Source organism: Ruminococcus sp. OM06-36AC (assembly GCF_003438725.1).
Lineage (GTDB): Bacteria > Bacillota > Clostridia > Oscillospirales > Ruminococcaceae > Ruminococcus_C > Ruminococcus_C callidus.
This window is the reverse complement of record NZ_QSTT01000005.1, coordinates 1-115,343: the sequence shown is the minus strand read 5'-3', so window position 1 is coordinate 115,343 and position 115,343 is coordinate 1. Positions and strand designations below refer to the sequence as shown.

73 protein-coding genes, 3 tRNA genes and 1 other annotated feature (1 of these 77 running past the window's edge) are annotated in these 115,343 nt (G+C 49.9%); of the genes, 57 read left to right on the top strand and 19 right to left on the bottom strand.

Annotated elements, in window-relative coordinates; translation table 11 throughout:
• From queC to DXB92_RS06155, 14 genes are all read left to right on the top strand, one after another.
• On the top strand, window positions 1-290 hold the 3' end of the coding sequence (gene queC / locus DXB92_RS06225; protein WP_021681283.1) for a 7-cyano-7-deazaguanine synthase QueC. Its footprint begins 397 nt before the window's first position; 290 of the gene's 687 nt are visible here — the last part of the coding sequence; the start codon falls outside the window, past its left edge; it ends in the stop codon at window positions 288-290.
• Window position 291: 1 nt separating this feature from the next.
• Window positions 292-789, top strand: a complete 498-nt coding sequence (queF, locus tag DXB92_RS06220) for a preQ(1) synthase (RefSeq protein WP_021681282.1) — start codon at window positions 292-294, stop codon at window positions 787-789.
• 429 nt (window positions 790-1,218) lie between these two features.
• Window positions 1,219-2,637 (top strand): alanine/glycine:cation symporter family protein, encoded by a 1,419-nt coding sequence (locus DXB92_RS06215; RefSeq protein WP_341473032.1) that lies wholly within the window; start codon window positions 1,219-1,221, stop codon window positions 2,635-2,637.
• A gap of 713 nt (window positions 2,638-3,350) precedes the next feature.
• Window positions 3,351-4,286, top strand: a complete 936-nt coding sequence (locus DXB92_RS06205) for a hypothetical protein (RefSeq protein WP_117733192.1) — start codon at window positions 3,351-3,353, stop codon at window positions 4,284-4,286.
• A gap of 309 nt (window positions 4,287-4,595) precedes the next feature.
• Window positions 4,596-4,796, top strand: a complete 201-nt coding sequence (locus DXB92_RS13950) for a hypothetical protein (RefSeq protein WP_117733190.1) — start codon at window positions 4,596-4,598, stop codon at window positions 4,794-4,796.
• Window positions 4,797-4,898: 102 nt separating this feature from the next.
• Entirely contained in the window at window positions 4,899-6,047 is a 1,149-nt protein-coding gene (fucO, locus tag DXB92_RS06195) for a lactaldehyde reductase (protein ID WP_117733188.1), read from the top strand.
• A gap of 349 nt (window positions 6,048-6,396) precedes the next feature.
• The gene (locus tag DXB92_RS06190; protein WP_021682507.1) at window positions 6,397-7,530 is read left to right on the top strand and encodes a tyramine oxidase subunit B; all 1,134 of its coding nucleotides are present in this window, start codon (window positions 6,397-6,399) and stop codon (window positions 7,528-7,530) included.
• Window positions 7,531-7,549: 19 nt separating this feature from the next.
• Window positions 7,550-7,876, top strand: a complete 327-nt coding sequence (locus DXB92_RS06185) for a (2Fe-2S)-binding protein (RefSeq protein ID WP_021682506.1) — start codon at window positions 7,550-7,552, stop codon at window positions 7,874-7,876.
• On the top strand, window positions 7,876-9,462 hold the full coding sequence (locus DXB92_RS06180; RefSeq protein ID WP_117733233.1) for an FAD-dependent oxidoreductase: 1,587 nt from the start codon (window positions 7,876-7,878) through the stop codon (window positions 9,460-9,462). Before DXB92_RS06185 ends, DXB92_RS06180 begins: the two co-directional genes overlap by 1 nt.
• A complete protein-coding gene (locus tag DXB92_RS06175) occupies window positions 9,459-9,779 on the top strand; it encodes a (2Fe-2S)-binding protein (RefSeq protein WP_117733186.1) in 321 nt (106 codons plus the stop codon). Before DXB92_RS06180 ends, DXB92_RS06175 begins: the two co-directional genes overlap by 4 nt.
• Window positions 9,776-10,888, top strand: coding sequence for an FAD-binding oxidoreductase (locus tag DXB92_RS06170; RefSeq protein WP_117733184.1), 1,113 nt, complete (start codon window positions 9,776-9,778; stop codon window positions 10,886-10,888). Before DXB92_RS06175 ends, DXB92_RS06170 begins: the two co-directional genes overlap by 4 nt.
• Window positions 10,889-11,046: 158 nt before the next feature.
• Window positions 11,047-11,409, top strand: a complete 363-nt coding sequence (locus DXB92_RS06165; RefSeq protein WP_021682501.1) for a P-II family nitrogen regulator — start codon at window positions 11,047-11,049, stop codon at window positions 11,407-11,409.
• Window positions 11,410-11,625: 216 nt separating this feature from the next.
• A complete protein-coding gene (locus DXB92_RS06160) occupies window positions 11,626-13,101 on the top strand; it encodes an APC family permease (protein ID WP_117733182.1) in 1,476 nt (491 codons plus the stop codon).
• A 600-nt stretch (window positions 13,102-13,701) separates the two neighbouring features.
• The gene (locus DXB92_RS06155; RefSeq protein ID WP_117733180.1) at window positions 13,702-14,532 is read left to right on the top strand and encodes a helix-turn-helix domain-containing protein; all 831 of its coding nucleotides are present in this window, start codon (window positions 13,702-13,704) and stop codon (window positions 14,530-14,532) included.
• Between the two features lie 45 nt (window positions 14,533-14,577).
• Here DXB92_RS06155 and DXB92_RS06150 read toward each other — a convergent pair whose 3' ends face one another.
• Window positions 14,578-15,855, bottom strand: a complete 1,278-nt coding sequence (locus DXB92_RS06150) for a sensor histidine kinase (RefSeq protein WP_117733178.1) — start codon at window positions 15,853-15,855, stop codon at window positions 14,578-14,580.
• A gap of 5 nt (window positions 15,856-15,860) precedes the next feature.
• Window positions 15,861-16,634, bottom strand: coding sequence for a LytTR family DNA-binding domain-containing protein (locus tag DXB92_RS06145; RefSeq protein WP_187118437.1), 774 nt, complete (start codon window positions 16,632-16,634; stop codon window positions 15,861-15,863).
• 695 nt (window positions 16,635-17,329) lie between these two features.
• Here DXB92_RS06145 and DXB92_RS06140 point away from each other — a divergent pair.
• Entirely contained in the window at window positions 17,330-18,499 is a 1,170-nt protein-coding gene (locus DXB92_RS06140) for a cation diffusion facilitator family transporter (RefSeq protein ID WP_117733174.1), read from the top strand.
• Window positions 18,500-18,837: 338 nt separating this feature from the next.
• Here the strand turns inward: DXB92_RS06140 and DXB92_RS06135 are convergent, their stop codons facing one another.
• Together DXB92_RS06135 and DXB92_RS06130 are read right to left on the bottom strand one after the other, a co-directional pair.
• Entirely contained in the window at window positions 18,838-20,343 is a 1,506-nt protein-coding gene (locus DXB92_RS06135; RefSeq protein WP_117733171.1) for a UDP-glucose--hexose-1-phosphate uridylyltransferase, read from the bottom strand.
• Between the two features lie 15 nt (window positions 20,344-20,358).
• A complete protein-coding gene (locus DXB92_RS06130) occupies window positions 20,359-21,843 on the bottom strand; it encodes a family 43 glycosylhydrolase (RefSeq protein WP_117733232.1) in 1,485 nt (494 codons plus the stop codon).
• A gap of 1,076 nt (window positions 21,844-22,919) precedes the next feature.
• On the opposite strand from DXB92_RS06130, the gene DXB92_RS06125 reads away from it, so the two are divergent.
• The 6 genes from DXB92_RS06125 to DXB92_RS06100 all read left to right on the top strand — a co-directional run bounded on the left by DXB92_RS06125 (window position 22,920) and on the right by DXB92_RS06100 (window position 54,213).
• Window positions 22,920-49,643, top strand: coding sequence for an SdrD B-like domain-containing protein (locus DXB92_RS06125; protein ID WP_117733169.1), 26,724 nt, complete (start codon window positions 22,920-22,922; stop codon window positions 49,641-49,643).
• A 12-nt stretch (window positions 49,644-49,655) separates the two neighbouring features.
• Window positions 49,656-50,537, top strand: coding sequence for a LytTR family DNA-binding domain-containing protein (locus DXB92_RS06120; RefSeq protein ID WP_021683309.1), 882 nt, complete (start codon window positions 49,656-49,658; stop codon window positions 50,535-50,537).
• A gap of 12 nt (window positions 50,538-50,549) precedes the next feature.
• Window positions 50,550-51,839 carry a GHKL domain-containing protein gene (locus DXB92_RS06115; RefSeq protein ID WP_040648191.1) on the top strand — a complete coding sequence of 430 codons (1,290 nt, stop codon included), beginning with the start codon at window positions 50,550-50,552 and terminating at the stop codon, window positions 51,837-51,839.
• Window positions 51,840-52,191: 352 nt separating this feature from the next.
• Window positions 52,192-52,329: a hypothetical protein gene (locus tag DXB92_RS13575; protein ID WP_181976932.1), complete on the top strand. Its 138-nt coding sequence runs from the start codon at window positions 52,192-52,194 to the stop codon at window positions 52,327-52,329.
• A gap of 29 nt (window positions 52,330-52,358) precedes the next feature.
• Window positions 52,359-53,504: a dockerin type I repeat-containing protein gene (locus DXB92_RS06105; protein ID WP_117733165.1), complete on the top strand. Its 1,146-nt coding sequence runs from the start codon at window positions 52,359-52,361 to the stop codon at window positions 53,502-53,504.
• Window positions 53,505-53,520: 16 nt separating this feature from the next.
• Window positions 53,521-54,213, top strand: coding sequence for a dockerin type I repeat-containing protein (locus DXB92_RS06100; protein WP_117733163.1), 693 nt, complete (start codon window positions 53,521-53,523; stop codon window positions 54,211-54,213).
• 314 nt (window positions 54,214-54,527) lie between these two features.
• On the opposite strand, the gene DXB92_RS06095 is transcribed toward DXB92_RS06100, so the two are convergent.
• Window positions 54,528-57,665 carry an RICIN domain-containing protein gene (locus DXB92_RS06095; RefSeq protein WP_117733161.1) on the bottom strand — a complete coding sequence of 1,046 codons (3,138 nt, stop codon included), beginning with the start codon at window positions 57,663-57,665 and terminating at the stop codon, window positions 54,528-54,530.
• A 415-nt stretch (window positions 57,666-58,080) separates the two neighbouring features.
• On the opposite strand from DXB92_RS06095, the gene DXB92_RS06090 reads away from it, so the two are divergent.
• The 4 genes from DXB92_RS06090 (at window position 58,081) to DXB92_RS06070 (ending at window position 65,212) form a co-directional block, all read left to right on the top strand.
• Window positions 58,081-60,306 carry an AraC family transcriptional regulator gene (locus DXB92_RS06090; protein ID WP_040648188.1) on the top strand — a complete coding sequence of 742 codons (2,226 nt, stop codon included), beginning with the start codon at window positions 58,081-58,083 and terminating at the stop codon, window positions 60,304-60,306.
• 388 nt (window positions 60,307-60,694) lie between these two features.
• Complete coding sequence (locus DXB92_RS06080) at window positions 60,695-63,016, top strand: HAD-IC family P-type ATPase (RefSeq protein ID WP_117733155.1); 2,322 nt, start codon at window positions 60,695-60,697, stop codon at window positions 63,014-63,016.
• 88 nt (window positions 63,017-63,104) lie between these two features.
• Entirely contained in the window at window positions 63,105-64,529 is a 1,425-nt protein-coding gene (locus tag DXB92_RS06075; protein ID WP_117733153.1) for an ATP-binding protein, read from the top strand.
• Complete coding sequence (locus DXB92_RS06070; RefSeq protein ID WP_117733151.1) at window positions 64,526-65,212, top strand: response regulator transcription factor; 687 nt, start codon at window positions 64,526-64,528, stop codon at window positions 65,210-65,212. The genes DXB92_RS06075 and DXB92_RS06070 overlap by 4 nt, the downstream gene beginning before the upstream one ends.
• A 115-nt stretch (window positions 65,213-65,327) precedes the next feature.
• On the opposite strand, the gene DXB92_RS06065 is transcribed toward DXB92_RS06070, so the two are convergent.
• Window positions 65,328-65,948: a metal-dependent hydrolase gene (locus DXB92_RS06065; RefSeq protein WP_117733150.1), complete on the bottom strand. Its 621-nt coding sequence runs from the start codon at window positions 65,946-65,948 to the stop codon at window positions 65,328-65,330.
• A gap of 694 nt (window positions 65,949-66,642) precedes the next feature.
• On the opposite strand from DXB92_RS06065, the gene DXB92_RS06060 reads away from it, so the two are divergent.
• The 12 genes from DXB92_RS06060 to DXB92_RS06005 all read left to right on the top strand — a co-directional run bounded on the left by DXB92_RS06060 (window position 66,643) and on the right by DXB92_RS06005 (window position 77,597).
• Window positions 66,643-67,488: a PRD domain-containing protein gene (locus tag DXB92_RS06060; RefSeq protein WP_117733148.1), complete on the top strand. Its 846-nt coding sequence runs from the start codon at window positions 66,643-66,645 to the stop codon at window positions 67,486-67,488.
• Between the two features lie 121 nt (window positions 67,489-67,609).
• On the top strand, window positions 67,610-69,778 hold the full coding sequence (locus DXB92_RS06055; protein WP_117733146.1) for a PTS transporter subunit IIABC: 2,169 nt from the start codon (window positions 67,610-67,612) through the stop codon (window positions 69,776-69,778).
• A 231-nt stretch (window positions 69,779-70,009) separates the two neighbouring features.
• Window positions 70,010-70,267 carry an HPr family phosphocarrier protein gene (locus DXB92_RS06050; protein ID WP_021682345.1) on the top strand — a complete coding sequence of 86 codons (258 nt, stop codon included), beginning with the start codon at window positions 70,010-70,012 and terminating at the stop codon, window positions 70,265-70,267.
• Between the two features lie 36 nt (window positions 70,268-70,303).
• The gene (locus DXB92_RS06045) at window positions 70,304-70,846 is read left to right on the top strand and encodes an inorganic diphosphatase (protein ID WP_117733144.1); all 543 of its coding nucleotides are present in this window, start codon (window positions 70,304-70,306) and stop codon (window positions 70,844-70,846) included.
• A gap of 15 nt (window positions 70,847-70,861) precedes the next feature.
• Window positions 70,862-72,496, top strand: coding sequence for a phosphoenolpyruvate--protein phosphotransferase (ptsP, locus tag DXB92_RS06040; RefSeq protein ID WP_117733142.1), 1,635 nt, complete (start codon window positions 70,862-70,864; stop codon window positions 72,494-72,496).
• A gap of 119 nt (window positions 72,497-72,615) precedes the next feature.
• Window positions 72,616-73,029 carry a peptide deformylase gene (locus tag DXB92_RS06035; protein ID WP_117733140.1) on the top strand — a complete coding sequence of 138 codons (414 nt, stop codon included), beginning with the start codon at window positions 72,616-72,618 and terminating at the stop codon, window positions 73,027-73,029.
• Between the two features lie 195 nt (window positions 73,030-73,224).
• Entirely contained in the window at window positions 73,225-73,680 is a 456-nt protein-coding gene (locus tag DXB92_RS06030; RefSeq protein ID WP_117733138.1) for a DUF1810 domain-containing protein, read from the top strand.
• A gap of 13 nt (window positions 73,681-73,693) precedes the next feature.
• A complete protein-coding gene (locus DXB92_RS06025) occupies window positions 73,694-74,743 on the top strand; it encodes an ADP-ribosylglycohydrolase family protein (protein WP_117733136.1) in 1,050 nt (349 codons plus the stop codon).
• Between the two features lie 20 nt (window positions 74,744-74,763).
• Window positions 74,764-75,282, top strand: coding sequence for a YqiA/YcfP family alpha/beta fold hydrolase (locus tag DXB92_RS06020; protein WP_117733134.1), 519 nt, complete (start codon window positions 74,764-74,766; stop codon window positions 75,280-75,282).
• 1 nt (window position 75,283) lies between these two features.
• Complete coding sequence (locus tag DXB92_RS06015; RefSeq protein ID WP_117733132.1) at window positions 75,284-75,571, top strand: Dabb family protein; 288 nt, start codon at window positions 75,284-75,286, stop codon at window positions 75,569-75,571.
• A 151-nt stretch (window positions 75,572-75,722) separates the two neighbouring features.
• Window positions 75,723-76,292, top strand: a complete 570-nt coding sequence (locus DXB92_RS06010; protein WP_117733130.1) for a zinc ribbon domain-containing protein — start codon at window positions 75,723-75,725, stop codon at window positions 76,290-76,292.
• A gap of 189 nt (window positions 76,293-76,481) precedes the next feature.
• Window positions 76,482-77,597: a 5-methyltetrahydropteroyltriglutamate--homocysteine S-methyltransferase gene (locus DXB92_RS06005; RefSeq protein WP_117733128.1), complete on the top strand. Its 1,116-nt coding sequence runs from the start codon at window positions 76,482-76,484 to the stop codon at window positions 77,595-77,597.
• 267 nt (window positions 77,598-77,864) lie between these two features.
• Here DXB92_RS06005 and DXB92_RS06000 read toward each other — a convergent pair whose 3' ends face one another.
• The 3 genes from DXB92_RS06000 to bsh all read right to left on the bottom strand — a co-directional run bounded on the left by DXB92_RS06000 (window position 77,865) and on the right by bsh (window position 81,413).
• Window positions 77,865-79,658 (bottom strand): oleate hydratase, encoded by a 1,794-nt coding sequence (locus tag DXB92_RS06000; RefSeq protein WP_117733126.1) that lies wholly within the window; start codon window positions 79,656-79,658, stop codon window positions 77,865-77,867.
• 209 nt (window positions 79,659-79,867) lie between these two features.
• A complete protein-coding gene (locus DXB92_RS05995; RefSeq protein ID WP_117733124.1) occupies window positions 79,868-80,422 on the bottom strand; it encodes a TetR-like C-terminal domain-containing protein in 555 nt (184 codons plus the stop codon).
• Between the two features lie 13 nt (window positions 80,423-80,435).
• Window positions 80,436-81,413 (bottom strand): choloylglycine hydrolase, encoded by a 978-nt coding sequence (bsh, locus tag DXB92_RS05990; RefSeq protein WP_117733122.1) that lies wholly within the window; start codon window positions 81,411-81,413, stop codon window positions 80,436-80,438.
• A 133-nt stretch (window positions 81,414-81,546) separates the two neighbouring features.
• On the opposite strand from bsh, the gene DXB92_RS05985 reads away from it, so the two are divergent.
• From DXB92_RS05985 to DXB92_RS05940, 10 genes are all read left to right on the top strand, one after another.
• Window positions 81,547-81,756 carry a DUF4177 domain-containing protein gene (locus DXB92_RS05985; protein WP_117733120.1) on the top strand — a complete coding sequence of 70 codons (210 nt, stop codon included), beginning with the start codon at window positions 81,547-81,549 and terminating at the stop codon, window positions 81,754-81,756.
• Between the two features lie 2 nt (window positions 81,757-81,758).
• Complete coding sequence (locus DXB92_RS05980; protein ID WP_117733118.1) at window positions 81,759-82,226, top strand: hypothetical protein; 468 nt, start codon at window positions 81,759-81,761, stop codon at window positions 82,224-82,226.
• A 101-nt stretch (window positions 82,227-82,327) separates the two neighbouring features.
• Complete coding sequence (locus DXB92_RS05975; RefSeq protein ID WP_117733116.1) at window positions 82,328-83,566, top strand: nucleotide sugar dehydrogenase; 1,239 nt, start codon at window positions 82,328-82,330, stop codon at window positions 83,564-83,566.
• A gap of 11 nt (window positions 83,567-83,577) precedes the next feature.
• Entirely contained in the window at window positions 83,578-83,919 is a 342-nt protein-coding gene (locus DXB92_RS05970) for a phenylpyruvate tautomerase MIF-related protein (RefSeq protein WP_117733114.1), read from the top strand.
• A gap of 719 nt (window positions 83,920-84,638) precedes the next feature.
• Window positions 84,639-84,971, top strand: coding sequence for a hypothetical protein (locus DXB92_RS05965; protein ID WP_117733112.1), 333 nt, complete (start codon window positions 84,639-84,641; stop codon window positions 84,969-84,971).
• A 591-nt stretch (window positions 84,972-85,562) separates the two neighbouring features.
• A complete protein-coding gene (locus DXB92_RS05960) occupies window positions 85,563-87,041 on the top strand; it encodes a DUF2828 family protein (RefSeq protein ID WP_117733110.1) in 1,479 nt (492 codons plus the stop codon).
• Between the two features lie 329 nt (window positions 87,042-87,370).
• Window positions 87,371-88,819: an HlyD family efflux transporter periplasmic adaptor subunit gene (locus tag DXB92_RS05955; RefSeq protein WP_051343599.1), complete on the top strand. Its 1,449-nt coding sequence runs from the start codon at window positions 87,371-87,373 to the stop codon at window positions 88,817-88,819.
• Window positions 88,809-89,519, top strand: a complete 711-nt coding sequence (locus DXB92_RS05950; protein WP_021680715.1) for an ABC transporter ATP-binding protein — start codon at window positions 88,809-88,811, stop codon at window positions 89,517-89,519. The genes DXB92_RS05955 and DXB92_RS05950 overlap by 11 nt, the downstream gene beginning before the upstream one ends.
• Window positions 89,516-91,327, top strand: a complete 1,812-nt coding sequence (locus tag DXB92_RS05945) for an HlyD family efflux transporter periplasmic adaptor subunit (protein WP_117733108.1) — start codon at window positions 89,516-89,518, stop codon at window positions 91,325-91,327. Before DXB92_RS05950 ends, DXB92_RS05945 begins: the two co-directional genes overlap by 4 nt.
• 12 nt (window positions 91,328-91,339) lie before the next feature.
• A complete protein-coding gene (locus DXB92_RS05940) occupies window positions 91,340-92,611 on the top strand; it encodes an ABC transporter permease (protein WP_117733106.1) in 1,272 nt (423 codons plus the stop codon).
• Window positions 92,612-92,850: 239 nt separating this feature from the next.
• Here DXB92_RS05940 and DXB92_RS13565 read toward each other — a convergent pair whose 3' ends face one another.
• The 4 genes from DXB92_RS13565 to DXB92_RS05925 all read right to left on the bottom strand — a co-directional run bounded on the left by DXB92_RS13565 (window position 92,851) and on the right by DXB92_RS05925 (window position 96,321).
• The gene (locus tag DXB92_RS13565; RefSeq protein WP_021683185.1) at window positions 92,851-92,988 is read right to left on the bottom strand and encodes a hypothetical protein; all 138 of its coding nucleotides are present in this window, start codon (window positions 92,986-92,988) and stop codon (window positions 92,851-92,853) included.
• A 569-nt stretch (window positions 92,989-93,557) separates the two neighbouring features.
• Window positions 93,558-94,442 (bottom strand): LysR family transcriptional regulator, encoded by an 885-nt coding sequence (locus DXB92_RS05935; protein WP_021683183.1) that lies wholly within the window; start codon window positions 94,440-94,442, stop codon window positions 93,558-93,560.
• 2 nt (window positions 94,443-94,444) lie between these two features.
• Window positions 94,445-95,452 carry a 50S ribosomal protein L11 methyltransferase gene (gene prmA, locus DXB92_RS05930; RefSeq protein ID WP_117733104.1) on the bottom strand — a complete coding sequence of 336 codons (1,008 nt, stop codon included), beginning with the start codon at window positions 95,450-95,452 and terminating at the stop codon, window positions 94,445-94,447.
• Window positions 95,449-96,321, bottom strand: a complete 873-nt coding sequence (locus DXB92_RS05925; RefSeq protein WP_117733102.1) for a prephenate dehydrogenase/arogenate dehydrogenase family protein — start codon at window positions 96,319-96,321, stop codon at window positions 95,449-95,451. Before DXB92_RS05925 ends, prmA begins: the two co-directional genes overlap by 4 nt.
• Before the next feature lie 519 nt (window positions 96,322-96,840).
• Here DXB92_RS05925 and DXB92_RS05920 point away from each other — a divergent pair.
• The 8 genes from DXB92_RS05920 (at window position 96,841) to pdxT (ending at window position 103,405) form a co-directional block, all read left to right on the top strand.
• A tRNA-Leu gene (locus tag DXB92_RS05920) sits at window positions 96,841-96,923 on the top strand.
• A gap of 233 nt (window positions 96,924-97,156) precedes the next feature.
• Window positions 97,157-98,263, top strand: coding sequence for a M15 family metallopeptidase (locus DXB92_RS05915; protein WP_051343626.1), 1,107 nt, complete (start codon window positions 97,157-97,159; stop codon window positions 98,261-98,263).
• Window positions 98,264-98,573: 310 nt separating this feature from the next.
• Window positions 98,574-98,649 (top strand) — tRNA-Thr (locus DXB92_RS05910).
• Between the two features lie 759 nt (window positions 98,650-99,408).
• A tRNA-Thr gene (locus tag DXB92_RS05905) sits at window positions 99,409-99,484 on the top strand.
• 254 nt (window positions 99,485-99,738) lie between these two features.
• Window positions 99,739-100,494, top strand: a complete 756-nt coding sequence (locus DXB92_RS05900; protein WP_117733100.1) for a hypothetical protein — start codon at window positions 99,739-99,741, stop codon at window positions 100,492-100,494.
• Between the two features lie 12 nt (window positions 100,495-100,506).
• Complete coding sequence (locus tag DXB92_RS05895) at window positions 100,507-101,391, top strand: dockerin type I repeat-containing protein (protein WP_117733099.1); 885 nt, start codon at window positions 100,507-100,509, stop codon at window positions 101,389-101,391.
• A gap of 566 nt (window positions 101,392-101,957) precedes the next feature.
• The gene (gene pdxS / locus DXB92_RS05890) at window positions 101,958-102,833 is read left to right on the top strand and encodes a pyridoxal 5'-phosphate synthase lyase subunit PdxS (RefSeq protein ID WP_117733231.1); all 876 of its coding nucleotides are present in this window, start codon (window positions 101,958-101,960) and stop codon (window positions 102,831-102,833) included.
• On the top strand, window positions 102,833-103,405 hold the full coding sequence (pdxT, locus tag DXB92_RS05885) for a pyridoxal 5'-phosphate synthase glutaminase subunit PdxT (RefSeq protein ID WP_117733097.1): 573 nt from the start codon (window positions 102,833-102,835) through the stop codon (window positions 103,403-103,405). The genes pdxS and pdxT overlap by 1 nt, the downstream gene beginning before the upstream one ends.
• Before the next feature lie 642 nt (window positions 103,406-104,047).
• On the opposite strand, the gene glgA is transcribed toward pdxT, so the two are convergent.
• The 6 genes from glgA to greA form a co-directional block, all read right to left on the bottom strand.
• The gene (gene glgA, locus DXB92_RS05880) at window positions 104,048-105,511 is read right to left on the bottom strand and encodes a glycogen synthase GlgA (RefSeq protein WP_117733095.1); all 1,464 of its coding nucleotides are present in this window, start codon (window positions 105,509-105,511) and stop codon (window positions 104,048-104,050) included.
• Window positions 105,512-105,833: 322 nt separating this feature from the next.
• Window positions 105,834-106,241, bottom strand: a complete 408-nt coding sequence (locus tag DXB92_RS05875; protein WP_117733093.1) for a hypothetical protein — start codon at window positions 106,239-106,241, stop codon at window positions 105,834-105,836.
• Window positions 106,238-107,068 carry a deoxyribonuclease IV gene (locus DXB92_RS05870; RefSeq protein ID WP_040646717.1) on the bottom strand — a complete coding sequence of 277 codons (831 nt, stop codon included), beginning with the start codon at window positions 107,066-107,068 and terminating at the stop codon, window positions 106,238-106,240. Before DXB92_RS05870 ends, DXB92_RS05875 begins: the two co-directional genes overlap by 4 nt.
• A 3-nt stretch (window positions 107,069-107,071) precedes the next feature.
• The gene (locus DXB92_RS05865; RefSeq protein ID WP_117733091.1) at window positions 107,072-108,067 is read right to left on the bottom strand and encodes a hypothetical protein; all 996 of its coding nucleotides are present in this window, start codon (window positions 108,065-108,067) and stop codon (window positions 107,072-107,074) included.
• A 171-nt stretch (window positions 108,068-108,238) separates the two neighbouring features.
• Entirely contained in the window at window positions 108,239-109,864 is a 1,626-nt protein-coding gene (lysS, locus tag DXB92_RS05860) for a lysine--tRNA ligase (RefSeq protein ID WP_117733089.1), read from the bottom strand.
• 20 nt (window positions 109,865-109,884) lie between these two features.
• Entirely contained in the window at window positions 109,885-110,352 is a 468-nt protein-coding gene (gene greA / locus DXB92_RS05855; protein ID WP_040646712.1) for a transcription elongation factor GreA, read from the bottom strand.
• Window positions 110,353-110,824: 472 nt separating this feature from the next.
• Window positions 110,825-111,078, top strand: a binding site (T-box leader).
• Window positions 111,079-111,138: 60 nt separating this feature from the next.
• On the opposite strand from greA, the gene DXB92_RS05845 reads away from it, so the two are divergent.
• Window positions 111,139-113,754, top strand: coding sequence for a valine--tRNA ligase (locus DXB92_RS05845; protein WP_117733085.1), 2,616 nt, complete (start codon window positions 111,139-111,141; stop codon window positions 113,752-113,754).
• Window positions 113,755-113,792: 38 nt separating this feature from the next.
• On the top strand, window positions 113,793-115,073 hold the full coding sequence (locus DXB92_RS05840) for a folylpolyglutamate synthase/dihydrofolate synthase family protein (RefSeq protein WP_117733083.1): 1,281 nt from the start codon (window positions 113,793-113,795) through the stop codon (window positions 115,071-115,073).
• Window positions 115,074-115,343 lie beyond the last annotated feature (270 nt).

Sequence of the window (115,343 nt, the reverse complement as noted above, 5' to 3'; positions counted from 1 at the left end):
ATGATGCCGCCGGCAATGCCTATCCGGATTGCAGCGATGCCTTTAATGAAGCAATGAATCGGGCGATTTATCTGGGAAGCGGCGAACAGCTGCGGATCGAAGCCCCCTTTGTCAAGTGGACAAAGGCAGACGTGGTAAAAAAAGGACTGGAACTGGGCGTGCCCTATGCACTGACATGGAGCTGCTACGAGGGCGGCGAAAAGCCCTGCGGTGTCTGCGGTACCTGCCGCGACCGTGCAGCAGCATTTGCGGCAAATGGTGTGCCGGATCCGGCACTGGGAGGTGAATGATATGGCAGGAAGAAGCAAGGAAGAAACGGGAGATATTACTCTGCTGGGCAATCAGAATACGAAGTATGCCAGCGACTATGCACCGGAGGTGCTGGAAACATTTCCGAACAAGCATCCGGATCGGGACTATTTCGTCAAGTTCAACTGTCCGGAGTTTACCAGCCTTTGTCCGATCACCGGACAGCCGGACTTTGCGACCCTGTACATTTCCTACGTGCCGCGGGAGATCATGGTGGAGAGCAAGTCGTTGAAGCTGTATCTGTTCAGCTTCCGGAATCACGGCGATTTCCACGAGGACTGTGTGAACATCATCATGAACGACCTGATCAGGCTGATGGAGCCGGCGTACATTGAAGTGTGGGGAAAGTTTTTGCCCCGCGGCGGCATTTCCATTGACCCGTACTGCAACTATGGCAGACCGGGGACGAAGTGGGAACAGGTGGCTTGGGACAGACTGACCCACCATGACATGTTTCCGGAAAAGGTAGACAATCGATAAATACAAAAGGCAACACCACACAAGCTTTGTGCGGTGTTGCCAAAAGAGAACAACGGCGTTCGACTTTACGGGATTTTTCTGTCTGGTAAAGCCGAACGCTTTCTTTTTTCTCTGAAAAAAAGTTTTTTCTGGAGTTTTGCACAATTTTTCTTGCAATTCCCCTGCGAGTATGATATAATAAAAATGTTTTTTCTGAGGCAATACCGCACAAAGAGCGTCTGGCGACTTTGCACGCCATCTGCTTGCAAATTTCCCGTCATATTTCACAAAAATGCTCGTGAATACATCCAGTATTCACTCCGCTTTTTGTTTCATCTGACGAAAAATTTGACGACGCATCTGTCGCACAATCTTTGTGCGGTATTGCCCTGACAATGTCGGAATGTGCAGCTTTTTGGCTGTAGAAAAATAATAAAGGAGTGAACGCAAATGGAAATGATGACGAAGATCATCAAAAACATTGATTCTTGGGTATGGGGGCTTCCGCTGATCCTGCTGATTCTTTTGTGCGGTATCTGGCTGACGTTTCGTATCCGCGGATTGCAGATACGTCGAATCGGTCTGGCACTGAAATTCATGGTCAAGAATGAAGAGGAAGGCGAGGGTGAAGTCACCAGTTTTGGTGCTCTCTGTACGGCTCTGTCTGCAACGATCGGTACCGGTAATATCGTCGGCGTTGCTACGGCAATCGCAGCCGGCGGTCCGGGTGCACTGTTCTGGATGGAGATCGCAGCCCTGTTCGGTATGGCGACCAAATATGCTGAGGGCTTTCTGGCAATCAAATATCGTACGATAGACAAAGAAGGGCACTATCTGGGCGGTCCGTTCTACTATATTGAAAATGGTATGGGTTCCCGCTGGAAGTGGCTGGCAAAGCTGTTCGCACTGTTCGGTATGCTGGCTGGTCTGCTGGGCATCGGTACCATTACGCAGATCAACGGCATCACCTCTGCGGCAAACAATTTCTTTGATGCTGACAGCAAGCACATTGCTTTCACCCTGTTCGACACAAGCTACACATGGACGACAGTCATCATGGGCTTGCTAATTACCATTTGTGTGGCACTGGTTGTCATTGGCGGTCTGAAGCGAATCTCCCAGATTTCACAGGTGGTCGTGCCGTTTATGGCAGTTGCCTATGTTCTGTGCTGTCTGATTATGATGATCTGCAATGTGACAGAGATTCCCCATGCAGTTGTGGAAATCGTCAAGAGTGCTTTTGGCATGGACGCAGTTGCCGGCGGTGCACTGGGTGCTATGATCGTGGCAATGCAGAAGGGCGTTGCAAGAGGTATTTTCTCCAACGAAGCCGGTCTGGGTTCTGCCCCGATCGCTGCCGCAGCAGCACGTACCAAGGAACCGGTTCGTCAGGGTCTGGTCACCATGACTGGTACATTTATTGATACCATTATCATCTGCACCATGACTGGTCTGTCCATTGTCATTTCCGGTGCATGGCTGAATTCGGATCTGGAGGGCGTACAGATTACAGACGCTGCATTCCAGCACGGTCTGCCGTTCCCGTCGCAGGTTTCCTCCTGCATTCTGATGCTCTGCCTGATCTTCTTTGCATTTACCACAATTTTGGGCTGGAGTTATTATTCTGAACGCTGCCTGACCTATCTTCGCGGTAAGGCAAGCCACACACTGACACTGGCTTACCGCTGGCTGTACATTGTGGCAGTGTTCATTGGTCCGTATCTGACTGTAGAAGCCGTATGGGACACCGCAGATATTTTCAACGGTCTGATGGCATTCCCGAACGTCATTGCACTGATTGCTCTGTCCGGCGTAGTTGCGATGGATACCAAGCAGTATTTTGCGGAAAAGCGGCATTTGCTGAAATAAAAGCAGTAATATCTTTGGCAATACCGCACAAAGAGCGTCTGGCGACTTTGCACGCCATCTGCTTGCAAATTTCCCTTCAGAGCCTGTTTCGTATCTTCCCGCACGCATCTTGCGTGCATATTTTCCGAGATATTTCGGGAAAATACTCGAAAATCCACAAAGGATTTTCACCGTTTTTCCCTTCATCTCTCAAAAAATCTGACGACGCAATCTGCATACGTCAGATACGAAACAGACTCTCATATTTCACAAAAATGGTTGTGAATACATCCAGTATTCACTCCGCTTTTTGTTTCATCTGACGAAAAATTTGACGACGCATCTGTCGCACAATCTTTGTGCGGTATTGCCCTTTTCAACAGGGCAGGAGAACGATCTCCTGTCCTGTTTTTGTTTTATTCCTTCCTGTGAAAATTTCGTGGAAATGCTGGACAAATACAGGGGAGTGTGCTATAATATTAAGGAAACACTGAATAAAGCTTGTGCGTAAGATGCGTTGTCAGATTTTTCGACAGATTGCTTAGAAATTCCGCAGGCATACTGCCGTATGGCAAGGGATTTCTGGGCAATATGACGGAAAATCTGCAAGCAGATTGCGTGCAAAGCCGTCAGGCGGGCTTTATGCAGTGTTTCCTTGAGTATGACAACAGGCGATCCGCTTCTTTCAACAGAGAGAAACGGATTCACAAAAGGGTAGGTGTGTTTTTACAAAAATGGTAAAACGTTTTTGGAAATTATATCGCAGTGTGATTCTGTGCGTGGCAATTTGTATTGCGGTTCTGGCATGTTCCGCCGGTTATACCGTGGGTGTGGTCAGCATGAACAATGTGATTGCACAGATCGATGTCAATATTGGCTCAATAGAGGCATATCTGGAGAAGAACCAGAATGCAACGAAACTGCTGACAGAGGAATTCAAAGAGGACTATTCTGCCAAGACCAGAACTATCGCCATGCTGCTGTCGCAGGACAGTTCCTTTATTACCGATGACCGGACACTGGAGGAACTTCGCGTGACCGTCAATGCAGACATGATCAGTATTTCTGACCATGAGGGCAATGTGATCGCCAGTACAGACCCGTCCGGTGCGGGGAATTCCATTCGGGAAGAGTTTCGTTCGCACCTGACAGATGATGTCTATACCGATGTTCTGTTTCTGCTGGATTCGGATACGCCCACCATTGTGGCGGCATCTTCACTGGACGGCGGAAACGGTCTGGTACAGATCACGTTTTCGGCGGATTCCGTGGTATCTTTGTTACAGGACGCAGACTGGGCAAACATTGCTTCGGATATGCCGCTGTATTCTTCCGGTACAACGGCAATTCTGGAAACCGACACGCTGAAATATATCAGCTGCACCAATACAGACCTGATCGGCAAGACAACAGACTACGGCAAGGAACAGTTACAGCGGAACAAGGGCAAATTTAATGTGAAAGATGCAGACGGCAAAACGGAAATGGTGCACTATCAGACCAGCGGCGATTACATCATTCTGGCGACAGTGCCCTATTCTGATATTTACCATATGCGGAATGTAGTCGTGGGCTGGATCGTTGTCGGCGGTGCAGTGATTCTGGCAGTCACTTGCTTGGCACTGCGAATGCAGCTGCTCCGGCAGGACACGAAAAACAAGAAAAAGTAACTGAAATCATTTCTCAGAAGTCACCTCTGTCCGCAGAGGCGGCTTTTTTTATAGGGCAATACCGCACAAAGATTGTGCGACAGATGCGTCGTCAAATTTTTCGTCAGATGAAACAAAAAGCGGAGTGAATACTTGATGTATTCACGAGCATTTTTGTGAAATATGACGGGGAATTTGCAAGCAGATGGCGTGCAAAGTCGCCAGACGCTCTTTGTGCGGTATTGCCATAGGAGTTTCACGGATTGCGGGAACTTACAGACACGCAAAGCAAACGGAAAGGAATCCGCATCAGGGGAGCCTGTCGGTTTTATGGGCACCGTTGGAAAGCGGCTGGTAATGTTTTTTCTTCTGCCGGAGGAACACGGAAAAGATTCGGGCAGGCAGCTGCTGCAATACGGCATGCAGCATTACGGTATAGAGGAAGATATTATGAATGAACATGATCCGAAAATAGCAGGATTTTACGCTTTCAATTCGCCCATACCATTGGATACAGATACGTTTTTGTGATATTGCACATTACATATTGACATTTCCTGAAAAATGGTGTATAATATGCTTGTACTTCGAAAATGGAAGTACCAATAAATTTTATCGTGAGGTGCATGCATTATGGCAAATCGTATTGTATTGAACAACATTTCTTATCATGGAAAAGGTGCGATTCAGGAAATCGTCAGTGAAGTAAAAAGCAACGGCTACCGGCACCTGTTTATTGCAACAGATCCGGATCTGCTGCAATTTGGCGTGACGGCAAAGGTGACAGATATTCTGGACAATGCCGGCATTGCATACACGGTTTACTCGAAGATCAAGCCGAATCCCACCATTCAGAACGTGCAGGAGGGTGTAACGGCTTTTCAGGCTTGCGGAGCAGATGCCATCGTTGCCATTGGCGGCGGCTCCTCTATGGACACGGCAAAGGCGATCGGCATTATCATTACCAATCCGGAATTCGCAGATGTGCGTTCGCTGGAGGGTGTTGCTCCGACGAAGAACCACGCCGTTCCCACCATTGCGATTCCGACAACTGCCGGCACTGCCGCAGAAGTAACGATCAACTATGTCATCACAGATGTGGAAAAACAGCGGAAGTTCGTCTGCGTGGATACCAATGATATTCCGGCAGTTGCCATTGTGGATCCGGATATGATGTCCTCCATGCCCAAGGGACTGACTGCCGCAACCGGTATGGACGCACTGACTCATGCCATTGAGGGATACACCACCAAGGCAGCATGGGAGATTCCGGACATGTTCCACATGGAAGCCATTCGCCTGATCTCGGAGAATCTCCGTGATGCTGTAGCCAATAAGCCCAGCGGCAGAGAGGGCATGGCTCTGGCACAGTACATTGCCGGCATGGGCTTTTCCAATGTAGGGCTGGGAATCGACCACTCTATGGCACATACATTGAGTGCACACTATGACACCCCGCACGGTGTGGCTTGTGCAATGCTGCTGCCGATCTCCATGGAGTTCAATCGGGACTACACCGGTGACCGGTATCGTGCGATTGCAAAGGCAATGGGCGTAGAGGGTACTGAAACCATGACACAGGAGGAATACCGTGATGCGGCAATTGCGGCAGTTCGTCAGCTGTCCAAGGACGTAGGCATTCCGGAAAAGAACGAACGCATCAGGGAAGAAGATCTGGAGCAGCTGGCAAAAGATGCTTTGGCAGATGCCTGCTATCCGGGCAACCCCAGAGAGGCAACACAGGAACAGGTGATCGAAATGTTCCGCATGCTGATGGTATAACCGGCGGCAGCGTTTTTCTTGGGCAACACCGCACAAAGAGCGTCTGGCGACTTTGCACGCCATCTGCTTGCAAATTTCCCGTCATATTTCACAAAAATGCTCGTGAATACATCAAGTATTCACTCCGCTTTTTGTTTCATCTGACGAAAAATTTGACGACGCATCTGTCGCACAATCTTTGTGCGGTATTGCCCTTGTTCCGTTTTTTACAATTTTTCCTCCCGTAATTGTGATAAGATAATACTCGAACAAAGGAGTTCAGATGAATCAGTCATTTGAACTCCTTTTTATTTTTCAGGAAAGCAGCGTACAGCGTCGTGCGTGATGCGTTCCGGAGGAGGTATTTCAGATGAGCTATCCAGAAGTTGATTTTTTGTATCTGAATGAGGAGGACATGGTGGCAGCCGGTGTCAAGGATATGGCAGGTTGTATCGAAGCCATGGAGGAAATGTTCAAGCTGATGAAGGTGGGAAACTACCGCATGGGCGGTGCGAACGGGAACTCCCACGGCTGTATGGTCATGTTCCCGCCGTCTTCTCCGTTTCCGGAAATGCCGGTAGATGGACCGGACAGAAGATTCATGGCAATGCCGGCTTATCTGGGCGGCGTGTTTGATATGGCAGGCATGAAGTGGTACGGCTCCAACTGTGCCAACAAGGAAAAGGGCTTGCCCCGTTCCATTCTGATGCTGACGCTGAACGACAAGGATACCGGTGCACCGGTGGCATACATGTCCGCAAATATTCTTTCTGCATACCGGACTGGTGCAGTGCCGGGGGTAGGATATAAGCACTTGTCCAAGCCGGATTCCAAGGTGGTTGCCATTATCGGTCCGGGCGTGATGAGCAAGACCGCACTGGCGGCGATCATGGCAGTCCGTCCGAACATCGAAACCATTAAGGTCAAGGGACGCGGCAAAGCTTCACTGGAAAAGTTCATTGCCCACGTGAAAAAAGAATATCCGCAGGTAAATGTGTACGCTGTGGATACCATAGAAGAGGCAGTCCGAGATGCGGACATTGTTTCGGCAAGTACTTCCACCCCTACCGGTGACCCCAGCCTGTATCCGTACATCAAAGAGGAATGGATCAAGCCGGGTGCACTGATCAGTTCCACGGCGGCTCTCCGGTTTGATGATGACTTCATAATTCACCGTGCGAGAACTGTAACGGACAACATCAAGCTGTACGAGGCATGGGAAGAAGAAATGAAACCGAATGCCTATAACACTGTGCCGATTCCGGCGGTGCATGTCATGGATCTGATCGCAGAGGGCAAGATGAAGCCGGAGCAGGTCGATGATCTGGGCGATATTCTGATGGGCAACATTCCGCTGCATCGGAAAGAGGACGAAATTATTGTGTATTCCATTGGCGGCATGCCGGTGGAAGATGTAGCCTGGGGCACTATGGTTTACCGCAATGCACTGAAAAAAGGCATCGGTACAAAGCTGAAGCTTTGGGATACCCCGCAAATGGTATGATCAGACAGGAGGAGCAGACATGAGAATTCAGGAACACCCGATTCTGGGGACATATGAAAAGGGAAAGCTGGTTTCCTTTACTTTTGACGGAAAGCCTTTGGAGGGATATGCCGGAGAGCCCATTGCAATGGCACTGAAAAATGCCGGCGTGATGGTACACCGCTATACCCGAAAGGAACACAAACCGCGAGGAATCTTCTGTGCGATCGGTCGCTGTACAGACTGCGTAATGGTCGTAAACGGGCAGCCGAATGTGCGGACATGTATTACGCCTCTGGAAGAAGGCATGGAGATTCGGACACAATATGGTGTGACAGCAGAACAGCCGGGAGGTGCAGCAAAATGATGAAGCGTTATGATATGATCGTCGTCGGTGCAGGTCCGGCAGGATTGTCCGCAGCCATTGAAGCCGCGAAAAAGGGGATGCACGTTGTCGTTTACGACGAAAATGCCAAGCCCGGCGGACAGCTGTTCAAACAGATCCATAAGTTTTTCGGCTCCAAGGAACACAAGGCAAAGATTCGCGGATTCCACATCGGGGAAGAACTTCTGGCAGAAGCCGCAGAACTGGGCGTAGAGGTTGTCCTGAATGCCATTGTCATCGGTATCTTTCCGGAAAAGGAAGTTACCGTAAAGGTAGAAGATCACGTCATTCATGTGAAAGGCGATACCATTCTGATCGCCACCGGTGCCAGCGAGAACATGGTTACATTTCCGGGCTGGACCCTGCCGGGCGTTATCGGAGCAGGTGCCGCACAGACAATGATGAACCTTCACGGCACCCTGCCGGGCAAGCGTGTGCTGATGCTGGGCTCCGGCAACGTCGGTCTGGTAGTCAGCTTCCAGCTGATGCAGGCTGGCTGTGAAGTGGTTGCTGTTGCCGATGCAGCTCCCCGCGTAGGCGGCTATGGTGTCCATGCGGCAAAGGTGGCAAGATGCGGCGTACCGTTTTATTTGTCCCATACAATTATTTCCGCAGACGGGGAAGATTGCGTCACCGGCGTGACGATCGGAGAAGTGGACAAGAACTGGCAGATCATTCCAGGCACGGAAAAACATTTCGATGTGGATACGATTTGTCTGGCAGTCGGGCTTTCACCGATGTCCAAACTTTGCGATATGGCGGGCTGTGCCATGGAGGACAATCCGGCAAAGGCTGGATTTGTTCCCACTGTCAACGAGTACGGTGAAACATCGGTTCCCGGCATCTATGCTGCCGGTGACGTGTCCGGTATTGAAGAAGCTTCCAGTGCCATGATCGAGGGCAGAATCGCCGGCATTGCCGCAGCGGCAAGACTGGGATTCATTTCGGAGGAAACCTGTAAGGAAGAAGCTGCCAAGCAGGAAGCCGCTTTGGAGGGACTGCGGCAGGGCATGTTTGCTCCGGGTATGCGTGGCAAGCAGATCACCGAAACCGAAGAAGGTGTGGAAATTTCGCAAAACCTGTTGAAACATGGTTTCGTTGCCGAGGAAGAAATCGAACGGTTCCCCGGTGTGACACACAGTGCCGGTGTGCACCCTGTCATTGAGTGTACTCAGAATATTCCGTGCAACCCGTGTCAGGACGCTTGTCCGAAGCACTGTATCCGTATCGGCAGCAACATCACGGCACTGCCGTCCATTGATCCGGAGAAGAAATGCACCGGCTGCGGCATGTGCGTGGCTTCCTGTTCCGGTCAGGCGATCTTCTTGGTCAACGAAGACTGCGGCGACGGCACGGCGGAAGTGACACTGCCTTATGAGTTCCTGCCGCTGCCGCAAAAGGGCGACAAGGGCGTGGCTCTGAACCGAAAGGGTGAAAAGGTCTGTGCCGCAGAGGTGGTTCATGTGCGGAGTGCCAAGGCGTTCGACCACACCAATCTGCTTACGATGAAAGTACCGAAAGAATATGCCATGAAAGCAAGATTTTTTCGGGAGGAGGAGACAGCATGAATGACAGAAATCGGGAACTGAAACCCTTCGTACCGCAGCCGGACGATGATATGATCGTTTGCCGCTGTGAAGAAATTACCAAAGGTGAGATTCGCCGTGCCGTACATGACGGCATGTTTACATTGACGGAAATCCGTCGCTATCTGAGAACTGGTATGGGGCTTTGTCAGGGGCAGACCTGTACCAAACTGGTGAAAGGCATTGTGTCACGGGAACTGGGTGTACGTCCCAACGAGTTGGGACCGGCAACCGGCAGAGCTCCCATGCGTCCGATCGAAATGAAAGTGCTGGCAAAAGATAAGGAGGAAACAAAATGAATGCAGAAGTCATCATTGTTGGCGGCGGCATCATTGGCTGTGCGGCAGCGTATAACCTTGCAAAAAACGGCGTTTCTGTCCTTGTGCTGGAGGGAAGCGAAAATATCGGCAACGGCGGCTCCACCCGCAACGGCGGCGGCGTTCGTCAGTCCGGACGTGATCCCAGAGAACTGCCGCTGGTGATGTACTCCATTGAGCACATCTGGCCGCAGCTTTCGGATATGCTGGATACCAACGTGGAATATTATCAGGAGGGCAATCTCCGTCTGGGCAGCACGCCCCAGCATCAGAAGATCCTGACAGGTCTGGCAGACAGTGCCGCTGCACACGGTGTCGATGTCCGCATGATCACCGGCGACGAAGCCAGACGCATCAACCCGTACCTGTCTGAGGCAGTCACCTGTGCAAGCTGGTGTCCCACGGACGGTCACGCCAACCCGCTGATGGCGACCATGGGCTATTATAAAATGGCACGCCGCCTGGGAGCACATTTCATCTCCGGCGAAAAGGTTGTGGAACTGCGGAAGATCAAGGGTGCGGCAAGACAGGTCGTCACAGCGTCCGGCAATGTCTATGAAGGCGACAAGATCATTCTGGCGGCAGGCTATGAGAGCCGTTTTATTGCCTCCACAGTAGGCATTGACGTGCCAATGCAGCCGGTGCTGCTGGAAACACTGGTCACAGAAGCGGTAGGTCCGATGTTCTGGCAGATGCTGGGCACCGCAGATGCAGACTTCTACGGACACCAGACTGAGCATGGCTCTTTCGTATTCGGCTTGAACTCCGGCTTGGAACCGTATGCAAAGCCGGGCAAGCCGCTGTCGTCCAGCATTGCCGCTTCGGCAGCCTGCCGCGGTATCATGCATTATTTCCCTGATCTGGCAAACATCAAGGTCGTCCGGACGTGGGCTGGCTGGATGGACGCATGTGCCGACCATGTGCCGGTCATCAGCAAGGTCGAGGAAGTGCCTGGACTGATTCTGGCATGCGGCTTTACCGGACATGGCTTCGGCATCTCGCCGGCAGTGGGACTAGTACTGTCACAGCTGGCAATGGAGCAGGAAACAGCAGTGGACTTGTCCGCACTGCGGTACGACCGGTTTCAGTAAGGCAACACCGCAGTATTTTGCAGGTTCTGATTTTTACAATTTTTCAGATGCGTCATCTGCTATAATAGAGTACAGAAAGACAAAGATGTCGAATTTCGCGGAAATTCGGCATCTTTTCTTTTTTTTGGAAATTTTTGTAATCGTGGGAGGAATTCGTTATGAAGTTATCCAGAGTTGAGATCATCACCGGTATTTCCAAGATCGAGCCGCTAAAAAAGGCGTTGGGAAAATTCCACATCACCGGCATGACGGTATATCAGGTGCTGGGCTGCGGTGTGCAGCACGGCACACAGGAATTTGAAGTGGAGGAGAAGAACAAGGAGATCAGCCTGCTGCCGAAAGAGGTTGTCATGATCGTTCTTCCCACCGAGGAACTGGACGGACTGCTGGAATTCGTCAAGAAAGAACTGTACACCGGTCATATCGGCGACGGAAAAATTTTTGTTTCCGATGTGACAAATGTGGTTCGTGTCCGTACCGGCGAGGAGGGCGTTGATGCCCTGCTATACGGAGAAAAATAAGGGTGATACTAAAGGAAACACTGCATAAAGCCCGCCTGACGGCTTTGCACGCAATCTGCTTGCAGATTTTCCGTCATATTGCCCAGAAATCCCTTGCCAGACATACAGTCTGCCTGCGGAATTTCTGTGTAATCTGCCGAAAAATCTGACTACGCATATTACGCACAAGCTTTATTCAGTGTTTCCTAAATAAGTGTTTGAAAAGAGTTGAGCGTAATGCAAGAGAAAAAGTTGGGGCTGCCCAGTATTGTGGCAACCGGTGTGGGACTGATTATCGCCACAAGCTGTCTGCTTTCTATCGGGCAGGGAGCATCGACCATTGGTCTGCCGTTTATCATTACAATGGCAATTGCCTGTGCCTTTAACATTCTGACGGCATTTTCAATTTGTGAACTGAATGCCCTGATGCCGAACTTGACCGGCGGCATGGCACAGTATACGCTGGCATGTTTCGGACCGTTTGTGTCCATTGTCATTACCGTGGGCGGTTATCTGACATGTCAGACGATCATGGGCAGTTCCGAAGCGGCAATGTTCGGCAATACCTTGAGCAATGTGCTGACAGGTGTGCCGATACCGGGATCTGTGTATTCCATTGTGCTGATCCTGATTCTGTTGGGACTGAACCTGTTCGGCGTGGATATGTTCGCCAAGGTGCAGAACATTGTGGCATACGGGCTGATCGGTTCGCTGCTGTTTCTGGGCATTATGGGAACGATCAAGCTTGGCACCGGTCAGGTCGTGGAACAGCCGGCAGTGCTTTCCTCAAAGCCCGGTGATGTGTTCTCTCTGCTGGGACTGGCATTCTTCCTGTTTATCGGGGTAGAGTTTATCGTGCCGATTTCCACACAGGTGAAGAACCCGCGGAAAAAAGTGCCGCTGGGCATGGTCATCAGTCTGGTTGCCATTCTGGTGATGCAGATCTTCATGGTCATTGGTTTCAGCCACTACACCCCATGGGACGAACTGGGTGTAAGCACTGTGCCGCATATCCTGTACGGTTCACTGCTGTACGGCAAGGTCGGTACGATCTGGATGACGGTGATTTCCCTGCTGGCTGTAATCAGCACGCTGAACACGGCGATGTTTTCCATTGCACAGATTTGTTCTGGTATGGCAAAGATCCAGCTGCTGCCTTCTGTTTTTATGCGGAAGAACAAGCGTGGAACACCTTATGTAGGACTGCTGCTGGTGGCTGCGGCAATGATTCTCATCAACATCACCGGACTTTCCACCAGCGATCAGCTGACATTCCTGATTCTGACGGGCTGTACTTTCTGGATCTTCTCCTACATCATTCTGCATTTTGATGTGCTGATTCTTCGGAAGCGTCTGCCGAAAGCCCCCAGAACTTTCAAGCTGCCCTTTGGCCCGCTGATTCCGATCATCGGTATTATCGGCAACGGCTTTATGATCTACAATATTGACTCCAGCTGGGAAGTCAAAAAGCGGATCTATTTGATTTTCGTGATTACTGTTGCGATTTTGTCCGTCTACGCTGTAATCTGGATCAAGTGTGTGATGAAGCGACCGATGTTCAAGGCGTATCAGATCAAGGAAGTTATGGCAATGGAATCGGATCTGTACCAGATCAACCACAATCCTTACGTTGCCAAGAAGCTGCATCTGGATGCAAAACCGGAAATCGAAAGCATGCCGGCAGATGTCAACACCGGTACTCGTCCGGAATAATATTGAATAATTTCTAAGGCAGTACCGCACAAAGTCGTCAGACGCTCTTTGTGCGGTATTGCCCTAAAACCGGCTGTCGCAGGGAAAATACTGCGGCAGCCGGTTTTTTGCGGTATTGTCCAAAAAGGTTCACGAAAAAACGCTTTTTCGCCTACTTGCAAAAAAGTCGGTTTTGTATTATAATAGAGAATTGAGACAATACCGCACAAAGAGCGTCAGGCGACTTTGCACGCCATCTGCTTGCAAATTTCCCTTCAGAGCCTGTTTCGTATCTTCTCGCACGCATCTTGCGTGCATATTTTCCGAGATATTTCGGGAAAATACTCGAAAATCCACAAAGGATTTTCTCCGTTTTCCCTTCATCTCTCAAAAAATCTGACGACGCAATCTGCATACGTCAGATACGAAACAGACTCTCATATTTCACAAAAATGCTCGTGAATACATCAAGTATTCACTTCGCTTTTTGTTTCATCTGACGAAAAATTTGACGACGCATCTGTCGCACAATCTTTGTGCGGTATTGCCTTGAAGAAGCAAGGGCAGTCCTGCACAAGGCATGCCTGTCAAGTCTGCCCGAAAAATGGGAAGTGGACCGCAATGGAACAACAGATTTATATGACACCCAAGCAACCATTTTTTGTGACATCATCGAGAGCATACGCAAAATTTATTTTAAATCGGTACGGCATTGTGCACTTTTATCAGTGCTTTACGGGAACGGAACCCCGCTATGCTGTACCAGACGGCTGTGTGGACATGGTATTTTGCTGTGATCCCGAGCAGCCTTACGCAGAGATCTGTGGTACTGTTCTGGCTCCGCAGGCAGTTCTGCTGCACTCCGATACCTGCTATTTCGGCGTGCGGTTTTTGCCGGGGTACAATCCGGTTCTGGGAAGTTCAGAGATCATGTCCCAGCTGGTGAATCATCAGATTCCGCTGGACGAGTTGATTCAGGATCGCCGCATGCTGGAGGGAATCTGCGGCACAACCGATTTCCGCAAACAGATTCGGGCATTCATGCGTTCCTACATGAACATTTATCGTCGTGCCTGTCCCATGGAACACAGCAACCTGCTGGTGCTCCATTCATTCAACCTGCTGATCCGCTCTGCCGGCAGCATTTCCATTGAACAGCTGGCAGAGGACACCGGCTACACTGCACGATATATTGACCGCTGCTTCCGCAATGAAACGGGTCTGAGTCCGAAGCAGCTTGCCAAAATTGTACGGTTTCAGGCGGCGGTTTCTGCCCTGAACCAGAATCAGCACAAGGGGCGTTCTCTAACGGAAATTGCCGCAGATCTGGGATATTTTGATCAGTCGCACTTTGTGCATGACTTCAAAGCCTATACCGGTCTGACACCGAAAAAATACCAGAAGCTGCTGCTGCACGATTCCTTTGAGGAAAAACTGCGAATCGTGCAGTGAAAAACGAAAAACAACACCGCATAAATAGTTATGCGGTGTTACTTTTTATATAGACTTTCCGGAACCTTGCAGTTTTTCCGGATTAGAATCATATAGGATGATATTGATCTCGAACCAGTCTTTTTCCGGAACGATCCACATTTTCCCGTGATGTCGCCGGACGATTTCCTGTACGCTTTTCAGTCCTAGTCCGTGGTTGATCTTGTCCGACTTGTGTGTACCGCTTTTAGGTACAATATTGCTGTTGAAACGGTTTCCGACCTGTAGTTGCAGGGCACCGAACCGTTCTTTCATTTTCAGTGTGATTTTTTGATTTTCTTTCGGAGTCACCAATGCAGTGGCTTCAATGGCATTGTCCAGCAAGTTGCCCAGCAGTACATTCAAATCAAAAATGGGATATGTCAGCTGATCCGGCAGCTGTACGTCTACTTCCAGTGCAACGCCGTCTGTCCGCAGCGGCAGAAGCTTGTAGTTCAGGATACTGTTGATGGCTTCATGCTGGGTGTAGGTGATGCTCTGGGTCAGATCCAGATTATCCTCCAGATCGTTGATATACGTGTACATTCCCTCCATGTCGTTGGTTTCCAGAAAATGCTTGATCTGGAATAAGTGGTTTTTCATGTCATGCCGTAAAAACCGCAGCCGCATCTGGCTCTTCTGCATGAATTGCAGCTGTTGCTGATAGGCTTTGTTTTGCTTTTCGATCAGCAGTGCGGTGTGACGCTCCTGCATCAGGTGAATCATGCGGTCATAGAGGGAAAAGACACTGACATTGATCAGCAGAAGGACAATGGCAGCCACCAGGGAACGCCATGAAAGTGTGCGGGCAATGTAGTGTGCCAGAAGGATACTGCCTAAGGGAATGAAAATGGCGGTAAAAACATAAAATATGTTTAGCCGCGGAATGACATCGCTTTTGTACAGATGAAAGTGCAGGCTCATGCGTGCAATGATCAGCATGAGAAGTGAGGCAGCGAATCCGCTGGTGAAGAACAGGGTATACTCGCACCAGATCGAGATCGTGGTACAGAGAATATCTGCTGCCATGCTGATGATATAAATGGAAACAGTTGCAAGGATCCGGTGTGCCCATGTGGTCGGATAGAGCAGGGTAATGCAGAAAAACAGGAGAATATTGCTGAGAACATTTATCACAATATTGTGAAACAAGATAAAGCAGCCGCTGTTCAGCAAAAAATATCCGATATACGCCAGGATCTCTGTCCGTTTCCGGCTGGGGTCCTTTTGAAACAGCAGCTGAGAAAACTGATAGACTGCGTAAATGTGGAAAATATTAGAAATGATCGTGATATACTGTTTCATGGCGCTTAGCCCTTCATGAGCCACTGCTCCACCAGCGGCTGATAGGCTCTGCTAATAGGGAGCTGTTCATGAGAACTGCCCTGCAAAAAGACGGTGTTGGAGGAAATATGGTCGATATAGTCCGGATTGACCAGATAGGACTTGTGGATCTGGATAAATGAACTGAAGCAGGGCTCCTGCTGTACTTCTGACAGCTTTCCGTAAAAGGAGATGCGGGAATCCGTAGTTTGCAGATATACCTTTCTTCCGCAGCTGTTCAGATAGCGAATATGGGACACCTGCACATGCACCAGAGATTTGTTGCTGGTACATTTGAAGATGCGGTGGGAAATGTCCCGATAATACAGCATATCGTCCAGAGCATGGGCAATTTTCTGAAAAGTGACCGGCTTTTGCACAAATGCTGCCGGACGAATGGGAATGGCATGGATGGCATAATTTTCATGAGATGTCACATATATAATGTCAAAATTCTGATGTCCCAGTATGTGTCGCAAGTACGTGCCCAGTGCCAGTCCGTCGGAGCACCGTTCCCGTACAGCATAGCTGTCAGAGAAAAGTCTGGCGATGTTGTTTTCACCGGAAAAGTCAATGTCCATAAAAACAACGTCATAGCGTTTGCCACTCAGATCGGTGTTGTACAGCGTGCGGCAGTCGGTGTAAATGTCCGGTGCATCCATGTCCACGTTTTTTTGTGTACTGTATTGCAAAAGGCATTCTCGAATCTGCTGACAGACATACAGTTCATCGTCTGCAATAGCAATTTTCATTGGAACCATGTGATTGGATAGACCTCCTGTTCTGTGTGCAATACTGTGCAGGATCCCGCATGGCGGCTCTGTGCAGTGTTGCTTATGGAATCTCTGAATTTGACAATGTGTGTTGCAGGCAATGCCGCACGGATGTCTGCCTGTCGGCTTTAGGAAACGCTGAATAAAGCCCGCCTGACGGCTTTGTACGCAATCTGCTTGCAGATTTTCCGTCATATTGCCCAGAAATCCCTTGCCATACGGCAGTATGCCTGCGGAATTTCTAGGCAATCTGCCGAAAAATCTGACTACGCATCTTACGCACAAGCTTTATTCAGTGTTTCCTTTACATACGGTCAGTTTGCCTATACGTCGTTTTCTTGTGTAATTACATGTTTTTTACAAATCGGAAATGCGACTATTCTATTTTTGCTCTTATAATGAAATGATTGAACTATATAGAATTTATTATAATTATAACATATGGTGCGGAAAAAATCAATGGAAATCCAGACTTTTTTTGGAAAAATGTTTCGGATTCGACAGGATACGACACGATTCGACATTCTGCATCGTTTGCTTTACAAAAAAATACAAAAAAGACGGAACTATCAATTTTTCAAATCTCAGGCGATTCAGTACAAAACCGTGTATTTTTCACATCATTGACATTTTGTGTAGAATGTGCTATAATGATCAGAATGTTTTCACTAGGAGAGGATCATATGCTACTGGAGCGTTTTTTGAAGCGGTGCATTTCTAATTATGAACAGGTAGAAGACCCGAATGTGAGAAAGGCATACGGGACATGCAGCAGTGTGGTGGGAATCTGCTGCAATATTCTGTTGTTTGTCCTGAAATATGTCATGGGTACGCTTTCCCACTCGATCGCCATTGTTTCTGATGCGTTCAATAACCTGTCAGACTGTGCCAGCTGTTTGGTTACCCTGTTTGGCTATAAACTGGCGGCGAAGCCGGCAGACAAGGGACACCCCTTTGGGCACGGCAGAATGGAGTACCTGACTTCACTGGTCATTGCTGTGATGATCGCCCTTATGGGGTTTGAACTGCTGCGGAATTCTGTGGAAAAGATCATTCGTCCGGACGCGGTGCAGTTCCGCTGGCTGACGCTGGCGGTGCTGGTTCTGTCAATTGGAGTCAAGCTTTGGATGGCGTGGTTCAACACCAAACTGGGGAAACGGATACAGTCCACGGTGATGATCGCCACGGCGAAAGACAGCCGCAGCGATGTGGCAGCTACCGGAGCAACCATTCTGGCACTGCTGCTGTCGCTGGTGACAACGCTGCCGGTGGACGGTATTATGGGTACGGCAGTTTCTCTGTTCATTCTGAAAACGGCTTTCGACATCATTCGGGATACGGTCGGCGATCTTCTGGGAAAGCCGGCAGATGTGGAAACGGTGCAGAAGCTGAAAGAACTGGTGCTGGCACATGAAAAAATCATTGGTGTGCATGATCTGATCCTGCACAATTACGGTCCGGGTCGGACTATGGGAAGCTGTCATGTGGAAGTGCGGAGCGACTCTGATTTTGTTGCGGTGCATGAAGTTGTGGACTTGATCGAACGGGAAATCGAGGAAAAGCTGCACATTCTGATGACGATCCACATGGATCCTGTGGAGGTGGACAACGCCGCTGTCAACCACTATCGGCACATGGCAGAACAGGTGATTGCCGAACTGCATCAGAATTTGAGCCTGCACGATTTTCGGCTGGTGTCCGGCGAAAACACCAATCGTTTGATTTTTGACATACTGGTACCTTTTGATTGTACCTATACCAATGATGAATTGTTGGATATGATTTCCGGCGAACTGTCCCGCATGGACAAAACCTGTCAGGTCAGTCTGACGTTTGATCGGGATTTTACATAGTGAAAACAGCCCTGCATGGTCTGCGTTTTGCAAAGACCATGCAGGGCTGTTCTGTTGTGTGTGCAAAGGCAATACCGCACAAAGATTGTGCGACAGATGCGTCATCAAATTTTTCGTCAGATGAAACAAAAAGCGGAGTGAATACTTGATGTATTCACGAGCATTTTTGTAAAATATGAGAGTCTGTTTTGTATCTGACGTATGCAGATTGCGTGCAAAGTCGCCAGACGCTCTTTATGCGGTATTGCCATAATGGAAACAGCCCTGCATGGTCTGCGTTTTGCAAAGACCGTGCAGGGCTGTTCTGTTGTGTATGCAAAGCTTTATGCAGTGTTTCCTTAATCTGCTGTGGAGCGAACCTGTTCTACGAACCGCAGGAACTGTGCATTTCCGGCATCGGTGCGTTTGAAAACACCTGCGTCCAGCAGAACCTGTTCAAAGACTGCCCCGATTTCCTGCTGAATGATCGTTTCCGCATTTTCCGCATTGGCTTCGGGGTGGCGTGTGCGGACTTCCTTCAGCCATGGCATGTGACTGCGGAGAGAGTCAGTCTGTGTCAGGTCGGCATCAGAATACAACGCCCTTGCCAGTACCGGCAGTTCTCCCGCCAGACGTGCCGGCAGGACAGCCAGTCCCATGACTTCGATCAGACCGATGTTTTCCTTTTTGATATGGTGCAGGGACGGGTTCGGGTGGAACAGTCCCAGCGGGCGTTCCGCCGTGGTGCGGTTGTTCCGCAGCACCAGATCGCATTCGTACAGTTTGCCACGCATTCTGGCAATGGGGGTAATGGTGTTGTGTGGTGTGCCGTCTGTTTCCGCATAGATTTCTGCTTCGGCATCGGTATAGGTTCGCCACTGGGTGAGCACGTGGTCGCAGGCTGTCGCAAGGGCAGAGCGATTTTCACTTTGCAGGCGAATGACCGACATAGGCCACTTGACGATTCCCGCCTGTACTTCCGGCTGATTCGGCAGCAGGAACGGTGTTTCCACCGGAGCCTTTGCCATGGCGAAAGTATAGTGTCCGCCCTGAAAATGTTCGTGGCTCAGGATAGAACCGCCCACAATCGGCAGATCGGCGTTGGAGCCGATGAAATAGTGGGGGAGCATGTCCAGCACATCGAACAGCTTTTCAAAAACTGCCGCATCGATCACCATGGGAACATGTTTCTGATTGAACACGATGCAGTGTTCATTATAATAGCCATAGGGGGAGTACTGGAAAGCCCAGTTTCCGCCGTGAATGGAAATGGGGATCGGCCGGAGATTCTGCCGTGCAGGGTGTGTCAGCGTGCCGGCAAAACCGGTGTTTTCAATGCAAAGCTGGCATGCCGGATATTTGGTCTGGGGCTGGTTCTTGGCTGCGGCAATGTCGCGTGGGTCTTTTTCCGGCTTGGAACGGTTAATGGTTACGTCCAGTGTGCCGTATTCGCAGTCATATGTCCAACGCAGATCCTTGGCAATTCTGCCGGCACGGACGTAGTTGGTGTCCTTGCTGTACTGATAGTACCAGTCTGTGGCTTCTTCCGGACTGCGGTGATATGCGGCAAAAAAGCTGCGGTTCACTGTGTGCGGGCGTTCTGTCAGCAGCCCCATGATGCGGGTGTCAAACAGATCTCTGGCGGCGTTGGAGTCGGTGATGATGCCTTTTTCTGCGGCATAGGACACCAGTTTGTCCAGAATTTCGTCAATGGTGGGCAGCACCTCCGGCAGGGCAGGCGTTTTCCACGCAGAAAGCTGCAAGAGATCCATAAGCTGATTCCGCAGGAAGATCTCATCTTCGGACGTGATCAGTTCTTTTTCGATACCGTACTGAATCAGTTCCTGTATGCTTTGTTCGATCATATGCATTCTCTCCTGTTATGCCAGATACAATTCCTTGACCGCTGCTTCACCGTCGCCGCGGTAGAACAGATACAGCGGGTGAGTGCCGTCGGAAATGTGCAGGGGAGCACGGCTTTCCGTCCATGCATCTGCCGGAGCAACCGGAATCTCTGCCACGATGTTTTTGCCGTCCATGTTGTCGGAAACTACAAACTTGCCGTTGCAGGAACCGCGGTACTGTACGCCGATCTCCTTTGCACCGGAGAATGCGAAGTACTTGTATCCCAGCATGGTGCCGTCCTGAATTTCGCCGATAAAGCGATCCTCACCGCAGTGGGTCGCGTTGGGGAAACTGTCGGTGTAGATTTTGTTGGAACCGTGGGGCATGTGTCCGTTGGTGATGTTGCAGGCGATCACTGCCGGATAGGTGCCGGTACCGTGCAGCGGCTTGCCGTTCAGACCGCAGGAGGTGATCTCTACCTGCGGAATGCTGCCGTCCGGCAGAATGGTAATGGGTTCTGCACATGCCTGACGGCTGTAGTCGGACTTGTGAGTCAGGCGGTGATAGAATACGTACCACTGTCCGTTGATACATTCGATGCTGCCGTGTGTGGTGCCGGTCATGTTCAGGCGGTCTTTTTCGCTTCTGCCATGATAACCGACATCACCGTTGGAAACGATAGTGCCGCCAAAGACGAAATCTCTGTCCGGCAGGTCGCTGGTGGCATAGCAAAGTTCGTGGTTCTGCCAGGAGGAGTAGATGAAATAATACTTGCCACCGATCTTGCGAATGGAACTTGCTTCAAAGAACGGGTGCTCCTCGAAGCTGGTGCCAATGGTGTATGCCGGAATGATGTGCCGCGGTTCGCTGGTGACTGTCAGCATGTCATCTCCCACAGTGACTGTGCAGGGACCCATGACACTGCCCTCTGTTTGCAGGACTTCGTTTCGGCTCTTGTGATACCGCTGCATGACTGCCTGAATGGCTTTCTCGTGGTTCGGGAAGTCCTTGTCCAGAGCCTCGTCTGACCATGTGCCGTAGTAAATGCGGATCGTGCCGTCATCGTTGATAACGCCGGGATCGAAGCAGATGTAGTTCAGCATGGGGCTGCCATCAGGATAGTGCACAAAGCCCAGATACCGGAATGGTCCTGCCGGAGAATCGCTGACAGCCACGCTGATCGGTCCGTTGTAGCCGCCGAAGCCAGCTCTGCCGGACATACAGTAGTAAAGGTAAAATCTGCCGTCATTGCCCTGTACAACGTCCGGAGCGTACATGAATTTCCGGTCTGTGGGATATGCCGGATCCTGATCGGCACGGTAAATAGTGCCCTCGCAACGCCAGTCGGACAGGTCCGTCACCGGAGCAGAGTAGGTGGTGTAGTCCAGCATGCAGAAGGTTTCGCCGCCCTCTTTGTCGTGGGAGCCGTACAGGTATACACGGTCACCGAACACATGGGGTTCACCGTCCGGAACACATTCATAAATGGGGAGAAAAGGGTTATATACTTGTTTTTTCATCAGAAAAAATTCCTTTCTTTTCATTTCCGGAGAAACAACATTGTTCCACCTGGATTAAGTTCATTATATGCGATTTTTCTGCATCTGTCAATAGCGTTTTTCATTAAAAAACAGAAGAAACATTTCATAAATTTGGTGGTTTTGACAAAGCTTTTCAGGTGGTGTTTTTACGTGGAAAATCGTGAATTTTGCCGAAAAGACACGTGTCAGGCTTCGTTTCAACACACCCTAATTCAAGCAAATGTCAATGATATACTTTAAGGCAATACCGCACAAAGAGCGTCTGGCGACTTTGCACGCCATCTGCTTGCAAATTTCCCTTCAGAGCCTGTTTCGTATCTTCCCGCACGCATCTTGCGTGCATATTTTTTGAGATATTTCGGGAAAATACTCGAAAATCCACAAAGGATTTTCTCCGTTTTTCCCTTCATCTCTCAAAAAATCTGACGACGCAATCTGCATACGTCAGATACGAAACAGACTCTCATATTTCACAAAAATGCTCGTGAATACATCAAGTATTCACTCCGCTTTTTGTTTCATCTGACGAAAAATTTGACGACGCATCTGTCGCACAATCTTTGTGCGGTATTGCCTTAAAATCATTTTCCCTAAGCAGCATACAATCCGGTGAAATAACCGGTTTTGTATGCTGCCTTTTCTGTTTTTTAAAATTCATATAAAGTTTACATATGCAACCTTCCCATTTTGCCATGCTCCATTGTCTTAGTAATATCAGGAAGGAAAAAAAGCGGCTTCTCAAAACAGCATCCAAAGGGAGAAAAAACAAATTGAAACAACTACCACAGGAGATTTAAGGGAATGTTGCACAAAGCACAGCTGCCGGTTTGGTATAATGCGGTTTTCTTCAATAGACATTGACAATTTCACATAAAAGTGTTATACTTAAAGTAAACGTAAAACCACAGAAAAATGTGCAAAAAGCACAATTCAAAATAAAAATCAAAGCAGAAAATTAGCCATTTTATTCAACTAAATTGCTGAAATCTAAGGAATATGGCTTATGAATATGACTGACACAAAAATAATGGTGTCACGTGACAGGAGGAATTGCAATGTATCGACAAATCAGTATATGGAAGCGTGTCATTTATGGCATGCTGGCAGCCGTAATGGTGCTGACTTCGTGCAATTGGGGAACGATTTTTGCGGCGGCAGCAGCGTTGGGAAATTCCAGCACATTTCAGGTTGGTTTCGGAGCCGTTACCTCAAACGGTGCAACGCTGACGCCGGAAACCAATGACGGTGTCGGCAGCTTCTACATGATCCAGAAGCAGCAACAAACACTGCTGACTGTGAATATTGTCCCGAATTTTTCCACAGGCTATGTTCGCGGGCAGAATCTGGAACTGACGCTGCCGTATTTGTATTGGGACGACAGCGGCGTTTTGGTACAGGTGAACAGCTTGGAGGAAATTCCTTTTGCCAAACAGCAGGCAGGGGAGTATATCGGCATGGAAGCAAAGCTGAACGACAAGAGCACTTTCGGCAATGCGACAACAGTCTATGATGCAAGCGGAGCGGAAGTGAAAAACAACAGTTATGTCCGCGGAAAAATCACTCTGAAAAATGCCTATGATCCCCTTAGCGGAAACTGTACGCCGAAGTTTGACATGCAGTTTTACACGGCGAGCAATGCGGTAAGCATTCCGGAAAATGCTGCGGCAACACTGGAAATGAAATTTTCCTATGACGGGCTGTATGATTCCGGCAATACGCAGATCGGCAACGGGTGGTCAACCGATGAACTGGACACCAGCACCAAAATCCAGCGTACGGTTACATTTGTCAACTCCAACTTGGAGTGGAGCACAACCATTGAAAGCGTTCCTACTGTGCAGCTGAACGAAGCGAGTACAAACAAAGACAATGCTGTCATGTGGCAAAAGTATAACTACATGGTGTATGAGGTCACAGTGCAGAATGATTCAGAAGAACTGGACAGTACAATCGATAACTATCTGATCACATTGCAGGCACAGTACAATGCGGACAAGATGCGGAGCGTTCTGGACGAAGATCTTCTCTGCTGGGAAAAAGAAAATCCGGACACGCAGAACAAAGATTTTTCGGCTGATTTTTACCAGCATCATGAGTTTATCGGAAAGCCCAATGCGGGCGGCATTCTGGTCTATGATGTCACCGATACACCGGACTGGAAAACCCAGTGGGATCTGGAACATTTTTCGAATATCCCTGCGGAAACTATCCCATATGGCTATTCCGGTACAGGTACGATTATTCTGCAAAAGGAAGTATCGGACAAGTCCCATACCCTGTATTCTGCGGAGAAAGCAGAAGAACTGAACCAGAGTGATCCTAATGAAAAGCATTATTTTGCCAGAAAATACATGGTTGCGATCCCATATCCGAATAACTTTAACAGCAGCACCGGATTTGAAAACACTTCCGGACTGACCACAACAATTTCATTCGGCGGCGGCAGCAACATTCACTGGTCGAAACAGTATTCAGATTCTACTAACTTCACTCCGCACACATGGGAGAATTTTACTCACCACAAGTATGTCAAGGACGCAGACGGCAACGAAGTGACAGACAAGACAGTGGGTATCGGTGCAGTAGATGAATACTATCTGGACGGGTTTAACAGTATCGGTAATATCCCGGTATTTAACGCAGTTTCTACAGACCATGTGCCGGAAGATTTTGGTCTTCAGGAAATCCAGATCTGCCTGAAAAATGACACGGTGCATTATCCGGATATTCAGCTGAAAGACTGGTTCAAGGTAGACGGAACAGACATCAACCAGTTTATCCGGTTTGGCTTTACCGATGCAAACGGTGATGTGGTCTATAAGACTGCCGGCGAACTGGGGCTGCATCTGGAACAGGATACCGATGCCGACGTGACAGAAGAAAAGAACTGGACACTGGAAATCGGCGACGTGCTGACCAACCAGACTGGTCTGACATTCTGCAACGAGGTAGAATTTGTATTTCGGGAGGAGATCCCACGCCATACCGAGTTCAACGGTTTGATTACCATGCGTGGTGCATTTCCGCACCTGTGGACATATGACAACAAGATCGACACCTCTTACGAAGTGCACTATTACCAGCCGCCGACGGCATCGGAGGACGGCGAGGGCAAGTGGGTTTCGGAGCCGAAAGAAGTCACACAGGCAAATGCTGTTATCCGCACAGAACAGGCGAAACCGGCACTGACCGGCGTAGGCGTTTATGAAGATGTGATCGGTGATCTGGTGCAGAAAGGCAATCCGCAGACGGTTTCCCTGAATGACGATACCGCGGCGGCTCGCTTTGTGATTTCCAACGACAGCATTTCCGAGATCAGTCCGGCAACACTGGACATCACCGGTCTGTATCCCGATGAGGATTACACTGCCGGCGGACTGGTCGCCTCGAAAATCCTGCTCAGTGAGAACCTGCTGAAGAAGGCAAAGATCGAGAAGATCGTACTGCACGGCAAGGTGGTAAACAGAGAAACACTGGTCGATTCGGATATTACGCTGGACGATCTGGAGAATTACGGTACTGATGCAAACGGCAATGTGGTAATTGCAAAGTCTGCGTGGAACACACTGACCTATCTCACTGGCATGACCGTGTATTTTCAGCGTATCAGCGACAGCATTCCGCTTGCTGATGCAGCAGATGACGGGAACTGCTATGTGCAGATTCACGGAACGCCTACCACAGAAAGGGACATCACTCCGCATGGCGTGCTGAAAACGGCATACAGCTTCGGCGAACATGACCAGACCGCGTTGGATCAGACGGAGGAGGATACCGTCACACTGAACGTGTCCAAGGTGCTGCCGGAGCTGAAAGCGAGCGTACATGCGATTCGCAAGGACGGCACAGAAGCCTCTGCGGTGCAGTCTGTCCAGTATGATAAAAACGGAATAGCGTATCCCGTTTATCCGACACTGGCTGTGCCGAACCGCAGCAAAACGGAACAGACGTGGTATCAGTTCCTGCTGACCAACAATTCCCGTTCTACCAGTTCTCATGCACTGCTGCAAGTTAATATGGACAGTGTCGGCAATGAACCGACAGACTGTCTGAAAGACATAGAGGGCTTTGACACCCGAAAAATCGTCCTGAACGGCATCGGCGATGGACGGGCGGCTGCCATCGAAAAAATTGAACTTTTCGACTGGGATAATACAACTTATACCGCAGACACCGAGGCAAATATTGTGCCCAGTCTGACGGTCGGTTCTGATGCCCTGACCGCAGATGCAGACGGCAATGTTACGTATACCGTTCCGGATACCATTCAGCGTCTGCGGAGCGTGCGGATCATTTTCTCACGCATCTACGGAAATACAGATCTGGACAATCTCAAGGAGATGAATCTGAAGCTGTACGGCTCGACAGATTGGGTCGGTGATCTGAAAGCATCGGCGAGATTCGAGGTAATTGGCAGCATCAACGAAGCGTCCAGAACTTCTTCCGAAGCAACCATGCAGGTAGCCAAGACCAATCTCATTATCACCCCCTCCGCCAATCGTCCGGAGACCAAGGAAACCAGCAATAAGAGTCTGACTGTGCCGAATAAGGCGGACAACTTGTACTATGGCTTCCTGCTGGAAAATGGGGTAGCTTCTGACTGCTATTCCAAGGCGGGGAAGTCGCTGATTTCTGTTGATCTCCAGAGCGTAGGCGTGAAAACGGAAAAGGACAATGCGAAAATCGTAAAGGGTTATCTGTCGGACAAGGTGACGATTTCCTCCAACTATGCCAAGAGCGGCAAAATCGAAAGCATTAAGCTGACAGCATTCCTGCCGGAGGGTGTTTCCGGTCCTGCACAGGTAAAGACCATTTCTCTGGAAGAACTGGAAAAGCATAAGAATGCGGCAGGGGAACTGGAAGTAGACCTGTCCGATTGGAAAGCACAGGGCGTATACCTTGCGAATATCGAAATCGCCTATGCCGATCTGGAACGCGACCTTTCTGCGGAGCAGGGCAATGCACCGGAACTGCGTATTTACGGCACAAGTGACTGGTTTGATGACCTGACTGCGAAAATGACGGTGACACCGCAGCATGAACTGATGCAAAATCAGGCAAAATCCGCATCTGTGGCATTCCATGTAGACCGCCCGGGGCTCAGCGTCAACACCCATATTTACTATAACGATCAGAAAGAATCTACACGTGCGGCATCGGGCAACACGGACGGAAATGAAACCATTTTCGGCGTGCCGTATGACCGTGACTTTCTGCTGCGTGCGGAATTTGCCAATGAAACCATCTCGGTACTGGACGATACCCAGATCATTGCCAAGGTTCCCTATGAAAAGCAGGGAGAAGCACGAACTGGTTTCCATACTACAGAACTGCGAATTTATCAGGATCTGATCGATCAGTTCGGCAAATTTGACAATATCATTTTGACTGGTAAAGATGCGGACGATCAGGAGAAAACCGTAACCCTGCTGCCGAAAACAGACGAAGCCGGAAAGGTTACCGGTTTTTATACGGAAGATGCACCGGATACCATTTATACATATACAGACGGTGCACTGACATTTACCAGAGATACAGACACGCGACTGTTCCCGGCGTTCGGCATCGAGAACCTGACACAGGTGGAACTGAACGGCAGACTGGTAAAGCTGGTGGACAAATCCGCATCGGAAAAGCGGTATATTGAATTTGACGGCTATGACGATTCGCTGTTCGGAAAGACCGATACGCTGGAAGTAGATACACATAACTATCTGGACGGCTTCCGGGAATCCAAGGGCTATATCACAGAAGCATACGATAAGGACAAGTATATTGTAACGAAGAAAGACACCACGGCGATCTATGTTTCCAAGATGTATTTCGACACCACTGTTATGGCATTCTATAAAGATGCCAGTGCCGGAGATAAGAAGTACACCGCAGCAGCCAGTGCCGTGGAACATTTGCGAAAGAAGTATGCCCAGCCCACAGAAAATATGACGACTTGCTCCTGGAGAAGCGATAAGCATATACACGGCGCAGACGGTTATCTGTTCTCTGAAAAAGAGAAGTGGGGAGATAGTGCGGATAACTCCGAGTTGGAGATCGGCTATAAATCCATCGGTTCTTTCGCTGTGGACTTCCGCCAGTATCTGAACACAGGGAACAATCTGCCCAAGGCAAAGCCGACCCTTGCCGGACAGGAACACCAGTCGTATGACTATGTGCGCAATGCATCTTTGAATACGGCGGCAACTGTGAATATTACATTAGACCTGCCGTCGAACACATTCGATGCGTACTATCTGAAAATTGACCCCCGTGCCAAAGACTATGTTCAGTCGGTTACAGCAATCTATGCAGACGGTACCAAGCGTACCCGTTCCGGACAGGAAATTCTCTATGAAGCCAACGAGAGCAATGCAGACGGAAGCTTTGCACGGCTGAATCTGCTGGGCAGCGATGCGGACATGTTCTCCGCGGACGATGCCAACTATTATAAGAAGCCGGAGAGCTATAACGGAAAGAAGCCGGAAAATCCGGTGACACAGGTCGTTGTGACCATTGACATCAACCGCTATCAGACTGTCAACAATGACGGCAAAACGGCAAAGTCGCCGGACTATGGCATCTGGTATGACCAGACGGATTCTTCCACACAGGGAATGTTTGAAGTTACCGGACGTTTCTACCGCATGGACGAGGCAGTTGCCACGGCACATGCGGATGTGACTGTGGGCAAAACCACCAATGGCAGAAGTAAGGTGCGGACAGACTCCGGTGCGGACAAGGAAAAGTCGGATTGGTCCTTCACAGACAAGTATTATGCCTGGACCAGTCACTATGATTATTATCGTTGTGGACACTATTGGACCTATGAGATATTCGACTATACTGCAAAGCATTTGCAGTCCAGCACACGTGTGCATATCGTCAACGATGAGGACAATGTGCAAAAGGGTGTCGGCGAAACTCCCGCTACAGCGGAAAACCGCAATGCAGAATTCGGAAAGGACAACAGTTTCGCGATCCGTTTTTATCGGAAGGGCAACACCAAAGAAAGCACCATTCCTACATCTCACGTCAACACGACTTGGGGCGGTGTGGGTCACGATGCACCGAATAACAATGTTTACCATTGGGTAATGAACAGCCCGTACTCCCGTACCGACCAGTACGACTGGGTGAATAAGCTGTCCTTCACGGACAAGGTTGTGCTGTCCGACAGCCTGCCGCAGATTCGGCCGGATGATGACTACGAATACAAGGGCTTTCTGACTACCGGACTTCAGATCAAGAAAGAGATCTATCAGTATTTCCGAGATGACGACAACATTGTGTTCACCATAAATGCGAAGAACACGAACAATGACGTTGTCGGAACGGCACAGACCATTTCTGTTCCGGTGTCTGAACTGAAACAGATGTACGGCGAAACCGATGACTGGAACATTTATTTCGAGTACACACCGAAACAGCAGGACAACACAGATAACGGGGACAATGCAGGCGGCAGCATCGAGGGAAACGCAGACGATGCGGACACCGGAGCAAACCAGCCGCAGATCGAACCGACCTATACCGTAAAACAGGACGGCGGAAAATATGTTGTGGTTCTGGGCGAAGATACTTTTGTGACAGACTACAGCATGACCATGTACGATATTCCGGGTACAGGGGATTATTCTGCGGAACTGACCAACAAGGAAAAGGCAGATTATCACAATACCAATACATGGGATATTCTGGTGCAGGGCAAGCCGTATGCGATCAACAAGACAGACGATGACATGTACGGAAAGAACACTGCTCAAACCAGTGTTTCCACAGATTATGAACCGGACAAGGAAATCTACAAGCAGTCGGACAATGCGATAATCATGGGCTACCTGATCGATTTTCGGGCAGGGTATCAGCTGCAAACGGAGAATGGCAGCGTATCGGAAAAGCTGTACTATGATTACAGCCAGAGCGACAACAACACACCGAACCGCGGCTTGTTCCGCGTGAAGCTGTTCAATCAGGACAAGCAGAATGCGACTGGGCAGGAGGCGGCTGCACGTATTGACAGTGCGGCTACCACCAACACCATGGACAGCCGATACCGGCTGGAGCATATCTACCTGCCGAAATTCCTTTTGGACGACAACTGGTTCGGCGTGGCAAATCTGACACTCCAAGTGGGCAGCACGAACGTTCCGGTGAACGTGGTAAAAGGCTCCGGCGTAGACGGCATGGCAGACGGCATCTATGTGGTGCATGTCAGCACAACGGAAACCGTACAGGGCGAGGAAGTCTATACCATTGATGTGGAACAGATTCTGCGGCAGCTGTATCAGGCAGATCCCGGCGTTCTCGGAACCTATACCAATACGACTAATCAGAAAACCTATGTCAAGGCATATGTCAACAGCTTCCAGCTGGACTTCAAGGCGAAAAAGGCAGACCGAAATGACAGCAGAACTGTGCTGTGTGACGGGGAATACCTGTCGGCGGATCATACCAAGAACACCAGTGCATTCCTGTATGACGGCGTTTATGTCGACCGGACACCGGACGATTTCATCGGTGACGAGTGGAATGCCAATTCCACGCCGACCTTTGGAAAGGATCCCAACAGCTATTCGGAGCAGATAACCACCAACCAGCTTTCGGCAGTCTTTACCTCCATTGACCCCAATGCCAATACTTATATTTATAAGAATACGGACGGTTCTGCAAAGGGCAGCAAGAAAGAGGCAGACTATACAGTCAAGAATCTGACGGGTATGCTGAACGCAGAAGTCACCCGCACAAAGATGTACGATCAGGATTCCAAGACCAGAAACATCGATGAGGTGGACTATCTGCACCTGATGCCGTATGATTATGTAGAGTATACCATTCGGGTGAACACGCCGAACGATGCACTGATTCCGCTGGAACATACCACAGTGGACTTCTCTGTTCCAAAGGGACAGCGAATCGTTCGCTGGGACGTTGTAGATGCAGACGGAAAAGTTCTGACAACGGGAAATGCCGCGGAGAATATTCCGGCTGCGGATATTCACGCTGCTCTGTCAGACGGCGGCACGACGATCGAAGCGGCACAGGGTGTCAAGTATGCCCTGCTTGCAGCAGCAGAAGCAGAGCCGGCAGAAACTGCATACCGGCGGCTGGTGGCAGAACTGGGCAAGGGTGCAAAATTCGATGACCAGATCAAGCCGGGTGAAACGGTTTACCTGCGTGTGACCACACAGCTGACGGAAAACGACGGCAGCTATGATGCTGTCACTGTGGGCACACCGGATCTCAAAATTCATGCTGCCCCCAAGCACGGCTATCCGCAGTATGCAATCTATGATACCACCAGTTCAACACATCTGCCGAATGCAGACAGAAGATACTACTGGAACAAGACAACGACCGACCGTGCAGGCGTGTCTTATTACTACCGGTATACCGAGGCAGATGCAGACAAGCAGACACAGTATTATGCACACGTGCAGAACGAACTGACCTATCAGTCTGCTGCACCGGTAACGCTTTCCTATCAGGTAAACGACATCAGGCAGAATTACGACGGAAAGGGTGCCGTGCTGACAGTCAGCGACCTGTACAATGAAACCGGTCACCATTGCGATACCTACACGGTAGACGTTTCTTTCCTGGAAAAGCGTTCCAAGGACAGCGGCGATATGTTCTACCGCGGCTTTGAACTGACGGAGCCCTACACAGTTCCGGAGGAAGCAGACAAGTTCGGCAGAGTGGAAGTGCTCTATGCCGTTGCAGAGCCGAGTACAGATCCGCGGTTTGCAGAAGACGAAAACATTGCATTCAAGACGGACGAAAACGGCGTAAAGGTGACCTGGAAATCCTATGCATATGACCCATCCCGTACCGAAGATCAGGCGGCAGAAGAAAAAATGACAAATGCAGATCTGCCGAATGTAGTGGGTGTTCGCTGGATTTATTATGATCTCAAGGGATTTGACACCACGACTGCATACAGCAGTACCTCAAAAACGAAGGTGGCACTCCAAAATGTAACGCTGACCGGTGTCGGCAGATACCAGGATGTCACAGACGGCACAGGCGTGAAGGCAGATACCTATACCCAGTATTTCACAGCCACCAACACCTATGAGCACATTCACAGTGAAAACGAAAATGCAGTGACGGTGACTGAAAGTGGCAGCAGTGTGGCATCTGCCAAAACACCGACAGAGCACACGGCATACCTGACAGACACCAAAGTCCTGAATCCTAAGGTTTATCGGGAAAACCCCATTGCATCGTTCCACACCCAGACATTTTCTTCCGAGAGCGATGCTGCGGCAGCGTATGAGGAAAAGAAAGCACAGAAAACAAGCTATCGTCCGGGCGATACTGTTTGGCAGAAGGTAACACTGAAAAACAACCTGGCCGCACTGAGCAGCGGAAAACAGGCAGGTGAGGAGGGCAGGCTCATCAATCCGGTGATCTATGATAAGGTACCGGAATATTTTGCCAAGACTTTGTACGGTTCGTATGGGGTCGGCGACAGCATACCCAATTTGCGTTTGCTGGATGCTGACGGCAACGAGAAGGATCTGAGCAATATTGAGCTGTATCTGGCAAATAAGACCACAGAAGTATCCGGCTATGACAGCGGCGGAAAGATGACCTATACTGACGGGTTCAAGTCAACCAATGCAACACAAAAGGCATTTAACGATCTGAAACCGGACGAGAAATCCACATATCAGATTTCCTTTACCGTGTATGAACTGCGCCTGCGTTACAAAGATGCTCCCGATGCGGACTTCGTTTTGCAGCCGGGAGAACAGATCGAGTTCTGCTACTCAGCGACCATTCGGGAAGAAAACCTGCCTATGGTGTATACCGCGTCTACCTATGCAAATGATGCTGCGGCATCCACAGTAGACGGAACCGGACTGCACCCGGCATATTTCCCCCGCATTGGTGAGTATTATCAGAACAGTATTTATCATAATTATTATAGTTCCTCTACGAACGGCAAACTTTATCCGATGCTGACCGACGGATTCTCTGATACCGGAAACGTCTGGAGTAATTTCAAGCAGGTGCAGAACAGCAGTATCCAGATGGATATGGACTATCTGATGCACGATATTGGCTTCAGTGCGGATAAGAATACACAGGTGGATATGTGGGAATTTCTGGATCAGACCATTACACACATTCCGGGTTCTTCCACCACAAGCGGCAGCATCAGCGGACAGAACAACACGCTGTTGGACGAGGATTCACAGACTGCAAAGAATATGCAGACGGTGAAATATACTGCCAATTCCATGATCGAAACGGCTGACCAGCTCCAGCAGCTGCCCCAGACCGTGAAGTACATGGCAGGCGGTGCAAACCGAGATTGGTTCCAGCTGGCAATGGGCAAGCGGAACAAGAATCATGCAGACTGGGCAAATCTGGAGGTCGCAAAGAATACACCTGTTGTATGGAGCGAGACACGTCTGCACCTGCAAAAGGCATGGCTTGCTACCAGCTCGGAATTTGTAACAAGCAATATCCAGTACGAAAAGACAAACGGCGACCACACCAATGTGCTTTGCGACCCGAATTCCCCGTATTTCGGAACATACTCCAACGGAAATGGATTAAACTCCTATTATAATAGTGTACATGAGGTAACAGACCGGTCTGGTGCGGCTGCGCTGGAATATGATGAAGATGTCAAGGTACAGCTCCAGGCGTACAACTACGGCGACTGGGATCTGGACGGCGTGACATTCCTGTATACCTATGCCTATGGCATGAAACCGGTGATGAATGCAGACGGGACGCTGGATACATCTGAGATACTGGCGTATACCAACACCGGCGACTCGAAAGCAGATACATTCTCCCAGATCGACGGGACATATGTTACCGCAGAGATCATTCAGAAACCGGGAGACAAAAATCCGCAGTATCTTGCACCAAAGGCAATGCGGGATGCGGCACAGAACACAAGCATCACAGACGGTGCAGACGGATACTATACCGCAAAGGAATACACCCCGTATGTGGTGAAGATCACTGTAAAACAGTCACTGAAAAAATGGTACGGCAGGGGCAGCGACTTCGGCTATATCACACGGGTGACACTTCCGGCAAGAGTATACACCGATACGGCAAGCGGCACATGGTACGATCGTGTTCTCACCCAGCCCTATGTGGCAGAGGGTAGCCAGAATCATCTGTACTATCAGATCTATGACATCGATCACTGGGACGGTTCTACCAAGACGCTGACCAAGCATAACCAGCTGTACGGCATGGATTACCTCTGGAGTCCGCTGTATTGGTATTGGTATGACAGCGACGGACAGCTTGGAAGTCTGAAATACCTGGCATCCTCTCCGAATATGCCGTCAGTAAACGGCTACAACATCCAGAACAAGGAAACGGTAGAGGAAAACGGCAGCTATTGTTTCACCAACAACGACAGCATCGACCGCTATTCCAGCGGCACGACCATGTTCTTTGCCGAAACTGGTACAAGAGCCGTGCTGCGGAAACCTCTGGTACGCAGCTGGACAACCATCAGCGAAACTGTTGGCAGCAATGGAACCGAGATGTACGGCAAAAATGTGGAGCAGTACTACACCGAAACACAGGGTGAAGTCAACTGGATCAATGTTCATGTGGAGAACAATTATTACTGGGACCAGTACGGCTACAGCGGCAGTGTCGGCATACGCGGCTATAACAATGAAAAGACGCTGCACAGCTATGGCACAGACGGCGGGCAAAAGGGTTCGCTCTCTCTGCCGGTCATCACCAACATTCTGCCCTATGGTATCGTTCCGGTTGCGGCAGACGGCTCCCGTTATACTACGGACAACACCAAGAATGACAAGCCTCTGAACTGGGAACTGTACGACAAAGATGCCACTACCAATCTGGCAGATCAGAAGGCACTCTATGATACCGAAGTCTACTATGACGATTCCACACAGCGGTATGTGGTACAGATTTTTGCCAGGGAGGAAAATGATACCGAAAAGGCAATGACCGCGGCGGAACTGGCAGAAAAGCGGGAAAAGGATGCTGCGATCCGGAACGGCAGTCTGTATAATTTCTGCATCAAGACCTTTACTTATGCAGAGCCGGACGATGTGATCAACGGCGTGGAAGACGAAGATCTGCTGAAAAACTATCTGAACAACTATTCCTATGTTTCCAGCAGAGTGAACGCGTACCAGTTTATCACGGACAACGACATTTCCGGAAATTTATACAAGGTATGCTCACCGGTAAATCTGAGAGCAGCTGTAAACGCTTATGATACGTATGATTACCGGAGTGCAGACAAGCGAAAGGACGCAGTTGCAGCAACCGATACGGAAGTACTGATGCAATACTACAGCGAGAGAGTGTACTATGATTCCTCTCAGGATACGCTGCCAATGCGTCCGGATACAGACAATGACGGACTTTCGACCACCAATCCGGATCCTTACGTTCTGCTGACCCATAAGTACGAAAACGGTACCTATATGCTGGGCAGCATGAGCCGGTACGCCGAGAGCGATCCCATGGAAATGGACGAGTACCGAAAGAACAAGCCGCTGTCGGAGGAAATTCGTTCCGCACTGAACCGCGATGTGACACTGCGTGACAACAGCAGTGATATGCTTTTCCAGGATATTACTTCTGCCAATGTGATGCAGGATTCCGGCGTTGTGAATACGCTGAAGATCCGCACGCAGACTCCGTCTTTAAAGGCGGAGAACATGGTAGCTGCTGAAAAGACCGAAGAAGGCGAAAAGGGCTTTGCCGGAAACAAGGAAGATCTGGACGAAGTGAAAACCCGTCAGAAGTATCAGAACAACGGGGAAAACTTTGACTACAGTGATATTCTCTGGTACAGTGCCAAGGTTTCCAGCCAGTCGGAGGCAGACTATCGTTATCGCGGAAGCATCTTCCACGCCAAAATGGTTGTCACATTCCAGCTGCCGGAAAATGTACGGTACTGGGACGAGGACGATCTGCTGGACGACTACTATCTGGAATACACCGATAAGTCGGGGAAAAAGCAGACATTTACCATGGCAGAGGCAAAGGCTGCCGGCTGGGGCATTGAGCTGACACAGCGGTACTTTGCCGGAGCAGTTGCACCGGCAGAAAATCCGGCGGACGGACTGACACGGGCAGATTCTGCCACAAAGCGTGGCGGTGAAACGCTGGTATTCGAGATCACCACGCCGAAAGATGACGGCTTCGACTGCACAAATGACAACACCTATGTGGCAGGCTGTCATCCGGCGGGCTATTTCAATGGCACGCTGAACTTTAAGATCAAGACACGCATCGACAATCTGGAACTGCCGGCGGATACGGACAGCAGCTGGGAGGATTATTATGCCAAGGTCTATGCAACGTTCGAACAGACAGACGGCAAGTTCGCCATTACAAAGGACGGTCTGTTTGCAGAACGTGATGCAGACGGCAAGTACTACACCCGCGGCGGCTGCCTGATGCCGAAGCAGGACAAGAACGGCTATGTCTACAACGACTACGGCAATATCGTCTATGAAAAGAAACAGCGGCAGGAAGTGCCGGCAAGTGACATTGTATATGATACCTATGATTTCAACTTCACCGGACAGACTATGGAGGGCATGCAGCTGCAAAATGCGGTGCGGGTGAAGGATACCAACCGTCCAAAGAACGATGCCATTCCGGAGATCGAACCCTTTGACGGCGTTGTGCCGGGTGAGATCTATCTGACCGCTTCTTCTGCGAAAGTTGCTGTTACTGCACCGAAAACCACGGTGCGTGCAGATCTGAACTATGAGCGTGTGCGTGTCAACGACCCGAACTCCTCTATTGTCATTGCGGAAGACCCGCATATTAAGCAGATTTATAAAACTGTCAGCTATGTCGATCAGGTGTCTAACGATACCGCATCGGTAAACGAATTCGTGGTCAACTACAATCTGGCAAACTACGCAACGCTGCGTGGTACCACGAAGGTGGCACCGGTCAACAAACCGGGCGTGCTGCCTCACGTTTCAGAGCTGGTTTATCCGAATGTAACGGAAATTTCTACCGGTAACTGGGCAATTCCGTCAGCAGGTGCACTGGAAACCGAGTATGCCGCAGACCAGCAGCTGGTTCATGACATTCTGGAAAAGCACCTGAAAGTGTATCCGTATGTTCTGATCAGCACGGACCCTGCCAATGAAGAAGCATTCCTTGCACCGGAAACGAAGCAGGACGACGGCATTTATTCAAATGCCTATGCCAACAGCAGCAAGGGAACCAGCTGGTGGGTACGCATCGGCGAAGAACAGGGCTATGCACTGGACGCAAACCAGACGATTTCACTGGAAGCCGGCAACCTGCGCTTTGACAGCACCAACGAAACGCTGAAGCAGCAGATCACAAACGACAGCATCAATTTGCACAAATCGATTCGTCAGGTGCGTTGGGTGATTCGGACAGAGGGCTTTACGGAAACGATTTCCGGAACTCAGGTCCGGCTGACCAACGCAGAGGCACCCCGATATTTTCCGGTGCCGAAGGGATTGTATGTGAATGCAGATGCAGACGACACCACAGAGGGCAGACAGGACCGCAACGATGTGGACAAGTATCACTATGGTCTGGAACCCCTGAGCGAAAGCATCAAGGAAAACAGCCCCCACGTGGCATTTACCACTGCACCGAATGACCCGTCTATCTCCAATTCTGTACACAACAACCATTTCGCCAGCGTGATCCTGCGTAGCGATGACTTCAAGTATGCGGTTTCCGGTGATGCGTCCAGAGTGGGTTTCTATCTGGATCCGCAGCTGCCGTGGCTGGGTATCGATATTGATGCCAAGTATTTCAGCGGTGCTGCAAACAAGGAATACAAATGGGATTCCAATACCAGCGGTATTTCCAGCGGTACCGGCAAGATGCTGAAATATACAGTGACTTATAAGAATCTTAGTCAGGAACTGCTGAACACAAGTACGTATAACCGGAAAAATGCAGAGGCAGACAAGCTGTCTGATCCTACGGTTTCTCTGGCACTGCCGTATCTGGAATCGCTCTCTGCGGACGCATTCCAGTATGTGCAGTATCAGGACGACTCCAACGGCAGTATTGACGGTTATTTCGTCGGCGATCACTACACCAGCATTGCGGAAAAGAACAGCGACAATCAAGTGGTAACGCCTGCGAAGAATCTGGACGATGTGATACCGCAGTGGACATGGCATATTGAAAACGAAAAGGGTGAATTTGTTTCCCTGAAAGACAACGGTGATGTTTCACTGGAAGACGTAGACGTGGAAAAACTCCCGTATGCAGACGTGACAAACACCGAAGTCGCTATGGACACGCAGAAGAACCCCAACCCCTACTTTGTGACAAAGCCGATCTCCACCAATGTACTGAACCGGAAGATCGTCAACTTCAAGTTCTCCGGAACTCTGGAGCCGGGACAGCGTATTGTGGTAGAACTCATGGTGCCGCTGGACATCAGCAACAGTAACATCGTTTCTGCGGAACTGATGCAGGCAAAGGCATATGGTTTTAAAAACGGTTCTTTCCGGCCGTATATTCCGGACAAGCAGGGAAAAGTCAAGATCGTTGCCTATGAAGTAGACAGCCATGATGTCAACGACAACAAAAGCAGCGGCGATATGACACTGACGATCACATCACAGGCAATCACCCTGCTTTCGATCGATAATGTCACACAAATGAAAACAGCCACTTCCGATCTGGATTCCGTAAAGGCGGCAATTCCAGTTCGGGTACAGGAGGGCGGCAATTACTCTTACTCCATTTCCATGCAGAACAGTTCAGATTCGGATACCGAGTATAAGACACTGCTGTTTTATGATGTGCTGCCGTATGTGGATGACACCAAGGCAACAGATTCGGAAGCTAAACGTAACTCGAAATGGAACGGCTATCTGATTCCGGATTCCGTGCAGCTGAAGCAGGTATCCACCAGCGGTACAGTAAATCTGGATCCGTCTATGTACACCGTCTGGGTCGGACCGATCATCAAGAAGAACGGCAGCTATGTGCTGCAGGATGTCAGCCTCCTCCCGAAGCCGGCAGATGATCTGATGGATACCGAGAAAAACAATTTCTACCGGAGTCTGTATCAAGATGTAAACGGAAAGAATTCGTATTTTGTCAAGCTGTCTGAACTGATCGGCGATCACAAAGCCGGCAGGATCTCTGATGCCGAATACGATCGGCTGGTACGGGGGATCCGTGCGATCTGGGCACAGATGAATAATGCCGACACCAGACTGGACAAAAAGAACCGTATGGAACTCTACTATGAGATGCATGCACCGCTGAATCTGCCGAAGTATGTTGGTACACCTACAACTGAGGACGAGAATGAAAGTGCAGCATCTGCGGAGAGTATTCGCAAGCAGGTAGAGGGTGTGACACAATGGAACACCTTTGCTTCCGGCTATGATTCTGCAAGTGCGATCGGCAAGAACTATCAGGTCTTTGAAAACACACAGGCCGGTGCCTATATTTCTGCCCCCAGCGGAAAGGGCTATATCGGCAGCTATGTCTGGAGCGACCTCAACTATGACGCTCAGTGTAACGAAGCAGAATATGAGATGTCTGCCAACGGACGGTTGCTGCCTACCGGCAAATGGACGACCGATATTGACTTTGACGGAAAGCCGGACGATCCGGGTATCAATGGCGTAAAGGTGGAACTGCTGACGAAGAAGGGCTATTCCGTCAACGTCAACGGTGAGGCAGTGATTGCCGATCCGGATCCTGACAGTAACCCGAATCCGGAAAAGACACGTTATGTTGTCATTGACGAGGAAACTGGTCAGCCGAAAACCATTGTAGAAAACAACACCAATTCCTATCAGTATACGTTTGACGGACCGGTGACTTATACCACCGAAAGCGACTATTACGGAAATCAGGGCTATTTCATGCTGTCGAATCTGACACCGGGAGATTACCGGCTGCGGTATACACTGCCGCAGGGATACGATCAGTACTCGGTTACAACACGGGAACTGGGACAGACTGGCACAGCACTGAAAGTATACCGTGACGGAAAGGTCGTCTATACCGGCATTCGAACAGAAGATGACCAAACGGCAGTTGCCAACGAAATTGCCAACACAAAGGCTTCGTCCGGACAGCTGATCGTACAGACGGCACCGATTCATGTAGATGCGGTGGAAGAAGATCTGACAAAGCATCAGGCATATGACACCGCCATGACTTCCTATATGCTGGGTGTTTCCAGAGGATACACTTACGGCGGCTGGGCATGGGTCGATGAAACAGACAACAACGGCACCATCGAAAGCGACGGCATCATGCAGGAAGCCGAACAGAAGCTGAAAGATGTGACGGTGGAAATGCACGAAGTCGATGCAGACGGCAATATCTCTCCGGAAATCGCCGTTGACGGCGACGGCAATCCGGCAGTATTCTACACGGGAACAGACGGCTACTATCAGTTCCGTCTGTATCCGAACAAGAACTATGTGGCAGTGGCAAAATATGAGGGCAGTTCTGTTATCCCGTATAAGCCTTCGCCGTTTGTTCTGCACAACGATCCGCTGGAAACATCAGATGATAACGATCTGACCAAGGCGGTGAACAATTTCCGCACACGGCCGTTCCAGACCGGTGTGCCTTACGACAAAAACCAGAAGCCGCTGTATGAAAATGACGGTCAGACCTTCCAGATCAACAGAAGCATTTCTCTGGGATTTGTGGACGGCTCCCGTGGATTTATCGGACAGTGGATCTGGGACGACGAAAACTATAACGGCATTCGGGATACCTTTGAAAAGGGTATCGAGGGTGTGACCGTGACCTTGCAGCCGTTCTACTATGACGGCGATACCGGAAAATGGGTAGCCATTACCGGTGGGGAACGCGACATAAAAACTTCGGAATCCGGTTCTTATGTATTCCAGAATGTTTCCAGTTACTACGAAAAGGACGGCAGGGAATATCTTGCTGGCTATCGGCTGTACGTTGATCCGGCAAAGAATCCCCAGCTGTACCAGAAGTATGCGATCACCAAGTATAAGCAGTATCCGAACAGCCGTTCTACGGAAAACAGTGACCTGCAATATACCGGTGATATGCAGTACTCTCTCATTGGCGATGACTGGTTCGAGTATGGCGAAAACGGCAATATCACAGCAACGTATCACAACTATGATAAAGAAGACGACATCATTATTATTGCCGGAGAAACGACAAACCAGAACAGCAATGTCATTGCCTATAAGAACACCCATTATGATACCGGCGAAGCACAGCGTCTGCTGGACTACAGCGGCGGCTTTACGGAGATTCAGACTTCTGAAGTAACCGGTTATCTGTGGGAGGACAACGGTAAAAATGCAGCCGGAGAATATCAGGAGGCATTTGACTATGACGGTATCCGCAATACAGTGACCGCAGAGGACAGCACGACTCAATTCTATGAAAAGGGAATTGCCGGAGCGACTGTTCAGCTGGAACAGTATGTTCTGCAAAATGGTACCTATGTACCGGTAACAAGTGGAAACCGTACTGTAAAAACTGATGCAGACGGCAAGTATACATTCTCCGGTGTTTCCACATATGCGGAAATCAATGGGGAAAAGGTGCTGGCACATTATCGTCTGAAGCTGCTGTCACTGCCCAGCGGCATGGAAAACTATGCTGTTACCCGCTATCGGCAGAACGGCGATGCGGAAACCCAAGTGGTGGACAGCCATCTGATAGCACAGAATGAACAGCACGGAGCAGGATATACAGATTATGACATTGCGTCTTATCTGACCTCTCCGGCTGACGGTGATTATTTCATCACTGCAAAGAAGTCCCAGCCGGAAACAGAAGCTGGCATTGACGGAAACACCTATTTTGAACCGTACATTCTCTATGATGATGCAGCAGTGCACGACAGAAATCATGATTATGCCTACGATTACATCAAGGCAAAGGATTATGACGGCTATGACGGCGGTCTGAAAGCATTTGAAACCGCCTCTGTCAGCGGCGTGGTCTGGGAGGATACCAACTATAATGGTATTCAGGACGACGGCGAAGCAGTATATCATAACAGCAAGAATCCGGCAGTTGTGCACTTGCAGCAGTATTTCTACCGCAATGACGAATGGGTGCTGGAAAATGCAGCATTCCGGACACACGAAACCAAAACAGATGGAACCTACACGTTCAGCAATCTTCCCACCTATGTGGAAAAGAACGGCGTAAGGTATCTGGCAGGCTATCGGGTACTCCTGAAAACAATGCCGAAAGATTATGCGGCAACGAAGTACTGGAACGATGCAGATCCGTCAAAGGTTTACAGCAAACTGTATGTGACCGATGCCGATGGTGTCGAGGACAGCCAGCGGACAGGTGACCTGCCGGTTACTGTGCTGCAAGGCAATCACGAAATGCTGATTCCGGCACGGGAGGCAAAGGCAGGCACACAGTCCAACGATGCAGAACCGTATACGGATTACAACTGGGCATATGTCTGCGGCACGAACATCAAAAATATCGACACGCCGAATACTGCACAGCAGAAGTACTATGATCTGGTAACAGCAAGAGATTATGAAAATCTGAATGCCGGTCTGAAAAAACGCAACATTGCGGCAGTAAAGGGCAAAATCTGGGAAGATACGGATTACAACGGCATTCTGAACAGCGGTGAAAAGGGCAAGAGCGGCGTTTCTGTCACTCTGGAACAGTATCGCTATGATGCTGCCGTAAAGCAGTTTGTTCACATGAACAATGACATGACTGTGAAAACTGATGCCAAAGGCGTATATCAGTTTGCCAAGGTGCCGACCCACTTTGTGGTTGACGGCACAGATCAGCTGGCATATTACCGCATTCGTGCGGCTGTGCCGGCGGGATATGCGGTGACACGGTATCGTCAGGCAACAGATGACACGAAAACAGACAGCGACTGGATCGCAGAAACGAATTATCTGACTGCACCGGACAATGGAGATTACTTCCTGACAGCACAGCCGGCACAAGGCAACGCTCCCTATAATCTGACTGATGCTGTCACAAACAAGGAATACGATTCCATATTGAATGCAGACGTGACTGACATTTATAACGGCGGTCTGAAAGCGTTCGAAACCGGAAAGATTCAGGGCGTGGTTTGGTTCGACAAGAATTACAGCGGCTTGCAGGAAGCCGGTGAAACGGCAATGGCGACACAGCAGACGGTCTATCTGGATCAGTATTATCTGGACGATACCGGAAACTGGCAGTTTGTCAAGAAAGATTCTGTTCAGACAGATGCCAAGACAGGTGCATATCAGTTTAAAAACAAGCCGACGTTTGTAACGGTTGACGGAAAGATGTATCTGGCAGGCTATCGTCTGCGGCTGAACGCGGTACCGGACGGTTATGCTGTGACAAAGTATCAGGTGCTGGATCCCACAGGAAGCTGCATCAACAGTGACCTGCTGGCAGCATCTCAGGAAACGAATGCAGATCAGACCGTGGACTTCAACCAGCCGGACGAGTATATCTTGCTGGCAAAGAAGGCTGTTCACGGTGCATTCGGAAGCAAGGAGTCAGGATTCCACGAATACTACGTGCGGAAGTACGACAATGTCGATTATGATATTGTTACCGCAAGAGATTCTGACGGCGTATACAACGGCGGACTGAAATCCATACAGACTGCGGCAATGGACGGACGAATCTGGAACGACCTCAATTATGACGGCACAATGGATTTTAGCGAAAGCGGCTGCGGCAATTTCAATTTGACACTGTATCAGTATTATCTGGACGGAACGACTTGGAAAAAGACTGCGGCGACTATGACAGCAGTGACCAACAGCAACGGTCTGTATCATTTTGAAGGTATTCCCACTTATGCGGAAGTCGGCGGCAAGCGGTATCTGGCTGGGTATCAGCTGCACTTAGATGCACTGCCGGACGGCAATGCAGTTACTGTACTTGCCAACGACAACAAGCTGCACTGGAAGAATGGCGAACTCACTCTCATGGGCGAGCAGGAATATCTGATCGTTGCAGCAGAGGCACAGCCGTTTACCGGAGAACATACCGGAAACACACCGCAGTACAACACGTATTACGACCGCACTTACAGTGCAGTTCCGAATACGGATACGATCTACGACATCACAGAAAGCCGTGACAGCAAGAACGAGTACCATGGCGGCGTTCGGGCGTTCCAGACAACGTCTGTCAGCGGACGAATCTGGAATGATGCCGATTATGACGGCGGCATGGCGGCGGAAGAAGCTGGCATGGAAGGCTTGTCGATGACGCTGGAGCAGTATTACTGGGACGGCACCACATGGCTGCCGACAGCACAGCAAAATTACACTGCAACTGTAAACACCGACAGCAACGGGGACTATCATTTCGAAAATGTTCCCACATTTGTGGAGATCGGCGGCGAGCGGTATCTGGCTGGCTATCGGCTGAAGCTGGACGCACTGCCGAAGGACGCTGACGGTAAGATCACCTACGGCATTACCAAGGCAGGCGGCGACAGCAAATTCCAAAGACTTGAAAATCCGTATCAGAGCGAGAACCTCTATCTGACAGCACCGGATCAGTATCTGATTCTGGCTGCTGAGGCAAAGACAGAAACCGATTCGACATACCGAAAGCACTACAACGGCAGTGACTATGACATTGCAGATGCCGCAGCCCAGACAGACTGGAACGGCGGCTTGAAGCAGGTCGAAAAGGCACAGATCGTTGGACGTGTCTGGGACGATGCAAATTACAACGGCTTGCAGGATACCGGCGAGGGAAACATTTCCGGCGTAGAAATTACGTTGGAGCAGTACTACCGCGATGCCAACGGCAACTATCAGCCTACCGGCATATTCCAGAAGGATTCTGATGCCAACGGCGAGTACCGGTTTGACAATGTGGATACGTTCTGTAATGCAAATGGCGAAACCTACCTCTGCTATTATCAGCTGAAAATGACAGGCGAAGTGCCGGACAATTACACCATTACCTGGTACCGGCAGGGCGATGATCCCGCAAGGGACAGCAATCTGGATGCGGAGAGCCGTTATCTGACGAAAGACACCTATTTTGTTTGTGCAGCTGCGGATACGGACAGCACGGATTATGCAGTGGACGGCAGAGATATTCTCCGAAAGGAAGATGTTTCCGGTTATGATGCCGGCTTTACACAGTTGGCAGTAGGGGACATCTCCGGACGGATCTGGATCGACCACAACTATGACGGCATGCAGGACGAAGCAGATGATGCGGCGAATACCGCAGAGGACAAGGCGGCAATTGAAAATGTTACCGTCAAGGCAATACAGTATTATTATGACGGCAGCCAGTGGCAGCCGAACGACACGGCGTATACAGCCAGCACAAGCACAGATGCAGACGGCAAATACACACTGGCGAATCTGCCCACCTGGGTGAGAATCAACAATGTGGATTATGCCGCAGGCTATCAGCTCTGTCTGGAAAATCTCCGCGGCAATTATCTGGCGACACAGTATCGTGTGGGAACTGACCGCACCAAGGACAGCGACCTCCGACTGGACAGCACATATCTGACGAGTGCGAACGAATACATTGTTCCGGCGGCAAATGCGTATAACGATGCCAACGGAAATCAGAATGGTGCTTCTGTACGGGAAGTTCCGGACAGCAACGGTACCATGTACGCAGTAGACCTTGCATGCGGCAAGAATACCGGACATTATGATGCCGGACTCAAGCAGCAGGACAAGGGCGTGATTCGCGGTACCATTTGGAACGATGCGAACTATGACGGTTTGTATAATTCCAACGAAGTGCCGGTGGCAACTTCGGTTCGCGTGATACTGACCCGTGAGATCTATGAAAACGGAAACTGGATACCGGATACTGCATTTGGTGAGGTTTCTGAAATTGTGGATCACGGCGAGTATCAGTTTACGGATCTGGACGTTCACGTGCCGGCAGACCTGTCAGATGACAGCACTTCTGGCAACAAGGATCGCATCTATGGCTATCAGATCCGGCTGGATCTGGCAACTGTGCCGGATACCTATGCGGTGACCAAGCAGTATGCGGAATCGGAGCAGGCTCTGGAAAACAGTTTCCTGAATCCCCGTGACGGCAGTCTGCTGGCAAAGGACGAGTCGCACATCATTTTGGCGGCGAAGGCAACTGATGCAGATCGGGAGCATACCATTACCATTGCAGGTACCACATATGCACCGGCAAATCTGGCGAAATCTGTCGCACCGCACAACGGCGGCTTGACTGCAATCGAAACTGCGTCCATTGAAAGCTACATCTGGAATGACGAGAATTACAACGGCATACAGGACGAAAACGAAGTGGGCGTTGCAACCGCAACGGTCAAGCTGACACGGAAATATTATGATGATTCTGATAAGACGTGGAAGCAGGACGACAGCTTTGCATTGGTTGCAGAGGGTGTACCGGTAGCAACAAGCACACCGGTAGCGACAAGCACACCGGTAGCAACGGGAACGCCTGTGGCAACAGGTACACCGGTAGCGACAGCAACACCTGTGGCAACCGGCACACCGACAGCCTCCGCATCTGGCGGCTATTATCGGTTTGACAACCTGCCTACATTTGTGGAACGGAACGGCGAGCGTTATCTTGCCGGTTATCAGTTACAGCTTTGCGAGATGCCTAAGGGCTACGCAGCGACCAAGTGCCGAATCGGAGAGGACAGCACCAAGGACAGCGATCTGTTTGCGGATACGTTACATCTGTATGAAGATGCAGACGAAGTGATCATACTGGCAGAAGCGTCCAGCGGCAACGACTTCTACGACAGGAATGTGGGGGACAATGCCTATGACATTGTCAAGGCAAAGGACAACACGGACTATGACGGCGGTCTGACTGCAATCGAAACTGCGTCCATTGAAAGCTACATCTGGAATGACGAGAACTACAACGGCATACAGGACGAAAATGAAGTGGGCGTTGCAACCGCAACGGTCAAGCTGACACGGAAATATTATGATGATTCTGATAAGACGTGGAAGCAGGACGACAGCTTTGCATTGGTTGCAGAGGGTGCACCGGTAGCAACAAGCACACCGGTAGCAACGGGAACGCCTGTGGCAACAGGTACACCGGTAGCGACGGCAACACCTGTGGCAACCAGCACACCGACAGCCTCCGCATCTGGCGGCTATTACCGATTTGACAACCTACCTACATTTGTGGAACGGAACGGCGAGCGTTACCTTGCCGGTTATCAGTTACAGCTTTGCGAGATGCCGAAGGGCTACGCAGCGACCAAGTGCCGAATCGGAGAGGATACAGCCAAGGACAGCGATCTGTTTGCAGATACGTTACATTTGTATGAAGATGCAGACGAAGTGATCATACTGGCAGAAGCGTCCAGCGGCAACGACTTCTACGACAGGAACGTGGGGGACAATGCCTATGACATTGTCAAGGCAAAGGACAACACGGATTATGACGGCGGCTTGACTGCAATCGAAACCGCGTCCATTGAAAGCTACATCTGGAATGACGAGAATTACAACGGCATACAGGACGAAAACGAAGTGGGCGTTGCAACCGCAACAGTCAAGCTGACACGAAGCTATTACGACAGCCGCGATACCACTTGGAAACTGGACGACAGCTTTGTGCTGGTGGCAACTGGCACACCAGTCGCAACGGCAACACCTGTTGCAACAGGCACACCGGTAGCGACAGCAACACCTGTGGCAACTGGCACGCCAACGGCAACCGCATCTGGCGGACACTACCGCTTTGACAATCTGCCGACCTACATAGAAAAGGACGGTCAGAGATATTTAGTGGGGTATCAGATGCAGCTTTGTGAGATGCCGGAAGGATATGCTGCAACGAAATATCATGCGGCTGCCGACAGCGACAAGGACAGCGATCTGATCGCCGGCACACTGGATCTGCAGGAGCCGGATACATTCCTGATCCTGGCGAAAGCATTCAGCGGAAATACACCATATTGCTGTCAGGTTCGCGGCGTGGACTATGACATTGTAAAGGCGGCAGATGTCACCGGATATGACGGCGGCATTGTGCAGAAGGATTCTCATGTATCGATCTCCGGTATTGTCTGGGACGATGCAGACCGAGATCATCAGATCAGCGACGGCGAATCCGGTATCGCCAATGTGAAGATCATACTCCGGCAGTATTATCGCCGCAACGGAAAGTGGGAACTGCTGCCTGAAGCAAAACAAGTTGCCTATACCAATGCAGACGGACAATATCGTTTCGACGACTTGCCGCTGTCTGTGACGGTGGACGGTGTCACATATCTGGCAGGATACCGCCTGTGGATCGATTCGATTCCGGCAGGATACAATGCGGAAGAATATGCTGACATATCGTCGGGCAGTGTGGAGATTCGTGCAGAGGAACGCACGTTGGACGGCTGTATGATTCTGGGAATCCCGGAAGAAAAGGGCGTCACGTCCGGAACTTGTCTGGAAGGATTCAACATCGCCAAGGGCGAGGATATGGCTTTTCTGAATGTCTTTCTGAATCGTGATCCGGAAGAATCTACGGAAACAACAACGGCTACAGATCTTGTTACGACAACAACCGAAACCGCAGTTTCTACGGAATCGACGACACAGACCAGTACTTCGGCATCTGCGGGAACTACCTCTGTGGAAAGCAGTACCACGGAAACCAGTACGGCAACCGTGCGGACTACAGCAAGCACTACAGAATCCAGTACAGCAACAACACGGACTACGGCAAGCACTACGAAAACCAGCACCACAACAACACGGACTACAGCAAGCACTACAAAAACCAGCACGACAACAGCACGGACTACAGCAAGCACTACGAAAACCAGCACCACAACAACACGGACTACAGCGAAAACGCAGTCGTCTCATACTACTGCAACCACACGTACGCATACTACAGCTACGAAACAAACCACCAGCAGCGTTACAACCTCGAAACAGACTACCCATAGCACATCACACACAACAACAGCGAAAGTCACCGCATCACCGGCAACACATACGATTGCAAAAACAACCACGCACACGACACATACCACCAGTCACAGAACGACCGCCGGCACAACCAGTATCACTCAGAGAACATCTGTGACGACTTCCCGAACCACGGGAACGACCCACACGACAGCTACTGTAACGACTACTGGCAGCACGTCAGTCACTACTTCCGCAATACACCGCACGACATCTTCGACAACACAGCAGACTACAGCAACGGTGACACTCTCCAGTGCAGGTCCGACCAGCGTGACAACTACGACACATACCACCATTCAAACTACCACCCAGACAACGCCGAAACAAACGATGCAGACTACGGTATCTCAGACGAATACCACGTCTGTAGCACCGACCAGCCGCACCACTTCTGCGACAGTTTCTACGACTGGAACCACCAGCACGGGAACGACAGACAGCAGTGCATCGACTGGAACACAGACCACACACCACAGCACGCATACCACGACACAAACCACCACAGTTACTGAAACAACGGTGAATAGCACTTGCGAAACATCGGGTGCTTCCACCAGCATTCGACAGACCACATTGCGGAAAAATCACGTGAGCGGGGACACTGTCACGACTACCACAACAGCTGCAAACAGAGAGCATGCGGCAGGTCATCACACGCAGACGACGACAACGGCGGCGGCAGATGTTTCTGCACAGACCTCTGAAAAAAAGCGGATACCGCTTCCGCGGCAGCAAAACATTTCGGGAACGCCGAAAACCGGAGATACCACACTGCACATCACCATTTTGATCGCAGCCTGCGGATTCTCACTGCTTCTGGCAATCCTGACAAAGCGGCGTAAAAAGTAACTGCATGCTCAGATGGCTCTGGGCGGCATCAGAAAAAGAGTCACACTCGAAAGGGTGTGGCTCTTTTTGCGTATGAGCGTGTGCGGTTCTGTTTTTGAAGCAGAAAGGTGTCTTGCTTTTTGGAAAAAATTGTGGTATGATAAAAATGAGGAAGAATGTGTCGAAGGGAGCGTAGATGGCGTGATTCGAATCGCGGTGGTAGATGATGAGAAAGATCAGATTTTTCAGTTGAAAAAAATCATTCAAAGCTTTTTTCATGAAAAGGGGAAAAGCATTATGGTTTCTTGTTTTACACAGGGGGAAGAACTGCTTACGCAAAGCACTGATTTCGATATGATATTTTTGGACATTCAAATGGAAGGTATTGATGGGATTGAAACGGCAAGATTGATTCGACAAAAAAATAAAAAAGTTGCTCTGATATATGTTAGTAATTATTCAGAGCAAATGGCAGCATCTTTTGCAGTACATCCATTTTCTTTTTTAGAAAAGCCTATTCAAAACTCAAAAATTCGGGAAGTACTAGCAGAGTATTTACAGTACTATGGCACAGAGGAAAAAAATTATATTTCATTTCCCATGCATCACGGAAATGTTGTCATAGAACCTCAAAAAATTCTTTATTTTGAATATGAGGGAAATCGAAAAGTCAAGCTGGTATCTACAGAAACTGTATATCATATTATTGGCAGCATGAGTGAATTAGAAAACCAACTACAACAATATCATTTTATCATGCCGCATAAAAGTTTTTTGGTCAATGTGGCATGTATCAATTCATTTTACAATGATATTATTCTTTCAAATGGCATGAAAATACCAATTGCAAAAAACAGAAGAAAACAAGTCCATGAAAAGATAAGTGATTATTTGCATCACCATTTGCAGAAATAGGAGGTGTTTCTGATGAAATTATTATTGAGTTGTATGGTAAGCCTTACTTGTACCTTTTCTGGAATATGGGCGTTATCTAATTTTTTCTCCATTCAAAAATCTGAGATTTGGCTGCGTTTTCTTAGTGTGACGATAATTTCTGTTTTACAAGGATTGATGTGTATATTTGGAATTCCGATTTTAAATACAATAAGTATGTTGGCAATGATTGTTTTATCCACGATTATTTGTTTTCGTATACCAAAAATCTCATTTTTAATTTATGACTTCCTGATTGCATTGATTTGTTTTATAGCTGATGCTATGTCAACGCTGAGCTTGTCCTTTGTGACACAAAAAACGATTTCGTCTGCGGTTGCGGAAGATAGTTTAACGATTTCAAGCTGCCTTCGAACTTGTTTGCTTACATTTATTTTATGTCACATTGTCTTTTCTATGATTCGAAAGAAAAAGAGTAGTTTTGTATGGTATGAATCGATCTCATATGCAATTTTAGCAACTGGAGAAATTATCACTGCCAATTACATCATAGAAAATATTGCAAATACGCATTCCGGAACATTCTTGGTTTTCTTTTTAACAGGCTGTATTGTGCTAGATGTCTACATTGTTTTTGTATTTTATCGTGTTTCTGCGATTCGGGAAATGGAAAAGAAAAACGCATTGTTGCAGCAGCAAACAGATATGCAAATGGCAGTTTATCGTGATCTTGAAAAGCGGTATCAAAATTCTATGACGATCATACATGATGTAAAGCGGCATGTGAATGCTTTAGAGGGATTGATACAGACTGAAAATCTGACAGAAGCAAAACAGTATGAAAAATCGTTATATCAACAGCTGGACAAACTGCACCCATCATTTCATTGCAGCAATCAACTGCTATCTGTTATCCTAAATCATGAGTTGCTGAAAGCAGAACAGAAAGGCATTCAATTAAACTTGAATATTTTATATGATAAGCTTGATTTTTTATCAGATATGGACTTAACAACAATCGTTTCGAATCTTTTAGATAATGCAATAGAAGCGGTTTCGGAATTGGATAAAGACAGAACTGTTTTGTTTGTAATCGAAGAACAAATGCAGTGCTGTATGATTCACACGGAAAATAAGTATGAAAAATTAAATCCAAATACGGAGAACAGTTTTTTGTCTACTAAAAATGGACATGCGGGAATCGGCTTAAAAAATATTGAAATGACCGTTAAAAAATATAATGGAATCTGGAAAGCGACAGTTGAAAATAACAGCTTTGTGGTGTCTATCACGATTCCGATAGATTCCCAGCCAATTATATGAAATTCGAACCCGATAGTGATTTTGCACAAAAATGCTATCGGGTTTTTGTTACCCCATTCCCGAATAATGCAGATTATTCCCGTTTAGTGCAAAGCTATTGATTTTTTCCAGTTGGACTGCTATACTAAAAATGTAAGAGAAATCTTATTGAGGCAATACCGCACAAAGAGCGTCTGGCGACTTTGCACGCCATCTGCTTGCAAATTTCCCGTCATATTTCACAAAAATGCTCGTGAATACATCCAGTATTCACTCCGCTTTTTGTTTCATCTGACGAAAAATTTGACGACGTATCTGTCGCACAATCTTTGTGCGGTATTGCCTTAAATCTAAAATGAGAGGAATGTTTTACATGAAAAAGAATTCGAAAGATGTAATAGCCCCGATTGATCTCGCAAAACTTTCCGCAGATATTAACTGTGACGGAAGACTGGACGATCAGGATGTTATAATGTATGGTAAAGTCGTTTCAGGACAAGTAAAACTGTAATTTTCTTTTCATGAAAGGAGATGTTTTCTATGAAAAAGATTTTGAAAAACGTACTTCTCTTTTCCGCATTGATTGGCAGTGTGAACTGCCTTGCTTTGCCGGCGGCAGCGGTTGATGTGGCAACGGCAAACACTTCTGTAATGGCAGATGCAGCAGATGTTGTGTATTCCGGTACCTGCGGTGCAGAGGGGGACAACATCACATGGACGTACAACGAGAGTGAATCCACAATGACGTTTTCTGGTACTGGCAGCATGGAAAAATACTATGTTAGCCGTTGGGATACAGACGGATATAATAACCCGAGCATTGTTCCGGAGTGGCTGACAGATTCCAGAATTTCCGTTTACCAAGCAAGAACTGTTGTTTTTGAAGAAGGTATTACAGAAGTTGGCAAGATGACAGATGACTACTTTGGCTGTGAAAATTCGCAATGCTTTTTGGAAGTGCCGGAGAGTGTAACAAGCTTGGATTTTTCTAATGTCACAAATAGTCTGGCTCTTTACGGGCTGGACGGTTCGTGGTTCTATGGATTTGCCTGGAAATCATATACAAAGGGCAACTACAGCAAGAGAAGATACGTATCTGTTGGAACGGCGAAGAATCCGGTATATCCCACAAGCGGTTCTTGTGCATCTGGTGCAACATGGACATTTGATTACAGAACTCGTGAATTGCATATCAGCGGTTCTACCATGAAAAAGTCAGAATTTCCGGATTATCCTTATAAAAAGGTGATTTTTGAAAAAGATTTCGTTCCGCCGGAAAACAATAATTCTCAAGCTGATGAAACAAATGATTTTGTATTCTCCTTTGTTTTACGTCCGCATAGAGATAGCAATGTTTACTGCTATCCCAACAGCCCGTTTGCCAATGAATATGAAAAAATCAAGACAATCACAGACGAGGAGGACGGCACATTATTATATGCTGACATTGTGAAGTGCAATTATCTGCCCGACGATACCGGCATTTGCGGGGACGTAAATCTGGACGGAAAGGTAAACCTTTTGGATTCTGTTCTGCTGGCAAAGGCAGTCAACGGCAGTGTGACTGTGAATGACATGCAGAAAAAGAACATGGACTGCGACGGCAGCGGCGAGATCGATATTGATGATGTCACTACTCTGATGCAGTTCTTGGTGCATGCTGTGGATAGTCTGCCATTGCAGTAACAAGGAGATGTTTTCTATGAAAAAAATTTTGAAAAACGTACTTCTCTTTTCCGCATTGATTGGCAGTGTGAACTGCCTTGCTTTGCCGGCGGCAGCGGTTGATGTCGCAACGGCAACATCGTACATGGAAACTACAGACGATTCAAAATATCCGTCCAGTGGAACCTGTGCATCTGGTGCAACATGGACTTATGACTATCCTAATCGCGAATTGCATATTAGCGGTTCTACGATAAGAATAGATGAAATGCCGCAACTTCCTTGCCGTAAAATTGTTTTTGAAAAAGATTTCATTCCGCCGGAAAATAAGTTCTATGAACATACGGATTTAAATACGTTTGTAATGTCAATAACACTTCGTTCTCCTAATGAAATTCGTCAAATATATTGCTACCCCAATAGTCCATTTGCGAAAGAATATGAAAAAATTATAGCATCTACAGAGGACGACGGTTGTTCCTATGCTGATTTTTTAAAGTGCAATTATCTGCCTGACGATACCGGCATTTGCGGGGACGTAAATCTGGACGGAAAGGTAAACCTTTTGGATTCTGTTCTGCTGGCAAAGGCAGTCAACGGCAGTGTGACTGTGAATGACATGCAGAAAAAGAACATGGACTGCGACGGCAGCGGCGAGATCGATATTGATGATGTCACTACTCTGATGCAATTCTTGGTGCATGCTGTGGATAGTCTGCCGGTGAAATAACGATCGTTTGAAATATTGCCTAAATGAAAAAATGAGTTTTGTTCAGCCCTGCCGGATTGCTGTATCCGACAGGGCTGAAAACGAAGGTGTGAAAGTATTGTCAACGATGCTGTTTCCCAAAACGCTTTCGGAGAAACCAGAAACGAAATATCGAAAACAGAAAAAGCACATCGCGAATCGCAGCAGACCCCGCTGGTCTGGCGAACGTGATGTGCTTTTTGGTTGTAATGCAAAGGGAAAACTCTTTTTCAAAAGGCGTTTTCCCGCATTGGTTTTTCAGACTTAGGGCAACACCGCACAAACATTATGCAGCGTCATTCCGTACTGGGCAGCGTTTGAATCAGGTGCACCAGAAACCGCAGCAGCACAACTGCATCATTGCTGCCGGTTTCTCCGTCACCGTCGCAGTCGGCATTTTTTTGGGCAGATTCGCTCAGGCTGATGGTTCCGGCAACCGTCTTGTTCAACAGAACCGCGTCTGAAATGTCCACCTTTCCGTCCAGATTGACATCGCCGAAGATCACGATTTCCGTTGTCGGGGACGTACCAGAGGATTCGGTTGCCGTTGTGGCAGAAGTTGCGGCGGTGGTTTCCACAGAGGACAGAGTTGTGGTGTCCTGCTCTGTGGGGGAAGTCGTGGCTGCGGTGGTTTCGGAAACGGTAGCTTGCGTAGATGCAGCTGTTTTAGTTTCTGTAGCCGCAGGCAGTGTGGTCGCTGTCGTTGTTGCAGTGGTTTTGGATGTGTTAGTAGTGGTCGTGGTGGGGACAGTTGCTGCCGTTGTTTTTACAGCAGTGGCAGTAGTTGTGGTGGTAGTAGTAGTAGTAGTAGTAGTAGTAGTAGTTGTTGTTGTTGTTGTCGCAGCTGTCGTGGTAAAGGCGACTGCATCCCACTTCTGACAGGCGTTGCCGTTTACCGTCCACTGCTGCACATTAGCACCGCTGGATTTCTCCGCGTTTGCCACTTCTACAGCAGCCCGATCTTTTGAAGTGCGTGTCAGGATCGTATATGTTCCGTCGGGATTCTTGACAAACTTGAACAGATGCGAGCTGGACTTGTTGTTGGTGTGGATCTCGATGTTGGAGCCGTCTGCTTCTCCCGCAGAATTCAGATAGTAGGTCCTGCCGTCTGCCAGAGCAGAGAGAATGTAGTAGTATCCGCCGCCGAATTCTTTCAGTGTCCATGAGTTGTGGGCTGCGGGTTCATTTGCACCCCACTGCTGCACGTTGCTGCCGTCCTCAGCCTTTCCATTTGCCACTTCCAGATACAGATTGCTGTTGGCATTGCGGAACTGGTATGTCTTTGTGGTATCCATGACACAGCCGGTGTCCTCTACCTGTGTCAGCTTCCACTGCTGGGAAGTGTCGGAGAGATTGACTGCCCATTCCACCACGTTGGCTCCGGCACTTGCGGAAGCTCCCTGTACGGCAACGCAGCTCTGGTCGCCGCTGGTTTTGGTGAGCAGGTAATAGACACCGTCTGCGGCTTCGTAGAATTTGAACCGCTGTGCATCGGCATCGGTGGCAGACCAGATGCCGAGATTAGTGCCGTTTGCCGCAGAATTTCCGGCAACGTCCAGCAGGTAGGTCACCTTGTCACCGATCTGGGGATACAGGGTATAATAGCCGTCACCGTCTGACAGTACCCGCCATGTATTGTGGGCTGCGGGTTCATTTGCACCCCACTGCTGGACGTTGGTGCCGTCCGCAGCCTTTCCGCCGTCCACTTCCAGATACAGCCCGCTGTTGACGTTCTGTATCATGTAGACTGCACCTTCCTGCAAGACTGCCGGTGTATAGTCGGTCACCGGATTGCCATAGGCAGAATCAAAGCTGTCCGTCAGGAACGGTGCTGTGTAAACAGTTGCCGCAAAGGTCTGCAGGCTGCTGTCTGTGATGTATTTCAGTTTGCCGGAAGATGATGCAGCACCGGCGTATTTGGTGCAGAAATCCTTGGTGTCTGTGCCCTTGGTGTTGTAGGCATCTAACAATGTGTAGCCGTAGTTGTCCTTGGGGTTCCATGTGCTGGTGATTTTTGCGGTATAATTCAGCTTGGTCGGGGTTTCTGAACTGTTTTTCGCCGTGTAGGAACCGCTGTCCCGATACGGAGAAGTGTCCGGCTGTACAATGATTTCCCGTCTGGAAACCGCTTGGAATCGGCAGTTCTCGCTGACCATATTGGAGCCCTCGCCGCTGATGATCTGGCTGCAGCTGTTCGGCAAAAAGCTGTCATCGCCGGAATAGTAGTTGTTGTAGATGTGACCGCTGCCGTTTCCGATCTGCGGGCAGCGGCGGACGCATTCGTCCCACCAGTTGTACATCAGCGTGGTGCGGCAGCGGGAAGTTTCACTGTTCTGTGTGCCGTATGCCACCGTCCAGAAACGATTTTTGAATGTGTTATAGGAAATCGTGATATAGTCCGGACTTCTGCCGTTGTCTTTCGCGTCCAGATAACTTTCATAGGGGGTGTTCAGCCAAATGAATTTTCCCACTTCGTCCTGCCCGTTTCCTGTATGATCTGAGGGCAAGTAGGAGATAAACGTGCAGTGATCCACCCAGATCTGACGTGAGGACCAAATATTGATCAAGATCCGGTTCTTCACATTCTTTGCGATCATGTTCAGATTCCGAAAAATGATGTTGTCGCTGGGATTGTCGTCCACTGCACCGTAGGTGTCATTGGTGCGGAACTGAGAGTCGTAAATGGTCTTGCTCCCGTAAGAACCCACAATGGTCTTGTTGTCCCGAATGCGGGTGTGGAACTTGTTCTGCATATCAATATCTGCCGTGATGACAATGGTTTTCGGTTCTGTGGTATTCAGCTGTTTTTCCAAGTCGTCCGCGGTGGAAACGAAAACGGTTTCGCCCAGCAGACCGCCAATGGTTCCCGCTTTTTCCTTGCCATTTGCCAGTGCATTTGCGGCGTACCCCTCCAGTCCGCTGCAATTCAGCTTCCACTTCTGGGCACCGTCACCGGTGTATGCGGTCAGCCCGATGGTGTTATTTCCCTGATAATAGGTCAGTGCCGCACCGGTGGAAACGCTGGTGATCTTGTAGTACAGATCGTATCCCTCGAAGTCTTTCTGTACGCTTTCGATGTTCCAGTTCTGGCTGCTGCCAGCAGCCTTTGCCGTCAGTGTGCATGCTGTGCCGTTGGCAGTCAGATACTTGCCGTCAGCCAGACTGACAATTTGGTACACGCCGGCAGAAACATAGTCAATACGCCAGTCCTCTGAATTGGCCCCGGCGGTTTTCTGTGTGTTGGCAGCATTGCCAGCATTGTTCAGATTCCGGTTCGTGGTGTACGCCCCGAAATGCACCGCCTGTGCCGGATAAGCGATCCCGTCTGCAGCCGATACAGAATCTGCCGGCAGAATTCCAAGCAGACTGCTCAGAATTGCCAGTACGGTCAGTATGGCGGGCAGCAGGTGTTTGTTCTTTCTCTGTTGTTTCATTTCCAATTCCTCCTGTTTTGGTATTGTGGATTGTAGCTATATTTTATCACAGTTCATGAGATAATTCAATCAGATATGATGCTATTTTATAAGAAATTGTGCTATTATTTCATTGCTGTGAGAATAATATCTTATAATTCTTATTGACATCAGCCGCTTTTTCCGCTATAATAAAGGCAATACCGCACAAAGATTGTGCGACAGATGCGTCGTCAAATTTTTCGTCAGATGAAACAAAAAGCGGAGTGAATACTGGATGTATTCACGAGCATTTTTTTGAAATATGAGAGTCTGTTTCGTATCTGACGTATGCAGATTGCGTGCAAAGTCGCTAGACGCTCTTTGTGCGGTATTGCCTAAAAGTAATATTACACACGTTTTGTACGGTGTTGTCATAGGAAAAGGCGGTGAAATCATGCAGGCATTCCCGAAAAAACGCGGCATTCTGGCAGTGTTCCTGACAGATCTGCAATCGGAGTACAATCACACATTGTTAGAGGGCATCACCAAGCAGGCGAATGCTCTCCGCTATGATATTGTCACATTTTCCTTTTTTTCCAATGCCAACTGTGACACGCCGTTTCAGACAGGGGAGGAGAATATTCTTTCACTGTTTCACAAAGGGTATGCCGACGGTATTCTCACACAAAAGGGCATGTTTCAGAAGCCGGAGGTGCGGCAGCGAATCGACCAGATCTGTCTGGAATCCGGTTTGCCGTTTCTGGACATCGGCGAGGAAAATTGTGACGCAGTGTATCCGCTTTGGAATGACCGGAAGATTTTCTGCGATCTGGTGAACCATTTGATCGAAGTGCACCACAAGCGTAAGATCTACTGCCTGACTGGTCCGCCGGAACTGCACCAGTCCCGCAACCGTGTCCTGGGATTTCGGGATGCAATGCAGCAGCACGGGCTTCCGGTGTCGGAACAGATGATATTTTACGGGGATTTCTGGGTGCACTCCGGCGAACGGCTGGGGAATGCCATTGCAGACGGCGGTGTTGCAATGCCGGAAGCGGTGGCATGTGCCAATGCGGCAATGGCAGAGGCTCTGATCCGCACGCTGCAAAAACGCGGCATTGCCGTTCCGGAAGATATTGCAGTCGTGGGGTATGACCCGTTTATGACCAATATGCTCAACGTTCCTTCAATCACTTGTATGACAAGCATGAACTATAATCTGGGAGTCAACAGCGTTTGTCAGCTGCACTACGAAATCACCGGTGAAATCTGTACTCCCATTCCATGCCGACCGGAAGTGCTGGAGCCTGCGGAAAGCTGCGGCTGTACCATGTCCGGAAATGGTGTGTTTGCCGGATACAAGCGAGATCTGGCAGAGCAGCTGAAGTTTGCTTATTTGCTTCAGTACAGCGGCATGATTCAGAAAATTTCCGCACCGGACAACTTGATGGAATTTGCGAAAGAACTGCACCACGTGCTATACCTGATTCGCCGCATCAAGGTGTTCTACCTCTGTATCGGCGAAGACTGGGACGGCATCATCAGCACCAATGGCAGCACATACCGCACCGCAGGGTATCCGGACACATTTTTTCTGTTCCGGCAGGTGTACGGCAGTTCCGATTATGAGATCGTCCACCTGCGGGAATTGGTGGAAATTTTGCAGAATCCGGAAACGCCCTCTGCCTATCATCTGGTTCCGCTGCACTATGAGGACCGCTGCTTTGGATTTCTGGCGGTGGAGTTCGAGGGAGAACAGTACAGCTTGGACAAGCAGTTCCTGACGTGGACGGAATATGTCAGCTCGGCTCTGGAAACCATGCGTATCCGAAACTATCTGAAACAGTTCAGCGGGCGGATCCACCTCACTGCCATTCGCGACCCGCTTACGGGAATCTATAACCGCCGCGGCTTCGAGGAGTTGTCCTCTGAAATTTACGAGCAGTCCATTCTGCACGGGGAGAAGTTCCTGCTGGTGGCAGTGGATATTTACAATCTGCACGAGATCAACCGGAAACAGGGCAGCAACGTGGGGGATAAAATTCTGATGACCGTGGCAGATGCCCTCAGCAGCAGCTGCTTGGGAAACGAAATTTGCTGCCGCTGCAACGGCGACCACTTTTATCTGATCGGTTCCTATTCTTACCGGTTTGATGCTGGCAGAACGCATATCGATGCCATTCAGCAGTACTGCAATCAGCATCTGGAAGAAAGGGAATCCGGTGTGCATGTTAAGCTGCTGATGAGTTGCTTCTGTGAAAAAGTCAGCCAGACGGTATCCCTTGCGGAACTGATCGCCTATGTGGACCATGTCATTGCACAGAAACAGCTGGAGGAGGAAAAGCAGCTTGCCTATTGGAAGAACATGAACACGCTCCGGCAAAAGATCTACAGCCGTCCCCAGGAAAACTGGAACATCGCAGATATGGCACAGATGATGCTGTTGAGCCGTGCCTATTTTCAGCGGCTGTATAAGCAGAATTTCGGTGTCAGTGCCATGTCCGATGTGATCGCTGCCCGAATCGCCATGGCGAAAAAACTGCTGGCAGACGGGCAGAATACCCTTGCGGAGATCGCCGAACAGTGCGGCTATCACAGCGAGATCTACTTCATGCAGCAGTTCAAAAAGGAAACCGGCATGACACCTACGCAGTACCGCACAAAGGGAAATGCTGAATAATCAAGAAAACCCCGCACAGAGTCGTTAGCGGACTTTGTGCGGTATTGCCCAAGCTCTAATATCATAAAAACTGTGAAAAGCTATCCTCTCTCCAGAGGGTAGCTTTTCTGCGTGTACGTGAATTTATCTTCTGTTTAACTTTCGTTTATGGGTATTTACAACGGAACGGATAAACTAAATGTATAGGAAACACTGCATAAAGCTTGTGCGTAAGATGCGTAGCCAGATTTTTCGGCAGATTGCACAGAAATTCCGCAGGCATACTTGATTGTATGGCAAGGGATTTCTGTGCAATCTGCCGAAAAATCTGCAAGCAGATTGCGTGCAAAGCCGTCAGGCGGGCTTTATGCAGTGTTTCCTATAGAACAAACAGAAAGGAAATCTGCACATGAAAAAACAAGAAACCGCTGCCAAAACCACGGCACAGATTTTTCGGGACAATATCTGTACCCTGTTCAATCTGCTGAATCTGTTGATCGCCATTTCCCTGATCGTTGTCCATGCGTGGTCCAACTTATTTTTTATACTGGTTGTGGCAATGAACACGATCATTGGCATTGCACAGGAACTGAAAGCCAAGCGGCTGATCGAAAAGCTGACACTGTTGTCACAGCCCAACGCCTGCGTAGAGCGAAACGGGGAAGCCCTGTCCATTCCCATTGCGGAGGTGCAGGAGCAGGACATTTTGCTGCTGGAAAGCGGCAATCAGATCTGTGCAGATGCCGTTGTCACCTCCGGCGGTATTGAAGTCAACGAGTCCCTGCTCACCGGCGAATCCGATGCCATTTTCAAAAAGGAAGGGGACTCTCTGCTGTCCGGCAGCTCCGTGATCAGCGGCACCTGCAAAGCACAGGTGCTCCGCGTGGGCAGCGACAGCTATGCCTCCAAGTTGACCAAAGAGGCAAAGAAAACCAAAGCCATGCATTCGGAACTGGTGGGCTCCATGCGGAAAGTCACCCGTCTGACCAGCTTCTGCATTGTTCCGCTTGGCATTCTGCTGTTTTTGCAGGCACTGCTGTTTCGGGACAGTTCGCTGTATGATGCAGTTGTGGGCACCTCTGCCGGACTGCTGGGCATGCTGCCGAAAGGGCTGTATCTGCTGATCAGCATCAGCCTTGCCGCTGGAATCATCACGTTGTCCAAGAAAAATGTGCTGGTGCAGGATTTCTATTCTCTGGAAAATCTGGCACATGTAGACGTGCTCTGTCTGGACAAGACCGGCACATTGACTGAGGGAAAAATGCAGGTGGAAAACGCTGTGCTGTTTCCGGAAACGGACAAGGCATTGTTTCAGGAGTGGATCGGGAATTTCCTGACTCACACGCAGGACAACAACGCCACGTTCCAGGCCATGCACGGTTATTTTTCCGGTATGGATACCTTGTCTGTCACAGAGCAGATTCCCTTTTCCTCTGAACGAAAGTGGAGTGCTGTGACCTTTTCCGGCGTGGGAACGTTTGTCGTTGGTGCACCGGAAAAGCTCTGTCCGGATACTACGCTGCCGGAACTGCTGGAATATCAGCGTACCGGAAAGCGTGTGCTTCTGGCAGGCATCACTCGTCAGACTGTGCAAAAGGATCAGCCCCTGCCGGCGGTGCAGCTGTTGGCAATGATTGTGCTGACAGATCCGCTTCGTGCCAACGCTGCGAGAACCATTGCCGACTTTCAGCGGGAGGGTGTTTCTGTCAAGCTGATTTCCGGCGACAATCCGGTGACAGCTTCTGCCATTGCCCAGCAGGCAGGGATTCTTCACGGGGAACGCTGGGTAGATATGCGTGTCATAGATGAATCGGAGATCGACGCGGCGGCACAGCAGTACACAGTTTTCGGCAGAGTGACACCGCAGCAAAAGCGGCAGCTGATACAGGCGTTCCACCGGCAGAAGCACACCGTTGCCATGACCGGCGACGGCGTGAACGATCTGCTGGCACTGAAAGAGGCGGATTGCAGCATTTCCGTGGGACAGGGCAGCGATGCCGCACGGCAGACGGCACAGCTGGTACTGCTGGATTCGGACTTTGCCGTGCTGAAAGATGTTCTGCTGGAGGGCCGGCGTGTGGTACACAATGTCACACGGTCTGCAGGTGTCTTTTTCATCAAAACGCTGTACTCCGTCCTGCTCTGTGCGATTTGTCTGCTGACCAATACACCGTTCCCGTTCGTGCCGATTCAGATCACGCTGGTCGATCTGATCATTGAGGGGTATCCGTCGTTTTTCCTGTCGTTCCTGCCGGATTCCCGTCCGGTTCGCACCCGCTTTTTGCCGGAGGCGATTCGGCGAGCCGCCCCGAATTCCATTGCCATTGGTGTCTGCTTCCTGTTTTACCTGCTGCTTCATGTCATGGGCTTGTTCAGTTTGTCCGGTGAACAGACACAGGCAAATGCACTGTTGTTCCTGCTGATCGGTACGGTGGGACTGCTGGGCGTTTTCAAGATGTGCCAGCCTTTTACCAAAATCAAAGCGTTTTTTGCAGTGACTTCCGCAGCGGGATTTTATGCAGCCATTGCCCTCTGCCTGTGGCTGCAAGATCATCTGCTGCATCTGGACATTCTCCACCTTGCCGTACCCACTTCTACGACACTGCTGTTCTTTGTCCTGCTGGCAATTCTGGCAGTCCTGACGGAACAGATTCTGTCGCGAACGGTGTTTCGGAGAAAAGAAACTGCCGGTGCAGCCGCTTTCCAAATTGACGAATCAGGAGATACGTGATATAATAAAAAAGTGTTAAGGCAACACCGCACAAAGCTTGTGCGTAAGATATATCGTTCAACAGTTGTTTTCAAAGAGGGTGAAAAACTTGACAATTAAGAAACGGCTGTTTCTTTCGAATTTATTTATGCTATTGATTCCGGCGTTGGTCAGCATTCTGGTCGTAGCGGTTTCTGCACTGTTGTTTCTGAACCTGTTTTATAAGCAGGTCATGGACGAAACTGTTCACGGAGAAAATACGGTGCATCTGGAACACCTGCTGGTGAAACAGGCGGAGGAATTCCTGCAAACCGACCACGAGAAGCTGTCGGACTCTACGCTGTATCAGACGGTGGAAAAGTATATCCAGACCCAGAGCATTCAGCTGCAAATTTATGAAGGGAATATGCAGATCTGTTCCATGGGGGACAGAGAGGAAGAACTGGCAGATATGCCGCTGCATGCCCTGTCCAGCGGCAATGTCTATGTAGAGCCGGTTTCTATAAATGATAAGACGTATACCATTTACATTGCCTTTTTTGCACCGGTGCAGGAAAGCACGTGGAATGAAGTCGTCGTAAAATATCTGATCGTGGTGCTGGCGGTGCTGATCGTGGCGGCAGTTTTGGTCACAAACCGGTTTCTCACGAAATTTGTGTTCCGGAAAATCGAACAACCGCTGGACATTCTGACTTCCGGTGTGCACGAGATTCGAGACGGCAACCTGTCGTATCGCATCACCTACACAGAAAAAGACGAGTTCCTGCCGATATGTGAGGACTTCAACCACATGGCAGAACGGCTGCAGCAGTCTATTGAGCAAACTCATCGAGAGGAACGCAGCCGGAAAGAACTGATTGCCGGCATTTCGCACGACTTGCGAACCCCGCTGACTTCCATTAAGGCGTATATCGAAGGACTGATCGAGGGAATTGCCCAGACACCGGAACGACAGCAGAAATACATGCAGACCATTCGGGAAAAGGCAAATGATATTGACCGCATGGTGGATAAGCTGTTCCTGTTTTCCAAGCTGGATTTAGGGGACAACCCGTTTTATCCGGAATCGATTCCGCTGGCGGAGGCTCTGCACAGTCTGCTGGCAGCATATGCTGAAGAATATGCCAGACAGGGCATGAACATTACACTGGATCCGATTCCGGAAAACTGTACTGTCTATGCCGATCCGGTGCAATTCCGGAATGCCCTGACCAATCTGCTGGAAAACAGCCTGAAGTACAAAGATGCCTCCGAAGTGCAGGTACACATCTGCTGTACGGAAACAGCATCGGACGTGACCATTTCCGTAGCGGATAACGGTCCGGGCGTGCCGGAGGCGGATCTGCCGAAATTGTTTGATGTATTCTACCGCAGTGATCCCTCACGGAGCAATCCACAAAAGGGCAGCGGGCTGGGACTGGCGATCACTGCAAAAATTCTGGAACGGTTCGGCGGTTCCATTCGGGCGGAACATGTACAGCCCAAGGGACTGCGAATTCTGCTGACCATTCCAAAGGAGGGAATTTCCAAATGAGCCATATCTGTATTATCGAAGATGATGCCGCCATTGCGGAAATTGAACGGGATTATCTGGAGATCAATGGGTTCACGGTGTCGATTGCCACAGACGGCGTGTCCGGACTGAACCTGACTCAGAAAGAAAGCTTTGACCTGATCCTGCTGGATTTGATGCTGCCGCAGCTGGACGGCTTTACGCTGTGCCGGAAGCTGCGGGAACGGCTGGACATTCCCATTCTCATGGTGACTGCAAAAAAGGAGGACATCGACAAAATCCGCGGGCTGGGACTGGGGGCAGATGATTATATTGTGAAGCCCTTTTCTCCCGGGGAACTGGTGGCGAGGGTGCAGGCACATATTGCCACCTATCAGCGGCTGAAAGCTCCGCAGGAAAGACAGCAGGAGATCACGGCAGGAGCAATTCGAATCTGTCCCAAGTCGCATCGTGTGTTTGTGCGGGAGCAGGAGGTTGCCCTGAAAAACAAGGAGTATGAACTGCTGCTGTTTCTGGTGACCAATGCCGACACGGTATTTGATCGGGAAACCCTGTATGAACGCATCTGGGGCATGGACGCAATGGGGGACAATGCCACTGTTGCGGTACATATCAACCGGCTGCGGGAAAAACTGGAAGATGATCCGTCACATCCCAAGTATATTGAAACCATCTGGGGTGCCGGGTATCGGTTTCATGCATAGGAGATGAATCAGACGTGTGGTTATTTTTTGCACACAATCTGCTGAAAAATCTGCAAGCAGATGGCGTGCAAAGTCGCCAGACGCTCTTTGTGCGGTATTGCCTTAAAATTATTCCTCACGCTGTAAAATTCCCGGCGATCCGCGCCAACAGCAGGATCGTTTCCAAAGCCGTAACCGCACAGCCGGCAATGAAAAACACTGTATTGGCAGTGCCGTAGGCGTGAAAGAGATTCAGGCATACGCCGCCTTTCATCGGATACAAAAGGCGGACTTTTTTCTTGTTGAAAATATCCGTCGCAAGGTGCGACAGAAACCCAATGGTAAAGTAGACTGCGATAGACGGATAGATCAGGCACAGGGCAGCGTCCAGTGCTGCCAGTGCCGTAAAGGAATGCATAAACGAACGGTGCGGCGTTTCCTTTCCGAATGCACAGACCACCAGAAAGAGGGCAACGCCAAGGAGAATTCGCACAATGCTGCTGTTTTGCAGAATGGTCTGCACCAGTCCGAATTTCCCGAAGTAGTCCACTGCCAGAAAGATGACAGCGACGGCAATCGTCAGGAAAATGACCCTGTTTGCATCGCGGTGGGAGGAAGATGTGCCTACGTCAATATCGCTGATCAGTGCCCCGATGGCTCCGATCCCTGCCGCGGTGACAAATCCGGAGAGTGTGTCAGGGTGCGTAATGGCAAGCGTTGCGGCAATGCCCACCATCATGTGTGTTTTTCCAAGCATAGTTGTAGTTCCTTTGTGGTGAATTTTGTATTATTGTAGCATATTTTGTGTTGAAAGTCAATGCTGTAAGAGCAGTGTTCACGGAAATCAATTTTCATGATAGCCTCCCCTGAAAGGGGAGGGGGACCGCCGTTAGGCGGTGGAGAGGTTTTTTCGTAAAATCTTTTTGCGATGTTTTCGGCATAAGTGGGAACCCCTCAGTCAGTGCTACGCACTGCCAGCTCCCCTTTCAGGGGAGCCTCACTTGTCAAACTTCATAATTTGACACAATTTAAATCAACATATTTTTGAAAATTGATTTCCGTGAGCAGTGTTTGTGTAAATCCACTTTCAAGATCATGGAAGGCAGGAGAGAAGTTTTTCGTGGAATTCTTTTTCAGAATATGTTCGTTTTCACGGAGAAACGCCTTTGCCGAACTGGAACAAAACGGAATTTTTGTCATTATCGCACAAATAGAAAGTGTCACTTTTGGTGAAAAAAGAGATTTCCTGCGGCAATTCGCTGTAGCATCTTGACAAATATCCTTCTACATGGTAAACTGTTTATAGTGAATTTGATACAGAATTCCGAAAATTGAAATATTGGAATGTTACCTTTCGACAAGTTTGTCTGATTGGGCATCACCAACTTTTATGCACGCAAAATGGACGCGGTATAGGGGTTGGCTTTTTTTATACCATTTTGAGGTGCTTTATGAAAATTATCAAAGTTATCAATAACAACACAGTATGTGCTTTGGATAAAAAAGGCAAAGAACAGATCATATCCGGAAAGGGCATCGGATTCGGCAAAAAACGCGGCGACGAAGTGGATTCGGCACAGATCCAGAAAATCTATATGATCGCTGATTCTGCCCTGCGGAAACGCATGGTGGAATGTCTGGCGGAAATCCCCTACGAACATATCCGTCTGACATCAGATCTGGTCGATCATATTTCTGAACAGTTTTCACAGGAAGTGTTGAAAGAGTCGCTGATGATCAGCCTTTCCGATCATATCAGTTTTGCGATCGAACGGCAGAAGCAGGGAATCAATTTTGCCAATCCGCTGATGGACTCCATTCACGATTGTTTTCCGGAGGAACTTGCTCTTGGAAACTATTGTCTGGAAGAAATCCGCCGGCAGCTGGGAATATCGCTTCACAAAGACGAAGCCGGCTTCATTGCCATGCATATCATCAACGCACGGCTGCATACCAACATGGGACAAGTTCCGGATATTACAAAGCTGGTGAATGGTTGTGCAGAAATTGCAGATACTTTTTATCAGGGAAAGCTGGACAAGACCACCGTTTCTTACGAACGGTTTCTGGTACATCTGAAGTATCTGGCGAAGCGGCTGTTCCAGTCACAGGAATTCTCCAATGTGCTTAGTCGGGACGAGGAGATTTTAAGCTTTGTCCGGCAGAAATTCCAAAAACATTATCGCTGTGCCAAGTGCCTGCAGGATTATATCCTGAAAAATTTTGCACGCACAATTTCAGAGGACGAAATGATGACATTGGCGTTCCACCTGAAAAAAGTCAGCGAATCCCGTTAAAAACGCTTGATTTCATTACAACTGGTACCTAGGGCAATACCGCACAATCTTTGTGCGGTATTGCCCTAGTAATGATTCCGGCGTGAAGATACAGAACATTATTTTTAGGAGGACTTTTGTAATGAAAGACAAGATTTTCGGCGTATTGCAGCGAGTGGGACGCTCCTTCATGCTTCCCATTGCACTGCTGCCGGTGGCGGGGCTTCTGCTGGGTTTGGGAAGTTCCTTTACAAATGCCACTACAATTGAAACTTATCATCTGGGAAACATCATCTATGAGGGCGGACTGCTCTACACCATTCTGGACATCATGAGCAAGGCGGGAAGTGCCGTCTTTGACAATCTGGCACTGTTGTTTGCCATGGGTGTTTCCATTGGCATGGCGAAAAAAGAAAAGGAAGTCGCTGCTCTTTCCGGTGCGATCGCCTATCTGGTCATGAACACCGCGATCAGTGCTCTGATCTCTGCCAAGGGCGGCGTAGAAGCAATGGCAGCCAACTCCACCACCTCTGTGCTGGGTATCACCACACTGCAAATGGGCGTGTTCGGCGGTATTCTGGTTGGCTTGGGCGTAGCGGCTCTGCACAACCGGTTCTATAAAATTGAACTGCCGCAGGTGCTTTCCTTCTTCGGCGGTACTCGTTTCGTGCCGATCATTTCTACCGTGGTGTACCTGTTCGTTGGTGTCATCATGTTCTTCCTGTGGCCGGTGGTACAGTCCGGTATCTCTCATCTGGGAACGCTGGTGCTTCGCTCCGGTTACGCCGGTACATGGATCTACGGCATTTTGGAACGTGCCCTGATTCCGTTTGGCCTGCACCATGTATTCTATATGCCGTTCTGGCAGACAGAACTAGGCGGCTCCATGATGATCGACGGCAACATGGTTTCCGGTGCCCAGAACATCTTCTTTGCTGAACTGGCTTCCAAGTCTACAACAGAATTTTCCGTTTCTGCGACACGCTTCATGTCCGGTAAGTTCCCGTTCATGATCTTCGGTCTGCCGGCTGCGGCATTTGCAATGTACCGTGCGGCTCGTCCGGAAAAGAAAAAGATGGTCGGAAGCCTGCTGCTTTCCGCAGCCCTGACCTCTATGATTACCGGCATCACCGAACCGCTGGAATTCACATTCCTGTTCGTGGCTCCGCTGATGTATGCCGTACACTGCGTACTGGCTGGTCTGTCCTATATGCTGATGCACATTCTGAATGTTGGTGTCGGCATGACGTTCTCCGGCGGTGCCATTGACCTGACATTGTTCGGTATTTTACAGGGCAATGCGAAAACCCACTGGATCTGGATCGTGGTTGTCGGTCTGGTCTATGCAGTTGTTTACTACTTCGTATTCTACTTTATGATCACCAAGCTGAACCTGAAAACACCGGGCAGAGAACCGGACGATGTAGAGCCGAAACTCTATCGCAGAAGCGATGTTAATGCGGCAAAGGCAGAGAAAAAAGCAGGCGGCAGTGCGGCTGTAGACATGGTCAGTGCAATGGTACTGAAAGGTCTGGGCGGCAAGGCAAACCTGTCCGATCTGGACTGCTGTGCAACACGCCTGCGGGTAACAGTACAGAATGCAGAACTGGTAGACGATGCCATGCTGAAAGCCAGCGGTGCTTCCGGTGTTATTCACAAGGGCAACGGTGTACAGGTTATCTATGGTCCGAAAGTATCTGTTATCAAGTCCAATCTGGAAAACTTCATGGATACGCCGGAAGCAGAGCATCTGGACAGTCTGTTTGCAGAATCCGAAGCAGAAACTACTGTGGAAGAAACCAAGCCGGAACCGGAACAGAATTCTGCTCCCGCAGAAAAGGCGGCTGGTTCCGGAGAATGCCTGACACTGTGCACACACATGAACGGTACGGCGATTCCGCTGGAAGAAGTGGAGGACGAGGTGTTCTCGCAGAAGATTCTCGGTGACGGCATTGCGATTCGTCCCGCAGAGGGCAAGTTGTACGCTCCCTGTGACGGCACCATTGAAACCGTATTCGACACCAGGCACGCTGTGAATATGACTTCCGCAGACGGTGTGGAGATCCTGATGCATATCGGTATCGATACCGTAAAGCTGGAGGGAAAATATTTTGAGGCACATGTCAGTGACGGACAGGCAGTCAAGAAGGGCGACCTGCTCATCAGCTTTGACATGGAAGCAATCACCGCCGCAGGCTACAAGCTGACCACGCCGATGCTGGTTTGCAATGTAGACGATTACGCCGCAGTTACACCGGTGGCACAGGGAACTGTTTCCGTTGGAACGACTGCAATTCAGATCACCAAGTAAACCAACACTGCTTTTGCAGTTGTTAAGGAAACACTGAATAAAGCCCGCCTATCAGCTTTGCACGCAATCTGCGTGTAGATTTTCCGTCATATTGCCCAGAAATCCCTTGCCATACATCGAGTATGCCTGCGGAATTTCTGAGCAATCTGCCGAAAAATCTGACTACGCATCTTGCGTACAAGCTTTATTCAGTGTTTCCTTAGAATAAAATTTATTTAGGAGGAATTACTCATGAAAACATTCACTTACACCATTCAGGACGAAGTAGGTATCCACGCAAGACCGGCAGGACTGCTGGCAAAGAAGGCAAAGGAATTCCAGAGCACTATCACACTGGAAAAGGGCGGCAAGTCCGTAAACCTGACCAAGCTGATGGCAGTCATGGGCATGGGCGTGAAGTGCGGCGACACTGTGACCGTTTCTGTTGACGGTGCAGACGAGGAAACCGCTTTCGCAGAGATGCAGGCATTCTTCCAGCAGAACCTCTGAGTTCTCGGAAAAACATTCATATAGGAGGAAAAATCCATGAATATTTGGCATGACATTGATGAAGAACGCATCTATCCCACAGATTTTATGGCTGTCGTGGAAATCTCCATGGGCAGCAATATGAAGTATGAACTGGACAAGAAAACCGGCATGCTGTCGCTGGACAGAGTGCTGTTCACGGCAACGCACTACCCCATGAACTACGGCTTCATTCCCAGAACCTATGCAGACGACCACGACCCGCTGGACGTGCTGCTGCTCTGCTCCGAGCCGATCCTGCCTATGACACTGGTGCGAAGCTATCCCATTGGTGTCATGACCATGGAGGACGGCGGCATGGGCGATGAGAAGATCATTGCCATTCCCTATGGCGATCCCACCTATATGAGTTATACCGATGTCAGCGAACTGCCCAAGCATATTTTTGAGGAACTGATGCACTTTTTCTCGGTGTATAAGCAGCTGGAACGGGGCAAGCAGACCGAAGTCAAGGACATCGGCGGACCGATGGCAGCAGTGGCAGTCATGGAAAAGGCAATGGAAAATTACCGGAAAAAGTTCGGTACCGCAGAGGCGTAAGGAGAAATCGGAATCATGAAAAAGTTTACCGGAAAAGGTGTGTACGGTGCTGTCGCTATGGGAAAGATCTCTGTTTTTCAGAAGCAGGATACCTTGATTCAGCGGACTTCCGTGAAAGACACCGAAGCGGAAAAAGCCAGAGTAGAGGCTGCCAAAGCCGCAGCAGCAGAACAATTACAGGCGATCTATGAAAAGGCACTGAAAGAAGTGGGTGAAACCAATGCTCAGATCTTTGAGATCCACATGATGATGCTGGAAGATGACGACTACAACGAGAGCATTCAGAACATCATTGATACCCAGAAAGTCAATGCTGAGTATGCGGTTTCCATTACGGCGGACAACTTCGCCGAGATGTTCTCCGCCATGGACGATGCCTATATGCAGGCTCGTGCGGCTGACGTGCGGGACATTTCCGACCGCATCATTGCCAATCTGACGGGAAACGTTGCTGTGCAGGAAGATTCCGGCGAAAAGCACATCATTTGTGCGGACGACCTCGCCCCCAGCGAAACTGTTTCTCTGGATAAGGACAAGGTACTGGCATTTGTGACGGCACACGGTTCGTCCAACTCTCACACAGCGATTCTGGCTCGGAATATGAACATTCCGGCAGTCATCGGTGTGGGCAGCGATTTTCTGAAAGAGGTACAGGACGGCACGGAGGCGATCGTAGACGGCTTTACCGGTGAGATTTTCGTGGAACCGGACGAGGAAACTCGCCGGCGGCTGCTGGAAAAGCAGCAGGCGGACGAGGAGAAAAAGCGTCTGCTGCTGGAACTGAAAGGCAAGGAAAACGTCACCAGGGACGGCACCAAGGTCAACATCTATGCCAACATCGGCAGTGTGGACAATATCGGTGCAGTGCTGCTCAACGATGCCGGCGGTATCGGATTGTTCCGGAGCGAATTTCTGTATCTGGAAAATAATGACTATCCCAACGAAGAACAGCAGTTTCTGGCGTACAAGCGTGTGCTGGAGAGCATGGCGGGGAAGAAAGTCATTATCCGCACGCTGGACATCGGTGCAGACAAGCAGGTGGACTATTTCCACCTGAAAAAAGAGGACAATCCGGCAATGGGCTACCGTGCAATTCGCATTTGCCTGACCAGACCGGAGATCTTCAAGACGCAGCTGCGGGCACTGTATCGTGCGTCCATTTACGGCAATCTGGGAGTTATGTTCCCCATGATCACCAGCGTGTCCGAACTGGAAAAGATCCTTGCCATCTGTGAGGAAGTCAAGGCGGAACTGCGGGAGCAGGGCGTGACCTATTCCGACACCATGGAACTGGGCATCATGATCGAAACGCCGGCGGCTGCCATTATCAGCGACCGTCTGGCACCTATGGTGGACTTTTTCAGCGTGGGTACCAACGATCTCACACAGTACACCCTTGCCTGCGACCGGCAGAATCCGGACATTGAACCGTTCATCGACACTCACCACGAGGCGATTCTGCGGCTCATCGAAATGAGTGCCAAGAACGCCCACGCCAACGGTGCGTGGATCGGCATCTGCGGTGAACTGGCAGCGGATACTACGCTGACGGAAACATTCCTGCGAATGGGCATTGACGAACTTTCCGTTTCGCCGGCGTTCGTGCTGAAAGTGCGGGACGCTGTGCGGAATGTGGATCTGCGGAAGTGAACATGATTCTGATATAAAAAATGCTGTTGTACCTGTATCTGGTGCGGCAGCATTTTGTTTGCGTATTTGCAAAAAGTGTGGTATAATAGAGATAAAATCAACCAAGAGGAGATGCCAAGATGATTCGTGAAATTGTAAAAGACACATTTTTTCTCAGTCAGAAATCCGAGCCGGCAACCAGACAGGATCAGCCGGTAATACAAGACCTGCTGGATACGGTTCGAGCCAACGCTGACCGCTGTGTGGGTATGGCGGCGAATATGATCGGGGAACGAAAGACCATTCTGGTGGCACAGGCTGGAAAAGACTATCTCGTCATGGTGAACCCGAAAGTCGTCGATCATTCCAGGCAGTGTTACGAAACCGAAGAAAGTTGTCTGTCGCTGACGGGACAGCGTCCGGTCAAACGGTACAGCGTGATCGTGGTGGAATATCTGGATCGAAAATTCAAACGGAAAAAGCAGACGTTCCGAGATTTTGAAGCACAGATCATTCAGCATGAAATGGACCACTTCGAGGGAATCATTATATAAGGCAATACCGCACAAAGAGCGTCTGGCGACTTTGCACGCCATCTGCTTGCAAATTTCCCGTCATATTTCACAAAAATGCTCGTGAATACAGCAAGTATTCACTCCGCTTTTTGTTTCATCTGACGAAAAATTTGACGACGCATCTGTCGCACAATCTTTGTGCGGTATTGCCATAAAAAAGAAAGGTGATGCTTTATGCCACAAAACACAAATCAGGAACTGCTGCAGCGGTTTATAGATGCACAGGATCACGGGTATGAATTTGGAGAAACCTATGCCAAGGCACTTGACGAGATGAAACAGGGGCAAAAAATGACACACTGGATCTGGTACGTGTTCCCGCAGATTCAGGGGCTGGGGAAAAGTTTTATCGCGGTGTATTTTTCCATTTACGATCTGGAAGAAGCGGTGGCGTACTATCAGCACCCGATTCTGGGGGCAAGGCTGCGGGAGATCACGGCGGTGCTGCTGGAGATTCCCTCCAATAACCCGTGGAGCGTGTTTGGGCAAACAGATGCACGCAAGGTGCGTTCCTGCATGACACTGTTTCGGCAGGCTGCACCGGACGACGACTTGTTTTCCCGTGTGCTGTACAAATTCTATCGCGGCGTCGAGGACAAAAGAACCTTGGAACAGCTGCACATTTTTTGAAAGGAGAACTGGCATGCGAAACAAAGACCAATTTCGGGGCTGTCTGGTCGGCGGTGCAGTCGGCGATGCTCTGGGCTATGCAGTGGAGTTTCTGGACGAGCAGGAGATTTTCGACAGGTACGGAAAAAACGGAATCACTGCCTATACGCTTTGTGACAGCGTGGCGGAAATTTCCGACGACACGCAGATGACACTGTTCACGGTAAGCGGACTGCTGGAATGTGCCGGAAGTTCCCCGACAGAATGTGAAATTCTTGTGGAATCCGGCAGCTTTGAACACTATTTGCATTGGATCAAAAACGCCTATCTCCAGTGGTATCGGACACAGACTGAAGCGTATCCCTTGGAACAGGTGACCGGCTCGCTGCTGCACATTCCGGAACTGTTTTCCGATCGTGCAGCGGGAATGACCTGTCTTTCTGCTTTGCGGGACGGAGCAAAAGGGCGTGTCGCTTGTCCGGTCAACCAGAGCAAGGGCTGCGGCGGAGTGATGCGGGTGGCACCTATCGGGCTGTTCTTCTGCGACACCGACGCTCCGATAGAAGAAAGCGACCGGCTGGGGGCAGAAGCGGCAGCACTGACGCACGGGCACGAACTGGGGTACATTCCCGCCGCCGCACTGGTACATGTGATTCGAAAAGTGGTGGAGGAGCCGGCTTGCTCACTGCTGTCGGCTGTTACTGACAGCATTGCCGCGGTGCAGAACTTGTTTCCCCACGCACAGAACCTTTCCGATTTTGTGCACCTGATGCAGCTTGCCGTAAAACTTTCCCAGTCTGGGATAGATGACCGCGATGCCGTTCACCAGCTGGGAGAGGGTTGGGTGGCAGAGGAAACCCTTGCCATAGCTGTGTATTGTGCGTTGAAGTACGAGCAGGATTTCGACAAGGCAGTGATCGCCGCGGTCAACCACAACGGGGACAGCGATTCCACCGGAGCAGTCTGCGGCAATCTGCTGGGGGCATATCTCGGCTATGAAGCGATTCCGCAGAAATATCTGGAGCATCTGGAACTGCACGATCTGATTCGGAAATTGGCGGATAGTTTGAGTATGACACCGTGAAAAAAGGAGCAAACCAAAAAATGATTCTCAACATACATGGCTACGGCGGCAGTGCACAGAACAGTGCCTATACAGCGTTGCTTTCGCTGGGCTGCGATGTGACCTCACCGCAGCTGGATTATGATGCAGTGTGTCCGGAGAAAGTGCTGAAAACACTGCGGGAAATGGCTGTGACATGTCATGCGGATACTTTGATAGGGACAAGCTTTGGCGGATTTTTTGCGGCACTGCTCTGTGCGGAACTGCATCTTCCCACCATTTTGGTGAACCCCTGTCTGATGCCGTTTGACATACTGCCAAGGCTCGGAAATACGCAGCCAATACAGCCGCTGATGGTGCTGTTCAGCAAGCTTGCTGCAATCGACAGCAGTCTGGTGCACTGTATCATCGGGGCAGAAGACGAAGTGATCGGAGATCACGCGTTTACGAAACGGCTGCTGTGCGATGCAGATCTTGTGCAGGTGCCGAATGGCAGGCATTCCGGTGCGACACTGCCGCTGCAATCGTTTTTTCAGACAGTTTTGAAGGAGGAAAAATAATATGCTGCATCATATTCTTGTAAAGTGGAATCCCACAGTAGAAAAGCAGGCGGCAGTTCAGGCGGTGCGTGCCTTGTATGCCGAGGCGACGGTGATTTCCGGCGTACACCGTGTGGAAATTCGGGAGAATGTGACTCCGAGGGAAAACCGGTACGACCTGATGATCGTCTTGGACATGGACGACGATGCTCTCCCGATCTGGGACAAGAGCAGCCTGCACCAGAAATGGAAAGCCGAGTTTGGTTCGCGTATCGAGAAAAAGTGTATCTTTGACTGCGAGAGCGTGTGAAAAACAGTTCCTTTGCATTTCCATATGTGTCAACTGAAAACAGTTCCGAAATTTGCCGGAAATTTCGGAACTGTTTTGTATTTTCAGACTTCTGCAATTGTGCTAAAATAAAGTTATCCACAACAGAAAAAGAGGAAGGGAAGTTTGAACAATGTTTTGCAAATACTGTGGAAGTGAAATTGAGGACAATTCCAAATTCTGTGAGAAGTGCGGCAAAAAGCTGGACGAGGCAGTTCCTGCGGCAGAGGCGGAGAGCCCTGTGAAAAAGAAAAAGTCCAAAAAGAAGTGGATCATTCTGGCGGTGGCAGCCGTTCTGGTGGTCGTGGTTCTCGCGGCGGTGATCGGTTCTTCCGGCGACGATTCCGAAGAAAGTACCGGAAATTCCGGAAGCTCCGAATATTCCGAAGTCATTACCCAGCCGCCGACGGAAGCGTCCAAGTATCAGAAAACCAATTCCTACAACATTCCCTGCAACGGCAATTCGGAACTGGCAATTGAAGCAGCCAACGTGTTTGCCGATAAGTATGGCGGTTCCAGTTACAACTGGAACCTGACTAGTGTTGATGCATCAGTTTCCGGAATGGAGGGCACTTATCGGTATACTTACAGCTGGGCAGGCAACACCTATACGGCTACCAGAAAATTCAAAATCACGGACTACGGCACCTACCGGAACTACAGTTGGGAAGGTGACATTGCAAATTTATTTTACGGAAGTTAAGGCAACACCGCACAAAGCCCGCCTGACGGCTTTGCACGCAATCCGCTTGCAGATTTTCCTTAAAAACTGAAAGAGATTTTTCGATATAGTTTAAAGCTATAGGCAACTGCTCTAAAAATATATTTCCCAAACCTGCTGTTTCATGGTATACTAAAATCAAATACATTTGTTCAGAAAGAGGAATTGACTATGCAGAAGATCACATCTCCGTACCGCTATGATTTTGTCGGAAGCTTCCTGCGTCCGGAAAACCTGAAGCAGGCAAGGAAAGATTACAGAGCAGGAAAAATCAGCAAGGAACAGCTGACTGCTGTAGAAGATGCTGCGATTCGTGAACTGGTTGCCAAGCAGAAGCAGGCAGGCTATCACATCATCACAGACGGTGAATATCGCCGTGAATACTGGCATCTGGATTTTATGTGGGGCTTTGCCGGCGTTGGACACGAAAAGACCGGCGGCGGTGTGCAGTTCAATGGAGAAATGGCAGATCTGGAAGATACCTACCTGACCGGAAAAGTCAAGGCAGTGCCGCACCCGTTTGTGACATACTTCCAGTTCCTGAAACAGTTTGAAGATGATGAAACGGTTGCAAAGTATACCATTCCTGCACCGGCACAGATGTTCCAGCAGATGATCGTGCCGCAGAATTTCCAGAGCACCAGAGAATTCTATGCCACCAATGAAGAACTGATCCACGACATCGGCGTTGCATATCAGGAAGTGATCCGGCAGTTCTATGATGCAGGCTGCCGCAATTTGCAGCTGGACGACTGCACTTGGGGTGCGATCGTGGGAAATGCTGCAAAACAGCGGTATCAGTCCTTGGGCATTGATCTGGAAGATGTCAAGAAGCAGCTTCTCGCGGTCAACAATCTGGCACTGGAGAACAAGCCGGCTGACATGGTGATCACTTCTCACATTTGCCGCGGCAACTATCACTCCACATTCTTCACCAGCGGACCGTATGATTCTGTTGCAGACTATGTTTTTGCACAGGAAAATGTAGATGCCCTGCTGCTGGAATATGATGACGAAAGAAGCGGCGGTTTCGAACCGCTTGCAAAGGTTTCTTCGAATAAAAAGGTGGTTCTCGGTCTGATCACTTCCAAGAAGCCGGAACTGGAGGACAAGCAGACAGTTATTGCACGGATTCACGAAGCAGCAAAGTATATTCCGCTGGATCGCCTTTGCCTGAGCCCGCAGTGCGGATTCGCTTCCTGCGAGATCGGCAACAAGCTGACAGAAGCAGACGAGTGGGCAAAGCTCGCACTGGTAAAGGAAATCGCAGAAGAAGTCTGGGGATAATCGCTTTTTCTGAGGCAATACCGCACAAAGAGCGTCTGGCGACTTTGCACGCCATCTGCTTGCAAATTTCCCGTCATATTTCACAAAAATGCTCGTGAATACATCAAGTATTCACTCCGCTTTTTGTTTCATCTGACGAAAAATTTGACGACGCATCTGTCGCACAATCTTTGTGCGGTATTGCCCTGAAACATGCAAATTCTAAAAATGCGTACCGATTTTTGGTCGGTACGCATTTTTTGTAATATCTTATCATATGGACTGCCGTTATTCGATCAGTCCGCTGTTCTTCAGCAGGATTTCAATATCCGTGCCCTTGATTTTTTTCAGAACGATCTTGAGCAGTTTCTTTTCCACAAAGGAAAGTTCTTCGTCGGTGAGAGGCTTTTTGTCAATGGCATAATAGCAGGCACGCAGCAGTTCCCGCACGTCGTACTTGCTGCCCCAGACTTCCGGCACACCGCGGTCAATGTCCAGCAGGGTGTAGACAGATTCCATACCGGTACGCATGGAATATTCCGTGGTGAAAATGGTGTCACGGGGTGTTTCTGCAAACTGCCCGATAAAGGCGAAGTTGACGGCTCCCTCCGGAACCACACGCGGACGGTCGATTTCCTTGCGGGGCTGGAAAAAGGCGTTGATATACGGCATGAAACAGGTCGTGGTGTTGCAGGCGTTTTTCGCCAGCGATGCAATTTTTTCTTCCGGTATGCCGATATGATACAGCCATTCCTGACAAACTTCTTCGCCGGTGCAGTCCCGCATTGCCTTTTTGACATAGTTTCCCTCTTTGTTGGTGTTCAGGGAATACAGCCATATCAGCACCATGTTTTTGTCCTGCGAGTGGAACTGGGGCTGCCGGTTGATCGTCCACGAGAGGTACCAGTTGTCGGTGCTGTCCTTTACGGTGACGATACCGCCGGTGGTGACTTTGCCGGCACGGGGATCCCGTTTGCAAACGTTGATAATATGTTGAATGATTTCCTCGTCTGCGGTGGCAACGGTGGCACTCATCCAGTTTGTCGCATCAATGTCGCTGCAAAAGACTTCCGGATTGCCGAATTCGCCGTGAACTGCTTGAGCCGCGATCGCTTTCCACAGATCCCACGATTCTCCGCAGCCGTTTTTCAGATGGGACAGATCCGGTGCGTGGGTCTGGTCGCCGTAGCAGGAGGTGTCTGTGCAGCAGCCGTTGGTGATGAACACCAGATCGTCTTCGATCAGGTCAATGGTCTGTTCTTTGCCGTCTTTCCGGTATACGATCTGCTTGGCAACCTTTTTGCTGCCTACGGTTTCAATGATGACGTTCTTCACGTCCATGCCGTATTCGATCTGTACGCCATGGGCTTCCAGATATTTCACCAGCGGCAGGATCATGCTCTCATACTGGTTGTATTTGGTGAACCGCAGTGCACTGAAATCCGGCAGCCCGTCAATGTGGTGCACATAGCGGCACAGATACCGCTTCATCTCCAACGCACTGGACCAACGCTGAAAGGCGAACATGGTCTGCCAGTACAGCCAGAAGTTGGTGTCCCAGAATGTGTCCGGCAGAACATCTGAGATCTTCTTGTCTTCCAGATCCTTTTCCGGTGTCAGGAACAGCTTGGAAAGTGCCAGAGCCGATGCCTTGTCCAGAGCGAATTTCTTGTCGGTGTGAGCATCTTTGCCGCGGTCAACAGAAGCACGGCAGAGGGAATAGTTGGGGTCATGCTTATTGAGCCAGTAGTACTCGTCCAGCACGGAAACGTCCGGCGTTTCGAGAGAGGGGACATCGCGGAATGTATCCCACATGACTTCAAAGTGGTTGTCCATTTCCCGTCCGCCACGCATGAAAAAGCCCTTGGTGATGTCCTTGCGTCCGTCGCAGCTGCCGCCGGCAAGTTCCAGTTTTTCGAACAGGTGGATATGTTCTCCCTTCATCTGTCCGTCCCGTACCAGATAGAATGCTGCGGTAAGACCGGCAAGACCGGTGCCGATGATATACGCGGATTTTTTGTCCACATCTTTCGGCTTTTCGGGATGTGCGAATGCTTCATAAGTTCCTGCGGAATAATACATAACAATGCCTCCTTATAAAATAAAAATAGTTATAAAAATAATTTTTTGTGGTATTGCCATTGGTATAATTCTATTATACCCGATTTTCAGGAATTCACAATCAGCAAAAAAGGCTCCGTGATAAAAAACTTATCACAGAGCCGAAAAGTGTAAAAAATTCTATCAAAAATGCGAAAATGATAAAATCAGGGTTTTATGCAGTATTCCCTTTATAACCGGAACCGCGAAATGGCTGCGGTGACGGAGCCTTGCAGCAGCTTTCCCAGCCGGCTGTCGATCTCCTGTGGATTTTCCCGCATATCGTTCTTGATCCAGTCCAGCATCACGCCAATGAAAATATAGGCGTAAACCTTGGCGATAAACTGCTTGTCCTCGTCCCGCAAAGTCATGCCTGCGGCTTCCTCGTCGATAACGTCCAGCAGCAGTTGGTCTACCAGCGGCTGTAGGTATTTCTCCACCTGTTCCCGATGCACACAGCGGTAGACGTTCAGGATAAACGGCTTGTTTTTCTGTACTGCTTCGAAGATTTGCAAGAGTCCCTGCTGCCACGTGTCATAGGTCTTTTTTTCGTCCAGAGCCCGTCTGGCATCTTCCAGACAAGCCCATTCCACAAGGTCGTAGATGTCCTTGAAATGGTAGTAAAAGGTCATGCGGTTGATGCCGCAGTCCTCGGTAATATCGCCGATAGTGATTTTTGTCAGCGGTTTTTTCAGCAGCAGATTTTTCAGGGATTGTTCCAGAGCCCGTTTGGTTACATTTGACATCGATGTTGTCCTTTCAGTTTTGGTAACAGATCTGTTCTCCGGTCTGCATGGGATAGCGGCATAACTGGTCGCTGTCCAGATTTTCCCGATGCATGCAGACTGCGGAGATCTGGTGATTTTCATAGGTGGTATAGTAGTAGATGCCCTTGTCGGCATTGCAGCAGGAAGTGTAAATGGTGATCTCGTACTGTCCGTCTTTCACTTCGCAGCAGCCGCGTGGCTGGTCAACGGCTCCGAGAATGTGGAAAAACTGGCTGACGCTTTCCGCTTCAGAACTGCCGGAAACGGCATTCGACCGCACGAAAGCTGCTCGTACAAAGCGGGACTGGGAAGAGAGGTCACCGGGAAGCCCCAGTGCTCCCATGCCTCTGCTGTACGTCTGCAACGGCAGCTTGTCCGAAAAGTTGTTCTGCGGCTGCTTGGGAGAGAGGTGCAGAAAGTCGTTGAGGCGGAACATCTGCTTCGGAAAAGGCGGATTGTTGGTCAGGACACCGGCGGGATTGTCATAGACCTGAATTCCCGCGGCAGTGGCTTCTACTGTAATGGCTTGGTGCTTGTCAGCGATGAGCCAGTGCAGCTGTGCCGCAGGCATCTTTTCGTGAAACGGCGTGCCCAGCAGGCAAAGCGTTTCCACTTTTTCCTTGGCTTCGGCAGTGCTGGAGCACTGGCTAAGAATCCACGGGATCAATTCATACTGTGCCACATTGTCCGAATGATCTGCAGGTCGGGAGGCGTAGCAGGCGTTGCCCACAAAGTTCAGCCCAGCCATGCAAAGCCCCTTTTCGTTGACGGCATCATAAAAAAGCGGGTAGCCCTGGGCAACGTGTGCAGTGCCGATCATGGCGTAGTGCTGTGCAGATACGCCCATGTGCAGAAATGACAGCCGGAACTGCCGCGGCACAATGACGATTTCTTCCCCGTAGGAACTTTCGTAGTCCAGCGTTCTGCCAAAATAAAAATCATTTGTCTGATAAGTTGCAGCGGTACACATTGGAAATTCCTCCTGTGCAATAAATTTGATATGTATATTATAGCACAAAATTCGGAAAGATGCAAATAATAATATTGACATATGCGGAATTTCATGTTATAATATATCTATATTTTTGTAAAGGAGAATTTATATGCCAAATTATGTTGTTTTACAGGCCGTTCTGAAGGAGAAGCTGATCGGAACCGGTTCCGGAAATCTGTCTGAACTGGAAAAGGTCATCAACGCACAGGCTGCCAAGGGATACCGTCTGCACACGATCACCACTTCTTCTTCCGGAAGCAAGGGATTTCTGGGCGGTGACCGCATTCAGGCAACTATGGTGTTTGAGAGCCTGAACTGAGCATGAAACGAGTTCTGGTAAAGTCTGTATATGATGCCTTTGAATATGTTATGCAGCATTTCTACTGTTTCGGACAGGCGGATATGGCGGAACGAAAGGATACGTATGCAGTCATTTCGATTCAGGATACGCACACGCAGGGATTCGGATTTCAGTTTTGCGAGAACCAGTTCTGCAAGGGTGTTCTGACGCTGTACTTTGATGACATTATCCGAGAGGTGGACGGGGCAGTTTTGTTTACCGATGAAATGGCAGATCAGATTATTGCATTTGTTCTGGCACATCGGTCTGTGGAAACGCTGCTGGTGCACTGCTACGGCGGACAATCCCGTTCCAGAGCCGTGGGAGCCTTTGCTGTGGAAATGCTGGGCGGCAATTCCGAAAGGTATTTTGAAACCGGTTCTCCCAATCAGTATGTCTACGATGTGCTGGAAACGGCGTGGATCAGACGGCAGCTGGGGGCGTTTTGAAACGAATTTTCATGAGAATGCGGGAAACTTCTTGAAAATGTAAAAAAATAGTGGTATACTATATAGGTGACACAGTACAGAAATGAGGAGGATTCTGATCCATGAATATCGCAGTTGCAGGAACCGGCTATGTGGGATTATCCATTGCTACACTGCTTGCCCAGCACAACAAAGTTACGGCGGTAGACATCATACCGGAAAAGGTCGAACTGATCCGCCAGAAAAAGTCCCCGATTCAGGACGATTACATTGAGAAATATCTTGCAGAAAAGGAACTGGATCTGACGGCAACGCTGGACGCAGAAGCGGCATATCGAGATGCAGATTTTGTGGTCATTGCTGCCCCGACCAACTATGACAGCAAGAAAAATTTTTTTGACACCAGTGCTGTAGAAGCGGTCATTGCCCTTGTTATGCAGTATAATCCGAATGCCATTATGGTCATCAAGTCCACCATTCCGGTAGGTTATACCAGGAGCATTCGGGAAAAGACCGGCAGCAGGAACATCATCTTCAGTCCGGAATTTCTGCGGGAGTCCAAGGCGTTGTATGACAACCTCTATCCGTCCAGAATCATCGTGGGAACGGACATGGACGATGCAAGACTGGTAGAAGCGGCTCACACCTTTGCCGGACTGCTTCAGCAGGGGGCAATCAAGGAGAACATTGACACCCTGTTCATGGGATTCACCGAAGCAGAAGCAGTCAAGCTGTTTGCCAACACTTATCTTGCCCTCCGCGTGTCCTATTTTAACGAACTGGACACCTATGCGGAACTGAAGGGACTGGACACGCAGCAGATCATTGACGGCGTATGCTTGGATCCGCGGATCGGAACGCATTATAACAACCCCAGCTTCGGCTACGGCGGCTACTGCCTGCCCAAGGATACCAAACAGCTGCTCGCCAACTATGCCGATGTGCCGCAGAATATGATGTCGGCAATCGTAGAATCCAACCGGACACGAAAAGATTTTATTGCTGACCGCGTGCTGGAAAAGGCAGGGTACTATGATTACAGCCAGAACAACGACTGGAATGCCGGCACGGAAAAGCAGGTTACCATTGGCGTGTACCGTCTGACTATGAAATCCAACAGTGACAATTTCCGGCAGTCCTCGATTCAGGGCGTGATGAAGCGTGTCAAGGCAAAGGGTGCTACAGTCATTATCTACGAGCCGACATTGCAGGACGGAGCAACGTTCTTCGGCAGCGTTGTGGTCAACGATCTGGAAAAATTCAAGGCGGCGGCAGATGCGATCATTGCCAACCGGTATGATGCCTGTCTGGACGATGTGGAGAACAAAGTCTATACCAGAGATATTTTCCGCAGAGATTGAGAGGAAAAGCTATGCCATTTATCAAGTTGAAAACCAACTGTGCCGTGCCCGCTGCAACGGCGGACACCATACAGAAGCATCTCGGTCTTGCGATCACGGCAATTCCGGGGAAAATCGCAGACTGGCTGATGGTGGAGGTCGAGGACAACCGCCAGCTGTTTTTCCGCGGTACAAATGAACCGGCAGCGATTGCAGAAGTCAGCCTGTACGGGAACGCTTCCGCCAATGCTCTGGAAACACTGACCAGCCACATTACCGGTATTCTGCTGGATACGCTGAAAATTCCCACCGATCGGGTATATGTCAGCTATGCCATGACAGAACACTGGGGCTGGAATGGATCGAATTTCTAGGGGGTCACCCCAAAAGATACGTGTCAGGCTTCATGTCAACACACCCGAAAACAAAATCGAGTAACAGAATGGCTTGGATTCTCCGGAATTTGAGCCATTTCGATTTTTTTCCAAAAAATTTGAAAAAAGGCTTGACAAGTCGATCAGGAAGTGATATAATAAAAGCAATCTCAAATTCGAGGAAGGAATGCGAGAGAAGGAATATTTATTTAAAAGTAGAATGACGTGATGAAACCCTAGTGTAATTAGGGGGTTGTTATGTCTGCTTTTAAATAAATATTCCTTTTTTTATTCCTTCCTGCATCTTGACAATTGCATATCACGCCTCAAACACCCAAAGATTTGATGCAGCAGATAGTATGCATTGCGGTCACCAGACTTGCGTACCTGCTGCCGAAATTGTGCACAGCACAAGAGAAAATCTCGCTGGAAACCTTGGAAAACGCTGCATCAAGCCCGCCTGACGGTTTTGTACCGTGTTTCCCTTGTCAGAACGATGCTTACAGCAATATTTTATAAATGTTGTTTATTTTATTTTTGTTTTTGCGTCATTTTTATGATGCAGCCGTATGGCGTTTTTTTGCGATTCCCTTTACAATTAAATTGATGGGTTCTCCGTCAAAACAGCATCGTGGACAAGTTTCGGCATTGGGTGACGTTCCGATAGAAGTAAGCCAGGCACAGCCATGTGTATTATCATTTTCAAAGGAGGATTTTACATGAGAAAGAACAGCAATTGCAAGGTGATCTGCCGCAACCAAGAACGCGGCACAATGCAGTTTTATCTGCTTGTAGGTGCAGAGAAATTCTACCTGTTTTCTACACGGTATTATTCCAAGAAGATCTATCAGGAATTCTCCGGCGGAAAGCCGCTGGACGTTATTTTTCGCAACAGTTGGGATACGCACCGGCAGAAGATTCAGGAGCGAATCATTCTGATGCTGCGGTATCTGGAAGCGGAACACGGCATGCAGTTGCTGGAGAAAACCAAACTGAAAGCTCAGAAAAAACAGAAGAAATATACCGACACTGCTGCACTGTGTGCAGCTTAAATTATCGCTCAGAACGATGCTTACAGCAATATTTTATGAATGTTGTTTATTTTATTTTTGTTTTTGCGTCATTTTTATGATGCAGCCGTATGGCGTTTTTTTTGCGATTCCCTTTACAATTAAATAGATGGGTTCTCCGTCAAAACAGCATCGTGGAACATTAAGGCAATACCGCACAAAGAGCGTCTGGCGACTTTGCACGCCATCTGCTTGCAAAATTCCCTTCAGAGCCTGTTTCGTATCTTCTCGCACGCATCTTGCGTGCATATTTTCCGAGATATTTCGGGAAAATACTCGAAAATCCACAAAGGATTTTCTCCGTTTTTCCCTTCATCTCTCAAAAAATCTGACGACGCAATCTGCATACGTCAGATACGAAACAGACTCTCATATTTCACAAAAATGCTCGTGAATACATCAAGGATTCACTCCGCTTTTTGTTTCATCTGACGAAAAATTTGACGACGCATCTGTCGCACAATCTTTGTGCGGTATTGCCTTTAGGCAGCCCCACACGAAGCCATGAAACCGGTTTCGTGTGGGGCTTTTTCAACAATCGTACAGTACATAAAAAGAAAGGACGTGTTTTTCATGCTGAATGCATTATCAGAAGAACTGAACTGGACAAACACCGAAAACGGAGCACTGGCGTATCACGATACCGGCGATGCGTGCCTGAACCTGTTTTCCACAGCCGGTGCGTTGCGGGAAGCTTCTGCAAAACGCCTGAAAGACATGTTCTTGGCGGCATATGCAGAGAATCCGGTATACGCGATGCGGATCCTGTTTTACCAGCGGGATACCCGCGGCGGATTGGGTGAACGGAGCGTGTTCCGGCAGCTGCTGCAATATGCGGCAACGATCTATCCCGAAAGTGTCCGGAAAAATTTGCAGTGGATTCCGGAGTACGGGCGGTTTGACGATTGTATGGTACTGCTGAACACGCCCTGTGAGCCGGAACTGATACAGCTGATTCAGAAGCAGCTACAGCAAGACCGGCAGGACATGCTGGAAGAAAAGCCGATCTCTCTGCTGGCGAAGTGGCTGCCCTCTGTGCACACCTCCAATCAGAACGTGTGCCGGCAGGCAAAGCTGCTCTGTAAGCGGCTGCATCTTTCGGAAAAGGCTTACCGGAAAATGCTCTCCCAGCTTCGCACCTATGCAGACGTGCTGGAAAAGCGGCTTTGCCGGAAGGATTACACCTTTGATTATGCCAAACTGCCCTCCAGAGCCTTGTACAAGTATCAGAAAGCATTCTGCAAGCATGACAGACAGCGGTACTCCGAGTTTCTGGAACGGGCAGAGCAGGAAAAGGGAATGCTGAAAGCAGGTCAGCTTTTCCCCTATGAGATCGTTCGGGACTGCATCGAGTTGGAGGAAAACGCAATGTTTTATGATGACATTGCACAAAAACAGCGGATACTGGACGTGACATGGAAGTCCCTGCCGGATTATATGCCGGAACAAAATGCCATTGCCGTGGTAGACGGTTCCGGTTCCATGTACTGGAACTATTCCGGCGATGTGATGCCGATTCATGTTGCCGTTTCGCTGGGCATTTACTGTGCCGAACGAAATGAGGGATACTTCCACAACCACTTTATCACCTTTTCCGACAACCCCCGCTTGATTGCTCTGAAAGGGGAGGATATTTTTCAAAAGGTGGAGCACTGTATGTCCTATAATGAAGTCAGCAATACCGATCTGGAAAAAGTATTTCGTCTGATACTTCAGAGTGCAGTTCAGCACCACGTGCCGCCGGAGGAACTGCCGAAAGTGATCTACGTGATCTCGGACATGGAATTCGATGAGCAGTCCGGCAGCGGCGTGACGATATTCCAGCAGATGAAGCAGGAATATCAGGCGGCAGGGTATCAGCTGCCTGCGGTGGTCTACTGGAACGTGTGCAGCAGAAACCGGCAGTTTCCGGTGAAGAAAGACGATACCGGTGCAGTGCTGGTGTCCGGCTGTAGTCCTTTCACGTTTCAGAGTGCTGTCTGCATGACAACACCGGAAAAGTACATGCAGCAGGTGCTGGAAGGGGAACGGTATTGTCGGATTTCGGCGTGAGAGCATCTGTTCAGGAGAGGGTGACGCGATAATGATATGCGAATTTTGTGAGGTGATTTTTCTCCGTTCTAAGGCAACACCGCACAACCCTCTCCCGCCTCTCACCTTTGCACAAATTTCCCAAATAAATCTTCCGCAGAAATTTTGAAAAACCCCTTGACAACCGTCAAGAGGTGTGGTATACTAAAGGCAATCCGTTGCATGATAAATACAACAGTTGAAACAGCTTCCAAAAAGATGAAATCATCATCTGGATTTGTGCAGGATTGCTTCAAAAAACTCCGCTGGCAGAACGAACTGCTGCGGAGCATGGACTGGGAGGAAGGAATATGGGAAAATCCAAGAAAATCATAATCGGCACAGTTGCCGGTGTTACAGCTGCGGCGGTATGCGTCAGCGGCGTGCTGGTGTGGCGGCACTACAGCAGGGGCAGTGATGTGGACGGTGTGGCGTACGTGATGCCGATAAAAGATGTGAATTCTGCGGCAACAACGATTTCCGACTTGCAGTTTTCCGGCGTGGTAGAACCGCAGGAAACCAAGGAAGTCAAGTTGGACACCTCCAAGACAGTTTCCAGCATTGCTGTGCAGGAGGGCGACCATGTCAACGCCGGTGATCCGCTGTTCACCTATGATGTGGAATCCATGCAGCTGGAATTGCAGCAGGGCAACGTGGAGATCGAACGCATGCAGAATGAGATCGAGTCCAACAAGCAGCAGATCAGCCAGCTGGAAACGGAAAAGAAAAGTGCCAGTGCAGACGATAAGCTGACTTACACCACGCAGATCCAGTCCCTGCAAACCGATATTGCCAAGTCGGAATACGACATCAAGACCAAGAAGATCGAACTGGAAAAATTACAGAATACCATTAACAATGCCACAGTGACTGCGGAGATCGCCGGAACGGTGCAGTCCCTGAAAACGACCGAACAGCTTCAGTCGGACGGCACAGATGTGCTGATGAAGATCATGTCCGACGGAGAATTCCGTGTGAAGTGCACGATCAGTGAGCAGAATGTACAGTCGATTTATAAAGATGAAGCCATGGTGCTGCACTCCCGCGTAGACGATTCCAGCTGGACGGGCACTATTTCGGAGATCTCTACCGAAGCCGACAACAGCCAGAACAACAACATGTACTACGGCGGCAGCGATGAGATGACCACCGCTTCCAAGTATCCTTTTTATGTGACGCTGGATTCCAGTGACGGGCTGATGCTGGGGCAGCATCTGCTGGTTTCGGCAGATACCGGAGCCGATGAAAGCATTGAAAAAACCGGCATCTGGCTGTATTCCGACTACGTACAGACTGATGAAAACGGCAAGACCTATGTCTGGGCTGCCGATAAGAAAGACCGTCTGGAAAAGCGGGAAGTAGAAGTAGGACAGACAGACGACACCATGGGCGACTGCGAGATCAAAAGCGGTCTGTCGGAGGACGATATGATCGCATTCCCGTCGGATTCCTATCAGGAGGGTATGAAAACCACGACCAACCCTGACGAAGCAACACCGGAAGATGACGGCACAGATGATACCGTGGACGACAACAGCAATGAGGATATTTCCTACGACGAAAACGGAAACCCTGTGGACGAAGGCGTGATCGGCGGAGCAGATGATGAAGCCGGCATGGCAGGCGACGGTGCAGACGGCGACACCGCAGACAGCGTGATCTCCGGAGCAGGAGAAGATGCCGGCGACGGTGTTGACGAGATGCCGGCAGACGAAGCCGGAGCAGATACAGCGGAAGGCGGTGCGGCAGATGGTACTTGATTTGCGGGACATCTGTAAATCCTATATGCAGGGAAAAGAACCTGTCCCCGTTCTGCACCACATTCAGCTACAGGTGGAAGAAGGGGAATATCTGGCGATCATGGGACCGTCCGGTTCGGGAAAATCCACGCTGATGAACATTATCGGGCTGCTGGACAAGCAGACCAGCGGGGACTATTTCTTCGACGGACAGGACATGGCACAGTGCAGCGACAACCAGCTTTCCACGATACGGAACCAGAAGATCGGCTTCGTGTTCCAGAACTTCAACCTGCTGCCCCGCCAGTCTGTGCTGGAAAACGTGGCACTGCCGCTGTTGTATGCCGGCGTGCGGAAAAAGGAACGGCTGGAACGGGCAAAGGAAATGCTGGCACGTGTGGGGCTGGAAGAACGGATACAGTTCAAGCCGACTCAGCTTTCCGGCGGACAGAAACAGCGTGTGGCAATTGCACGGGCAATGGTGAGCCAGCCCCGTCTGCTGCTGGCAGATGAGCCGACCGGTGCACTGGACACCCGTTCCGGCGAACAGGTCATGGAATTGTTTGCCCAGCTGCACAGCGAGGGCGTGACGATTGTCATGATTACCCATGAACCGGAGATCGCCCGGCATGCCCAGCGGATCGTGACCATTCGGGACGGCATGCTGGAGCAGGGCGGCTTCGGAGAACGCCGGACAGAACAGGAGGGCGATGCTTCATGACAAAAGGAAAAAAGATCGTTGCAGTGGCGGTTTGCCTGGCAGTCGTTGCCGGCGGCACTGTCGGCGGTACGGTGATTTACCGGACACAGCAGACGAAAAAGAACCGCGTAGATGTGTTGCCAGTGGCAAATCTGACCCAGTACTGGTGGGGAGATGATCTCTCTATGGACGGGCAGGTGGTTTCCGGTGATGTGCAGAATGTCACGCCCTCCGACGACCAGATGATCGCAAAGGTGCTGGTAAAAGAGGGCGACCATGTGACCAAGGGTACACCGCTGCTGGACTATGATATGACAGCAGTAGGGCTGGAAGTTGCCCAGAAACAGACGGCACTGGCGGTGGCACAGGAAAATGTACGGCAGGCTCAGAAAGAGCTGGAACGTCTGAAAAAGCTGCGTCCATCAGAAGCAGCACCGGTGGTGCCGGACGATCCGGATTACCCCGATGAGCCGGACGAACCAGACGAACCGGACACGCCGGATTCTCCCAAGGATACACTGGCAGCAGTGATCGCTCTGACACAGGCGGCAGCTGGTACTGGCACGCCGGACGATCCCTATCAGTTTGCCTGCACCGGTCAGACCGTTGTGACACAGGCAGCTCTGGAGCAGCTGAAAGCAGCAAAGCAGTGTGCCGTTTTCGTGGTGTATGACCAGAGCGGCAGCGTGCTCTACGGCTGGCTGGTACGCGGCGATCAGCTGGCCACTACCGGTGACTGGACACTGGGACAGAACATCAAGGTGACCGAGGACGGCGGTGTGCAGATCTCCGGCGGCGGAACGTGGTACGGCACATTGCAGGTGGGCGGTACGTTCTCCTATGACCCTGCCAATAACACCCCCGCGGAAACAGAACCGGCTTCTTCCGGCACTACCGGTGTCACCGGCGGCAGTACTGGTACTGTACCGGAGAGCAGCACAGCATCTCCGGATACCCAGCCGGATACCCAGCCGGCAGATACAGACACCAGTGCAGAGCCGACTGCGGCAGTGCAGCCTATGGCGGCGGCAATGCCAATGGCGGCAGTCACTCCAATGGCATCTTCCGGTACGGACAATGACAACTATGTCTATACCCGTGCCCAGCTGAAACAGAAGGTGGCAGAGCAGCAGATCGCCATTCAGTCGGCACAGATCGACCAGAAAAAGGCACAGATCGAATATGATGCTGCGGCAGAAAAGCAGGAAAAGGGACAGGAACTGGCGAAGATCGACGGCGTTGTCACCAAGGTGGCGGCTTCAGTGGAATCGCTGGAGAAAAACGAACCGTATCTGGTGGTACAGGGCAGCGGCGGCGTTATGGTGCAGGGCACTGTCAGCGAAATGAATCTGGACAAGCTGACTGTCGGTGTAACGGTGACTGTCAACTCGTGGGATACCGGTGAAATGCTCACCGCCGAGGTGACGGAGATCGACAAGACACCGACCTCCTACACCAATCAGAACGGCAGTGAAAACCCGAACAACAGTGCTTATCCGTTTAAGGCGGCAGTGACCGATTCCACCAGCCTGTCAGTGGGCAGCTATGTCAGCCTGAGCTTTTCCGGTGCGGCGGATGCTGTCGGAGATACGTTCTATCTGCCGGTCAGCTATGTGCGGCAGGAAAACGGACAGTACTATGTGCTGCGGGAATCCAAGGACAAGAAGCTGGAACGGCAGAATGTCCAGACCGGCAAGATCATCAACGGCGGCTATGCCATTGAAATTCTCTCCGGTGTCAGTCAGGAAGATTATATCTGTTTCCCCTATGGCAAGTATGCCGTAGAGGGAGCGTTGGTCAACGAAACCAACGGCTCATCAGAATATTAAGGGGGACATATTATGCTGGAAAATATTCGGTTATCGTTACAGGGCATTTTGTCCCATAAGGTGCGTTCCATTCTCACTATGCTGGGCATTATCATCGGTATTGCGGCGATCATTGCCATTGTGTCTACCATTAAGGGCACCAATGAGCAGATCAAAAACAATCTGATCGGTTCCGGCAACAACACTGTTAATGTGCAGCTGTATCAGGGGGAAAGTCCCTATGATTTCAGCTATCAGGCGGCACCGGACGGGGTAAAGGTGGTTTCCGCGGAAGTGCGGGATCAGATCACCAGCCTGAAAAATGTGGAATCTGCTTCGTTTTACCGCACACGTTCCTACTGCGACAATGTGTATTATCAGAACACCCAGTTCAGTGGCTCCATGTATGGCATTGATGCTGCCTATTTCGATACGGCAGGCTATGAAGTACAGCAGGGCAGGGGATTCCTGAGCAAGGAATATACCAATAATGCCAAGGCAGTGATTCTGGACAGCACCGCAGTCAAGAGCCTGTACTCCTCCGAGAGCCCGATCGGTTCCGTCATCGACATCAACGGGGAACCCTTTACGGTCGTTGGCGTCGTGACAGAGGTCAGCAGCTTCGAACCGGTCATCAATTCCGAGGAGGACTACTGGACGTACATGGGCACTTCCGGCGGCAAGATGTTTATCCCCGGTCAGTCGTGGCCGATCGCGTATCGGTATGATGAACCGGAAAACTGTCTGGCAAAGGCAGTGGATACCGACAGCATGCCGGCAGTGGGGAAGAAGGTGGCAGAACTGATGAACGCCACGATCCACACCAGCAGCGTTGGAACAGAAGGGGACAGCAATCAGATCAAATATGACAGTCAGGACTTGCTGAAACAGGCGAAGTCCCTGCAAAAACTGAGTTCCTCCACCAACACCATGCTGATCTGGATCGCCAGCATTTCTCTGCTGGTGGGCGGTATCGGTGTTATGAACATCATGCTGGTATCGGTAACAGAACGTACCCGCGAGATCGGACTGAAGAAGGCGATCGGTGCGAAAAAGGGCAGCATTCTGGCACAGTTCCTGACAGAAGCTTCTGTGCTGACCAGCATCGGCGGAATCATTGGTGTGGGAATCGGCATCGCTCTGGCACAGCTGATCTCCAAGATTGCCTCGGTGCCGGTGGCGATCAGTTCGCTGTCCATTGTGGTTTCTGTGGTATTCTCTATGGTGGTGGGTATTGTCTTTGGACTGATCCCGTCTATCAAAGCTTCGAATCTGAATCCGATCGATGCCCTGCGGTATGAGTAATGCTTTTCAACTTATTCTATTTATCAAAAATCCGGTCTGTAGAAATGCAGACCGGATTTTTTGGAAACGAATGTAATTTCAGCCGCCGGACAAACAGGCTCTTATATTTTCCACAAAAAAGCCCTTGACAAACGCTGCATTCTGGCGTATAATAGAAATAGAAAGAGCATACCAGTAGACGGTCTGCTCCCACTAGTTGGTAAAAAAATAACCGCCTTTAGTTGGAAGCTGTGGGGCGGTTATTTCTTTTTGTTCTTGCGGTGATTGTCGTTACTATTTTTATGATTATAGTAAATGTATACGATCAAATTTGCCAAGGATAGCAGAACACTGCAAATCTTCAGCAGATCACCAAAGGTGACATATTGATCCATCATACGAATCACCTCCCGTCTGTTCAAATGAGCAGTGGGAGTAAAAATCAAAAAGACTTGACCGCCTACCGTTTCAGGTATGCCCTCAAATGGTAGTATACCACACTTCGACAAAAATGTCAAATGAGATTAGCCGCGTTTTCCACAAAAAAGCCCTTGACAAATGCGGCGTTCTGGCGTATAATAGAAATAGAAAGAGCATACCAGTAGACGGTCTGCTCCCACTGTATAGGATTAAAAAGTTTTAACCGCCATAGTTTGGTCGCTAGGGGCGGTTATTTCTTTTTCTTCTTGTGATTACTGTTTTTGTGATTATAGTACAATGAAGTGATAAATGATGCCAACGAAATCAGAAATGTTCCGATTTCCAGCAAATCACGAAATGTAACAAAGCTATCCACTGCAATCACCTCCCAGCTGTTCAAATGAGCAGTGGGAGCAGAAACAAACCGCCTACCGTTATTGGTATGCCCTCGAATGTTAGTATACCACACTTCTACAAAAATGTCAAACAAAAACCACCGCATCGCCTGCCGGAGGAATCCGAGGGAGTGATGCGGTGGTTTGTTTTCTTAATGCTGTTCCGCGGCTTTCAGCTGCCGCAGATAGCGGCTCAGAAAGGCATAAAAGCTGCACACTGCCTCCTGCCCTCTGGCGTGGCGGTGCAGCTGTAGGATAATGGCACGCTGGCAGGTAGGTTCCGCAATAGGCAGCAGGCGAATCTGCTCCATGCTGTCCATGCCCCACGTATAGTGCGGCCAGAAGCCCACTCCCAGTCCGCTGGCGATCAGGTTTTTGACAGTGTCCGGACTGTCGCTCTCATAGATGATGTGCGGGACAAATCCCGCCTGCATGCAGTAGCGGTCACAGATCGTGCGGATACTGCGGGAACCGGACAGGCTGATGAAATCCTCATGGGCAAAGTCCTGTAAGCGGACACTTTCTTCGCTGGCGTAGGGCGAATTGTGCGGAACTGCCAGAAAAATGCGTTCCTTGAACAGCTCATACCGTTCCTTGGTATCTGTGGGGATCTGAAAATTTTCCCGCGTGAAAACCGTGATGTCTGCGTCCTCGCACTGCGAGTTCTGGATCAGCCGGAAATGCAGCCCGTCATGGTCTTTTTTATAGGAGATCAGTGCCTGTGTCACCAGTGTGGAAGCTGCCAGCACATTCAGCCGAATGGTCTTTTCCCGTTCCAGAGCCATTTGCTGTAGTTGCGTAGGAATTTGGTGCAGAGTTTTCAGCACCGGTGTCAGAGCGTTCTGCAGTGCCTCACCGTATGTGGTCAGGGCAATGTTCCTGCCGCTGCGGTAAAACAGAGGCACGCCCAGTTCCTTTTCCAGCCGGCGGATACTCTGGGTGAGCGAGGGCTGTGCAATGTGCAGCTGCTCCGCCGTGCGTGTCATGTGCTGGTTCTGTGCCACTGCATAAAAGTATTCCAGCTGTAGCAGTTCCATGGTTACTTCCGCAGGGTGTCGCAGCAGGTGCCGGCTCCGGCAAGCTTTTGCAGTTTGACAGCACACCAGCCGGATGCTTCCCGCCGTTCCAGCACGGCGAAGTCATAGGCAGTCACAGTGTCCAGCACTTCGTCTGCCCGTTCCGTGATGATGCCGGACAGGATCAGAATGCCGTTGTCTTTCAGGAACGACGGAAACAGCGGAGCCATGCCCTTGATGACATCTGCCACAATGTTGGCGGTGATGACATCATAGCCGCTGCCGATCGATTCCCGCAGGGCGGTGTCTGTGATGATGTTGCCGCAGGAAATGGTATAGTTTTCCGGATTCAGGTGATTTTCTGCGGCGTTTTCCTTGGCGATGCGGGTGGCATTTTCCTCAATGTCTACGGCATAGGCTTCCTTTGCCCCCAGCAGCATGCCGCCGATAAACAGAATGCCGCTGCCGCAGCCCAAGTCCAGCAGGCGGGTGGCAGGGGTGATCTCATTTTCCATCAGTTCCAGACAGAGCCGTGTGGTGTGGTGCTGTCCGGTGCCGAAGCTGCTTGCCGGATCGATCTCCAGAATGGTTCTGCCGGCGGCTTCTGCGGTGGGTTCTTCCCAGCTGGGCTTGATGTACAGCTTGTTTCCCACCGGAAACGGCTTGAAATACTGTTTCCAGTTGTTCGCCCAGTCTTCCTCCCGAATGCCGGAGCAGACAGCTTCCAGTCTGCCGTACTGGTGTTCGGTGTCCTCGGCTTTCATCTGTGCCAGCATGGTTCGCAGAGCTGCCAGCATTTCGGCACCCTGTGCATCTTCCGGCAGGTAGACCGTGACGCAGGTTTCACAGCTTGCCAGTTCCATGAGCCCGTCCTCCAGATAGTCCCACTTGCCGTCTTTCTGTTCCAGAAACTCCTGAAAATCCTGTGCGTCCTGTACCATGCAGCCGCGGATCCCCAGATCCTGCAGCCGGACGCTCAGCAGGTCAATGGCGGGCGTGGCGGTGTAAATATCAACTTGTGTCCAGTTCATGCGGTTTCTCCTTTTTGCAGTTCGTTTTGTTCCTGACGTTTACGGACATTTTCTTCCTGAATCTGCCGTCCCTCGGCAATGAGGTATTGCAGCCGTTCCTCGTCCCGCTGTTTCAGGGCATCGCGGTAGTCCGTAAGGTTTTCGATCAGCAGATCGAGGTGGTACAGCAGGTTGTCCCGATTGTCCAGAAACAGGGCAGCCCACATAGATTCGTCCATGGTTGCCACGCGTGTCATATCCTGAAAGCTGCCGCCGGAGAAAGACAGGGCATCGTCCATGCAGAAGTCCTTGACATAAGAGCTGGAAACCACGTGAGCCAGCTGAGAAGTATAGGCGATCATGTTGTCGTGCCACATGGGCGTAGCAGTGACGATCTTGCCGAAGCCCATCTGGTCTGCCAGTTCCTTGACGGCGTCCAGAGCCGCTTCATCGGTGCCATCCACTGGTGTGACAATGAGGTTGGCGTTCTGGAACAGGTTGGGAATGCTGGCGTAGTAGCCGTTTTTCTCCCGTCCAGCCATAGGGTGTGTGCCCACATACCGCACATCGGCTTTCCGGCAGCGGTAGGTCAGATCCCGCACCATACGCCCTTTCAGACCGCAGGTGTCTACCAGAATCGTGCCTGCCGGAATTTTAGGCAGGGCTTCCTGTACCATTTGAATGGCAATACGCTGGTGCAGGCAGAGAATGATCATATCATAAGTGCCGTCTGTCATAGTGCCGGTGCCGTCGATCGCCCCGTCGGCAATGGCATCGTCCAGAACTGCCTGCTGTACGTCACATCCGTAAACGGCATGGGAAGTGGCTGCTTTTATCGATTTGCAGATAGAGCCGCCGATCAGTCCCATGCCAACTACTAAGATTCGCATGTTACGTTCCTCCAAATTTTCAGTATGGTACTATTGTAACACGAATTTGGGAAATCGTCAAGGCGGCGAGTTGCTTAGGGCAATACCGCACAAAGAGCGTCTGGCGACTTTGCACGCCATCTGCTTGCAAATTTCTCGTCATATTTCACAAAAATGCTCGTGAATACATCAAGTATTCACTCCGCTTTTTGTTTCATCTGACGAAAAATTTGACGACGCATCTGTCGCACAATCTTTGTGCGGTATTGCCTTAGAGGAGTTCTACCTATTATTATGCAAAAGATTTTGAAAGAACCCCTCCACCAGCTTCGCTGGTCCCCCTCCCCTTTCAGGGGAGGCTTAGAGCCTGTTTGTCTGGCGGCTGCAATTGCAACAGACAAGGTGAAATGCACGTAATTTCGCTGGTTTTTTGTCCGTTTGTCTGGTTGGCTTGTCTGTCTTGGGGGTGTCGTTTCGGAAAAAAATTGATGCACGTGCTTGACAAATCCGGAAAATCGTGGTATACTAAAAACATTCCCTGCGGACGTGGTGAAACTGGCAGACACGATAGATTTAGGTTCTATTGCTTCGGCGTGCAGGTTCAAGTCCTGTCGTCCGCACCAAAGGTTCTTTAGAAAGGCTGTACAGTTTTCGGACTGTGCAGCCTTTTTGTATGTATCGGTGATCGCTTTCGGATTTTCTCCTGAATTCCGACTTGAAAAGTGCCGGAAAATATGCTATACTAGTGTAGTCAGCATTTTCCGCGGCAAGGATCCTGCGGAGTCTGCGAAAAATCATAGGGAATCCCCGTGAATGTCATGTGCGGATTGCCGATACCAAGAAAGGAATTGCAATCATGAGCGAACCGAAAAAACCGATCAGTCATGCCAAAGAGCCGGAGCCAAAACCGGATATGGATAAAAAAGCTTCTTCCAAAGGAGGCAGTCATGTCCGCAAGCGAAAACTCCGGTTCGACCGGATCGCAGCAGTATTCGTGCCGCTGCTGCTGATCGTGCTGCTGATCGGAGCACTTTGCTTCCACAGCTGCCAACGCCGGAAGCAGCCTGAGGATTCCGGCAATGTGGCTGTGGCAACGGCAACCACGAAGCAGACCGAAAAGGCAACAGATAAGCCCAAAAAGACCACAGAGCCGGACGTGGCAACCGATACCACCAAGACCACAACCAGCACCGAGGAAACCAGCCGAAAGGACGGGAAGCAGATCACGCTGGCGGCAAAGGGTGTCGATCAGGGCAATCTGATTCTCATCAACAAGGAACACAGCTACGATTTCCCCAACGGTGATCCCAAGCTGGAAAGTGTCTACGAGAAACGAAATAGTTCCTACAGCGTCAGCGATATGGAAGTACAGCTGGACGCAGAAACCATTGCCCAGCTGAACAAAATGATGTCCGCTTTTGAAACCGAAACCGGTCTTGGCGGCATGCAGGTGTTCAGCGGCTATCGGGACAAGGCAGATCAGGATTCCCGCTATGAGGACGGCAGCACCGGATTCCGTGGCGGCTATTCCGATTATCACAGCGGCCGCAGCTTCAACCTGAAAATCAATTTCGGGGACGGCACTTCGGACTATTATAATGCAGAAAAGTATCCGAAGTACAGCTGGATCGCAGAACATGCCGCAGAATATGGCTTTGTGGTACGCTATCCGGACGGCAAGGACGAAAAAACCGGCGAGGACAGCCGTACATATACATTCCGCTATGTAGGCGTACCCCATGCTCTCTATATGCAGGAACACAACCTCTGTCTGGAAGAATACATCGACCGTGTACACAGCTACAGTGCGGACAACCCGCTGGAGATCACGGCTGATGGCAAGACCTATCAGGTGTTCTATGTGGGCATTGGCGGCACAAAGGACGTACAGGTCACCATTCCCAGCGGCACCTATACCGCTTCCGGGGATAATATCAGCGGATATATCGTGACTTGCGAATAAAACGGTGTTTTCATGATACTGTACAAAACGAATGAAAGACCGCTGCTGGTTTCTCTTGTGAAACTGGCAGCGGTTTTTTGTGTTTCGAATTGTGGGAAACGTCGCTACTTACAAAAAAAGAGCTTTATTTTTACAGATGCTTTTTCGTATAATTAGATTGAAGGTTTTGCTTTACAAGAAAAAACAAAATACATCATATGAAAACTTTCTTTTTTTTAAAATGACAAGAATACATTGACAAACCGGAGTATTTGTGCTATAATAATATACGTTGATTCGCCAAAAATGGCGGGAGAGCAATAAAAGAAATGCTGTTATAGCTCAGTTGGTAGAGCACTTCCTTGGTAAGGAAGAGGTCACCAGTTCGAATCTGGTTAACAGCTCCAGGAATTTGCACGCGGTCTGTAGAGATTGCGTGCTTTTTTGGCTTTGTATGTGAAAACTGTTGCAGAGTGAACTGTGTCCGTCTGTCAATCGCCCAACGAAAAAAAGACTTGACAAGTCGGTGCAAATCGCGTATAATAGAAATAGGAAGAGCATACCAGCAGACGGTCTGCTCCCTCATAGCGTTTTTGAATAACCGCCCGGGTTTAGCAGTCAGGGCGGTTATTTCCGTTTGTTGTCGTTGTTATGGAAAATATCGTGCATCAATGCTATAATAGCAACGATCAGGATGCTGTACTGAATCAAATCTGACCAAGTTACGTATTCCATACCACTCACTCCCTTCTGGGAGCTGGAATAGACCGCCTACCGTTTCAGGTATGCCCTTAAATTCTAGTATACCACACTCTGCAAAAAATGTCAAACAATAGTTTGCGGTATGCAACTAACCGCATTTTCCAGCAAATCACAAAATGTAACAAAGCGATCCACTGCAATCACCTCCCATGTGTTGAATTACACAAGTGGGAGGGAATACTCCGATCTTGAACAACGAAGCGTTTTGCTTTAACACTTTTCTTTACAAATGCAACAAGTCGAATTTCAACGAAATTGGTCACTGTCATCAAATAAAACAAATTTTAATCGACAAAAACATTCTTTTTTTCAAAACAAAAAGAACTCATTGACAAGCTGAAATATTTGTGCTATAATAATATACGTTGATTCGCCAAAAGCGGCGGGAGAACAATAAAAGAAATGCTGTTATAGCTCAGTTGGTAGAGCACTTCCTTGGTAAGGAAGAGGTCACCAGTTCGAATCTGGTTAACAGCTCCAAGAATTTGCACGCGGTCTGTAGAGATTGCGTGCTTTTTTGGCTTTACCGGAAAATCGCATCAACACAGTGAGATTCGGAATTTCTGTGCGGTATTGCCTTTATTCTCTCCGGAAAATTGCAGAAAAAGCATTGCCTTTTTGAAAAAGATGTGTTATAATAGAAGTTACACAGTCGAAAGATTGGGGGCGATTTTATATTTTATATTGGTTGCCCCAAGGGGAAACCGTCCCTGCAAGAAAGGAGTTCGAACTTCATGCAGAAAAAAATGCTCGCTGCCTGTACCGCTTTTTGTGCACTGGCAGCCCTTATGGTAGGATGCACAGATGTTTCCGGCAATGGCGACAGCCAGACACCGGTAAATATGACCGCAGAAACAACGGCTTCCGAAGAAGCAGCAGAAACTCAGCCGGCAGAAACGGAAACTGCGGCAGAGGACATCGAAACGACGGACACGACAGCTGCCGGCGAAACTGCCGACACCACAGAAACCACTGCCGCAGTCACCGCAGAGGCAGCCGCCTCTCAGGGGACAGTCGGGAATACCGGCATGACAGAAAGCGAATGGGTGGCACAGGCTCAGCAGATGTACGAAAAGGCTGCACAGACCTATTACACCTATCTCTGCTCCAGCAGCGGCTTTACGTATGATACTGAGGACACCATTGCCAATGACTACGTGCGGATCACCAGCTGTGACACGCTGGAAGATGCCGAAGCACCGTACTACGCCGTGTTTGCCAAGTCTGCTCACGCTTCGGACTTTGACGGCATGCTGGAAATGTCCGATGATAAGCTGTACGGCAGAATGGGCGACCGCGGAGCCGATATTTCTTATGTATCGTCTGCGGTAACGGCTCTCACCGCCAGCACCTCCAGCCAGCTGACCTTTGCAGTCACTTCCAGCTATGAAGATCCCGAAGACGGCTCTGCCTCTACCAAGGAGGACACATTCACGCTGGTGCTGGAGGACGGCTCGTGGCGTGTGGGACAGTTCACTATGCCGTATTAAGGAGGGAAGATCATGTTGCAAAAACTGTTTGCCGGACTGACGGCATCGGTGCTGTGCGGCACGATGCTGGGAACTCTGTGGGCTGCTTCTGCAGAAGAAACCGATGCCCCTGTGAAAAAGACGGTGGAATGTGCAAAGAGTACAGCCCTGACTACCGATGTGCCGAAACCGGTGCCGGACAGCCAGATCACCGGCAGAATTGTGGTGGAAGTACAGGACTATCCGGTGCATGTGACTGTGCAGAAGTTCACACCGGAGGGCACACCGACCTATTATGATATGAACCTGTCGCCGGCAGAAGACGCCGACATAACAGCGTATGTGCTGCTGGTGGACTACTGCGAATGCCCGCAGAATCCGTCGGAATTTCCGCATACTTATACATCGCCGTCCCTGACCTGCATTTATAACTCCGTGTATCACGTTTCCGTCAGCGAACCGGATACAGACGGAGCCATATTCGAGGACGACAGCGTGCTGATCGCAGACCCCCACATGGAAGCATCTGTCAGCGGAAACAGCACGTATACATATGCGGTTTCGTTTCCGGAGCAGATGACGGAACCGGTGTCCGCTTCAGAACCGACTGCGGAAGTCACTGCGGAGGGCAATTTGCAGGTATCCCGTGACATCTCTCTGCTGTATCGTCCGTTTGTGACCGGAGATACCGACGGCAGCGGTGCGATCGATACCACAGACGTGTTTTATCTGATGTATTACGTTGCTTCGAAGTCCGCCGGTGTGGCAGTGCCGGAAAATGTAAAACCTGCGGCATGCGATATTGACGGTAACGGACTTGTCGATTCCACAGATGCATTTTATCTGATGCTGTATTGTGCATATGCCGGCATCGGAAAAACCACTTCCTTTGCAGATCTGGTTGCAGGAAAATATTGAGGCAATACCGCACAAAGAGCGTCTGGCGACTTTGCACGCCATCTGCTTGTAAATTTCCCTTCAGAGCCTGTTTCGTATCTTCCCGCACGCATCTTGCGTGCATATTTTCCGAGATACTTCGGGAAAATACTCGAAAATCCACAAAGGATTTGCTCCGTTTTTCCCTTCATCTCTCAAAAAATCTGACGACGCAATCTGCATACGTCAGATACGAAACAGACTCTCATATTTCACAAAAATGCTCGTGAATACATCAAGTATTCACTCCGCTTTTTGTTTCATCTGACGAAAAATTTGACGACGCATCTGTCGCACAATCTTTGTGCGGTATTGCCTTGAGTGTTCAGAACAAACTGTATGCTCTGTAAAAGATAGTCGTTCTAGGTTTCACCTGGAACGGCTGTTTTTGTTGTCATGGGTGAGCTGTGTCATGGAAACCGAAACACCCCCTCATCTGGTATGCAAAAAAAATGAAAAACTGGCAATTGCAGCAATGCCAGAATTGTGGTATAGTGAAGATAATCTCTCCGGTACCAGCCGGAGCAAACTACTATTCTGGAGGAATTATCATGGGAAGTCGTTATGAACTGAATAAAAATCTGGCACAGATGCTCAAGGGCGGTGTCATTATGGACGTTACCACACCGGAACAGGCAAAGATTGCCGAAGCAGCCGGTGCCTGTGCCGTTATGGCTCTGGAACGCATTCCGGCAGACATTCGTGCAGCCGGCGGCGTGTCCCGTATGAGTGATCCGAAAATGATCCGCGGCATTCAGGAAGCTGTCAGCATTCCGGTTATGGCAAAGTGCCGTATTGGTCATTTCGCAGAAGCACAGATCCTGCAGGCGATCGAGATCGACTATATCGACGAGAGCGAAGTGCTCTCTCCGGCAGATGACAAGTACCACATCGACAAGACCAAGTTCGATGTGCCGTTTGTCTGCGGTGCAAAAGATCTGGGCGAGGCTCTGCGTCGTATCAACGAGGGTGCTTCTATGATCCGTACCAAGGGTGAACCGGGTACCGGTGACGTGGTTCAGGCTGTCCGCCATATGCGTATGATGCAGGCAGAGATCCGCCGTCTTCAGTCTATGGCAGAAGATGAACTGTTCGACGCTGCCAAGGAACTGCGTGTGCCGTATGATCTGGTGCAGTTCGTCCACGACAACGGCAAGCTGCCGGTAGTAAACTTTGCAGCAGGCGGTGTGGCTACTCCGGCAGACGCGGCTCTGATGATGCAGCTGGGTGCAGAGGGCGTATTCGTTGGTTCGGGTATCTTTAAGTCCGGCGATCCGGCAAAGCGTGCCGCAGCGATTGTCAAGGCTGTCACCAACTATCAGGACGCAAAGATGCTGGCAGAACTGTCCACCGATCTGGGCGAAGCAATGGTCGGCATTAACGAGCAGGAGATCTCCCTGCTGATGGCGGAGCGTGGTAAGTAATGCGAATCGGAATTCTGGCACTGCAGGGTGCATTTGCAGAGCACCGCATGATTCTGGAGAAACTGGGAGCAGAAAGCTTTGAGATCCGGCAGAAGCGGGACTTGGAACAGCCGATGGACGGGTTGATCATTCCCGGCGGGGAAAGCACCGTCATGGGAAAGCTGCTGAAAGAACTGGACTGTTATGACGAAGTTCGCAGCCGCATCGAGAACGGTCTGCCGGTATTCGGCACCTGTGCCGGTCTGATTCTGCTGGCAAAAGAAGCAGAGGGCGGCAAGGTGCAGCTGGGGACAATGGACATTGCGGCTCGGCGGAACGCCTACGGCAGACAGCTGGGCAGTTTCGCAGTGACGGCAGAAATGAAGGGCGTGGGAGAAGTTCCCATGGTCTTTATCCGTGCCCCGTACATCACCGCAGTTTCCGGCACGACAGAGGTTCTGGCAGAGGTAGAGGGCAAGATCGTTGCCGCCAGAGAGGGAAACCAGCTGGTCACAGCGTTCCACCCCGAACTGACAGCAGACACCCGCGTGCATGACTATTTCCTGCATATGATTGCAGAAGCAAAAGTGTAAAGATAACACACACCGCATGGTTTCCGTTTTTTCGGAAAACACATGCGGTGTGTTTGTTGTGTATCGGGGGAATGCCCTCTGTTGCATTTCCCAGCAAAAAAGCCCTTGGGCAATACCGCACAAAGATTGTGCGACAGATGCGTCGTCAAATTTTTCGTCAGATGAAACAAAAAGCGGAGTGAATACTTGATGTATTCACGAGCATTTTTGTGAAATATGACGGGAAATTTGCAAGCAGATGGCGTGCAAAGTCGCCAGACGCTCTTTGTGCGGTATTGCCCTTGACAAATGCGGCATTCTGGCGTATAATAAAAGTAAAGAGAGGGCATACCAGTAGACGGTCTGCTCCCATGTTAAGCTATCAAGAGATAACCGTCCAAGTTAGCAGCTCAGGGCGGTTATTTCCGTTTATGGTCATGATGATCGGAAAGCAAAATTGCTGTCTGAATCAATCTAATCTTTTCCAAAAAGAAAGTGCATCACAACGAGCAAATGCCGCTTGCTATTTTCGGGCAAGTCAAAACTTCAAACGCAAAAGAGAGGACAACCGTCAACCGGTCTGTCCTCTCTTTTATATAGTACATATTTCATGTCCCTTGTCTGTCAGGGGATTTTTTGTGCGGTATTGCCTTTGATATTCTTTTAATCCTGCATGCCACGAAGGATCCAGTCGTACATGCCCTGATACTGCAATGCAGAACTGCCCCACGAGAAATCCTGTTCCATGCCGCGGCAGAGAATGTCGTTCCAATCCTCGCGGTGGTCGAAGTAGATCTTCTTCGCATAGTTGATGGTATACAGCAGATCGTCTGCATTGTAATGGGCAAACGTGAAGCCGGTGCCGGTCTTTTCGTATTCGTTATAGGGTACAACGGTGTCTTTCAGTCCGCCGGTTTCCCGTACAATGGGCACAGTGCCATAGCGGAGCGAGATCAACTGGGTCAGACCGCAGGGCTCAAACCGTGACGGAACCAGCATCGCATCTGCCGCAGCATACAGCTTGTGTGCCAGCGGATCGGAATAGAAAATGTTTGCAGAAACCCGATCCGGATACTTGTTCTGATAGTACCGGAACATGTTCTCATATCGTGCTTCACCAGTGCCAATGATGACAAACTGGGTGAACTCGTCGGTAATGCGGTCGGCGATCCAGTCTACCAGGTCCAGACCCTTCTGGTCGGTCAGACGGGAAATAATCGCGATCATGAACTTGTTCTCGTCCTCCGGCAGCCCCAGTTCTTTTTGGAGAGCCAGCTTTGCCTGCTTTTTCTTTTCCACAGCGTCCTTGACGGAATAGTGTACATCGATCTTTTTGTCGGTCTGGGGATTGTAGACCTCGTAGTCAATGCCGTTCAGGATACCGCGGAGCGAACGGGAGCGTGCACAGAGCAGACCGTCCAGCTGTTCGCCGTAATAGGGGGTCTTGATTTCTTCGGCATAGGTTTCGCTGACGGTCGTGATGTAGTCCGCGTAGACCAGACCGCCCTTGAGCATGTTGGCATCGCTCTTGAACTCCAGCTTATCCGGTGTGAACATGTAATCCGGCAGGTTGGTGTTGTAGACAAAGTGACGAATGTCCCATACGCCCTGAAATTTCAGGTTGTGAATGGTCATGATGCTCTTGGTGCCCCAGTAGAAGCTGTGGGTGGCAAATGTGCTCTTGAGGAATACCGGAATCATACCCGTCTGCCAGTCGTGGCAGTGAATGATGTCGGGGTGGAATCCGATGACAGGCATTGCCGCCAGAACCGCCTTGGAGAAGAAAATGAAGCGTTCAATATCCCACTGGGTGGAGTCGCTGTAGGGGCGGTCACACTTGAAATAATACTCGTTGTCGATGAAGTAGAAGTGTACGCCCTCATAGACATATTCCATGATACCGACATGGACATTTTCCACATGTCTGCCGTAGTCCATGTAGAAATGGCTGACATAGCGGAACTGGCTGCGGTATTCCCACGGGATACAGGTGTAGTTGGGAATGACAACGCGAACGTCATACTCGTTGTGATTCAGACTTTTAGGCAGTGCACCTACAACATCGGCAAGCCCGCCGGTTTTGATAAAGGGAACGCATTCGGAAGCCGCAAATAAAATATTTTTCATCTTGCAATCTACTGTGCCACAGGGCACATACTCCTTTCGCATGTATCATAGGCAACACCGCACAAGCCTGTTTGCCGGCTTTGTGCCACAGTCTGTGTGCAGACTATTCAGCATATGCATCAACATCTGAGAATGTATTCTGCACACAATCGGTGTACCGTGTCGCCTGTACTTTTATTATACTCTTTTTTTTGCGATTCGTCAAGAGATTTCGCAAAAAATGAGAAAATATTTCCACAAAAACACGTCGCAATTTGTCGGTGTTGTACAGAAATCAACAGGATTTCATGCGGTATCTATGCGGAACGTCCAGCCAGTCTGTCTATATGGTATCGTTCAGCACTTCCACCTTGACTACCTGTTCCAGCTGCACCGGAGAGGTTTCCTTTGTGCCGCCGGTGTAGGTGATCGCAATGTTGTACCCTTTTTGCAGGGCAGAGAGGGCGATCTTGGTGTGGTGCCATGTGATCGGCGTATCCTCGGACAGGGTAAACGAAAAGCTGCCCCGTCCGTTGCTGTCGTTGACTTCCAGTCCGTCGGCACGAACCTTTCCGCCGCTGATCTGAGAAATTGTTGCATAAATGGTGGTGCAGTCCTGCACGTCAATGACTTGCTGCTGTTGTTTCAGAGTCTGGGCTTTTCCCAGAAAGAATCCGCCTGTGCCACCGCCCAGCAGTAATACCAAAGCCGCCGCCAGTGCACCCCATTTCCCCTTGCTTTCCGCACTCATTCCGCACGCTCCCGCATCAAGGCGATCTCTGCGGCATAGCCGTCGTCCTCGTTAGGTGTTTCCAGAATGAAAGGCAGATGTTTCAGGGCAGGGTGGTTGATCACCCGCACCAGTGCTTCCAGTCCAATATAGCCCTGCCCCAGCTTCTGGTGCCGGTCTTTGTGGGCACCGCAGGGATTCATGCTGTCGTTCAGGTGCACAGCGTACAGCTTGTCCAGCCCAATGACTTTGTCAAACTGGGTCAACACGCCGTCCAGATCTTCTGCAATATTATAGCCTGCGTCCCAGATGTGGCAGGTGTCCAGACAAACGCCCATTTTTTCGGTCAGCTGGACGCGGTCGAGAATGGCACGCAGCTCCTCAAAGGAACGCCCCACTTCGCTGCCCTTTCCCGCCATGGTTTCCAACAGGACAGTGGTGGTCTGCTCCGGTGTCAGCGTTTGGTTCAGGGCATCGGCGATCTGTTCAATGCCGACTTCTGCACCCTGTCCGGTGTGGCTGCCGGGGTGGAAGTTGTAGTACTGGTGCGGCGTATACTCCATGCGTTTCATGTCGTCCTGCAGCATGTTCAGCCCGAACTGCCGAATGTCCGGCTTGGCGGAACAGAGGTTCATGGTATAGGGAGCATGTGCTACCAAATGGTCGATGTCGTGTTCCGCAGCGAAGGCGAGAAACGCCTGTACATCGCTTTCCGCAATGGGCTTTGCCGTGCCGCCTCTGGGATTGCGGGTGAAAAAGGCAAACGTGGTTGCCCCCAGTTTGACGGCATGTTTTCCCATTGCCAGATAGCCCTTGGACGAGGGCAGGTGGTTTCCGATTCGCAGCATCATTCAGTCCTCCTTGGTGGTAGTAACTGCCGTTTCGGCAGGTTCGGTGGTGACAATGTCCTCCGGTTCCGTGGTGTTGTCCAGATCGTCCATAACGCGGAGAAGTACCTTTTCTGCCACGTCATAGGTTTTCTGCATCTTTTCCTTGCTGTCCGAAGTTTTTACCGGTGCACGCAGACCAATGGAAAGGTCGCGGTCTACATTTCCTGGATAGTCGATCTTCGTGGCGAAATCCGTGTGCCGCAGGTAATAGCCGTTGCCGCGGATATTTTCGTGACCAGTGTATTTTTCGCTAAGGTCTGTCAGGGTTTCGTCTGCCATGATGTATTCGTTTGCCTTGGCATCAGTAATCACCATGACCGCTTCGCCCATCTGGAATTCCGCGGAAAGCTTGGTGGAATTGCCGGTGAAATAGTCCATGTCGTCAATGTTGTCGCTGACGGGAATGGGGTATATGTCCACATGTACCTTGCCGTCCCCGTTTTCATCGTCGGTGAACTGCTCCAGATATTCTTCCAGCTGCTGGCGGTGATTCTGCATTTCCGTGTCGTCGGTAATCAGCAGTACGATCATATCCGGACGGACTTTCGTCACATAGTCCACGATCAGGAACACGAAAACACCTACGATAAACACGGTGATTCCCAGCCACCACTTGCTGTGGTACAGGAAATTGCCGAGTTTCTTCCAGAAGGACATCTTGGGCTTTTCCTCTTTTTCCTCGTAGATGGTGTCGCTCTCGGTGATAATGCCCTGTTTCAGCCGCATCAATTCAATGCGGTCCTGCTGGATCTTCTTGGCGTATTCCTCTTTTTCCTTTTTCTCCCGTTCCGCGAGGAGTGCCTGCCGGCGTTCTTCCGCCTCCGCCTCTTTTTCGGCTTCTTTGGCATCGATTTCCCGCATGGTTTCGAGGAGAGATTTGCCCTTTTCCTTTTTGTGCTTTTTCGGCTGTTCCGGCGGCGTGCCGGCAGAATGGTTTTGTTTTTCTTCTTCCTGCATCAAGTGACCTCACTTTTTGAGAAAATCAAAAGGGGGAAACTCCAACAGATACCCTCGATCTGTACGAATTCCCCCTTATCGTTTCATGTGTTCGGAAATTTCATTTCAAAGTCGCCAGACGCTTTTTGTGCGGTATTGCCCAAAGGCATCTGCCTGTCAGAAATGAAATCATTATGCTTCGGGTTCTTCTTCCTCAGCGTCTGCTTCGTCCTGTTCCTGTCCCAGCTTCGGCAGCGGCCGCATGGTGGGGAACAGCAGGACATCACGGATAGACGGGCTGTCAGTCAGGAGCATGACCAGTCTGTCCAGACCCAGTCCCAGACCGCCTGTCGGCGGCATGCCGTATTCCAGAGCTGTGACGAAATCTTCATCTACTTCGCCGGTCATATCACCCAGTGCACGGCGAGCTTCGACCTGCTTGACAAAACGTTCCTTCTGGTCTACCGGATCGTTCAGTTCGGAGAACGCGTTACCCATTTCGCGGGCATAGATGAAGTACTCGAAACGCTCTGTGAACGCCGGATTTTCCGGCTTCCGCTTTGCCAGCGGGGAGTTTTCTACCGGATAATCATAGATGATAGTCGGCTGGATCAGCTGTTCTTCCACAAATGCGTCAAAGAACGCGATCAGCACGTGTCCCTTGGTAGCGTTTTCGCCTTCTTCGACTTCCACGCCCTTTTCCTTGGCACACGCTCTTGCATCGGCATCCGTTGCCCAGTCGTTGTAGTCCACGCCGGCATACTTCTTGACAGCTTCTGCCATTGTCAGACGTTCCCACGGTTCGCCCAAACGAATGTCTGTACCCTGATAGGAAATGATGTCCTTGCCGCAGATCTTCTTTGCCAGTGTGCGGTACATATCTTCGATCAGATCCATCATGCCGTGATAATCGGTGTATGCCTGATACATTTCGATAGAGGTGAATTCCGGATTGTGAGAGGGATCCATGCCCTCGTTCCGGAAGATGCGTCCCACTTCATACACACGGTCGAAACCGCCGACGATCAGCTTTTTCAGATTCAGTTCGGTTTCGATACGCAGGAACATGTCCATGTCCAGCGTGTTGTGATGTGTCACAAACGGCTTTGCCGCAGCAGCGATCTGCAAAGGCAGCAACACCGGTGTTTCCACTTCCAGATAGCCGATGCCGTCCAGATAAGCACGAATCTCCCGCAGGATCTGGCTTCTGGTGACAAAAGTCTGCTTGACATTCGGGTTTACGATCAGATCCAGATACCGCTGACGATAACGGGTGTCCTGATCCTTCAGACCGTGCCACTTTTCCGGCAGGGGCAGCAGGGACTTGGAAAGCATGGTGATCTCTGTTGCGTGAATGGAAATTTCGCCCTTGCGGGTGCGGAATACGAAGCCCTTCACGCCGACAATATCGCCGATGTCCCACTTCTTGAATTCCTTGAAATTTTCCTTGCCGATGTCGTTCATGCGGACGTATACCTGAATGCGGTCAGTAGAATCCCGCACGTCAATGAAGTTTGCACGTCCCATATCCCGCCAGCTCATAATACGTCCGGCAATGGAGATCGGCTGTTCTTTCAGGGTGTCCAGCTTTGCCTGTAAAGCTTCTTCATCATCGCCGGCTTCTTCCTTGAACTTTGCCTCAGTGACTTCATAGTCTGCCTTGACAGATGCTGCCTTTGCGGTGACATCATACTTGGTAATGGTAAACGGGTCGTTGCCGTCTGCCTGCCGCTGCCGCAGCTTTTCCAGACGGATCTGCCGCAGGGTGTTGCTGTCCTGTTCCTGTTCCGGAACGGACGGTGTGTTCTGATTTGCCATGGGATTCACTCCTATATCTATTACTTGCTGATTTCCAGAATCTCGAACTTCAGTTCGCCTGCCGGTGCTTCGATGAGGAAGTTGTCGCCGACTTTCTTTTTCATTGCACCCTTGCCGATAGGAGATTCGTCAGAAATTTTGCCTTCCTTGAAGTTGGCTTCGTTGCTGCTGACGATCTGGAGGGTTTCGATCTTGCCGGTGCGGAAGTTCTTGATCTTAATGGTAGAACCCAGACCGACTTCATCGATAGAAGCGTTGTCGTCTACGATCTCAGAGTTGTCCAGTGTGTACTGGATCTCCATGATCTGTGCTTCCATGATCGCCTGTTCGTTTTTCGCTTCGTCATATTCCGCATTTTCGGAAAGGTCGCCCTGTGCACGTGCTTCTTTCAGCTTCTGTGCCATTTCTGCACGGCGGACGGTTACCAGATAGTCCAGTTCTTCCCGCAGCTTGGCTGCACCGGATTTTGAAATCTGCTTCTTTGCCATAATTCTCATGCTCCTTTGATTCCGTGCGGCAGGGCTGTGTGTCTGTGCAGACCGCCTGCCGCCATGTTCTTTCTGCCGCAGACCAACTGCCTGCCAGCTTAGACATTATATTATTATAGTATATTTTCGTGCAGTTGTCAACTATGAATTTTGGACAACACCGCATGAATCCATTTTCATTCTTTAGGGAAACAGTGAAGCCGGCGGCGGTGAGGCTGTCATGAAAATGGATTTCCGTAGCTTTTCAAAAATCGCCCTTGACAAACTCAACAAAAACCGATATAATAAAGGAAACACTGCATAAAGTCCGCCTGACGGCTTTGCACGCAATCTGCTTGCAGATTTTCCGTCATATTGCCCAGAAATCCCTTGCCATACGAAAGTATGCCTGCGGAATTTCTATGCAATCTGCCGAAAAATCTGACTACGCATCTTACGCACAAGCTTTATTCAGTGTTTCCTAAAGAAAACAAGAAATGCAGAGAAGAGGAGGAGTATCCCGCCGCTGGTTCTGACAGAGAGAAAACGGTCGGTGTAAGTTTTCGGACAGTGTGGGAGAAGGTAGCCTCGGAGCAGCACAGGGGAAGTTTCCGTGAGGACGGAAATGGGTAGTCTGTGCCGGTTCGCACCCGTAACCGTGCAGGATGAGTGCGGCAAGATCGTTGCCGAATTCAGGTGGTAACACGGACAGCAGACGGAAAATTTCCCGGCTGATTCGCCCTGAGCAATTCTGAGGATTGCCGGGGCTTTTTTTATCGGTGATCGAAATGGAAAGGAACGAACTTTATGAAACAGGAACTGGCGAAATCTTACCAGCCGAAAGACTTTGAAGACCGCATCTATAAAATGTGGAACGACAGCGGCAGCTTCACGCCCCATGTGGATTCTGAGAAGCAGCCCTATACCATCGTGATCCCGCCGCCGAACATCACCGGACAGCTGCACATGGGTCATGCACTGGACGAAACTTTGCAGGATATTCTGATTCGCTGGAAGCGGATGTCCGGCTACAGTACCCTGTGGCTGCCGGGTACCGACCACGCTTCCATTGCGACCGAAGCCAAGATTGTGGAAGCCATGCGGAAAGAGGGTATCAAAAAAGAGGACATCGGCAGAGAAGCTTTTCTGGAACGTGCATGGGCATGGAAGAAGCAGTACGGCGGCAGGATCGTGGAACAGCTGAAAAAGCTGGGCTCCTCCTGCGACTGGACAAGAGAACGCTTTACCATGGACGAGGGCTGCAGCAAGGCAGTCAAGGAAGTATTTATCAAGTACTACGAGGAAGGTCTGATCTACCGCGGCAAACGTATCATCAACTGGTGCCCGAAGTGTCTGACTTCCATTTCTGATGCAGAAGTAGAATATGAAGTGCAGGCAGGGCATTTCTGGCATCTGCGGTATCCGCTGAAGGACGGCAGCGGCTATCTGGAACTGGCAACCACCCGTCCGGAAACCCTGCTGGGCGATACTGCCGTAGCAGTCAACCCCAACGATGAACGCTACAAAGATCTGGTGGGAAAGACACTGATCCTGCCGCTGGTACACCGTGAGATCCCTATTGTGGCAGACGATTATGTGGAAATGGACTTCGGAACCGGCGTGGTAAAGATCACACCGGCACACGACCCGAACGACTTTGAAGTGGGGCTGCGGCATAATCTGGAAGTTATCAACGTGATGACCGATGATGCAAAGATCGTGGACGCATATCCGAAGTATGCCGGCATGGATCGCTATGAGGCAAGAAAGGCAATTGTTGAAGATCTGAAAGCAGAGGGTGCACTGGTAGAGATCGAGGACTACAGCCACAATGTAGGTACCTGCTATCGCTGCGGCACCACGGTAGAACCGCGGGTTTCCAAGCAGTGGTTTGTCAAGATGAAGCCACTGGCACAGCCGGCGATCGACGCTGTCAAGAACGGCAAGACCAAGTTCGTTCCGGAACGGTTCAACAAGATCTATTTCCATTGGCTGGAAAATATCAAGGACTGGTGTATTTCCCGTCAGCTGTGGTGGGGACACCAGATTCCGGCGTTCTACTGTGACGACTGCGGCGAAATGGTTGTTACCAAGGAAAACAGTGCAGTCTGCCCGAAGTGCGGCAAGCCCATGCGGCAGGATCCGGATACACTGGACACCTGGTTCAGTTCCGCACTGTGGCCGTTCTCCACACTGGGCTGGCCGGACAACACCGAGGAACTGAAATACTTCTATCCCACCAATACACTGGTCACCGGTTATGACATCATCTTCTTCTGGGTAGTCCGCATGATGTTCTCTGGTCTGAAGAACATGGGCGAAGTGCCTTTCGATACTGTTCTGATCCACGGTCTGGTTCGCGACGAGCAGGGCAGAAAGATGTCCAAGTCGCTGGGCAACGGTATCGACCCGCTGAAGGTCATTGACGAATTCGGTGCCGATGCTCTGCGGTTTATGCTGGCAACCGGTAATGCTCCCGGAAACGATATGCGTTACAGTGATGATAAGGTCAAGGCTGCCCGCAATTTTGCCAACAAGCTGTGGAATGCTTCCCGTTTTATCATGATGAATCTGCCGGAGGATTTCCAGTACCACGGACTGCCGGAAGATCTGGAGCTGGAAGACCGCTGGATCGTGTCCAAGTTCAACGCCGTTGCCAAGGAAGTGGGCGAGAATCTGGATAAGTTTGAGATCGGCGTGGCAAGTGCCAAGATCTACGACTTTATCTGGGACGTTTACTGCGACTGGTACATCGAACTGACCAAGCCGCGGATTCAGGCTGGCGGTGCTGCCATGGAAAAGGCACAGGCTGTTCTGGTATGGGTAATGCGTGGCATGCTGAAGCTACTGCACCCGTTCATGCCGTATATCACCGAGGAGATCTGGCAGGTGCTGACTGACGGCGAATCCATGATTATTGTGGAATCCTATCCGGTCTACGATGCCAAGTATGACTTTGCCGATGCAGTACAGTTCGAAAAGGTCATCGATGCCATTCGTGCGATTCGGAACCGCCGTACCGAAATGCAGGTGCCGCCGTCCAAGAAAGCACGTGTCTGTATCGAAACGACCGAGCCGGAACTGTACCGGAGCACCGCGGTATTCTTCAAGAAGCTGGCTTCTGCTTCCGCTGTGGAAGTGGGCGAAAAGTTCGACATGCCGGACGCTGCCACCGCAGTCACGGACAGTGTCCGCATCTTTATCCCCATGGACGAACTCATTGACAAGGACAAGGAACTGGCACGGCTGAAAAAGGAGCAGGAAAAGGTACAGAAGGATCTGGACTTCCTGAGCAAGAAGCTGTCCAATCAGGGCTTCCTGGCAAAGGCTCCGGAAAAGCTGGTGGAAGCAGAAAAGGCAAAGCTGGCAAAGGCACAGGAGAAAATGGACAAGATCGTGCAGTCTATGGCAGCGTTGCAGTAATGATTGCAGGTATGTGAACGTATGAGGGAGTGAGTGCAATGACGTTTTCCGAAGCAATGACCTATATTCAGGGGTATCAGAAAAGCGGCAAGCCAGTGCATGACTTGTCCCGCATTCAGGCTCTGCTGGAAGCCCTCGGCAATCCGCAGGAGCAGTTGCAGGTGGTGCATATTGCCGGAACCAACGGAAAGGGTTCTGTGACGGCATTTTGTGCGGGGGCGGCAACGGCTGCCGGTTTTCGTACAGGCACACTGACCTCTCCCTTTATCCGGCACTATACCGACCGCATTCAGATCGACGGCAGGGATATTCCGCCGGAGGCACTGTGCCGCTTCTGTGAACAGGTGCAGGCGTGTCCGGTATCGCAGGACTGCTCGCAGTTCGAGATCACATTTGCCATTGCACTGCTCTGGTTCGTGGAACAGAAGTGCGACCTTGTGGTGCTGGAAACCGGCATCGGCGGCCTGCTGGACGCTACCAATGTGATAAAGAAGCCGCTGGTTTGTGCGATCACTTCAGTTTCCTTTGACCATATGGCACTACTGGGGAACACCCTGACGGAAATTGCCGCCCAGAAAGCCGGTATCATTAAGCCGGGCTGCCCTGTGGTGCTCTCCACGGACAATCCCATGGACGTGGTGTGTCTGGTACAGGACACTGCCAAGCGGAAAAATGCCCAGCTGGTGATCCCCAACATGCAGGACTGCCACATTGTGTCGGAAACGCTGGAGGAAATTGTGTTCCAGTATCACAGCTTCACCTATACGCTGCACATGTCCGGACGGCATCAGGTGTATAACGCTATGACTGCCATTGAAGTGATTCGGTTTCTGGGCATGCACGGCTATCTGATTACGGCGGCAACAGCAAACGAGGCGTTTTCCAAGGTGCGTGTCCCCGCGAGAACGGAAGTGCTTCGGAAAAATCCCACAGTACTGCTGGACGGCGGGCACAATCAGGCAGGTGTCATGGCATTGGCGGAACTGCTGAAACACGCAGGCACCAAGCCGATACACGGCATCTGCGGCATGATCTCCACCAAGGACTATGTCACTGCCTGCCGGATACTGGGTGATGTGCTGGATACAGTCACATGTGTGGACGATTTTGTACATAATGCCGTCCCGCGGGAAACACTGGCGGCATGCTTCGAAAACCACGCGGAAGTGCACACTGCTCCGTCATTGCAGCAGGCATATGAAACGGCACTGGCACAGGCAAAGGCAGACGGCGGCATGGTCGTCATCTGCGGCTCTTTGTATCTGGCAAGCGAGGTATTGCAGCAAAGTGATACGGCGGAAGATCATACGATGCTTTAATCTTATAAAGGAAACACTGCATAAAGCCCGCCTGACGGCTTTGCACGCAATCTGCGTGCAGATTTTCCGTCATATTGCCCAGAAATCCCTTGCCAGACATACAGTCTGCCTGCAGAATTTCTATGCAATCTGCCGAAAAATCTGACTACGCATCTTACGCACAAGCTTTATTCAGTATTTCCTAAATTTTCTGAAAACAGAAACCGGTACGGGAAAACTGAAATGCTCCCCTTTTGTTAGACAATATGGTATAATAGAAATATACCAATT

What these genes read in the sequence shown, in the direction of transcription:
- DXB92_RS06205 (WP_117733192.1), top strand. Translation starts at nt 3,351, where the DNA reads ATGGTAAAACGTTTTTGGAAATTATATCGCAGTGTGATTCTGTGCGTG.
- DXB92_RS06005 (WP_117733128.1), top strand. Translation starts at nt 76,482, where the DNA reads ATGCAGAAGATCACATCTCCGTACCGCTATGATTTTGTCGGAAGCTTC.
- DXB92_RS06145 (WP_187118437.1), bottom strand. Translation starts at nt 16,634, where the DNA reads ATGGTTCCAATGAAAATTGCTATTGCAGACGATGAACTGTATGTCTGT.
- DXB92_RS05965 (WP_117733112.1), top strand. Translation starts at nt 84,639, where the DNA reads ATGAGAAAGAACAGCAATTGCAAGGTGATCTGCCGCAACCAAGAACGC.
- DXB92_RS06215 (WP_341473032.1), top strand. Translation starts at nt 1,219, where the DNA reads ATGGAAATGATGACGAAGATCATCAAAAACATTGATTCTTGGGTATGG.
- DXB92_RS06165 (WP_021682501.1), top strand. Translation starts at nt 11,047, where the DNA reads ATGAAGTTATCCAGAGTTGAGATCATCACCGGTATTTCCAAGATCGAG.
- DXB92_RS06185 (WP_021682506.1), top strand. Translation starts at nt 7,550, where the DNA reads ATGAGAATTCAGGAACACCCGATTCTGGGGACATATGAAAAGGGAAAG.
- fucO (WP_117733188.1), top strand. Translation starts at nt 4,899, where the DNA reads ATGGCAAATCGTATTGTATTGAACAACATTTCTTATCATGGAAAAGGT.
- DXB92_RS06000 (WP_117733126.1), bottom strand. Translation starts at nt 79,658, where the DNA reads ATGTATTATTCCGCAGGAACTTATGAAGCATTCGCACATCCCGAAAAG.
- DXB92_RS05875 (WP_117733093.1), bottom strand. Translation starts at nt 106,241, where the DNA reads ATGAGTGCGGAAAGCAAGGGGAAATGGGGTGCACTGGCGGCGGCTTTG.
- DXB92_RS05925 (WP_117733102.1), bottom strand. Translation starts at nt 96,321, where the DNA reads ATGCGAATCTTAGTAGTTGGCATGGGACTGATCGGCGGCTCTATCTGC.
- DXB92_RS06045 (WP_117733144.1), top strand. Translation starts at nt 70,304, where the DNA reads ATGAATATTTGGCATGACATTGATGAAGAACGCATCTATCCCACAGAT.
- DXB92_RS05960 (WP_117733110.1), top strand. Translation starts at nt 85,563, where the DNA reads ATGCTGAATGCATTATCAGAAGAACTGAACTGGACAAACACCGAAAAC.
- DXB92_RS06090 (WP_040648188.1), top strand. Translation starts at nt 58,081, where the DNA reads ATGCAGGCATTCCCGAAAAAACGCGGCATTCTGGCAGTGTTCCTGACA.
- ptsP (WP_117733142.1), top strand. Translation starts at nt 70,862, where the DNA reads ATGAAAAAGTTTACCGGAAAAGGTGTGTACGGTGCTGTCGCTATGGGA.
- DXB92_RS05970 (WP_117733114.1), top strand. Translation starts at nt 83,578, where the DNA reads ATGCCATTTATCAAGTTGAAAACCAACTGTGCCGTGCCCGCTGCAACG.
- DXB92_RS05870 (WP_040646717.1), bottom strand. Translation starts at nt 107,068, where the DNA reads ATGCTGCGAATCGGAAACCACCTGCCCTCGTCCAAGGGCTATCTGGCA.
- DXB92_RS06095 (WP_117733161.1), bottom strand. Translation starts at nt 57,665, where the DNA reads ATGAAACAACAGAGAAAGAACAAACACCTGCTGCCCGCCATACTGACC.
- DXB92_RS05845 (WP_117733085.1), top strand. Translation starts at nt 111,139, where the DNA reads ATGAAACAGGAACTGGCGAAATCTTACCAGCCGAAAGACTTTGAAGAC.
- DXB92_RS05935 (WP_021683183.1), bottom strand. Translation starts at nt 94,442, where the DNA reads ATGGAACTGCTACAGCTGGAATACTTTTATGCAGTGGCACAGAACCAG.
- DXB92_RS06135 (WP_117733171.1), bottom strand. Translation starts at nt 20,343, where the DNA reads ATGATCGAACAAAGCATACAGGAACTGATTCAGTACGGTATCGAAAAA.
- DXB92_RS06025 (WP_117733136.1), top strand. Translation starts at nt 73,694, where the DNA reads ATGCGAAACAAAGACCAATTTCGGGGCTGTCTGGTCGGCGGTGCAGTC.
- DXB92_RS06175 (WP_117733186.1), top strand. Translation starts at nt 9,459, where the DNA reads ATGAATGACAGAAATCGGGAACTGAAACCCTTCGTACCGCAGCCGGAC.
- DXB92_RS05955 (WP_051343599.1), top strand. Translation starts at nt 87,371, where the DNA reads ATGGGAAAATCCAAGAAAATCATAATCGGCACAGTTGCCGGTGTTACA.
- greA (WP_040646712.1), bottom strand. Translation starts at nt 110,352, where the DNA reads ATGGCAAAGAAGCAGATTTCAAAATCCGGTGCAGCCAAGCTGCGGGAA.
- DXB92_RS05840 (WP_117733083.1), top strand. Translation starts at nt 113,793, where the DNA reads ATGACGTTTTCCGAAGCAATGACCTATATTCAGGGGTATCAGAAAAGC.
- DXB92_RS06080 (WP_117733155.1), top strand. Translation starts at nt 60,695, where the DNA reads ATGAAAAAACAAGAAACCGCTGCCAAAACCACGGCACAGATTTTTCGG.
- DXB92_RS06060 (WP_117733148.1), top strand. Translation starts at nt 66,643, where the DNA reads ATGAAAATTATCAAAGTTATCAATAACAACACAGTATGTGCTTTGGAT.
- DXB92_RS06105 (WP_117733165.1), top strand. Translation starts at nt 52,359, where the DNA reads ATGAAAAAGATTTTGAAAAACGTACTTCTCTTTTCCGCATTGATTGGC.
- DXB92_RS06190 (WP_021682507.1), top strand. Translation starts at nt 6,397, where the DNA reads ATGAGCTATCCAGAAGTTGATTTTTTGTATCTGAATGAGGAGGACATG.
- DXB92_RS06065 (WP_117733150.1), bottom strand. Translation starts at nt 65,948, where the DNA reads ATGCTTGGAAAAACACACATGATGGTGGGCATTGCCGCAACGCTTGCC.
- DXB92_RS05995 (WP_117733124.1), bottom strand. Translation starts at nt 80,422, where the DNA reads ATGTCAAATGTAACCAAACGGGCTCTGGAACAATCCCTGAAAAATCTG.
- DXB92_RS05900 (WP_117733100.1), top strand. Translation starts at nt 99,739, where the DNA reads ATGCAGAAAAAAATGCTCGCTGCCTGTACCGCTTTTTGTGCACTGGCA.
- DXB92_RS06130 (WP_117733232.1), bottom strand. Translation starts at nt 21,843, where the DNA reads ATGAAAAAACAAGTATATAACCCTTTTCTCCCCATTTATGAATGTGTT.
- DXB92_RS06170 (WP_117733184.1), top strand. Translation starts at nt 9,776, where the DNA reads ATGAATGCAGAAGTCATCATTGTTGGCGGCGGCATCATTGGCTGTGCG.
- DXB92_RS05865 (WP_117733091.1), bottom strand. Translation starts at nt 108,067, where the DNA reads ATGCAGGAAGAAGAAAAACAAAACCATTCTGCCGGCACGCCGCCGGAA.
- prmA (WP_117733104.1), bottom strand. Translation starts at nt 95,452, where the DNA reads ATGAACTGGACACAAGTTGATATTTACACCGCCACGCCCGCCATTGAC.
- DXB92_RS06125 (WP_117733169.1), top strand. Translation starts at nt 22,920, where the DNA reads ATGTATCGACAAATCAGTATATGGAAGCGTGTCATTTATGGCATGCTG.
- DXB92_RS06155 (WP_117733180.1), top strand. Translation starts at nt 13,702, where the DNA reads ATGGAACAACAGATTTATATGACACCCAAGCAACCATTTTTTGTGACA.
- DXB92_RS06020 (WP_117733134.1), top strand. Translation starts at nt 74,764, where the DNA reads ATGATTCTCAACATACATGGCTACGGCGGCAGTGCACAGAACAGTGCC.
- DXB92_RS13950 (WP_117733190.1), top strand. Translation starts at nt 4,596, where the DNA reads ATGGGCACCGTTGGAAAGCGGCTGGTAATGTTTTTTCTTCTGCCGGAG.
- DXB92_RS06050 (WP_021682345.1), top strand. Translation starts at nt 70,010, where the DNA reads ATGAAAACATTCACTTACACCATTCAGGACGAAGTAGGTATCCACGCA.
- DXB92_RS06055 (WP_117733146.1), top strand. Translation starts at nt 67,610, where the DNA reads ATGAAAGACAAGATTTTCGGCGTATTGCAGCGAGTGGGACGCTCCTTC.
- DXB92_RS06035 (WP_117733140.1), top strand. Translation starts at nt 72,616, where the DNA reads ATGATTCGTGAAATTGTAAAAGACACATTTTTTCTCAGTCAGAAATCC.
- DXB92_RS06150 (WP_117733178.1), bottom strand. Translation starts at nt 15,855, where the DNA reads ATGAAACAGTATATCACGATCATTTCTAATATTTTCCACATTTACGCA.
- DXB92_RS06140 (WP_117733174.1), top strand. Translation starts at nt 17,330, where the DNA reads ATGCTACTGGAGCGTTTTTTGAAGCGGTGCATTTCTAATTATGAACAG.
- DXB92_RS05895 (WP_117733099.1), top strand. Translation starts at nt 100,507, where the DNA reads ATGTTGCAAAAACTGTTTGCCGGACTGACGGCATCGGTGCTGTGCGGC.
- DXB92_RS06160 (WP_117733182.1), top strand. Translation starts at nt 11,626, where the DNA reads ATGCAAGAGAAAAAGTTGGGGCTGCCCAGTATTGTGGCAACCGGTGTG.
- glgA (WP_117733095.1), bottom strand. Translation starts at nt 105,511, where the DNA reads ATGAAAAATATTTTATTTGCGGCTTCCGAATGCGTTCCCTTTATCAAA.
- DXB92_RS05980 (WP_117733118.1), top strand. Translation starts at nt 81,759, where the DNA reads ATGAAACGAGTTCTGGTAAAGTCTGTATATGATGCCTTTGAATATGTT.
- DXB92_RS05985 (WP_117733120.1), top strand. Translation starts at nt 81,547, where the DNA reads ATGCCAAATTATGTTGTTTTACAGGCCGTTCTGAAGGAGAAGCTGATC.
- DXB92_RS06010 (WP_117733130.1), top strand. Translation starts at nt 75,723, where the DNA reads ATGTTTTGCAAATACTGTGGAAGTGAAATTGAGGACAATTCCAAATTC.
- lysS (WP_117733089.1), bottom strand. Translation starts at nt 109,864, where the DNA reads ATGGCAAATCAGAACACACCGTCCGTTCCGGAACAGGAACAGGACAGC.
- DXB92_RS06115 (WP_040648191.1), top strand. Translation starts at nt 50,550, where the DNA reads ATGAAATTATTATTGAGTTGTATGGTAAGCCTTACTTGTACCTTTTCT.
- DXB92_RS06120 (WP_021683309.1), top strand. Translation starts at nt 49,656, where the DNA reads ATGGCTCTGGGCGGCATCAGAAAAAGAGTCACACTCGAAAGGGTGTGG.
- DXB92_RS13575 (WP_181976932.1), top strand. Translation starts at nt 52,192, where the DNA reads ATGAAAAAGAATTCGAAAGATGTAATAGCCCCGATTGATCTCGCAAAA.
- DXB92_RS05945 (WP_117733108.1), top strand. Translation starts at nt 89,516, where the DNA reads ATGACAAAAGGAAAAAAGATCGTTGCAGTGGCGGTTTGCCTGGCAGTC.
- queF (WP_021681282.1), top strand. Translation starts at nt 292, where the DNA reads ATGGCAGGAAGAAGCAAGGAAGAAACGGGAGATATTACTCTGCTGGGC.
- DXB92_RS05975 (WP_117733116.1), top strand. Translation starts at nt 82,328, where the DNA reads ATGAATATCGCAGTTGCAGGAACCGGCTATGTGGGATTATCCATTGCT.
- DXB92_RS06030 (WP_117733138.1), top strand. Translation starts at nt 73,225, where the DNA reads ATGCCACAAAACACAAATCAGGAACTGCTGCAGCGGTTTATAGATGCA.
- DXB92_RS06100 (WP_117733163.1), top strand. Translation starts at nt 53,521, where the DNA reads ATGAAAAAAATTTTGAAAAACGTACTTCTCTTTTCCGCATTGATTGGC.
- DXB92_RS05915 (WP_051343626.1), top strand. Translation starts at nt 97,157, where the DNA reads ATGAGCGAACCGAAAAAACCGATCAGTCATGCCAAAGAGCCGGAGCCA.
- DXB92_RS05950 (WP_021680715.1), top strand. Translation starts at nt 88,809, where the DNA reads ATGGTACTTGATTTGCGGGACATCTGTAAATCCTATATGCAGGGAAAA.
- DXB92_RS13565 (WP_021683185.1), bottom strand. Translation starts at nt 92,988, where the DNA reads ATGATGGATCAATATGTCACCTTTGGTGATCTGCTGAAGATTTGCAGT.
- DXB92_RS05940 (WP_117733106.1), top strand. Translation starts at nt 91,340, where the DNA reads ATGCTGGAAAATATTCGGTTATCGTTACAGGGCATTTTGTCCCATAAG.
- DXB92_RS06070 (WP_117733151.1), top strand. Translation starts at nt 64,526, where the DNA reads ATGAGCCATATCTGTATTATCGAAGATGATGCCGCCATTGCGGAAATT.
- DXB92_RS06015 (WP_117733132.1), top strand. Translation starts at nt 75,284, where the DNA reads ATGCTGCATCATATTCTTGTAAAGTGGAATCCCACAGTAGAAAAGCAG.
- pdxT (WP_117733097.1), top strand. Translation starts at nt 102,833, where the DNA reads ATGCGAATCGGAATTCTGGCACTGCAGGGTGCATTTGCAGAGCACCGC.
- DXB92_RS06180 (WP_117733233.1), top strand. Translation starts at nt 7,876, where the DNA reads ATGAAGCGTTATGATATGATCGTCGTCGGTGCAGGTCCGGCAGGATTG.
- bsh (WP_117733122.1), bottom strand. Translation starts at nt 81,413, where the DNA reads ATGTGTACCGCTGCAACTTATCAGACAAATGATTTTTATTTTGGCAGA.